Genomic DNA, 115,343 nt, shown 5'->3' on the forward strand with positions numbered 1-115,343 from the left:
TTGGAAGGTGGTGATATCCCATTGCCTATTGCTGTTACTTTAGATCTTGGGGTGGTTAAGATGGGGGTGTCTAATATTCATTTTGGTTCTACTCAAATCACCAAAGACGGGAAATTACGCAAATACAATTACTGGGGATTTGATGGTGCCATCAGTATAAACCCGCTAGGATTAGATGCTCGAGGAGAAGGGGTTAAATATTATTATACTGTCGATGATAATAATGAAGTTGATACTCCTGAAGCTGATCGTCGTCCTCATGATTCTTTTTTACATATTCAAACTATCGAAATAGATTTGATTATTCCAGCCCCGCCAAAACCCAAAATCACAACAGGAGGAACGACTGGAGACACGACAAAAAAAGCAACCGAGCAAACATTGGCTATTATTCACGGTATGCTATCGTTACCAAAACCAGGTACATCAAAAGAATTTATTGGTGAGGTTTCATTAAAGCTGCCAAAAGCCAAAATATCCGGTAGTGTTGGAATGAAATTCATGCCAAAATACCCTGCGTTCATCGTAGATGCTAATATAGAATTGCCTACGCCTATCCCGCTTGGCTTTATATCGATTTCAGCTTTTAGAGGATTGTTAGGATTTAGATATGTGGCGACCAAAAAAGCTGCAGGATTGACTGCTGACAACTCTTGGTACGAGTTTTATAAACATCCAAAAAAAGGGATCAATATTGGGAAGTTTAGCGGCCCGCCGGATTCTATGGAATACAACTCTCCATTTTCTATTGGAGCGGGAGCAACATTCGGCACTACCGCAGATGGCGGGCATGTATTGTCACTGCGTGCCATGATGTTATTGTCATTACCAACCTTATTTTATATTGAAGCAGGATTAAATGTTATTGCCGGACGATTAGGACTTATCGAAGACGATCCTAGTAATCCTCCATTCTTTGCGATGGTCGCTTTTGGAGACGATTCATTAGAGTTAGCTGCCGGAGCAGATTTTAGCATTCCTAAAGACAGCGGGCAAATATTCCAACTGCATGCTTTATTAGAATCAGGGTTTTTCTTTAAAAATCAAAAACCATGGTATGTAAATTTAGGATCAAGAAAGGATCCGATTACGGCGAGAGTATTAACGTTATTTACAGCTAAATCATTTATTATGCTTTCTGCGCAAGGAATCGAAGCCGGTGCCAGATTAGATTTTAAACTGGAAAAAAGTTTCGGTCCAGCAAAAGTGCGTTTATGGGCTTATATTGAATTAGGAGGTAAAATCTCGTTCAAGCGTCCTCAAATGGGCGGTTATATGAGTGCTGGCGGGGGCATTCAAATTAAGATTTGGATTGTAAATGTCGAAATTGTTTTAGATACCATATTCTCGGTTGAGTCCTTTAAGCCCTTTTTGATTTATGCTAAATTAGATTTAAGTGTACGCGTAAAAATTGGTTTTGTCAGAGTACGAAAAAATTTCACAATAGAGCTGCAATGGGATATCAACAGAGTCATAGATTATACTCCATACAGCCCGCTGCCTCAAGGAACATTTGGAGACGGAGAAGATGACAGAACATCTGAATCGGTAAAAGGAGTGCACATGCTTACAAATCAAGCTTTCGCTCTTGATTATTTCAAACAGGAGGGAGAAAAAGATTATGATGCAAGTTTATTTTTAGCTGATGGTATGCCTAAAGCCACTGCTATTAAAAACATAATTCCATTGGATACCTATATTGATATTAAAATGGCTAAGGGGTTATTACCAAATCCAGATTTATTTGAAAAAATTGGAGGCTATACTGGCGAAGCAAAAAATTATACCGATATGATGCCTCCCGTGAGTACTGCAGGCGGCAGAAAACTTCGTCAGGTAAAACACCAGTACTCTATTAAATCAATTGACATAAAATCATGGAATGGCAGTTCTTGGGAAGTTTACCATCCTTTTGAAGCAGTTGTAAAAGATATAGAAAGAACCGATGAACTGAAAAAATTGCCGTGGGCGCAATGGCAAAAAACAATTGATCAATATGACAGCATTCGTGTATTAGCAACCAATCCATTTTCATTTTTAAGCGGTGGAGAACCTGGCTGGCATATTCCGGAACAGTATGGAATTACTCCATCTAAATTATTTTGTGTATCATTAAAGACAGAACCGGAACATATCGATTTTCTTAATAAAGATATTGGAAAACGTTTCTATGTTCCAACTCAGTATGAGGCGGATAAAATTAATGGGCTGTTTTTTAAACTTATAGGCGATGCTCCAGTAATTGATAATAATAAGCTTGTAGGTGGAGACTTTATGAGCATTACAGGAGAGAGCAATCCTTTTGGACACAATAGATCTTTATCATTCAAAAACTATAATGAGTTAGAAATTATATTCCCTGAATCGGCTGTTGAACCTGTTTTAAAACTTACAACTCATGCAAAAGAAGTAAAAATAAGTGCGTACAGTGCAGTTACAGAAAAAGATAAAAAGTTTGTAACTTATGAAAAAGTCTTGTTGAAAAAAGCAGTTGATTCCACAGCTTTAGAGGAGTTAACGTATACTAAAACGGAACTGCTAAATGCTATAACCTTACTTGATGCAGAAAGTGATCCAGCTTTAAAAACTAAAATAGATAAAATTGTAATTACTCCCGTAGCGGCAAATGCAGATCGCATCAGTCAAATCAGGAACGAAATAGCGGCACTATTTGATAATACATATACTGCAGAAAATGGAGAATTCTCAATGTCAAGCCCTAGTAATGCATCACAATACAATCTGTTGCTGACGGAATTAGCATTATTAAAAACTGACGCTGGTAATGATAACCCAGCTGGTACGCCAAATGCTCTTAGCTTCACCCGTTTTTATGGTTACAGCGGAAAAACTGTTTATGAATTTGATAAAGTCTTTAAATATGATGATACGTATCTTATTTCATTCCGTCCAAAACCAAATACCACGGTTCTTGTGCAAATTGACGCTAAAGGAAACCTGTTAAGAGAGCGTTTGTTAAACGGTGCAGTGACTTCGATCCAGATAGTAAATGGCAATTTACTGCTTACTCAGGCAATGGATGCCAAACAGTGTAAAGGAATTGGAGAAGCAATTATTGATTATGATTTTATAGTGGGCTGTCAGAGTCCTGTTGCCACAACGGCAATTATTGAACTCGATTCAGAGTTAAACCAAATTTTTGGATTGCAATACCCAAATACGTATTCTTTAGGCTTTAACAAATTGCTGTCATTGGATAATAATGAACTGCTTTGGGTCAATGCATTAACTGACGAAACTCAAATCAATTGGGTTGATGGAAGTGATCGTTCAATCATTAACAGCATCAAAATTGACGAAGCGGCTATCAAAGTGCTTCAGCATAATGAGACTGTATTCAGCCTGATTACAAAAGATAAAAAAATCATCAGTTTTAGTATCAGCACAGAAACTAAAACAATAACTTTTGGAGATACTAAAGTTGTTTCTGATCTATCAATTGTCGAAATTACGGATGCAGTAATTGCGAATAATAAAATTTTGGTTTCGGCTAAAATGGCAGATGGAAAGTTCGGATTAGCTCAAATTAATGTTACCAGCGTGGACATTGTCAAAAGCGTTGACATTGTCAAACATGAGACCATTTTTGATTCGGCTGTTTATTTATCAAATAACACTTTAAATGACAATTCTGTTGTTGCTTATAATGACCATTATTTGTTTGTATTCAATGCTTCATTAGCGCTTACACGATTAATCGAAAGAGGAAGTACGGAAGATAAAACTTCTATTATTCATGTTCAAAATGAGCCATCGGTAAATGAAATTCTAATGCTTTCATCCAAGAAAGATGAAAAGGGTGTTTACTTCTCTTTATTCAATGACCAATTTGATAACTGTTCATTACATCCTGTTGCAACCGTCACAGTAATTCCATCTAGTTCAACTTTAATTAGTTCGGTGGTTAATGTTTCAGAGCCTAGTATTCTTAGTTCTTTAGAGTATAAAAAAACAATTAAGTATTCAAACTTAATCACTGTCAGCGATGTTATTTGCTCTAATGGCGGAAACTCTGACGATGATGAAGAATTAGACTATACAACCTATGTACAAAGGATCGATTGGCTAAGCAAAGAGAATTATATCCACAATTTTAACATACCTGGTATAGATGCTGTAGAAGGAGACAAAGCTGCAATGATCGCAGCTGTTCAAAATACGGTGCAGCCAATTTGGAGGCCAAATACAACTTATTGTTTAGATTTTACTTTAACGGATACTGTAAATGACCAAAAAGAAAGAGAAACAGAGTTCAAATATTATTATGGCTTCAAAACTTTTGGACCTGTAGGCCACTACCCTATTCCTGAACCACCAAAAGAACTTAAAGAGCTGCTCAATCTTCCACAAAATGAACTAGGAGATTTATCGAAATCTCCATTGGCTTCGCTGAGACAATACATCGATTACAGCCGTTCTTACCCTAATGCAGATGGAAGTTTATTACAATCGAAACCTTCATTTTATGGAAATGAACAATGTGAAGTATCATTGTTTTTCACAAATCCATATGTATATCACATGCTTAAGAGCTGGAATGAATATGGAACCAGACCAGAGATTAAAGGGGCTCTGAACCTTATTATTAAAGATCCTTTAAATGATGAACTTATTCCATATCCGCTGCCTGCAACTACAACTAGGTATCCTAAGGCAGAAGAAAGCGCTATGCCATGGTTGGCTGATAATGATCCTCGTGTTCCTCTTGGAGTTCAATTGGTTAACAATTTTATCAAAGCAATACAAGCTGATAGCTCTGTGATAAAATGTGATTATGAAGAACCGAAACTTATAAAACCAAAATCATATGGTTATACTGTAACCTTATCGGATTTGAAACCTTCAAAATTATATACCCTTTTAGTAAATAATTATTTTGATGATAACCAAAATAAAATTGAAGAGAAAAGTGAAAATGTATTAGTGCATCAATTCGGGTTTCAAACCTCTCGTTACAGAAATTTTGCGGAGCAAGTACAGAGTTATGTAATTGAAGAGAAAGATGAATTGGGCGCTGTAATTAATTCAAGAAAAGCATTATTCGATGTTAAACTTAATTTAGTTCCAGATCAAATTCAGGCTTTATCTGATGTCGTTGCCGGATTATCAAACGAATTAAGCGATGCAATTGCTTTGAAATATCAACACTTATTTGATCGTGCTATAGAAGGAATTTTAAAACTATCTCCTCTTGATCCAGCTCAATCTACTGAAGTCAATCGTATTATTAATACTAATACCGGTGATGTTGTAGCGCTTTTAGTTCGTAACCCTGAACCGTTCAATATTCCTAAAATTCCATTAGAAGAAATACAGAATACTGTTTCAGTTGTTGGCGATGCACTAAACTATAAAGTATTGCACTCTAAAGATTATTCTCAAATACTGATTATGAATAAAAGTAAAAAAATTAGTGATAAAAATTTAAATATCAAGTTTGAATACAGAATGTGGAATAATAACGGAACAGTTGATGCTAATTCAACTTCATTAACAGTTCGTGTTGGTCAACCAGTAATATTACCTATAGAAAATATAAATCTTTAAAAAACAATAAATAATGAGTTCTATAAATCTACAAGAAAGCCAATTCTCCGGTTGCGAAACATACATCGCTATGGTCGTCGATGAATCAGGTTCGATTAGCGAAAACGAAGCGCAGCAGATACGAAACGGGCTGACTTCATTTATCAATTCTCAAGTTCAGAGTAATATAACGCTTTCTTTAATAGGAATGTCCAATGGTGATACTGATACAAGAACCGATCATATTATTCAAAAAAGAATTTCAAACAATCAGCAGGAATTTTTAGATTGGATCAATGGATACGGTTCCAGAACGGTCAGCCCGCAATCGGATTTTTGGGCATCAGGCTTAGAAGCGGTAAACAATCTGTCTGTAGTCCCAGATATTGTTGTAATTGTTACCGATGGTTTACAAGTAAACAATACCGCTGTACTTAAGAATTTATACAGTAATCTAAATCAAAAATCACATGTCTTTGTATATGGTGTAACGAGTACTGAAAGTAATGCTGCTGAATTGGTAACACCACTTACTTTTTACTTAGAAAAAGCACCAGTTTTAAAAAGCAGTAGTCTTTCTATTCTAAATACAGATTATATCAGAGTCCCTGATTTTAGCGCATTAGGATCTGAGTTAAACCAACTGAACAGTGATTTATCTGCAGCTCAAATAGGCTGTGTTGCCAATGTCAGTATTATTGAAAATAAATTGGTTTATCCAATTTTCAATAAGGGAAAAGCTGTACAGGAGGATGCTGGAACTTTAGTTCTTAGAAATAAAAGCCGTATAGTGCTGACTTTAACCGCTGGGACAAGAATTCATGATGCCAGTAATTTGGATGGCTTGGTTTTTAAACTTAGAGATACTGTTACTGTACCTGCATCATCTCAGTTAGAAGTTGTGATTAGAATTGATGGAAAACCATTGCATCTTGGAAATTTTGCAGCTCCTGTTGTTTTAAGAAATGTTAGTAATCCTAGTGGAATATCTATCAATTTTAATGTTACCAAAGAATTGCATGTTGTTGAGATTACATCTGATAAAACTGCATTGCAATCGTCTAGTTTGCAAATAACAGCAGCAGGTTCAAAAGGGCTTGACAGTACAAAAGGTATACATCTTCGTTGGTTATTGGCTGGCGAATTAGGAGAGAAGCATCTCCCAAAAGGAGACTCGTTTACGGGGACAAAATTAAATTTCAATAAACCTGATGATTTTATAAAAGTCTACAGGGCACCTTACACACCTTATACGAAAGTTGGTTTTAATTTAGATTTAAATCAGCCTCCTCAATTAGTGGATAATAGTAATGCATTATGGATCTATAAAACAAGTAGCCCGGAAAGATCAATATATGTTTATTTTAAAAACAAAGAAAAGTATTTATCAGTAAGAAACGATATTAATCCTTTGACAAATCCTTCTGATTCTATTCAGGCTTACGGGAACAATCTTATCGAAATTGAAAATAAAAACGAACTATTTTTTGCCGCAGAATTAAACTTTAGTTCAGTAAATAATTCAAGTGTTGTTCGATTAGAAACTTTATCTGTAGCAGAAAACACCATTTTAGCGGCAAAAAGAGTTACCAACCGCAAGACATATTCTTCAACTCAATTAAATAGCATTCGTGTAGTAGCAGAAAATGGCAGAAGTGTTCGATTTAAAGCGAGTAACTGTCTATTAAACGGAATCCATTTTGAATTTTATTCAGATTTTATTCAGTATGCAAATGATAATGGAAATTGGGATCTGAAAGGAAAATACGCTCTTACTGTTGATGATAACAAAGTATTTGAACAATTAGAGCCAAAACTAAATGCTGTTCACGGAAAATGGTTAAAATTTAATGATGGTGAATACGTAAACGTAAACAACTATAAAGATAAATGGAAACGTGCAACCAATGATGATGATAGAAATATTAAACAAGTAGTTGAAAAATATCTTCAATTAAGTAATGATGATCCATTAAATCCTAAAGCTAATGAAACAATTAGTTTTGGAGATAGTGTACCAGGAGAAGACGGGCAAATGTTTGAAAACACAACCGAAGTATCGAATCTGGATCTATTAAACATTGCTGCAAATGACTATCATATAGCTCGTATGCTGGGATTAGGCTGTATTGATATTGATGATGCAGTTTTATCGGGAGAATTTGTTTATCTGACAGAATATATAAATCAAGGGGATTTAAATGATGGTGAAGGAATAAAAGAAATTCAGCATCTTTCTATGAGTATTCCAACCTCTGTAGCAACAGAACGTCTGCCTCTGCCTGTGCAATTAAGTAAAATTGTACCAGGATTAAATATTGATGCTGAAGAAAATGAACCTGCAAAAATTACAGATGCAAACGGATACAGCTTTGACGGGAAGAAAAGATACGTGAGTTTGTTTATGGACGAAATCATGGATTACAGTGCAAATACTACTTTCTTTGATTCATCAATAGAATATGATGGAAGTACTTTGACTTTCCCAATTTATGTGGGGGTAGATTATAAAATAGGGGCAGAATCAAATTGGAGAAAACCAGAATTAGCTTATGATTTTGACTATTTTAATGTTAATAAAAATTTAGAAAAGTCTTCTAATGAACCCACTCCGATTATCATTCCTGAATCAGGAAAATCAATTTTAAATGTCCGTCAGGAAGAAATAGGAATAAATATTTATAAATATCAAGGATATGGTATTAATATATTTTCAAGAGCTGCATCTGGCAGACAAATAAGTATCGAATCGGATATTAAGCCTTTTAATACTCTAATGCCGCCTAGTAGTATTAATGCACATTTGATTACCAAAGAAAATCCTTTGATGTTTACATCGCAAACAGAACAAGACCGCTATAATGCCTTTGCTAATGCTGATAAAACATTTATAAGAATTCTTTTTGACTATTATTCTATTCAGGAAATATTAAAATATGACATTCCAGAAGAAATGACTGTTACAAAAGCTGAAGAAACAAATACTATTTTTCCTGATGATAAAGAAGTATTTGCAGATACTTTTAAACTTTATTTCAGGGACAGCCTCCCTCAAATAGAATATGCAGCAATTAGAGGAGAAATTAATAATAATACTTTAAACGACCTTACCTCGATTATTACAATTGAGAAAAGCTATACAATTGCCAGCACTGGTGAAAAAATTGATTTAAACAGCGATAATTTAAATCGATTTATTGGAGGAATTTTAACTCTCGGAGATCAGAATTATCTTATTCAGGCTATAAATCTGCTTTTTAAGAAGGATGAAAATAATCTGGATGTATATGATTGTGCTGAAATTCATGTTCTTAAAAAAGAAGTAAGTGACAGCGTTCTTTCAGATGGTGATGCAACAATTGATTCTGAACAGATAAAAGCCGTAAAAATGCCTGAAAACCGTTTATGTGTTTTGGTAGAAAACATGTTAACCACAACCAATTGGAATCCGTCAGGGGCTCTCAATTTTCAAGTAGAATATCCTGCCTCTTTAAAAACGGTCCATAGAGAAACTGTTAAACAAATAGACAATCAAGGAATTGAAAAATTACAAGTAGAAAAATCAAGAGGAATCTGGAAAGATGCAATAATCGAAAGAGTTTTGGAAGATACTTTCGAAATGGATGCAGACGGAAATTTTGTTTTAGATGCTAAAGGAAATGTGATTCCATTATCAGTAAAAAAACATTTGGGGCTTTACAAAATAATCTTTTCAAATTATATTTTACAACAGCATCCTCAATTCAAGTCAGGAAATGAAAATTCAGTAGAATGGTCTAATGGTACAATTCGTTTATTTACAAAAAATTCTTTTAAAGCAGGAAGCACAATTCCTGTAAAATCGAGAAAAGAATTTAAAGTTGTTCTAACAGAAAACATTGGAGGAACCGGAAACTTAGTTCTTTATGTCAATGACACAAATTTTAAATTAGGTGATTATATCAATCAAACAATGCATCCTGATTATGATGAAATTAACGGGGCACAAAATGAAGGATCTTATGCACCCGGTGATGTATTACAAAAAGTAAACTATTATCCAAGTTATAAAGTATACCTGTATGCTAATCCAGCATACGGAATTACTTCAGAAAATATTCTGCCAAGAGAAGGAGAAAGTACCCACTATTCCATTTTTGGAATTAGCACTCACTCCAATATGATGGGTTATTTGAATATGCCATTGGGTTATGATTCGAAAATTAGCGTACCAAGTCCGATGTATTCTGTGAAAATTGAAGAGCCAGTAAAACCTAAAGAAGTAAAGGGAAGTTTATATGCGACACGCCCAGATTTCTTTAAACGTTCTACCTATACTTTTACTACTAAATATGACAACAAAGATAATCGTAAGCCCTATGGCGTACTGCATTATAGAGCCAATGATGAAGCTTTGCTAAGTGTTTTGTACAAGAGGGAGACAATAAATATCATCCGTGAAGAGCTAAAAAAACTCGGAGGAAACGATGAAACTTATTTCACTAATAGGTGGAAAGACTTTTTGGATTTTGAAGATAAAATTGTCGATGGAATAATAGTTCCAAAAGAGGTTTACTACGAAAACCCAGTAATAGATAACGATCCTAATTCTAAATATAAGTTTCCTATTCCAGACAATGAGCTGTTGATAGCCTCTATAAATGAATTTATCAATTGGCATAATGCAACGCATCCAGAATTTGAAGATCTATTAGAGATTAGTTCATTAACGGCACTTAATAATGTTATAATTCCTGTTTCTCAGGGAATAGAAAAGGATCTGTTAGCGATTCACTTCATAGAACAAGCTATTCATACAGCATTTGTTCCTCTTACTGAAGTGCCGGTAATTTATGACTATATTAATGATAATGATTACGTTCCAATTAATAAAAAACAGACGATCAAAGATAAAAGCGGCCATATTTTAAAACCAACCGATCCTGATTTTGATATTGCGCCAATGATGAAAATCACCAATGAAGCTGCAAACAAAACCCAGTTTACCGATTTTAATCTTGACGGAGCCTCACAGAACTTTTATTTTTATGGTGTCCGTGAGATGGATATCAAGATGAATTTTAGTGAATTCAGTCCCTTTTTAGGACCTGTAAAATTAGTCCCTTCAAATCCGCCTCAGACTCCTGAAATTAAGCGAATCATGCCGGTTTTAGAAAATAAGGTTTTAGGAATCAAACCTGCTATTCAAATCGAATTAAACGCGTATCAGCCTGAATATAAAATCAGGAAAATAAACATCTATCGCGCTGCTACAATGCTTGATGCACAGTCGATAAGAACCATGAAAGCTGTTAAAGAAGTTTTGATAAGTGAAGATACTTTATCTGCTGATTTTGATAAGGTCTGGACAGTTTATGATGAGTTTGAAGATCTGGAAAATGTTCCGTATGGTGAAGGTCTTTTTTACAGAATTACTGTTTCAAGAGAAATTGAATATGCTGAACCCGGCTCTGATGACTCGATAATCAATATTGATTACACACCGTCTCAGCCATCCAAAATTACTGCTACAGTGATTGTAGATTCCGCTTCGCCAGAATCTCCAGTTTTAGAAGCTTCTGGAGTTCCGACAGGACCAAATGAATCTATTTTAAAACCAATTGTTTTCAATTGGGAAAAAACAGTTCATAATGGTACATATATTCTTTATAAAATGAATAATCAAGGAAACTGGGAGAAAATTCATGAGATAGTTTCTAACGAAAGTACCATAGTGCTGCCTCTTGATGATGTTCCTGCATATACTGACGAATTAATGATTAAAACAGTTGATAATGAAAGAATCTATCATCATTTCAAAGTGGTTTCTGTAAACTCTTCGGGCATGTACAGTAGTGAAGAAAAAATTCTAACCCTCTAAACCTAAATGAATACCAATGAAATTATTCATTGGTATTCAAAACAGGCTGATTAAATAAAATAGTAGAAATAAAATTAAAATAACATGACAACAAACAGAACTGACATTAGCAACAAATTTAATAATGGCATGATTCCCTCAGAAGGAGATTTTGATGAAATTTTTGACAGCTTCGTTCATAAAGATGACAAGGCCGACTTTCAGATGATCGAAGCTGGCACTGATGATCAGCATTATGTAACGCCAGCGCTTTTGCGCACTGGTCTGCAAAATTTGGGAATTATCACAGGAAATTGCTACATGCCTTATAAAGAACATATTGATGGTTTTTCAGGTGCAGTATTACCCTTAATAAAATTTCCAATTGAATATAGTATTAAGATATTTAAAAATGGTCAATTATTGCTTGAAGGAAAAGATTATACTGTAAATTATGATACAGCTATAATTACATTTTCTTCGGAAGTAATCAATAGAAATATAGAAATTGACTATTGGTATAAAAATTTGGGGCCGGTTCCTGGCAGTACTGATATTACTGTACCTAAATTGCAAGGTCTGCAGGATGTAGTTGATACAGATCCTTTTATAGATACGGTTCAGTTAGCAATGAAAGCTGGGGGGTCTTTTTCTGTTATACCTGGAAATGGAGCATGGACTTCAGGACAGCTTGTAATAGGTACAAATCTTGAACCTGTCCCAAATGATGAGTTTGCTGTTATTGGTTTAGTTACGTCAGCTGCAAATAAAGATTTAAAATTAGGTTTTCAATCAGATAGAGCAGAATTTATGGATACTTTAAATAATAGAGGTTTAGAGTATGCTGGCGATTATGAATCTAATTTTATCGCAAGAAGTTTAGTTACCAAACAATATGTTGATTCCATAACAAATTCTCCGTATTTAAACAAAGGGACTATACTTATCGGAGACGTTAATGTTCATCCTGTAAATTATTCTTATTCTACGACAGGTGATATAAATACAGCGATATTAACTACAGATACTGGTGATGGCGAAATCATTACCGTAACATTAGATAATCCGCATACTGATTTGAATTATGAAGTTATAATCAATGTAGAAAGTTTAGGAAATATGGAATATGATAATGATATACGCCCTATTATATGGAAAAAAATATCAGCTGGTTCTTTCTTTCTTTATCTTGAAGAAACTGGAAATGTAACTCAAAACATAAAACTTCATGTAAAAACCAGAGCATTATAATTCAGATTACAAACGGTTATCAGCAAAAAAATAATTTAAAAACATTAAAAAAAACACAAAATGGAAACTGTCGAAATTAAAAAGAAGAAACAAAAAAAATAAGCGCAGAACAATTAAAAAAATTACAGGATTTTAATGCTTTTATGGATAAAGCCAGAATGTCATTAGGAGAGCTGTCTATTCAATACGAATTTAAAAAATCAGATATTCTTACCCAAATTGCAGTTCAACAGCAAAATGTTACTGAATTGGAAAAAGAAATAAAAGAAGAGTTTGGAGATGTGCGAGTTCATATTGAAACAGGAGAAATTGTAAAGCAATAAACGCTTTGAAAATAGTATAGAGCTGTCAGGAACTTCGGATTTAGCAACCGATAAGGTGAGTTAGCCATGGTTCCTTTAAGCTTTTTAAATCAGATACTAAAAGTTAACAAAGTGAATAATTTATGATGTTAACGAGGACAGCCTGCAATAAGTTCGTATTGCTTTTCGTGAATTTAGCTTTACTTCTTGAAAACAATTTGACGCATCCTGTCGAAGATCACATAAAAAAAGCACGGCATTTTAACTCAATGTCTCTGACCCTATTATTTTAAAAAAGATATTAGGGTCAGGCAGGACAAATCATAATCACTTATTACAATAAAAGTATGGACGGAAATACAGAATATAGACCTTTTGCTTTACTAGAGCAATATACCCCAGATGAAGGAGCTACAGAATACTATAATACACTACGAACGCTTACAGCAGTAAAGAATGATTGTTCAGATGGAACTGTTGGAAGTTCGGTTACGCTCACTGCTAATGCAAACCATTTTGTCTCAACCGAAAGTGTTGCTGATGCCAATACACAAGCTGATTCATGGTTGGCGGCCAATGGACAGGCTTATGCCAATAATTTAGGAACATGCAATATTAGAACTACGGCATGGAGAGGAATTAATCCTTCTTGTGTTATTGAACCCACAACAGCATTATCTCCTTTTGACTATATGGTAATTCGATATAAATGGACCCTTGGTGCTGGTGAAGATTTAGATACCTATACCGGGATTGTAAATACAGGAACACCCTTAGATAATAAATGGATGGGTTGGCAACATGGATTTGGAAATGAACTCCCGGAATTAGCTGAAGCAGCAAACTCTTATATCATGTGGGCTGGTGATAATCAAGGGTTAAATGGAATAGAAAGCTGTCTGGTCAATTTTAGCAAAATAACCTCAGATTACCCTGCACTAAATACAGTACAGGTGAGAATGGCTGGAAGCTGGTTTAAACCAGTAGCTACAGGAAATATCGATGTGGAAATAACTACATATCTGGGCGGAACAATGGATAAGTCTGGATTTGATATTTTAAATACAGGAGGAATTCAAGTCCAACAGCTAAGTTTTACTAAAAATGTTCCAATAGAAGGTGAAAATTTAAACAATAATATAGAATTAGTAACAAGCATTGGATATATAACCTATACCAAAAGCGATGCTACAGGACAAATTGTTATAACTTATTAAAATATAAAGTATGGGAAATACAGGATATAAATCTTTTGCCTCACTAGAGCTATACTACACAGACGACAATAGTTATGCTGGGACAACAAAAGAAAATCTAATCACAGATCCAGATTACATTGCACCAATTTTAGATACTGCAGCTTGTGTTCCAAGTGCAAGATTTTATAATACAGTAAGAACAATGGATGCACCAAAGAATGATTGCTCTGGCGGCTATTCTGGAAGTGTTGTTACTCTTACTGCCAATGCAGGCCAGTTTGTATCTTCTTTAAGTGCTGCAAACGCAAATTCACAAGCTGATTCGTGGCTGGCAGCCAATGTACAGGCATACGCAAATGCTTTAGGAACCTGCACACTGGATTCATCAATAACTATTACCAGTTTTATCGACGGAGATCTTTATTTTACAATAGACGGCACTGAATATTCTCCTTCAGCGTTTACTGTAAACACCAGTACCGTGTCTTCTACAGGTCCCTGGTCATCAAGTACGGCTGGAGTAACTTCACCAAGAAATGTAGGAGTTCCTACAGTGACTACTTGGTATAGAATACAGGATGCAATTACTCCATCTATAGTTTCTAATGTATATCAATATGTAGTTTCTGGCGGTGGATCAGGAGGTTGTTTCGTTGAAGGCACATTAATTACATTGCCTGATGGTTCGCAAAAAGCAATCGAAGAATTGCATCTGGATCAATTGCTGCTTTCTGCCGAAATTGAAACCCTGATGGACACCAATAATGTAACTGAATTATGCAAATGGTCTTCTGACTATCTGTCGGAAAGCAGAATAGCCTCTCCGATAACCAAGATATCGCAGAAAACTGCAGATAAGACAATGATTATTAATGATGGCTTATTAGAAGCTACTCCAACCCACCTGCAGCTGATTCAGCGTGATGGTTTTTGGAGATTCATTCCTTTGGGAGATATTATGGCTGGAGACAATTTATATACGATAGACAATACGATTATACCAGTTACATCTGTTACGGTTAATCAAGAAGAAAGAAAGATTTATCCGCTGACATTGAATCCATTCCATACCTATTTTGCAAATGGAATTTTAACTCACAATCTTAAAGAAGAAATGGAATCAAATCCATAAAATAAAATGTGAGTTATTGATTAAAAGTAATTCATCTTTTTTAAATTTTCAAGAGTCTGCCCAAATTTGGCATTAGAACTATTTTATAACGAACATAAAAGCATCTCATTCATCATAATTGAGTCTTCTTTTTTCTCTTATAGTTTGATCTAATGCTGAATTTGGGTTTACTAAATTGGTTTCTAAACTAGAAATAAAAATTAATATTTATTAAAAAAAACAAAATGAGTACAGATCATAATAGAATAAAAGTAGCCGATTTAGAAATAAATGAGCCAAACAAAACCTTGATCACAAATGACAATGGGGAATTGGAGTTTAGTGATATTACTGGAGGCAGTCAGAATTTACAACAAACTCTAGACAATGGTCCAAGTGCTAATTTTGACGGTGATGGAAGCAGTAGTGTAGTTTTAGGAGGAGGAACACCTTTTAATAGATATGCTTTTATGTCTATGCAAAGTGCCGGAGGAGCATCAGATACCAACAGTTCTTCTATTTTTCTGGATAAGCTAAACCTTCGTATGGAGCAAGGAACCAATTCAGCAAAATCAACTTTATATATAGAAAGTGGAATACTAAAACTTACTCAATCTAGTAGCTACAGTAATAGAACAAATTTTATATTTGACACCCCTATAGCTCAAACTACCCTTAAATTACCAGCAAAGTCTACAGGAAATTACACTTTAGCTACTACATCCGATATTAATGCTATTGACTTAGACAAGGTAGTGCAGAATGGATACCTTAGTAGGTACCCTTTCGGAGTAGGAGTACACGGCATCTCACCTTTTAATAATCTTGTAATGAATGATGGACTTCAAGTGACAAGATTTCCGGAGTTTGGAGGAGGTACTGTGATATTGCATCTTTTAGATACTAGGACTACGAGACCAGACAACGGGTTCAGTCATTTTTACCTGCCTGCTAAAGCAGAAGGATTTTACACATTAGCAACTTTAGATGATATTGCTGGAGGCGTAGGAAGTCAGAATTTACAAAGTGTTTTAGATACTGAAAACTCTGCAGAGGGTAGCATAGTGTTGACACATGGAAACAAAACTGTAGAGATGAGTCCAGGTGATTTGTCTATAAACATGTCTAATGGTACTGGTCAGCCTTCTTTCTCGTTAACAACTAGTAGTTCTATGTACTATACTACAGCAGATAAAGCAATTCTCTTAGATTTTAACAGGGCTTCTACAGGTACAGCTAGTTTTGGTTACCCTGATAAACCGACAGGAAGTTACACTTTAGCCACCTTAGATGATATTATAAGTACTACACCAACTTTAGATCAAGTTTTAGAAGCTGGAGATACTGCTACAGATAAAAACTTTGAAATTAAGAGTACAGCAGGTAGCGGCAATGAAGAGGTGTTTATTGACGGGCAACATATTGTAGTAAGCAACTTTGATCTTCAAAAACAACTTGGTATGGGTTATAATTACATATCATCAAATGATAATTCCACAAAGAGTAATACTTTAAATTTTGATAGGTCGACTATAGGTTATTCTTCTTATTATTTTCCAGAAAAACCAACAGGAACTTATACCTTGGCTACTTTAGATGATATACCAACAATTGTACCATCATCTGCTACCGTTTCTGGAATTGTAAACAATACATTGTTACAAGAACTAGGAGGTGTCGATAAAACAATAAATGGTGTTAGGATAGGTAAAGGAAATAGTACAGGAGCAGACAATACTGTATTAGGGTTTAATTCGCAAACAGTCTCAACAACAGCGGCAGAAAATACATCCGCTGGATTTGAGTCATTACGAGATGTTACTACAGGTGGGTGGAATAGTGCATTTGGTGTTGCCTCTTTAAGAGCAAATACAACTGCTACTCAAAATACTGCATTTGGTTATGCAACTTTAAGAGCTAATACGACAGGTTCTATTAATTCAGCTTTTGGAAGTCTAGCTCTAATGTCTAATACAATTGGCACACAGAATTTAGGTATGGGTGCTGCAAGTTTAGGCGCTAACATTGATGGTAATTACAACTTAGCTATGGGAGCATTAGCTGGAAGGTATATTACTAATAGCTCTATGAATACATTGGTAGGAGCTGCAGCGGGTGGTGGTACAGGCTCAAATTTTAATAAAAATACAGCAATAGGTTATCTTTCACAAGGAGGTCCTAATAACACTGGTACAAATAATATTACCATTGGCTATGAAAGCGGTTATAATATAACTACAGGCTCTTATAATATAATACTTGGTACATTTCCTAGCAACCCCTTCAACGTATCAACCGGGAATTATAATACTGTAATTAACCCAGTCTTTGGAACAACCCAAGCAGTTACAACGGGCTCTAACAATGTAGTTATAGGTTCTGCTGCTGTATCTAATAACCTAACAAATTCTGTGGTTATTTCAGATAATAATGGTGCAATAGCGTTATTTAAAGCATCGAATAATACTTTAACTGCCAATACACAAACTAATGCTTTAATTACTAGTGATACAACAGGAAAAGCAATTTTAACCAAGGAATATTTAGCAGCTCGTATAGGAACAGCAGCCCCAACATCATCAGCTGACAGTGGAACTGCTGGCGAGATAAGACTAGCTTCTGGATATGTTTACTGGTATGTAGCAGGTACCGGGTGGTTGAGGTCAGCAGGAGCAACTTTTTAAAAAAAATAAGATATTAGGGAATCATCATGGAAGGTCTGAGTGTTCAACTGTCTTAAATTGTATCATTTCGTTAGTAATGACAAGTAGCATTACTATTGCTGGAGCTTTAGGATTCATTGCCTTTAAAGATGATAATCACTTAGGCATCTAAATAGACGAGTTCCCAAAAAGACAGAGAGCAGTAAATGCTTGTCCAATAATTAAACTTCTTGAGTTATTTAACCCAAATTCCCACATTATAAAAACATAGACTTTCGGAACAATAAAAAATCAGTTATGTTCTAATTATACACTTTTTAGAACTTTAAAAAAGTCTTGATTTTGTCCAGTTTAAGCATGTTCTTGTAATGTGAGAATTTGGGTTTACTATTTTGAGAGTCAAATCGACAGTTGTAAGGCATCAATTTTGAAAATAAAAAAGTTGGGCATGCAAATAAAAAATAATCAATAAAAATGAGTACAGATCACAACAGAATAAAAGTAGCCGATTTAGAAATAAATCAGTCAAACAGAATTTTAACCACCAATACCTTTGGGAAATTGGAGTTTAGTGATATTAACAATATAAAAACCGACAGTTATAATGCACTTGATTACAGTATTGCAGGAAAAGCATTGGATGCCAGACAGGGTAAAATTTTAAAAGATTTAATAGATAATATCAATGCACTACTCGCTTCGGATAATGTGAATTTAGACACAGTTCAGGAACTTGTTGATGCTATTGAAACAGTGCAGACATCACTGAATACTATCTTGGTAAATGACGTTACCACTGGAGGTGTTACCAAGGCATTAACGGCTGAAATGGGAAAAAATTTGAAAGACCAGATTGATGCTTTGACTACTACGGTTGGAGGCAAACAAAACAGCTTAACCGATGTGAATTTCGGTGCATTTGAGAGTGCCTTACCAACTGTAACAGCTATTGCGGATACAGATAAAATATCACTATTGATTGGTGCTGTTGCTAAAATGATGAGTTGGGCGAATTTTAAAACGCTCTTTAAAACAATTAACGGGAATTCGATTTTTGGATCAGGGAATTTGATTACTCCTGATATGGATACGACCACAGCGCAAAATGTATCAGGCATAAAAACATTTTTAGCAGGGATGTTTGGTTTGAGAAATACTGCAAACACATTTACATCTTTTTTTGCATCAGCTGTTACAGCTTCAAGGACTTGGACATGGCCAGATAAGTCTGGTACAGTTGCAATGACTTCTGATATTACAAATGTTATTAACGCCGGCACAACCAACTATATGCCTAAATATGTAGGCTCAACAGTAGTTGGAAATTCAAGGACACAAGATACCGGTACTTGCTTTGGTATAGGAACGGTGAATATGCCAATAAAAGATATAACTCTTGGAAGACAAGCTGATAGAGTTATTGGTATAGAACAATCCGATTCATTGAACAATGGTAGAACACTTATAATTGAAGCGGGTAAAACCATAAATTATTCCGAGACCACCTTGTTCAGCTCTATGGGGCAGTTCCAATTAAATTGGTTATCAAAATTATGTGCATCACATCCAAATGGTTCAATTTATTTGGCGATTGGTGCTAGTTCAATTTATAAAAGCGATGGTACACCAACTGGTGCTTTTTTATCAACTGGTTCACCAGCTAAAAGTAACTGGGTGGGTTTAACTGTTGCATTTAATGGTGATGTTTACGCTTGTCATGACGGTGGTGATATTTATAAACAAACTGGTGGCACCAGCTTTTTTGTTGCATTGAGCCAAACCACAAGAATATGGCAGGGTATGGCGAGTACATCTAATGGTAATATATATGCTGCTACAATGAATGGTGATATTTACATGCAAACTGCGGGTATGGGTAATTTTATGCCATTGGGTCAATCTCCAAGAACTTGGACGGGAATGTGTGTGAACAGATCCAATAATGATGTTTACGCAGTTGTAAATGGTGGTGATATTTATAAACAAACTGGTGGTGTTGGAAATTTCATGCCATTGGGTCAAGCGACTAGAGGATGGCAAGGTATAGATGTTTCACCAAACGGTGATATATGGGCATCTGTATTGAATGGTGATATTTACAAACAAACTGCTGGTGTTGGATCTTTTAATCCTACTGGTCAAATAAGTAGAGCTTGGGGAGGTATTGCTGTAAATCAGACTAATGGTAATGTATTTGTTGGATTAACCGGTACTGGTGCTGGTGATGTCTACTATTTAAATATACAATCATTGGGTACTCCTGATTTAGATGGTGGGACTCTTAAACTAAAAGCAGGGACAGGAAAGAATTTAGGTAAATCTCGTATTCAAATTATTACTGGTCAAAAATCTGCTGTTTCTGGAACTGACATGCAAATTGAAACTGTTCGGGCAGAGTATTATGAAGACGGTAATTATAAAAGAATTGGAACACCAGTTTATGCTGATAATACTGCTGCAATAGCAGGAGGCTTGACCGCTGGAATGGAATATAGGACTAATACTGGAGTGAAAATGGAAGTTTATTAAAAATTATAATCATAATCCAGATAAGATTTCTTGCCTTTTATAGAGATCATGATGATAAATAAGGATTTAATAATGTCAGAGATTCACCTTATAGAAATTACAAAAAAAGAAAGAAATAAACATCTCGTAATAGATTGGAATATTTGCAAAGCAACTCCCTAAATATTAAAATAAACCACTATGGACTTAAAGTTCATAGTGGTTTATTCAAATTCAAAATTTTGAATCAATAAATGAAACCTAAAGGAAAGAGGAAGGATAAAAATTAAAATATAGAACCCTTAAAAAACATAAAATGAATACAGATCACAACAGAATAAAAGTCGCTGATTTAGAAAAAAATCACCCAGACAAAATCTTGACCACCAATACCGATGGTGAATTGGAGTTTAGTGACATTAACAATATCAAAACTGACAGTTATAATGCACTAGATTACAGTATTTCAGGAAAGGCATTGGATGCGAGGCAGGGCAAAATTTTAAAGGATTTAATAGATAATATCAATGCATTGCTTGCTTCGGATAATGTGAATTTAGACACAGTTCAGGAACTTGTTGATGCTATTGAAACAGTGCAGACTTCGCTGAATACTATCTTGGTGAATGACTTGAATGCTGGAGGTATTACCAAAGCTTTGACAGCAGAACAAGGGAAAGTTTTGAAAGTACTGTATGATGCTTTGGTCATTATTGTTAATGGAAAAGAAGATTTGTCTAACAAAAAAACGTTAATAGTTGGAAACGAAACTAGTGATTCTTTTTATGGTTCAATTAAAGCCTGGATTACTTATTTGAAATTTGGATTTATATCATTGCTTCCTGCAAAAGTAACCACTTTAGTTGATGCTGATTTAATTATGCTGGGAGATTGCGAAGATAGTTTTAAGACTAAAACAAGAACATTTTCACAATTAAAGGCTACTTTAAAAACTTATTTGGATGGTTTTTTCCAGCAAAAAGATGAACAGATTGAAGTTTCAACAAACAGTAATGTGCTTAATGCTTGGAATGGCCAAACAATTCTATTTACTGCAAATTGCATAATAACAGTTCCATCAACTTTGAATAGTTCATTAATGTTTCCTTTTAGAACATTACCCGGAGTCACGGTTACTTGGTCAATCACAAGTCCATTTACGTGGGAAACTGCGCCTATTTCTACGCCCGAAAAAAGGGTGGGACATTTTATGAGACGAGGTAGCACTAATACAATATTTTTAGACGTATAATTTATGGGAAGCTTAAAAAAATATGTTTTTGGTAAAATGCAAAAGCCTTTAATAGAACAATTAGTTGCATATTATAAATTCAATTCTAACGCAATTGACAGTACAGGATTATCACCAAATGGGACTGTTACTAATGCTACTTTTGTGACAGGAAAAATGGGTAATGCTATCAATTTTAATAACAACACGGCTAGAGTTGATTTTTCTGATCACGACAATTTTTCATTTACAACGGGTAACGGAAATGATGTCCCATTTTCAATATCGATGTGGGTTTATTTCACAGTTTTTAATAGTGGTAACCCTACGTTTAATGGTAATTGGTTAATAAATAAGAGAGCGGATACGCCTGGAACTGATGAATGGCAACTAGCTTTATATGAAGGTAATTTATATTTTTCAAAATTTGATAGAGTAACTAAAAATAATTATCAATATATAATCGTAGCTAATCCATTTACTTTAAATACATGGTATCATATTGTTGTCACTGATAATGGTACTAAAACAGTTGCTGGACTTCGAATGTATATTAATAGTGCTTTAATTTCAACAACACCTATAGAGGTTGGTACTTATACCGGTATGCCAAATAGTTCTGCACTTATGAGAATAGGTCTTAATGCTTGGAATCTCATTACTCCTTCAATAAGACATCAAGGTAATATTGATGAAGTAGGGATTTGGAAAAACAGATGTTTAACACCCAGAGAAATTTCAGAATTATATAATGGTGGATTGGGTAATACATATCCTTTTATATAAAAAGCAAGTTTTTTCTTAAAAAAATTCAACCAAAATTCCAGATTAGAAAAAAACTCGTCAAAAACCATAAAGACTAATCTTTTTGATCTATTATTTTCTAATGCTCCCCTTAGATATTTATTAAAACAAAATCGTTAAAAAGTAATTTTTTAATTGAATTCAATTAGTTTTTACTTTTTAATTTATTCAAATTCAAAATTTTAAATCCCAAATTAAAAACTAAGCCAAAACTGAAAGATGAAAATTTCAAATAATACAATTTAAAAAAATGAGTACAAATCACAACAGAATAAAAGTTGCTGATTTAGAAATAAATCAGCCAAACAGAATTTTAACCACCAATACCTTTGGGGAATTGGAGTTTAGTGACATTAACAATATCAAAACTGACTGTTATAATGCACTTGATTACAGTATTGCAGGAAAGGCATTGGATGCTAGGCAGGGCAAAATTTTAAAGGATTTAATAGATAATATCAATGCATTACTCGCATCTTATAACGTGAATTTAGACACGGTGCAGGAGCTTGTTGATGCTATCGAAACGGTGCAGATTTCGCTGAATACTATCTTAGTGAATGACTTGATCACTGGTGGAACTGTTAAGGCGCTTACGGCTGAGATGGGGAAAACATTGAAAGCGCTATACGACAGTCTTTCGATAAATAAAGTTGATAAAATCGTTGGTGAGCGTCTGATTAATACTGCTGAAATTACGAAGCTTGCAGGACTAGGAAATTTAACAACAACTGTCAAACCAATTTCATCAACGGTTTTAGCAACACAAAATGTAGCAGGGCTTGTTACTTACATTAATGCCTTGACACCAGTATTAGTGATTAACACAAATGAGACCGTAACATATAAAATAACCAACTCAGGCCGTGTTTTTGAACTGCTTTTGCGTGGCCGAAGCTTTGGAGTTGGACAACCTGCAATTGTCGCTGCAGATGTTATTGAAGTTACCGAATTTTTAAATAAGGATATTACCTTGAGTAATTATCCAAGTACTCGTAATGATGGTCAATTGTCTAGTAATAAAGTGTTGTCAACTGATGCAAATGGTAATATAAAACTATATACTATCGCAACGGCTCAAGCTCCTTTCATTTTCGAATTAATACCTGATTCACATTTACCCAATACAACGGGTAATATCGAACTTATAGGTGATTTCTTCGTTCCTGCCATGTGCTTATCTCCTAATTTGAATAACGGAAATGGTATTCAGATAACTGGGCAAACAATTAACTATGCCTCGTTTATAAATAGTCAAAAAATACTCATAAATGTTACAACTGGAGCATCAGAAGGATATTTCTCTATTACTTGTAATAACGGCTTGAGTACTACAAAAACAAATGCTTTGTTAATTATTGGTGGTACTATTTATAAGCCAATAAATTCAGAATGGGTAAATAAAGCCTTAGTAACTACAGATAATGACGAGGTTAACCTGATAAATTATGGCTCATACAGCAGTAATGCTGAATGGACTCGAATTTTTGATTACACAAAAAACTGGGAATTCAGGATAAGATTGAAACGATCTCCATTAGGTACTTATGTGGGAGGAAATGATTACGGCTCTTCTCCTTTTTATTTAAAAAAAGTTACCGCTAATACAAGTTTTGCCTATGGTCAATTATATATGAATGCAGCTCAAAGTAATGGTTCATTTATTGTAACAACACCAAATCATGTGAAAATTGTAAGTTCTGCGAATGTGAGTGTAAGTGTGAGTGGAATTGCGGGGTTGGAGACATTAGAATTAAAACTAAAATATCAAGGAGGAGTTCTGTATGCATATAATGGCGCCACATTATTATTTACATTTTCGGATGTTTTGACCGAAAATTTGAGATTAGTAGTAAAACCAACGTATTACGACTGGACAGGAATAAAATATATAGAATTACCTTAAAAACTAATATTTATGAGTGAAGAAATAGTCCTAAACCATTATCTGAATAGGTTTAGCACATCAGCAATTACTACAAAAAAAATTAATTATCAGATAAACATGGAATTCTGATTAAGAAAATAATTTATCTGAAACATGTCTAAAGCTGACTACAATTTTAGAATTGATAACACAACTTGGTTTTCAGTTTCCAAGTTGTGTTTATTTATTTAAGCTCATACTGTAATTTTCTTTTACAATTATATCAAGTGGCATAAAATGAGCTGTTTTTAAATTTTCATGCAAAATAATTTTTTTATACAGATAATTTATCCCCATATAGCCTTGTTCTTCTGGTTTTTGATTAATTAAAAAATCAATTATTCCCGAATTTAAATACGCTATATTTTCTTTTAAGAGATCGTAACCGATTATTCTTATTCCTTTGATGTTATGTTCTTCTAAAAATTGTGCTACAATATATGCTCTGGAATTGGGAACGAATATACTGCTGCTGTTTTTAAACATATCCAAAGTGAGCTGGCCTGCATCCGGGTTAATAGTAATTTCTGAAAAACTAAAATTAGTCAGTTCTGGATGGTCTTCAAAAAAAGTATAAAATCCTTTAATGCGCTGTAAATAAGCCGATGTACTGTCTATTTCTCTTGCTATTTTAATAATAAGAACATTGCGTTCATTTTTTACTGCAAAACTAATTAGCCGTCCTGCCAAATAACCGCTTTTAAAAGCATCCTGACCAATATAAAAATGAGGAATTTCATTTTTAATATCCGAGTCAATCATCACTACTGGTGTATTTTTCTTTTTATAATCTTCCAAGAATACAAGAGACTCTTCATGAAAAATAGGAGAGAAAAGCAATCCGTCACATTCAAAATCAAGCACCTCAGCAAACATTTCCTGAAATGAAATACTGTCAAAATCATAAAGAAAGTAATGCAGTTCAATACCAAATTTTCCAAATTCTTCACCTGCTTTCTTAACTCCGTTTAGCTGGCTTTCCCAGTATTCCAGCTTCTCAAACTTTGGTAAAAAAACAGCTATTCTAGATTTTTTATTGGAGGCCAGATTACTTGCAAAAATATTTCGTTTAAAACCATACTTTTCAATAATGGCATTTACCTTATCGATATTTTCTTGCGATACCTGTCCCCTGTTATGAATAATTCTATCCACAGTTCCTGGAGAAACATTTGCTAATTCTGCTATTTTTTTTATTGTTATAATATTCTTCAGCTTTAAGTTAATAATATATTGAAAACGGTAAAATTAATTTTTTTTTATTTCAAAAACTGCTTTTTTTATTTATGATTTTATATATATTTGCAATATACGTGTACGCACACGTTAATCATAACACATGTCTAAAGAAAGCATTGAATTTGGAGAAATATTTCTTCGCATAAATTCTCTTAATAGGTTAAGAATATTCAAATCTAAAATTTTGCAAAAAACCCGTGTACGCACACGAAAACATAAGCTAAAAAAGAGATTATCATATTTAGAGAAACACTCCTTTGTCTTTTGATGAAAAAGTCATTCGATAATTTAAAACAAATAAGAAAATTAAAAATGGTGAATAAGATCGAAAATGTTATCAGCACAATTGTACAAAGCATAAAATAATTAACTAATTAATATAATAAAAATGAATTCAATATTTAATTTAGAAGGAAAAATCGCCCTTATTACAGGAGGCGCAGGAGTTTTAGGCAGCAATATGGCCGAAGTATTAGCCAAGCAAGGCGTTACTACAGGAATTGTCGGTCTTACAATTGAGGAAGCGCAAGCTGCTGTAGACAGAATAGAAAGCAAAGGAGGAAAAGCATTTGCCGTAAAAGGAAATGTTTTAAACCAAGAAAAAATGGAAGCCATCCGCGATATCATTATTGAGAAATATGGGCGTTTGGATATCCTGATTAATGCGGCGGGCGGTAACATGCCAGGTGCAACTATTGGGCCTGATCAGGCTATTTATGATTTAAAGAAAGATCATTTACAGAAAGTGCTTGACCTTAACATCATCGGGACTATTTTGCCTACGCAGGTATTTTCGGAGCTTTTTGCAAAACAAAAAAGCGGTGTAATTATCAATATTTCATCAGCATCTGCAGAGCGTCCTTTGACAAGAGTTGTTGGATATTCTGCTTCAAAAGCGGCTATAGATAACTTTACTAAATGGATGTCCGTCGAATTAGCATCTAAATATGGAGAAGGAATCCGTGTGAATGCTATTGCTCCAGGATTTTTTATCGGTGAACAAAATAGAGCTTTATTGCTTACTCCAGAGGGGGAACTGACTCCAAGAGGAATCAAAATTATTGATCATACTCCAATGGGACGTTTTGGTGTTCCTGAGGATTTGGACGGCGTATTGCTTTTCTTATGCAGTGATATGTCCAAATTTGTTACGGGAACAATTATCAAAGTAGATGGAGGTTTTGGAGCTACAAGTATTTAATTATAATTAAAAATATAGAAATTATGGAACAAACATGGAGATGGTACGGACCAAATGACCCAGTACAATTATCTGATGCAAGACAAGCCGGTGCAACCGGAATTGTGACTGCCTTACACCACATTAAAAATGGACAGGTGTGGGAAGTGGATGAAATCATGAAACGTAAAAATGAAGTTGAGGCTGCAGGGTTAACTTTTTCAGTTGTAGAAAGTATTCCGGTACATGAGGACATCAAAAAACAATCGGGTGATTATTTGAAATACATAGAAAACTACAAGCAAAGCATCAAAAATTTAGCGGCTTGTGGCGTTCATATTGTCTGCTATAATTTCATGCCTGTTTTAGATTGGTCAAGAACAGATTTATCCTATGAAATGCCGGATGGTTCTAAAGCTTTGCGTTTTGACATCAATGAATTCGCCGCTTTTGAATTATTCATTCTAAAACGTCCGGGAGCTGAAAACACCTATACAGAAGCACAAAAAGCGAAAGCTAAAACCACTTTTGAAAAATTGACTGATGCTGACAAAGTAAAATTACAGCAAAACATCATTGCCGGTTTACCAGGTGCAGAAGAATCTTATACTGTTGAAGATTTCCTAAAAGTGCTTCAAGGCTATGATGGTATCGATGCCAATAAACTAAAAGAAAATCTATATTATTTCTTGCGTGAGATTGTACCTGTAGCTGAAAGTGTTGGCGTGAAAATGGCAATTCACCCTGACGATCCTCCTTATCCAATTTTAGGATTGCCAAGAGTTGTGAGTACCGAAGCTGATTTAGTGCAATTGTTAAATGCAATTGATTCTCCTTCAAATGGATTCTGCATGTGTACCGGTTCGTATGGAGTAATTGCCCAAAATGATTTATCAGGAATGATTGATCGTAATGGAGAGAAAATGAATTTTATCCATTTGAGAAGCACACAACGCGATGAGGAAGGTAATTTCTACGAAGCCAATCATTTAGAAGGAAACGTGGACATGTACGAAGTGGTAAAATCTATCGTAAAGATGGAAAATAAAACTAACAGAATCATTCCGATGCGCCCAGATCACGGACACCAAATGCTGGATGATTTGAAGAAAAAAACAAATCCTGGCTATTCCGGAATTGGTCGTTTAAGAGGTTTAGCCGAATTACGCGGATTAGAAATGGGAATCAAAAGAAGTTTATAAATAATAGCATTCCGCCTTGCACAATTTTGTCTTGCAAGGTGGATTGTTTCAATTGCATATCATATTGATACCAAATATGAAATATCCTAAGGTCTTATGTTTTTTTCTGATTTTTAGCTGTTTTGTAATTACTACAAGTTTTGCATAGGATAAAAAGATTGAAGATAAAGGTAGTTATCCAGTAAAGTATCTCTTTTATATAGGCAGTATAATATGAAATTCTGCACCAACATTTTCTTTGGCTTTTGAAAAAACAATCCCGTTATGATTTTCTACAATTCTTTTACCAATAGACAGTCCAATACCTGTACCAGTATATACTTCTTTGCTATGAAGCCTTTGAAAAATAGTAAAAATCTTGTTTTCATATTGTTTGTCAAAACCTATACCATTGTCTTTTACAATTATCTCACAATAATCCAGACTTACATCCAAAGACGGGTATTTCTTAATCTGCATTAAAGAAAGTTTTTTTGAACTTATCTGCACTTTAGGCACAGAACCGTCACTTTTATAAAACTTAAGTGCATTACTTATCAAATTATAAAAGAGCTGGCTCATCTGTAGCGGAATAGCATTGATGACTGGTAGTTTTCCAGTTTTTATTTTAAAATTCCGTTCTTCGATTAACAATTCAAAGTCAATGAGAATGTTTGCTATAATTATATTTAGGTCAGTGCTTATAAATTGCCTGTCAGGATTTTTAAGATAGGAATAAGAAAGTAAATCCTTAATAAGTGTATTCATCCTTAAGGAGGATTTACTGATTTTTTCAATTAAAATATGTGCCTCATCAGAAATATTTTCTTCCATTCCCATGAGCCTGCTGATAAACATTAATATCTTTCGCAAAGGTTCCTGCAAATCGTGGCTTGCTACATAAGCATACTCTTGTAATTGGACATTTGCCACATGCAAATTTTTAATAGAACTTTCCAAATTCATATTAGAGGTCAGTAAATCAGAGGTGCGTTCGAGAACTTTGGCTTCAAATCCATCTGAGAGTACCTGAAGTTTTTTTTCAGCAATCCTTCGTTCAGTGATATCTTCAATGGCCAGCAGAATCAGTTGTTTTTTACTGGCTTCATTGGTCACTTGTCTCGCATTTAGCAATAGAATGCTTTCGCTGTAAGGCAGAAGGTTTACAGTTATTTCGTAATCATCGAGCTGTGTATTTTCCTTGAGTACCTTTTCAAGCATCTCACGCATAGGAATGTTGTCAAAAAGATGATCTTGAATTTCGTAAATAAGTTTATCTGTTGCTTCTTCTTTTACAATATTATATTTTTTGGAGAATGCGCGGTTAATGTTTTTAATTCTTAAATTGATATCCAGCACCACTATAGGTTCCCGAAGAGTGGCTACAATAGCTTCGGTATAATTCTTAGAAATATTAATTTCCAGCTGTTTGTTTATAAGTTCCTGATTAATCTGCAAAAGCTCTTCGTTACTCGACTGCAGTTCTTCTTTGGATGTTTCCAGTTCCTCATTCAGGCTTTGAAGTTCTTCGCTGCCGCTCAATAATTCTTCATTGGCACTCTGCAGTTCTTCATTGGTTGCCTCCTGCTCCTCACTGATTGCATTAACATCCTCATGTATTTTGGCCAGCTCTTTTTCAAGCTTTGCAATTCTTCTTAAATTAACATTTTCAAGTATTTCATCACTACTAAATTTATCTGAAACAACATCTTGTCTGCTGATAGTACTTTTGTAAAACAAAACTAAATAATGCAGCTCCGAAGTATTCTCCAGTGGTATCATTTCAATGGTGATTTCACCAACAGTTCCTTTGTTTTTAATCAGTATGCCTTCTTTTTTTATAGGCGATCCAGCTTCTTTGACTTTATGCCAGACATTACGAAGATCAAAAGCAAGTCCCTCCTTAGCCATTTTTAGCAGATTGAAGGTTGGTTTTCCTGTCGAAAGCTCTATAAATTCTGCAATGGTTCCGTTAATATGAACAATATCCATTTGTTCATTCACAATGACGCTTGCCGGAGTATATTTAGCAAGCAAAAGTGATTCAGCACTCTTTCTGAAATCTTCTTTGTGAGTTTCTTTTCTTTGAATACCAGATTTTAAACTTTTTAATTTCTCATTACCGTCTAACCCCGAGTGCACAAATCTTCCTGAAACCTGCTTGCGGATATAGATTTTATCCGTCTTATCAAATGGCTGAAAAAATTCAGCTGCAGGTGCTGTTGTTTCTGATTTTCCTAAAAGTAAAAAGCCATTTTCTTTTAAGGCATAATGAAAGGTGCCAAGCGCCTTTTTCTGCAAAAATGGATCCATATAAATAAATACATTTCTGCAGGTAATTAAATCCATTTTTGCAAAAGGCGGATCACTCAAAAAATTATGAACTGCGAAAACACATAAATTTCTAATTTGCGGTTTAATAGTATAACCGTTCGATTTTGCTGTAAAATACTTAGTTAGAATATTTTCAGAAACATTACGCAATTGAGATTTCCTATAAAATCCAGCCCGGGCTTTTGTAATAGCCACTTCTGAAATGTCTGAGGCAAAAATCTGAATTTCCTTTCCTTGGAGATTATCTCCTAAAAATTCATGAAGAGCAATGGCTATTGTATAAGCTTCTTCCCCTGTAGAACAGCCTGCAATCCAAACACGTATTGCATTTCCTTCTTTTAACCTGTCTGTTAGTAATGGAAATATTTTCTCTCTCATCATCTGAAAAATTTTAGTATCTCTAAAAAACTCAGTAACAGGTATCAGCAGGTCGTTAAATAAATCTTCTAATGCTAATTTATCTCCCCGCAGAAATTCAAGATAATTCTTAAGATTGTCAATCTTGCTAAATGCCATTCTTCTGGCAATACGGCGGCGAATGGTAGTTTGTTTGTAATAAGCAAAATCAACACCTCTGTGACGGCGCAGCATTTTAATAATTCCTTGAAATACAGCTTCATCATCCAGATAATTCTCTTCGTCAGCCATATTCTTTGACTTGAAAAGCCCCATAAGTTTTTCTACCATTTTAGCTGGCGGCATAACATAATCCACCACTCCTGCTTTAATGGCATTTTGTGGCATTTCATTGTAAGAAGCATCAAGATCCTGTGCCAAAGTAATACCACCATATTTTTTAATTGCCCGCAGTCCGATTGTTCCGTCTGAACCATTTCCAGAAAGCAGTACGCCATAGGCTAAATCAAGATGGACTTCTGCCAATGAAGTAAAAAAAATATCTATGGCCTGATTTTTTGTGTCTTTTATGCGAGGGCTTAATTTTAAGACTCCGTCAAAAGAGGTGAGCATTTTATTTTCAGGAATAACATAAATATTATTGGGTGCTAAATGAATATCATCTGTAATTACATTAATCGGAATTTTGGCAACTTTCGAAAGAAGCTCTGTAAGTATGCTGTCATGTTGCGGGTGCAGGTGCTGCACTACAACATAAGCCATCTCAGAATTATCAGGAATTGTATCAATAAAGTCACTAAATGCTTCTAATCCCCCTGCTGAAGCTCCAATGCCAACAATAGGAAAGTCTTGGCGTGTTGCCTTTGGTAAACTTTTTGTGTAGGTGTGCATGATTTTAATTATTAATTTCTAAGATGAGCTGTAATATAAATCAATGCGAAGTAGGAGTCTTTATAGTTGTTCAAACCTAAACCGTAATGAAGAAAAATGCTGTTTCTAATTGCTTCATTTAATATCCTTATGAATTTGTTTTAAGCTTTTAAGACATACGAGCATATTAAGTCTTAAATATTTGTAACGGAAATCAATCTGACATTTAAGCTGGAGATCCGATTTTAGCTGCATTATTATCAACAGCTACAATACTTATATCCATTTTATTAGCCCATTTATCAGTTATCATTTACTTCAAAGGTACGCTTTAATAAATGCCAAAGCGTGTTCTGTTGCATCTGATTAATAAAATACAGTCACATTAAAAGTTTATTTAAGTTATACTGAAGGTTTACAGAATAAAATTTTAATTTTTATTTGTTTAAATCTGACATTTGTTTTTAAAGGCGCATCAGGTCAAACACATGAATATAAAACAGCTCATGTGTTTGACCTGATGACCTTATTGTATTCCTAAAATGAATAATTTTAAATTCGTAAATTTAAACCTTACCCCAATACTTCAATTTAAAATTACTTACTGCGACACACACGAAAACCCTGATCAGCTCCTTTTCCATTAGCTTGATGATTGCCTCGAAAAGACGATTCACAGCAGAAATCACCTCCAATCCAACCGCCGCCTTTCCAAATCCGTCCTTTAGGATCAGTTTCATTACTCAGCCAATCCCAACACCATTCCCTTACATTTCCAGACATATCATAAAGCCCTAACTCATTAGAACCCTTTCTGCCGAAAGGTTTGGTTTTACAATGATTTTTTTCTATCGTTGACCAAAACCAGATTCCTGTCAGGTTTTTATCTCCCGAATTTACCCAGTACCACGCTACCCTGTCTATATCATTGCTCCCGCTGTAAGTATAGCTCTGACTCTTCTGACCGCCTCCTGCTGTATATTCCCATTCTGCTTCTGTTGGTAAACGATAGCCATTTTTTCCCATATTGACAGTTACGGTCCATTTGACGTCATCGTTTTCATTATCATTATTTGGATCTTCTTTTTTCTTATCAATAGTATAACAAGGACTCAAACCTTCTTTTATGCTTCTTTTATTACAGTATTCAACACAATCGTACCAGCTTACCATTTCTACCGGCAAATTGTCTCCTTTGAATTCTGAGGGATTACTTCCCATTACCTCAATCCACTCTTTTTGAGTTACCTCATATATGCCAATATAAAAACTCGGTATTGTAACACTTTTTCCATAATAGTTTGATTTTGTGTTTACAAATGTCCCGCCTTCGACTAATATAAAGTTTTTAACTTCTTTTTTTGAACAAGCACTGACAGTAATCATTATTGCCGTTAAAACTAATAGTTTCTTCATTGAAATATCTTCGTTAAGCTGATGGTAAAAAAATTGCAGATCAGACTGCCAACAATTAAACTTTTTTTAAACCCAGAATCCGCATTAGACTTCGTAACGAAGCTGAATTATCCAATAAAATCAAGTGCTCACGGACTATTTTTAAATAAGGAATACTTTTGCATTTTGATTTTAAAAATAGAAGTAAGTGCATGATTTTGAAGAAGAATTCAGATGCAATAGATTTCTAATGCAGATTCTGGGTTAAATATAAAAAACCGGCTGTCCTAAAACCAGCCGGCTCTAATAATAGATTTAAAGATCTACCACACTGTTGCGTTTATAGATCCGCTTTTACCGCTGAATGCCTCTAATGCCAATATCTGGTAATTGTAAGTACCAAAACCTTGACCACCCTTGCTTTTCCAATTGTCAATGTGGTTAGCCATAGTGACGGTGTTGTTTTTTCCAGTAGATGCTCCTCCCCAATTATCTATATACTGCCAAAACGTTGCCGTACCTTGAATAGAAGGTTTATTTACCCGCTGAAATTTAGTACAGTTATAAGTATGGCCATCACTGCTCACTGTACCGAAAGATGTTGAACCCGATATACTTCCTTTTTCAGAGACATAATATTCAATAAGCGGACTTGTTGTCCAGCCGTAGATCCCTACAAAATTATAGCTGCCACTAAGAACTCCAATATTGTAGCCAATTGTTCTAGCCGATCCTGGATTCCAGCCTTTACCACCAACCACATCGGTGACATTGCTGTAAGTAATCGTGAAATTTCCAGCTGATCCGTTGGTTAAATCTGCTGTTCCCCCTTCCTGATATAAAGACCAAAAGAAACCATTACTAGTGCCTGTTCCATTTTTTGCAGTTTTGTCTGAAACAAAACCACTTGAATATTTACTATTTGTACTTTGTTTATCAATGGTTTTACTGTCCGAGCTTTCTTCGGTACAGCTTGCTAACAATAGCATAAATACAGCTGAAAGGCTAAATACTTTTTTGATGAGCTCTAAAGAATGAACCCCGTTTTTTCCTTTTAAAAATTCATTTTTTTTCATAATTATTGGTTTTTACTAGTTTAAACTAATAATACATCATTATTAGCGGTTAATAATTACTACAAATGTAATTTTAGATTTAAACAAAAAAGACAACAAATGATGCGGATACTGTAACTAATGAAGCAATATTAATACGCTTAAATCAGAAATAACAAACTGATTTTCTGATTATTCCGCTATAATTAAGCGTTTATACAGCATACTGATAATTATGTAACTAAAATTTATAATTCTATAAAGAAAAACCATTCCATTGCTTCTAATTTTGACAGAGAAATGAAATTAGTTATCTGTATCCAGCTCCCTTCTATCCTATTCAAAAACATAATTTGAAGAATTATGGCATAATTATCCGCGCTTTGGATGAACGCTATTAAAACAATAAAACTCTTTTGTGAAAAATAAAAAAATAACTAATCATGAATTTTTATACTTTTTTACAAATCCTAATCGTTTCAATTGCAGCAACATCAGCTATGACATTGTTCAGCTACGTAATTTCATCGAGGTATAGAAAAATTTATAGAGAGCCTGTGCTGCTGTCCAATTTACTTGTACAGATGAAGGTTGATTTATCAGTCATTTCAAAAAAAATCATAGGATGGCTGGTTCATTTTAGTGTTGGATTCATTTTTGTATTTGTGTATCATTTGCTATGGCTTTACAATATTTTGGATTTATCAGCCGTAAATGCTTTTTATCTTGGTATTGCAAGCGGATTAATTGGTGTGTTCTGCTGGGCTGTTATGCTCAAAATCGCCAAATACACCTATTCTGTACATTTTAAAGGCTATTATTTTCAAATGTTTATTTCCCGTATTATTTTCGCTCTGTATGCAGCAACTGTTTATTACATTTTACTGACAGTATTTTTAACAGCAAATTTAAATTTCTCTGTCCAGCACAGACTCTCAAAAGATATAAATAAAAAAGAAGTAAAACACATTTGAAATTTAGCTACCACTATATAAAAAAAGCATCCCTCTTTTTATTATTTATTAAATTCAAAAAAACCTTCAATTTTTATAAAGACTGAAGGTTTTTAGAAAAAACTTTTATTTAATTTAGTTATAACCAGATTCTAAATATTCTTTTAGATTCAGTATATCATCATTTACATTTTTTTGAAAATAAGAGCTCAACTGCTTAGCAGCACTTGCAGCCATTAGCAATATTTAAACAGTTGATACATTGCTCTTTGCTTTTAAAAACTGTATTGGTAATTATGTTGTTGCCTAAATGAATTTTAAATGTTACTGCTAATTATTTAAGATTTTAGAAACTATTATATCTCTTATTTACTGATCATTTTCTTGATTACTATTGTTTTCATCGGCTCTGTCAATAATGATTCCGTTTTTAACAATGAAATCTTCTTCTATATCAGAATCATTTTTGGCATCATTGTCTTTATTTTGGTGATCCACCGTTAATTCTTTTTCTAATAATTTTTCGGTATAGCCTGTGCTCGAATTGTTTTGGTCATCAGTATAATCAGTATTCTCTTGGGCTTCATCCTCAGCCAATTCATCATCGTACCAATTTTGCTTCAGGCTTTCTTGTGTATCATCAGCATTTGCTAAATAATTTTCACTTGGATCAATATTATTTTTAAAATTCTGATTTTCATCTCTTTCTGTATCCATCTTTTATATTATTATAAGTTATTATTAAAAAAACTAATATATGAAAAATTGTAATATTCTATCACTAAACTCATTACATAACTTTTACCAAATGTTACAGGATTTTAATCTTGAACTGTTAAAAAGAAAACTGCAATGCGCAAAAAGAAAAGTATTCCATCATAATTTGAAAGATTTTTAGTAAATTTGAAAGTATTTTAGACCTTTTATCTAAAATTTTTAACTCTAATCTTATGAATTTAAACGGAGAAATCATCATAATAGATGACGATGAGGATGACAGGTTATTCTTAGAAGATATTTTTGAAAGTCTGCAGGTATTCAATAAAGTTGTTTTTTTTGATGACAGCACAAGAGTTCTTGAATATCTGCTGCAGAAAGAAGTAAACCCTTTTTTGATTTTATCTGATATTAGCATGCCCAAATTGAACGGTTTTGAACTAAGAGCCAAGATTTTAAGAAATGAAGTTTTTAATAAAAAGTGTGTTCCTTATATTTTCCTTTCTACAGCACATAATCCCGAAAATATTAATAAAGCTTTCCAGCTTTTAGCACATGGTTATTTCAAAAAAGAAGAAAACTTTGTCGAATATAAAAAAGTCATTGAAAATATTATTAGTTATTGGAGAAAAAGCTATACATTTTCAAATAACTCTATATCAATATCTTAAAATACTTTTTTTTTACAGCTTCTGTCCGCTAAGTGCCATTAAAAATATAAAAAGCTGTTTGGGTTGTAAAACAGCTTTTTTTCTTCACTGACATAATTAAATTTTATAGCTTACCCAATCATCATTATCTAAATCAGAATTTTCGATATTGGTTACATCGTCATCTTCCTCATCAACATCAATATCAGACTCCTCGAAGTCACTTTCTTCGTTTAAATTTTCATCATCTAGATCATTTTCATCATCTGGATCAGATTTACGGTCTCCATCATTATCCGAATTTGAAATTGTGCCATTATTAGTATCCCCGTTTGACTGATTATTATTAAACTCTTCAAACTGTTCAGCATTTTCCTGATAAGCATGATTTAAATCATTGTTCAATTTTGATTTTTCAAAATCGGCAGTTAATGGTGCATCTTTATAATCACGATCATCCTGATCATAATTACGATTTTTATTGTTTTTCATTTTCATTTTTTCTAACAAATTAATAATTAACTATTTAAAAACTAAGCAGATATATTTATACTATTTTACAGAATTAAACAGTGTGATTAACATAATTACGGCATAATATACGATTAAAATATTGGAGCTAAAAAAGAGATAATCTTGCTGTTAAGATTATTTTCTTTATATATAACTGTAATTTTAAAAACTATTTATAAATGACGCCAAACTTTAATGCCTCAGCTTTAGCCTCTGGAATTAATCTTTTTAAATTAGCAATTCTTGTTCCATCGGCAGGATGCGTACTCAAAAATTCAGGCGGTTTATTACCGCTGCCTGTTGCAGACATTCTTTCCCAAAACGTTATAGCCAGTTCAGGATTATAGCCCGCTATTGCCATAAGTGTCAGTCCTATTTTGTCAGCTTCATTCTCAAAACTTCTGCTGAAAGGAAGCATTACGCCAACTTCAGATCCAATTCCATAATACTGTTGCCACATTTGCTGCTGTTCAGCGCTCTTGCTGCCTGTTGCCACAGCTAGACCTACCGCTCCAAGTTCCTGTAGCTGCGAAGCGCTCATTCTTTGAGCACCGTGATTGGCTAATGCGTGAGACACTTCATGCCCCAATACAGTAGCCAGACCCGCATCATCTCTAGTCACTGGCAAAATCCCTGAATAAACTACAATTTTACCGCCAGGAAGACACCAGGCATTTACTTCTTTATTTTCTACCAGCTTATATTCCCACTGATAGCCATTTAAATATTCCGAATATCCATTAGCTTTCAGCCAGCGCTCAGCAGCCGACTTTATTTTTGTCCCAACGTTTGCAACTCGTTGTGCTTCTTCGGTATCTGAAATGACTTTGTTCTCTTTTAGAAAAGTATTATATTGTTGAAATGAGGACGGAAACAATTGGCTGTTAGACACAAAATTCAAGCTCTTTTGTCCTGTAAACGGGTTTTGGGCGCAGGAAAAAATCAATCCGATTATACAAAATCCGACACTTAATATTGATAAGTATTTTTTCATAGCAATGATTTTAACTTTTTATAAAAATACAACTTAGCCGAAAATTATAATTTACAGAATAAATTTAATAAGTATCAAGATTTTCAGTTAATGAAAGACAAAAAAAAATCTGCATCTGCCAAATAAATTCACTAATTTTAAACTCCAATTATTCAATCAATAAGTTTACTGACAGAATATAAATAATGTTAGGCAACAGGATTAACCAACTATTTCATTTTTAAAGCAGCAGCTAATTTCAATATTTCCATGAGCATTCCTACATTTACTAAAAGCCCATTCAAAACTCTGATTTCATTTCATAAACTGATTAAAAATTTAGAGGACATTGCTTCTGCCGATGTGGATTATCGGTCGAATTATGCCAAAGCATTACTGAAAGAAGTAGCGCCTTACCCAGAATTCAGAGATGGAATTGATGATTTAAACTTTATAAAAAAACACGAAACTTTAATACACAATTTACTTGCCGATCTCTTCCCTACTGCATTAACACATAACGAAATTAAAGCAATTAGTATTCCATTTCAGAATATCACTTTCAATTATTCAGAAAGATTTAAAAAGATTCTTCAGGATGCAGGAGTGACATTTGATATGGAAATACGTGATTTTGAAGAGGATCAGTTTTACATTTTCAACTGCATTTTGATTTTAAATGCTTATTATCATCAGCATTTTGATTTTAATAAGCCTTTATTCTATGATATTCCAAATGCGTCTGGCATTATAAACCATTACCGTATTTTGTACAATGCCGATTTTATAGAAGTTATCCCAAACCAACATATATCACCACTTTCTCAAAGTGAAATTGATCTTTTGATGGATAATTATGATAACATTACGTTGTGGAAAGAAAAATTCCCTGCGGAAAGCTGGATTCTAAAAGGTTTCGGAATAATTACTCTGATCGATGTTACAAGAGAAAATGCCATATCCAACCTAAAAAGCAACCTTTTAAAAACAGAATCATCACAAACTAACTCAACATTGAGTTTTGAATCTATTTTTAGGTCTATTTTTAAAATTTCGGATTTAAGAATTGGACTGATAATATACAATGAAGAACAGGAAAAATTCACAAACCCATCAAAAGAAGAGAAAGAAATTAAAAGTTTTATCTTGAATGAATTCGAAGAAATAGATTGTAATAACAGCATTTACGGCTGTTCGCTGGAAACTATTTTGGAGAAAAAAAAATCAATGATAATCTCTGATGTTGAACAATTTTCAAAAATTTCCGGAAATGAAATTCTTGGACAGCATTTGCTGGAGCAAAATATAAGGAGCTGTATTTTTGCGCCTGTAACAAAAGGCGAAACCATACTGGGAATTATAGAATTAGTTTCTGCAAAACCTAAGGAACTCAATACTGTAAATGCAACAAATTTAGATTTGGTTCTACCTTATCTGATTGATACAATGGAACGCTATAAAATCGATATGCAGCATCAGATTGAAGCCATTATACAAAGAGAATATACTGCCATTCATTCAAGCGTGTATTGGAAATTCAAACGGGAAGCGCTCAAATATTACCAAACGAACAGTCCCAATAAAGATTATATTTTTAAAGAAATTATATTTAAGGAAGTTTATCCGCTATATGGACAAATTGACATTAAAGGCTCATCCGAACATCGGAATCAAACGGTAAAAGAGGATTTAAGAAACCAATTGTACACGCTTATACAGCTTTTTGAAAACCAAAAAACCAATGAAAGCCTCGTTTTATTGGAACAACGGATATTCGAATTGCAGTCTTTTTATGAAGAACTTGATGCACCGTTAAAAGCCGATACGGAACAACAAATTCAGAATTATATTGAGACTGAAATTCATCCAATTCTGAGAAACACCAAAATGGATGCTGAAAGCGAAACGGTAAGGCAAAACTATTTTGAAAGCCTGGACGAAAAAACAGGAATGTTCTATCATTACCGCAAGAAATTTGACAACACAATGTCTATCATCAATAAAAAACTGGCTGTAATTTTGGATAAAAAACAAATCGAAGCCCAACAAATCTATCCTCATTATTACGAACGTTTTAAAACCGATGGAGTCGAACACAACCTGTACATTGGCGCATCAATTACACCGACAAAACCTTTTGACAACCTTTATCTGCAAAATTTAAGATTATGGCAGCTGCAGACTTTGTGCGAAATGGAAATAGAACACCATCAGCTCAAAGCTACTTTGCCGTATGAATTGGACGTAACATCGCTGATTTTAGTTTTCAGTTCTCCTATTTCAATACGTTTCAGAATGGATGAAAAACGATTTGATGTAGACGGCACCTACAATGCCCGTTACGAAGTGGTCAAAAAACGCATCGATAAAGCCAATATAAAAGGAAGCAAAGAGCGAATCACCCAAAAAGAAAAAATCACGATTGTCTATTCTCATAATTCCGAACAAAACGAATACTTAAAATACATCAAATACCTGCAGCACAAAAAAATATTAGAACCAGCCATTGAACAATTTGAAGTCGAAGAACTTCAAGGAGTATCCGGATTAAGAGCAATCCGGGTAAAAGTAATCAATACCAATCTCAGCAATTACTCACAGGACAATACCCATAATGATTTAGTAAACGAACTGAATTAAAATAAAGAGAGAGCAGTAATATTGGATTTAGACATAAAAAAAAGCCTTTGATTTCAATTGAAGCCAAAGGCAATAACTGCAAAACTCTATTGATTAAATGCTTATATTGTTTTGAAAGCGATTACAAAAGCAATTACAGAGAGTACGATTCCTATCATGAAGATATTATAGGCAATTCGCAATAATCGGTATTTTTTCTCCAAAACGACTCCTAAGTAATACAAGTCCTTAATCATAGAATTATAAAGGTATTCCCTGTCTTTCATCATTTCGTTCATAGCCCATTTATAATCCTCCAAAGGCATTTTGTAAAAATTTCCAAAGAAAAGAAGATTCACTTTTTTGTCTTCAATATCTTTTTTGGTAAAAACGCCTTTAGTTACTTTTGGCCGTGTCGAAAGAATGGCAAAAACAATAGTTATCACACTAGACATCAGCATGATAAATGTAGGGACAACCAGATGGACGTTTTTGGGGCTGTCTAATTTTGGAATCAATGTGGAAAGCGCTATCGAAATAATAATTGCATTTACCGAAAGCAGAATATTGGCCTTACTATCAGCAATACCGCTCAAACGGGTATGGTTGCCCAAAGTAACCCGAAACAATGTGTCAATGCCCCGCTCTGGTTTTTCTTCCTTCCCTTTTGTTTTATCTCCTTTTGGTAAGTTCTGATTCATCTTTTTTATTTTTTTTTGAAGCCGTTTTATGTTTTTTTCCTTTAAAGGCTGCCAATGTTCAATTGCATGCGGCGTATAAAACCGATGAATTTTTGACAAAAAGAATTCATTCTCCTTCATCCATTCCATCTCTGTGAATGATTTTCCTTCAACATTCTCCCACTCTTTTCTCAAACCTTCACAGTTATAAACATAATCATTATCTAGAATATGATAGTAATCAGCATCCTTTATTATTTGTTCCAAAAGCGTTTTAGGCACAAAATCCTTAGCTGTTGCCTTGATTAAACCCGAAACTTTTGCAATATACTCTTCGGATTTTTCTTTTTTTTGTAAAAATTGAGATGCAATTTCAACACTGGAATCTTCGTGGTCTGCACAGCCTTTTGTATAACCTGTATCGTGAAACCATGCCGCTATCAACAAAACTTCTCTATCCGAAGGGGATACTTTTTCCTCATCACATAAGCTGTTCACGGAGTTAACAACACCCGCTGTATGGTTTAAATTATGGTACGTATATAAACCCGAAAGTTTGCTTTCCATTAAATTTGCGACAAAGTCCTGAACCTGATTTACAAAAGCCATACATTAATTTTTATGAGACTAAATTATGAAAATGTTTTCTGTAATTCTAAAACAATAGAATAAATAACTCTCCGTATCTTTCCAGCATAATTATTTTACAAAATATTTATTTAAATAATTAAGACAGACTTATAATCTGTTTGCTTTAGTTATATTTATTTAATGCCTTTGGAAAATTATTAAAAAATGAAATTTTGCTAAATTTTCAAAGCAACAAAATCGTTAATTCACTACTATTAAACACTTTAAATCAAAAGAATGATAGTTGTATTTATTTCAAATTAACTCATTTAAAAACATAAAAAATTATGGGATTGTTTTCAAAAAATTGTTTCATAAAAAGGAATGCTTTCAATTTTGCCGTCATTGTTGTAATACTGACGATGCAGTCTTGTGCCACACATCGTGCTCAGTATGGCAAAAATACCGAAAATGATATCGCTCAAAACACATCGGATACCTCACAAATTGCCCATACCTTTTTCTTGGTTGGCGATACCGGAAATGCTGACGAACAAAAAGCACAGGAAACATTGGCATTACTCCAAAAAAGGTTAGAAAATTCAAATAAAAAAAGTACCTTATTATTTCTTGGCGACAATATTTATCCCAAAGGATTTCCAAGCAGTGTTAATCCAAACGAAGCTGCATCTGCCGAAAATAAACTCACTAATCAGCTGCAATTATCCAAAAACTTCAAAGGAAAAACTATTTTCATTCCCGGAAATCACGACTGGTACAACGGAATTGCCGGATTGGAACGCCAGGCAAAATTTATAACCAATTATCTAAATGACAAAAAAGCTTTTTTACCCCAAAAAAACTGTGGCATCGAAGACTTAAAAATTGACAAAAACTGTACTTTGATCACTATCGACAGCCAGTGGTTTCTAGAAGATTGGGACAAATACCCGACCATAAATGACGATTGCACAATCAAGACCCGTGAAGATTTTTTTGATGAACTGGCAAGTCTGCTGAATAAAAATCAGGACAAAACAGTAATCATTGCCCTTCACCATCCGTTAATGAGCAATGGTTCTCACGGCGGGCAATATTCATTGGATAAAGAACTTTTTCCATTGGAACAAAAAATCCCATTGCCTGGTATTGGTTCTGCGGTTAATCTGATTCGAAAAACATCGGGCATTAATCCCCAGGACATACAAAACAAGGTCTATCTCAATTTTACAAAACGGGTGAAAACACTTTTGCAAAACCAGAGAAATGTTATTGTGGTTTCGGGTCATGATCATAATTTGCAGTATCTGGACAGAAATAATATCAGACAAATCATTAGCGGTGCAGGTTCAAAATCAGAATCAGCAAAGGCTGTAAATCCAACCGATTTTTCATACGGAGGCAATGGCTATGCAACATTGACAGTCTACAGAAACGGCGAGACCAAAGTAGCCTTTTATGGCAATGAAAACCATCAGGAAAAATTGCTTTTGGAACAAACCATTATCAAAGTCCGGGATACAACTGTTCCAAAAAATTTATCGAAACAATTTACCGAAACGACCCGAACCTCCATTTATTCTAATGAAATGACCCAAAAAAGCATCTTTCATAAATTCCTTTTTGGACAGCATTACCGAGAATATTACAGCTTGCCCATTGACGCAAAAACAGCTACATTGGACACGCTTTTTGGCGGTGTCAAACCCACAAGAGAGGGTGGCGGACACCAATCAAAATCATTGCGTCTGGCAGATGCCAACGGAAAAGAATATGTGATGCGTGCCCTGAAAAAAAGCACTTCGCGTTTTCTTCAGTCTGTGGTGTTCAAAGATCAGTTTGTTTTAAATCAGTTTGATGATACGTATGCCGAAGGTTTTCTATTTGATTTTTATACCACCTCCCACCCTTACACTCCCTTGGCTGTTGGGAATCTAGCGGACAAAATTGGGGTAGCTCATACCAATCCAGCTTTATATTATATCCCAAAAGAACCTATTTTGGGAAGCTTCAATTATAATTTTGGCGATGAATTATATCTGGTTGAAGAACAGCTGACCGGCAATCAAAAAGATGTAAAAAGTTTTGGAAAACCATTAGACATTATCAGTACAGATGATGTCATGAAAAATATGCATAAAGATGAAAAATACACCATCGATGAACCTGCTTACATCAAAGCCCGATTGTTTGATATGCTCATTGGTGATTGGGACAGACACAGCGATCAATGGCGCTGGGGCGAATACAAAGAGAACGGAAAAATAGTGTACAAGCCCATTCCGAGAGATAGAGATCAAGCCTTTACTAAATATGACGGGGCATTGCTTTCCCTTTTAATGAATATGCCTGCTTTACGCCATCAGCAAAGTTTCAAAGAAGACATCAAAAATGTAAAATGGCTCAACCGTGAACCATATCCACAAGACATTGCTTTCCTGAAAACTGCTGATGAAAAAGAATGGATTGCACAGGCAAAATACATTCAGGAACATCTTTCGGATGCCGATATTGACGGTGCTTTTGTTAATTTACCCAAAGAAGTTCAGGACGGAACGATTGAAGACATTAAACGTAAATTAAAAATTCGGAAAACCAAACTTCAGGACTATGCCAAAGAATATTTCCGGGTTCTGCAGAAAACAGTTTTGATTGTCGGAACAGACAAAAAGGACAAATTTACCATTACCCATACTTCACCAAATCATACTGAAATAGCAGTTTACAGGCTTAAAAACAGTGGTGATGAATTGCTTTACACTAAAAATTTTACTGCCGATAAAACCAAAAATATTTGGATTTATGGTCTGGATGACGACGATGTGTTTGAAGTAAAAGGAGATTATAAATCATCGATAATAATACGATTAATAGGCGGTCAAAATAAAGATTCCTATACAGTTGAAAACGGCCAAAAAATAAAAATATATGATTTTAAATCCAAACCGAACGGTTATACTTTAGATCCTAAAACCAAAACCTTTTTGACAGATGATTACGAGCCTAATTTTTACAATTATGAAAAAATAAAATACAATGCTTTTTCAGGGTTTCCATTTGGAGGCTACAATCCGGACGATGGCATAAAACTAGGTTTCGTTGCCACTTACACTGTCAATAAATTCAATCAGTATCCATACACCCAAAGGCACGTGCTGAAAGCGAATTACTTGTTTGCCACGAGTGGTTATGAGTTCACGTATAATGGTTATTTTCCGAAAACTATCGGTAAATGGGATTTTGATTTAGAGTCTAAATTCACAAGCCCGAACTTCACCATCAATTATTTTGGTTACGGAAATGAAACCGTAAACAATGACAAGGTTAATGGAATGGATTACAACAGAGTCCGCCTGAGAACGCTAAATGCAGCACCCTCAATTAAAAAAATAGGGCGCTATGGAAGTGAAGTTAATTTTGCTGCAACTTTCGAAAAAATAAGAGTCGAAGAAACTACCGACCGCTATATCAATATTCCAGGGACAGTAAACCCAAGTGTTTTTGATAATCAACAATATGCTGGAGTTATGGCCAAATACAGTTTTGAAAATTATGATCTTCCCTCGCTTCCTACTATGGGATTTGGATTTTCGGTGGCGGGAAGCTGGAAAATGAATGTTCAGGAAACGAAAGTTAATTTTCCGGCATTGGATGCAAAAATTAATTTCAATCATAAAATTGATGCAAATGGGCTGCTCGTTTTGGCTACAATTCTAAAATCAAAAGTATTGTTTAATAATAATTTCGAGTTTTATCAAGGGGCGACTTTGGGTGGTGATTATAATTTGAGAGGTTTCAGAAACGAAAGATTCTTAGGGAAATCTTCTTTCTACCAAAGCACTGATCTACGCTGGAATATCGGAAAAATTAAAAAAAGTGTCATACCAATGTCCTACGGAATTTTAGGAGGTTATGATTACGGAAGAGTTTGGCTCGATGGCGAGGACTCCCGCAAATGGCATCAGTCCATTGGTGGCGGAATATGGATAAACGGTCTCAATGTAATTACCGGGCGAATTACCTATTTCAAAGGTACCGATGATCGAGCCAGAGTTGCTTTTGGTTTAGGGTATGGATTTTAGTTTTGAAAGAGTCCCTTCATAAACGTTTCCTCCAATTTTATTGGTCTTTTCATCAGCAATAATGAGGATTTCATTGTTCTTAAAACAAACTGCTTCCTTTTGGGAAAAATGATTTAATTTCAATTGTGACTGGTTTCCTTTTAGAAAATCATCACCTTTAAAATTCTCTAACAAAACGATTTTATCATGGGTTAAAAGAACCACTTTGGAAGCATCCGGACTTATCGCAGCACTAGTAATGGCACAATGGTTATAATTATCGCAGGTTTTTAATTTCCCTATTAAAACCGCTTTGTGAAAACCCGCTTTATTTGGAACTTTATACACTAAAACTGTGCCGTCAAAACCTTTGCTTCGGTTTTTGGTAAAGAGATAAAAGTTGTTTTTATATTCAAAAAAACCTTCTACATCAAAGAATAATTTAGTTTTTTTTGGAGGGAATGCTGTCTGTTCTGGATACGAGAACGAAATTTTATAAGCTGGAATGGCATTTTCTTTCTCTAATGAATTTTTATCTATTTTATAGATGCATAAATCTTTTCGAACATTGTCATTGTTGCCAAAATCACCTATATACAGATTTCCTGCTTTATCTTTTGTGATGTCTTCCCAATCTATATTTGAGGTGTTTTCTATAGTTATCGTTTTATCAACAGCACCATCTAAGACTCTTAATCCATAGATTTTATTAGCATTACCGCTGTCTTCCAAAGTCCAAAATAAATTACCCTTTTCGGAATAAACAATCCCTGAAATTTCTTTTAGTTTTTTAGGCAAACTATAAAGTTTTGTCAGCGTCCCAGAACTATTTTGACAAGCTAATAAAATGAAAACGGCTGTAATCGAAATATAATTTTTCATAGATTTCTTGAATAGACACAAAAATAACTTATAATCTCTTACCATTTTTATATCAGTGATAATTTTAAAAAACAAAACCCATTCCTTTCGGTTTGGGCTTCTGCTTAAATTTTAGTCTTACAGCTCGATTGATTTTTTGTAATGAATTTGTTGTTTTTTCTCTTAATTGACACCAACAACTGCTTTCAATTCCATATACTTTTCAAGGGTTTTAAAGTTATGTCCCTTATCTTTCATGGATTTAATAAAAGCAGGAGAAACTCCCATTGATTTTGCGCCGATAACATTATCTATATTCAAATCATTAAAACCTAAAGCTTTGTATTCATTTATTAAATCTGGAGTTATATTCTGTGATTTCAAGGCAAACAAGTCATCAGGCTTAATATTTTTATAACCTATCTTTTCAAATTCACCTATATATTTTGGAGTAATATTTAAAGATTTCAAAGCCATAAGATCATCAGGTTTGAGATTGGTATAACCTACCTTTTCAAATTCATCGATATATGCTGGAGTAATATTTAAAGATTTAAAAGCCATAAGATCATCAGGTTTGAGATTGTTATAACCTACCTTTTCAAACTCACTGATATATGCTGGAGTAATATTTAAAGATTTAAAAGCCATAAGATCATCGTTCGAAAGATCATTATATCCCATTTTTTTAAACGAATCAATAAATGCCGCATCGATATTCAAAGACTTAAATGCAATGATATTGTCCCCTGTTTCATCATCATGATTGCCATTAGTCGAATTATGAAAATCAGTAATAAATTTGCCATTAATACCTTGAGATTTCAATGCAATAATATTATCCGCGGTAATATTATTGTAGCCCGCTTGGCGTATTTCATCTATAAAAGCTTTATCAATGCCCATTGATTTAAAAGGAATCAAATCGTCCAAATCAAAATTAGGAATACCAGCCTGCTTGATCGAATTAATATACTCCTCATTGGCATCCAAAGAAACCAACGGAATCAATTGATCTTTGTCAATATTTTTGTATCCGTTTTTCTTCAGCATTTTTACATACGAAACTTTCACGTTTACCATAAAGAAAACCATAATATCAGTTTCATCTGCAACGGTAACACCTTCTTGAGCCATTGCTGCGCTGAATTTTTTGTCAGCAGTAAATTTATAAGTTCCCATTCCGTTGTTCCCTTCAAATTTTCCTTCAAAATTCATGGTTCCTGCTTCGCGCGTCAATGTAAACTCACCTTTCACGTCCTTTGTAAGTCCTTTTAATTCACTCAACTGAAAAGTAGTTGACGAATTATTTTCCTCACCGCTTCTAAATTGAATATTTACAGTATTCCCTTTGATAACAGCAAACCAGCTACCTTCTGTTTCCATTCCATTCTGAGTGTTTGACTGCTCTTTAGGCTCTTCATTTAAATTTAAAGTTTGTCCTTGCGCTGCCGGCTGATTAAAAAGACAGACGAACAAAATCAATAAAGGCAACAGGAAAAAATATTTCCAAGTTGTGTGAACGCTTGATTTTTTTGAATTCATCATAATGATTCGTTTTTTGATTAATGATTGATTATAATTAGTTGTAAGACTCAACGGAAAATGGGGCGCTGCTACTTTGAGCAGGCTAAACTGATAACTCTCTTTTTCAACAGTGTCCTGCTGCAGCATTTCATTATCAGTCAAAAATTCAAGATTGCTCTCCAATGCTTTTCTCCATTGCCATGCAAAAGGATTAAACCACTGAAAAATAAGAACAACCTCCGAAAGTAAAAGGTCAATAGTATGCTTTTGCTCAATATGAATTTTTTCATGCTGCAAAATCTGGGTATACGTTTCCCACTCGTATTTCTCTGGGTTAATGAAAATATTATTGGCAAATGAACAAGGAGCTTTATCGCCGGTTATTTCGACAATTCGGAATTTCCCGTCCTGAATCGCCGATAACGAATACGCCCTATAGAATAGCACACAAGCCTGCACCAAAAAATTAAGCGCAAATATCAGTACGCCAAACCAATACAAATAAACCAGCCATTGCAGCAACATCTCTACATCAAATGTCTGTTTTGTCTGTTCAACAATGACTTCCTGCACTGGCGGTGATTTTAGTTCGATCGCCTGACTTTTGTCAACAGCCGCTTTCGCCAAAGGAATGTGATTTTCCACAGCAACTTTCCTTAACGACAATTGCTGAGGAACTGGAAGCAATGGCAGAATAAAAGCCAAAATCATGCAGCCAAGCAAGACAAACCTGTTTAAATGAAAGAAAGTTTCTTTCTGCAAAAGCAGTTTATAAAATGCAAGACAAGCAGAAAGAATAAGCGCTGTGTACAAAATATAAGGTATCATACTTTATCTTTTTTAATGATATTTACAATTTCATCTAGTTCATTTTCGGTAAGCTTTTGCTCTTTTGCAAAAAAAGCAAGCATTCTAGGATACGAATTATCAAAATACTGGCTAACGATATCCTTCAGTGCAAACTGCTGATACTCTTCCCTGCTGATAACCGGAAAAAAGCAATGCATATTCCCTGTCGTTTCATGATTCAGAAACCCTTTTTCCTCAAGTATCTTCACAATTGTCGCCACACTGTTATAATGCGGTTTTGGGTCTGGCAGCAATGGAATTATATCCCTAATAAAGGCTTTGTTCAAATCCCAAAAGACCTGCATAATCTGTTCTTCTCGTTTAGCTAGTTTTATCATAGTCAGAAATATTTCAACAAATATAACTACTAATTAATTAGTAGCAAAACTAATTAATTAATATTTTAACTAATTTTTTAGTGGAGATACTAATTTATTAATAATACAGCCAAATAATTAAGTTTAAAAGTAGGCTGCCAAAACAGGCTATTCACTGCAAGTCCGCAGTCATCGCCCAAAAAAACATAAACCCAGAACGAGCTTCCGCTGGTCGCTGTTTTAAGTTTTGTTTTTTAAGGGCGCTGACTTTGCGGGCTTTCCGTTGCTATCCTTGGCAGAATGCGGGAACAACCATCAGCTTCAGTTTTTCTATTTTGACATTCTTCGAAATCGAAAGCCTTTTTAATAATTTGCAAGATTAACTTACTATATTTGAAAAATAATAAAGCGAAACAATCCTTTGCCAATCATTCCAAAAAAAGATGCATATACGAAAGATTAGTTTCGTGTGTATACAAGTTAATAGGCAAGTGTAAAAAGGAAGCAGCATAATTGATCATTATGTAGACTGACTTGTAATTTTTTTTATAAAATATATGAATGACAGTTTTCAATATAGATTGACAAAAGATAAGAAGAGTGAAATAGCTCAAAATCTAATCGATATTTTGCAAAAAGATGCGAATATAACTGAACAAACTAGGAAATTTATTTACGATTGGATTACTACTGGGGCAGAGGGAAAAACTAAAGCTTTTTTTGATGTATGGGATATTGTTTTAAAAAACTACCTACCAACAACAAGACCGATTTTATTTCGTGCGTGCGAAAGAATCAGTAAAAAGGGTAAAATAGCAAGTTTTACCGGACGATTAGAATGTACAAGAAAAATTAGTAAAGGCAGAGGTTCTATAATAATATGCGATACTAAAGAACAACTCGAATTTGATAAAGAATTTTCTAAGGCTGGTGAGTATAAACATACATTTTATCCCCTTGTTAGTATTTTAATAAAAGCCAGAGATTCTGGAGGATGTGGATTCTCTGAATCTTTTTTGAATGATTACATAGGTGAAGACGAATACATTATGAGAATTAACTTAGGGAATATGTACAGCTTTAGATGGATGAAAAATGAATAATTTAAAATAATACCCCCACTGGTGCTCGTCTGCGACGAGTACCTACTTAAATTAGAATGCAAATCGTAGCGTTTGCAACGAGGCTAACTAAAACGAAAACAACTTAAAATCTATCCCCTAAAAGAAAAATGTCTGAGAAATACAAAGTTATCGATAGTACAGTACCTACTTTTATCACTATAACAATTGTAGATTGGGTAGATTTATTGATACGTCCTGTTTATTGTAACATCTTGGATGAATCCTTAAATTATTGCATAAAAGAAAAAGGACTTAGCGTGCATGCTTATGTGTACATGACAAGTCATATTCATTTAATTGTAACTGCATTTGATGGCGAACTGCAAAATGTTATTCGGGATTTTAAAAAATTCACATCAAAAAAGCTAATAGAAGCTATCAAAGAACATCCAGAGAGCCGGAGAGAATGGCTTTTACGGAAATTTAGTTTTGAAGCTCAAAAATCAGGGAGAGCCAAAAATTACAAATTATGGCAAGATGGTTTTCATCCAGTGATATTAGATACTTTAGAAAAAATAGAACAACGTGTAAACTACATACATTATAACCCCATTGAAGCCGAAATTGTTTTTCATGAAAGAGATTTTGTAAACAGCAGTTATAGAAATTACGAAAAAGATAATATTGTTTTTTGCAATGTAAACGTAGAGCCTTTATGGTAGCCAATTATATGAGCCGCGTTGCAAACGCTTTATTTAGTCTATAAAAGTAAGTAGGGTAAACAAAAAACAGAAAGAATTTACAAAAATATATAACTACATATCGTTATATCTCGATATGTAGTCATATATTTGCAATATGGATATTATAGAAATAAATAAGGTATTATCAAACCAAGTACGGATTGATATGCTAAATTGGCTTAAAAAACCGGAAGAGAACTTTCCAAAACAGGTAAATGTTCCAAATTTTGATGATGGTGTCTGTGTCTGTCATATACAGAATAAAACAGGACTATCACAATCTACCGTATCACATTACTTAACGATGCTGCAAAAAGCCAATTTACTAATTGCCACCAGACACGGGAAATGGACTTATTATAGAAGAAACGAAAATGAAATTTTAAAATACATACAGACATTGTCTAATGAGCTTTAATTTTTTCACTCCAAACATCGCAGCCTGATATTCGATATCCTTTTCAATAGACATAATTTTCAGTCGCTAAACTTGATTTAAAAACACTAAAAAAAATTATTTAATAACCATGGAACAAGATTTACTAAGATTAGGAGCCAGCGCTTTAAGAAAAGCAGCTATAAATGAGCAAGCGAAAGAGTATATTCTTTCAAATGAAATTCTATTCAAAACGATAAAAAAAGCTGCTGATCGATATATAGGCGGTGAAACACTAGAAGAAACAATTAGCAAAGTCAAAGAGCAAAACAAGGAAGGATTTAAAAGTTCTATAGAGTTCATGGGCGAAAACACCCTCACTGAAAAAGAAGCTTTAGAAGCTACGAATGAATTCATCAAAATAGCACAAGAAATTAAAACCCAAAAGCTGAATTCTACTTTTTCTCTTGATCTCTCCCATATTGGATTGTCAATATCAAAAGATTTATGCCTCAATAATTTAAATTCAATATGTCAGGAAGCCGAAAAAGATAACATAGAAGTAACCATTAGCGCGGAAAATGTCGAAATAACTGATGCCATTCTTGACATATACAAAACGGCATCAAAGAAATATCAGAATACTTCAATTACGCTTCAAGCCTACTTGCATAGATCTAAAGATGATTTTGAAGAATTAATTAAAGAAAACGGAAGAATAAGAATAGTAAAAGGCGCATTTGAAACTCCTCCTCATCTTTCCATCCCAAGAAGCCCACTCCTCAACGAAAGATATTTATATTATGTAGATCAATTATTATCAAGAAATCACAGCTGCGCTATTGCTACGCATCATGATCTAATACAAAAAGAAGCTGTTGCGCTAATTCAAAATTATAAAACCAGCAAAGATTTATATGAGTTTGAAAGTTTATATGGGATTCAAAATGAACAATTAAGGATTTTAAAAGAGCAAGGCCATCCAGCAAAATTATACTTTGTATATGGCAAAGAATGGTATCTATACTTATGCAATAGAATCGCAGAGTATCCATTGAATATATTTCAGGCATTAAATGATATAGTCAGCTAACATTTTGTTTTCACAAAGAAGCTTATAGTATAAAAGCATCCCCTTTTATAAATTATCTGCAACGTTTATCAATCTAAATTTCATGAGATAAAACCATCTCTAATACACTATAAATAATTCAATATCAATATTATACAACACTATTTTGCAACAAGCACCAGAGAATTATTTAACTGAAAATACACTCTACGAGTCAAAAATTAATAAAAAATTAGAGCAAGTAACTGCCATTTCAATAGTTAATGTTACACTTTTCATATTTTTGCAAGAATAAAGAAACCGTAAAGTCCCAAAAACAAAATATTTAAAATCAAATTCTCTTAGAATATTAAATAAAAAAAGATGACCAAAATTGCTTTAATAACAGGTGCAACTTCAGGAATAGGAAAAGCTACGGCAGTTAAATTTGCTGAAAATGGGTATAATTTAATTTTGTGCGGACGCCGTGCAGAGAAACTGGAAGAATTGAAAAATGCATTGTCCAAAACTGTAAAAACACACAGTTTAGTGTTTGATGTCCGCAATAGAAAAGAAGTTGAACTTCAGATGAATTCTTTACCTAATGAATGGAAAAACATTGACATTTTGGTAAATAGTGCCGGTAATGCCCACGGACTCTCTACAATCCAAAATGGCGATATTGACGATTGGGATGCAATGATTGACGGAAACGTAAAAGGATTATTATATGTTTCAAGAGCTATAATTCCGCAAATGGTAGAGAGGAAAAAAGGGCATATCATCAATTTAAGTTCGGTTGCCGGAAAACAAACCTATGCAAATGGAGCCGTTTATTGTGCATCAAAAAAAGCAGTAGAGGCAATAAGCGAAGGGATGCGGCTTGACTTAACCGAACACGGAATTAAAATAACCAATATTGCACCAGGTGCCGTTGCAACCGAATTTTCAGAAGTTAGATTTAAAGGAGATAAAGAAAAAGCTCAAAAAGTCTATGAAGGCTACGACCCATTATTAGCGGAAGATATCGCAGATTTCATTTCTTATGCCGTCAGCGCTCCCGACAGAGTCACCATTGCTGATGTAACAATATATTCCAAATCTCAATCTGCACCGACTACAATTTATAAAAAATAATAACCTGTTGTTATAATGATTCACAAGCGATAACTGAGTGTAAAAAACATAATAATTTCTAATAATTATATAACAGTTTATCTCCTAATTTTAATCATTTTCACATAAAAGAAATATTTATGAAAAAATTGATTATAGTGTTCGGAATCATTGCGCTTACGCTGGTATCATGTAAAAATGGAGATGAAAATAATGCTGATAAAAAAACAGCCGTTAGAAAAAAAGTCCCCGTTCGGAAAGAACCTAAAAATGTTTCCTATACTTTAGAAAGCGCTAAAGAATGGCTGAAAAAAAATAAAAGCAAACAGAATCTGAAAATTTCCTTGGCAGTAAACAGAACCGATAAGGAAAATTTTGCCAAAATGGATTCTGTTATTATTCCAACAGATCTTAGCGGTGACATTGTATTTTATCTGCCTTTTCCGCTGCAGGTTGATTTTTTGCAGAATGTTGATAAAATCATTTTATTCTCATACCCTACTCAGGCTTTTGCTGTTTACGAAAATGGAATTTTAATACGCACAGGTCCAACCAATATGGGAAAAGCAAAGGATCCAACGCCAACAGGATTATTTTTCACGAATTGGAAAGCCGAAGAAACAACCAGTACATTTAATGATGAGTGGGAATTAAAATGGAATTTCAACATTGAAAACAAAAAAGGTGTCGGATTTCATCAATACGAACTGCCTGGCTATCCAGCATCGCATTCCTGTATGAGATTACAGGAAAAAGATGCTAAATTTTTATATGAATGGGCAGATCAATGGGTTTTGGCCGACGATGAAAATGTAAAATTCAAAGGAACTCCCGTAGTTGTTTTTGGAAGTTATGATTTTGATGCCCCCAAACCTTGGTTACAGCTTATTAAAAACCCAAAAGCTTTAGCTATTCCTGAAAGCGAAATTAAAGAAATCATTATGCCTTATTTAAGCACTATCTTAAAAGAGCAGGAAAAAAGAAAAAAAACTTAATTCATATTGATTTACAATTCAGAACATGCAGTAACAAAAACTCAGTACAATTTTAACCGCAAAGCCCGCAAGGAATTTCGCAATGTCCGCAAAGCTTTGCAAACTCTTTGCGTTTATAAGTAAAGCATATTTTCTTTGCACACCTTGCAGTTAAACTCAAGTTAACGAACAAAAAAAGAAGCTGTTCAATAAAAAAATTCGAACAGCTTCTTTAATATTTTATGACTATCCGTAACTAATACCAAACAGATAGAATTAGCCACAGATTAAAAAGATTTACACAGATTTTTTCAAAAAGTGTAATGAAATCTATGAGAATCAGTGTAATCAGTGGCAAAAAAAATACATAGTACCCTTTGCGGACAGTCATATAATATTTAATTGATTTCTCTACTATCTTAACTGTGTTGTATCCACTCTTGACGGTGTCTCTTTCCCGCTGATAATAGTCGAAGAACTCAAAGCTATAGATTTAATAATTTCGGTCATGTTATCAATATCTAATGTTTCAAATTCATCATCGGCAGTATGATAATTTGGTTCACTATCCATTTTTGAAGTCGAGATCGTATGTGCCGGAACTCCCAATTTTGCCAAAGTAGCATTATCAGAACGATAAAATAATTCCTGTTCCGGATATGGATCGGAATAAAACTTAAAATTAGTTTTCTCTAAATTTTTCTGCAATATCTGCCCCATATTCGATTTTTCAAATCCAGTTATGTATGCTGAATTTTTTCCCCACTTGGATTCTGTACCAATCATTTCTAAATTGAACATGGCAATTACTTTGTCTGCTGAAAGCTGCTTGGAGAAATATTTAGCTCCAAAACCTCCTAATTCTTCAGCAACAAAAGTGGTAAAAATAATAGTGCGTTCGTTATTATTCAGTTTTTTGAAATAATTAGCCAGCATAATTACTGCCGTACTTCCCGCTGCATCATCATTGGCACCGTTATAAATAGAATCGGATGCAGGGTGTGGCATTCCTTCTTCTGGAGAGCCTACGCCCAAATGATCGTAGTGTCCGGAAAAGATAACATATTCATCTGGTTTGCTTTTCCCTGGCAATACTCCCACTACATTATTGAGCGCTTTTTTGGTAATGGTATTGGATAATTCAATAGAAAAAGAGGCTGCTTCCGAAACGCCAAAAACAAACAGAACAGTATTAGTTCCAGGATCAGAAGTGATTCTGTCAATATGCTGAATATTAGGCAGCACATTATTAAATGAAGCATCAACTAATACCAAATAATTTTTTGAACTCTTATAATACTCATTGAATTTCTTTCCGATATTATCTCCTTTACTGATTTTGACAACAGTAATATCACTTTTCTCAGTCAAAGAAACTTGGGGCTGATAAGAGAAAGTAACCGCTTGATTATTATTGATTACCTTTCCGTCAATAATTATCTTGGACGAAATAGCCTTAGATACAGTCATAGAAAACTCCTGTCTAAAATTAGCCGCTCCCATAAACGGCTGCAACCCCGCTTTTTTGAATTCCGATTCTATAAAGGCAGATGCTTTATCAATTCCTGGAGTAAAAGTTCTTCTCCCCTGCATATCATCTGCAGAAAGCACTTTTTCAATTCGAGACACTTCAGCAGTGCCTATGATTTTATCAATTGATTGCCCGTAAGTACTAAAACACAGACTTAAAACAAATAAACTTACAATACTTTTTTTCATATTTTACTTTTATAGATAACAGCTTAGCCTAACCAAAAGTATGTTATTTATTTGTAAAATAATACTGTAAATATGATTTTTTAAATAGAAATACTATAGAAAAAAACAAATCATTAAGAATACTTTAAAAATTATGCTCCAATAAAAGGTGGTAATAAAGCGACTGTATCGTTGCTTTTTAAAATTTGATTTGAGAATTTATCAATTATTTTTTGATTAACTGCTACGCTAAAAGGAAACTGATTGAGTTCATATTTTCTTTCCAGCTCAGTTAATAATTGGCTTAATCTCAAACCTGAAAAATAGATTTTTTCACCGCGGCGTCTTGTGCGTGCTACAAGAGCGCCAAAATATTTTATCTTAATCATATCACTTCATCTAGATTTTGCAAAATAAATTCCTCCTCCCAAAAAGAATCAAAAACCAATTCTTCTTCCATATACGAAGTCAGTTTTGAAGCATTTTTAACTACTTCACCAATTATGATGATAGCGGGAGAAGCAATTTGGTTCTCTTTTACTAATGCTGTAATTGTGCTGATAGTTCCAATAACTTTCTTTTGAGTTGCTTTAGTTCCGTTTTGTATAATCGCGATAGGCAGATCATCGGTTCTATTGTTTTGATACAAAGCGACAATTTCATCGAGCTTATTCATTCCCATCAGAATGACAACCGTAGCCGAAGATTGTGAAGCCAAAGTTACATCTTTGGACAATTTATGCTCCGAAGTAGTTCCTGTTATTACCCAAAAACTCTCGGCAACTTTTCTTTGCGTTAAGCTAATTCCGTTGGAAGCAGGCACTCCCATTGCTGAGGAGATTCCAGGAACTATAGCTGTTTCTATTCCAAATTGATGGGCAAAATCTATTTCTTCGCTTCCTCTTCCAAAAACGAAAGGATCTCCCCCTTTCAAACGAACCACATGACCATACTTTTTGGCCATTACCACAATAAGATCATTAATTTGATCTTGGGTGTAGGCATGACATCCAAAACGTTTTCCTACAAATATAATTTCAGCTTGCGGAGCATACTGCAATAGCTCTTCATTAACCAATGCATCATACAAAACAACATCTGCACTTTCTAATGCTTTAACCGCTTTCAAAGTAATCAATTCTACATCACCTGGCCCTGCTCCTACTATTGTCAATTTTGGTTTATTTGTTGCTATCATGATTCAAAGTATAAAGGTTCAACTTTTGATTAACTAAGTATAAATACTTATACAAATATAAGTATTTTTTCTAATAACAATCTGTAAAACTCAAAATAATGAAAAAATTAACTCATTTGAAAGAAAACAATTATAGTCAATTGAAAATCAATCGTTTTAGTTAACAAGTACTATAGATTACAATACAAAAGAGTCATAAAGCATAAAACTTTAAGACTCTTTTACGTTAAAAGTGTACATTCTCAAACTTATGATTCTTAGGGAATTTAAATCCTAAACAAGCTTATTTAAAATCATTTAAAGCTTTCTCAATAATAATAAGACATTCCTGAATTTGAGCTTCAGTAATTACTAAAGGTGGAGCAAAACGTATTTTATTGCCGTGAGTTGGTTTTGCCAATAATCCGTAATCTCTGAAACGAAGACAAATATCCCAAGCCAAATCCGAGTCCTCGCCACTGTTGATCACAATTGCATTAAGCAATCCTTTTCCTCGAACTAATTCTATTAATGGATTGCGCTGTGCAATTTCATTAAGCCCTTTTCTTAAAATCAAACCTAATTTTTGTGCATTTTCAGATAAATTTTCTTCACGAACCACTTCAAGAGCTGCAACGGCAACTGCTGCAGCAATAGGATTTCCTCCAAAAGTAGATCCATGCTGTCCTGGCTTGATGACATTCATAATTTCATTATTAGCCAAAACTGCCGATACTGGATAAACGCCGCCTGAAATAGCTTTCCCCAAAATCAAAATATCTGGTTGTACATTTTCATGATGCACCGCTAATAATTTACCGGTTCTGGCAATCCCTGTCTGAACCTCATCAGCAATAAACAATACATTATGCGCTTCGCAAAGTGCTTTGGCTTTCGCCAAATATCCTTCGCTGGGAACATAAACTCCGGCTTCACCCTGAATAGGCTCTACCAAAAAACCAGCGATATTAGCTGATGATTTCAAGACATTTTCTAGAGCCTCAATATCATCATAAGGTATTTTTATAAATCCTTCGGTAAAAGGACCGAAGTTTTTTCGAGCGCTTTCGTCATTCGAAAAAGAAATAATAGTAGTTGTTCTTCCATGAAAATTTCCCTCACATACAATAACCTGAGCTTGATTTTCGGGAATTCCTTTTACTTCATACGACCATTTTCTGCATAACTTCAAAGCTGTCTCAACCGCTTCGGCTCCTGTATTCATCGGAAGGACTTTATCAAAACCAAAATATTTGGTTATATACTCTTCATAAACACCTAATTGGTCATTATAAAACGCACGTGAGGTTAAAGTCAATTTTTGAGCTTGTTCTACCATTGCGCCAACAATTTTTGGATGACAATGACCTTGGTTTACCGCTGAATAAGCAGATAAGAAATCAAAATATTTTTTCCCGTCAACATCCCATACAAAAACACCTTCTCCTTTATCCAAAACAACCGGTAACGGATGATAATTATGAGCGCCGTATTTATTCTCTTTTTCAATTAAAACTTCCGATTTTGAAGAAAGTGATTGTGCTGTATGTTCCATTGTCTATGATTTTATTAAAATACCCATACAAAAGTAGCAAATGTTTTTTATTCACCAAATAAAAAGCTAAATTTGACTTTTATAACTACAATTTTTAAAAAATATAATTTATTTATAACAAAAATAAGTCATGTTGTTATTTTAATACTCCCAAAGACTCACAACAAGAAAAACAAATAAAAAACAATTACTTTTATCCCAAAAAAAAGTGATTTTAACTTTAAAAAAACAGAATATGGACATTTTAGATGAATTTGACATCAATATCATAAAAGAATTGGAAAAAGACGGAAGAATGGCTTTTTCTGCGATAGCTAATAATCTCAAAATTTCAAATACAATGGTGCATCAGCGCATCAACCGATTAATAGAACAAGGAATCATATCAGGAATCAAGCCCGTTTTGAACGAAAAAAAGATAGGCTACGACTGGGGAACTTTTACCGGAATTACTTTAAAGAAAGACCAAGACTCAGCCAAAGTTATCGAAGCCTTAAAACAGATTCCCGAAATAACCGAATGCTATTACATCACTGGTTCTTTTACTCTTTATATAAAAATGATAGCTAAAGACCATGAACACATGAGAAGGCTGCTTTACGAAAAAATCGACTCTATTCCTGGAATTTCCAAAACGGAATCACTAATAGAATTGGGCTGTGCTTTCAAACGGAATATCAGTTTATAGACGCTTAAATAAAAACATAATTATTCCATTTTATTCTCACAATAACCTTGAAAGAAGTATTTTTCAAGGTTTTTTTTATATCAATTATTTATTAGATATTTGCAAAAAACGGAGCCATGAAAAACTTAAAATTTATAGTTACAGCAATTATTTTGACTGCTGTCCAAGTATTTGGACAATTAAAAACGGTACAATACAAAGATGGAAATCAGATTTTAAATGGCTTTAAAATCAATCCTTCAAAGAAAAGCACACAAAAACCCGGCATCTTAATTTTACCTGCTTGGAAAGGAATTGATAAACTATCAAAAGACACTGCAGAGAGTCTTTCAAAATTAGGCTATTATGTATTCATAGCCGATATTTACGGAGAAGGAAATTATCCAAAAGACAATGCCGAAGCAGGAAAAATCGCTGGATTTTACAAAAAAGATTTTGCAGCTTATCAAAAACGGATTTCGATAGCCCTGGAGCAGCTTATTGACGCTGGAGCTAATCCGGACAATATTGTCATTATTGGTTATTGTTTTGGAGGAACCGGAGCGCTTGAAGCAGCTCGAGGTCATCTGAATGCAAAAGGAATTGTTTCTTTTCATGGCGGTTTAGGCAAAGATACTGCAAGACCTACAGAACCTATTACTGCAAAGGTCTTAGTTTGTCATGGCGCAGACGATCCATACGAATCAAAAGAAGAAATTACCACTTTTCAGCAAGAAATGCGTGACGCAAAAGCCGACTGGCAAATGATTTATTATGCCAATGCCGTTCATTCGTTCACCAATCCAGAGTCGGGCACTGATAATTCAAAAGGCGCCGCATATAACGAAAAAGCGGCCAAAAGATCCTTCGAACATTTTAAACTGTTCTTAGATGAAGTATTAAAAAAATAATAAATTAAACATTAAAAAACCTTATATATTAAATGAAAAAAGCCTTAACTCTATTTGTATTTATAACAGCACTGCATTGTTTCTCACAAAAAAAAGCGGTTAACAATGATGTCCTAACAAAATTCATGAATACCATAACAGCCGAAAAATTAAAAACAAAGCTTTACATTATTGCTTCCGATGAAATGGAAGGCCGTGATACTGGATCCAAAGGACAAAAAAAAGCTGGAAAATACCTCATCGACCAATACAAAAAAAGTAAAATATCGTATCCCAAAGGAGTCCGCAGTTATTACCAATCTATTCCTGCAGCCTACTTAAATGCTAAAAACGATGAAAACCTGCCCGATTCAGAGAACATTTGGGCTTATATTGAAGGTTCTGAAAAACCAGACGAAGTATTAGTTATTTCGGCACATTACGACCATGTAGGCGTAAAAAATGGAGATATCTATAACGGTGCCGATGATGATGGCTCTGGAACAGTTGCAGTTCTTCAAATAGCTGAAGCTTTCCAAAAAGCAAAAAAAGAAGGACATGGTCCAAAACGCTCTATATTATTCCTGCATGTAACCGGCGAAGAACACGGCTTGCACGGATCACGTTTTTACTCTGAACATCCATTATTCCCAATCGCAAACACAGTAGCCGATATTAATATTGATATGATAGGCCGCCGTGATTTTGACCATCCCGACACTAATAATTATGTATATGTAATTGGAGCCGACAGATTGTCCAGCGATTTACACAACATTACCGTTGCGCAAAATGACAAATACACTCATTTAGACTTGGATTTTAAATTCAATGATCCAAAAGATCCTAATCACTTTTATGAGCGTTCTGACCACTATAACTTTGCCAAATTTGGTATTCCTGCTGTATTTCTTTTTAATGGTGTACATGCCGATTATCACGAAAAAACGGACGAGGTTGATAAAATTGAATTTGATGCCTTGGCAAAAAGAACACAGCTGGCATTTGTAATTGCATGGGATTTAGCCAACAGGCCTGAAAGAATTACAGTTGATAAACTGACAAAATAATATTTAGCAAAAAGAGAGCTTCGAAGAAATTTGAAGCTCTCTTTTTTACGGCATATTTTCCAAAAAAAATCATCGAATCAAAACAATATCAATATATTTGGCAATTATAAAGCATTGCTTAATATCTGTTTAGACAAGGCCAATAATAAAACAAAATATTGAAAATTCTTACTGGCTATTGTCGTCAAAAGAATTAAACACTAACACCTGCAATACAAAATAATGACGGAACATAACAATTCAATTCCAAATTCAGACAGCAAATACTTATTCGAAAATTTTTTCGAACTATCTGCTGATTTGCTCTGTATAGCTGGATTCGATGGTTTTTTCAAGAGAATCAACCCTGCTGTTTCACAATTATTAGGTTATACAAATGAAGAATTGTTTTCAAAACCCATTAACTATTTTATTCATATTGACGATCGGGAATTCACATCAAAAGTAAGAAATGAATTATACAAAAATAAACCACTTTTAAATTTTGAAAACAGATATGTTACAAAAAGCGGCGAAATTGTCTGGCTCTCTTGGACATCAATACCAGCAACTGACGAAAAATTAGTTTATGCAATCGCAAAAAACATTACACACAACAAAAAACTGGAAGAGGAACGAAATTTATTACTTTCAAAATTTACAAAAACTAATAATGATCTTAAAAAAATAAGCTATACCAGCTCCCACGATTTGCGGTCTCCTGTAAACAATCTGCTTACTATTTTCAGTCTATTGGATCTCACCAAAATTGAAGATTCCGAAACCCTGCAGTTTCTTGAGATGCTGCAGTCGGCCACAGAAACTTTAAAAGAAACTTTAAACAATTATGTAGATGTTTTACTCCTAGAGGATAAGTCAATCGCACAAATTGAAAAAATAGATCTTAGTGCAACTCTTAATACTGTTATTCTTTCTATAAATTCCTTAATTCAAAAGTCCAAAGCTATTATCAATATTGACTTTTCGCAACTTGAAAAAGTTAATTTCAACAAATCCTATTTAGAGAGTATTTTTCTAAATTTACTAACCAATTCAATCAAATATGCCATCCCTGGCACTTTGCCTAATATTTCCATCTATTCCAGAAAAACTGACGGGATTGATCAATTAATTTTTTCTGACAGTGGTATTGGTTTTGATATGACGCTTGTAAAAGACAAAATATTTGGTTTGCACCAAAAATTTAACAACCATATTGACAGTAAAGGAATAGGGCTGTATTTAGTAAACAATCACATCACAAGCTTAGGAGGAAAAATTGACGTTAAAAGCAAAATTAATGAAGGAACAACATTTATTATTTCGTTTAAAAAAGAATCAATCATTTTGTAATTGAAACATACAATACATTCAACAAAAAAAGCCTCGAATTGACTCAAGGCTTTATTGTATCAAAATATCTTTTACAAATCTTCTTTTACATCGGCATCTGGGGCATTTTTCTTGACTGATTCAATTCCATTATCTCTAGCTGCAACTGATTCATACATTTCACTAGTTCCAATAATTTGACCATTAGTCGCTTTTAAATTAAAATAAACCTTTCCGTTTTTCGATTCCAATTTATCAAATCTTTCATCCACTTGAGAATTCTTTCTCACAGATTCGATACCGTTATCACAGCCCGCTTTTGTTGTATAACCCTCGCTAACTAAAATAATTTGTCCGTTTCCTGCTTTCAAGACAAATTGAAATTCATCATTTTTTCTTTTACTGATCAAAAATGTTCCCATAGTTTTTTAAGTATTGTTAATTTATAAATAGTTGAAAATTTAGTGTTTTTCATATTGACTTCTAAAATACATAACTTAAACCTGAATTCAAAAAATACAACAGCCAAAATAGCAATTTTCGCCAGAAAGTTTATTCCACAAAAAAAGCCTCGAATTTCTTCGAAGCTTTTGCCTTTTGGGTGGATGACCGGGTTCGAACCGGCGACCCTCGGCACCACAAACCGATGCTCTAACCAGCTGAGCTACAACCACCATTTGCGCTTAGCGGTTGCAAATATAGAACAAATGTTTACTTCTACAAACAAAAAATCAAAAAAAATTCAACTTTTTTACTTCAAATCTCCTAAGCTATTGACTGCCAAATACCTTTCAACAGTAAAACCTTCGGCATGTTCTACACCTGTTAGCCGTCCTAAGTCTCTTGAACGATAATTCAGGCTTTCCAAGAAATTTTTGCTCGAGATAGGCGACTCCGGTTCTTTCGAATTCGGGTCGTAAAACTGAGAACGGTAAGCCAAAATAGATTCGATCTTCTTATCCGTACATCCTGTAATGTCCACAACAAAATCTGGCTCGATATTTTTCCACTGAATATAATGATAAACTAGTTTAGGTCTCCAAGGCTTCTGGATTTCGCCGTCAAGAACCGTTTCTATTTTCAATAATCCTGATAAAAAACAAGCGTCAGAAACCAATTTACTTCCTTTTCCGTGGTCAATATGCCTGTCGTCTACCGCATTACATAATACGATTTCAGGCTGATACTTTCGAATCATTTTTATGACTTCCAATTGGTGTTTTTCGTCATTGACAAAAAAACCATCCCGCATATTCAAATTCTCCCGAACAGAAACTCCTAATATTTTCGCCGCATCGGCAGCCTCCTGATCCCGAATGGCCGCCGAACCGCGAGTTCCAAGTTCACCACGGGTCAAATCAACAATTCCAACGGTTTTACCTAAAGAAATCTCTTTTAAGATTGTTCCGGAACATCCTAATTCTACATCATCAGGATGTGCTCCAAATGCCAGTATATCTAATTTCATCTATGTGATAGTTTTTATTTTTTTATTGCTATTGAAATTGCCATTGATATTGTTTCAGCTTTCTATTCAAAAACCCTTTTCATGGTCATCGACTTATTAACGCTTTCCATCCATTCATCTTCTGGGATACTGTCTCTGGTAATTCCGCACCCCATATACAAATGTGCCTGCGAATCACAAATCTGCATACACCGCAAATTTACGAATAGACTTGAGCTAACCGAATCGACGGCAAAACTCGTATTCAATTCACCCAAAAATCCAGTATAGAAAGTTCGGTCGTAATTTTCATTTTCCAAAATAAAAGCCTTCGAAACTTCTTTTGGCAGTCCGCAAACAGCGGGCGTTGGATGCAATAAACGAACAACTTGCTTTAAACTGAAACCAGAATTTAAAACACCCCAAATATCGGTTTTCAAGTGCCAAACACTCCCCGCTTTAAGACTATAGGGTTCCGTAACCGAAACCTCCAGCGCCACCTCATGAAGTTGATCTACAATATAATCTGTAACATACTGCTGTTCTTCTCTTTCCTTCTTTTCCCAAACAATTTCCTCCGAGCCATAATCTTTTTGTGTTCCTGCCAAAGCCATTGTTTCAAATACATTGACATTAGCTTTTACCAATTGCTCTGGTGTAGCTCCCATCCAAGTTCCAACTTTTGGATGATAAAAACAATACGCAAAAGTGTTGGGATACAATTGCACCAATTTTTTGAAAGCCGTAAGCAAATCAAAATTCTCCAGCTCGATTATTTCTTTACGGGAAAGAACTACCTTTTTGAATTCTTCATTTTTTATGGCTTGAATTCCCTTAGCAACTATCCTTTCAAAATCAATTTTACCCGAGTCATTCGGAAGCTCCTGCTTTTTCTCCAAAACATCAGCTTCACCTTTTTCTCTAATTATACCAATTATCTCTGATTCATTTTCGGGAATTAAATGGATGTTATTTCCATCAAAAGAAGCAAATACAAATCCTTTTTCAGTAAAATCAACTACATTAAACAACGTATCATTCTGCTGAAACATCCCGATTATTGTATCCGAATTAGGTTTACAATACAAAACAAAAGGCAGATTTTGCTCTTGTTGCTGTATTACTTTATTAAAAAAATCATTCATATTATTTTTTCTCTTTCGTCAAAACCATATTCGTTAATTTGCAAAGCGAAATTAAATTCCCTGCTTCATCAGTAATTTTAATTTCCCAAAGATGGATACTTTTTCCTTTATGAATAATTCGGGCTGTCCCAAAAACAACGCCTTCGCGAATACTTTTTAAATGATTAGCCGAAATCTCGATACCTCTCACTTCCTGCGTTTTACTATCAATAAAAAAATGTGACGCTGCACTCCCGACACTTTCTGCCAATGCCACCGAAGCGCCTCCATGCAGCAATCCCATAGGCTGATGCACCGAAGAATTCACAGGCATTTTAGCAGCCAAAAATCCCTCACCTGCATCTACAAACTCAATTTTAAGGGTTTCCATCAAAGTGTTTTTGGAAAAGGCATTGCAAAATTCGAGTATTTTATCTTTATCTACAGTCATATCTTGATTTTAAAGATTGTAAAAATACGCTAATTTGATAATTCAAAAAAGAAATATACTGAAATGCTCCAGAAAACCAAAATCTAATGCCAGCAGCAAAGCTAAATTCTAATTTATTCCTATTTTTACAAAAAAATAAAACCAAATGCCTCGCATCACCTTATTACTTTTAACTGGAATTCTGCTTTCTTTTTGTTCCTGCCGCAGTGATTTCGATACTGTTGCCAGTACAGGTGATTTAGCTTTTTCAAAAGATACGGTATATTTGGATACGGTTTTCACCAATTTGAGTTCCAGTACATACACTCTAAAAGTTTATAACCGTTCCAAAAACGACATTACTATTCCGGTTATAAAATTCAACAAAGGTCTTAACTCAAAATACAGAATGTCGGTTGACGGCGCTCAGGGAAATCAAGGCAAGATGTTCGAAAACGTTACGCTATTAGCCAAAGACAGTCTGTACATTTTTATAGAAACAACTGTCGAAAGTAGCAACACTACTCCAACAGAATTTCTAAACACAGATCAAATAGAATTCGACAGCGGTGCCAATCTTCAAAAAGTGGAATTGGTAACTTTAGTTCAAGACGCAGTTTTATTGTATCCCAACCGCAATGCTGACGGAACAACCGAAACACTCCCAATTGGCGATGAAAAAATAAGTGGTTTTTATTTAGACAAAAATGACCCGATTCATGGTGATGAACTTCATTTTACAAACAAAAAAGCATACGTAATTTACGGATACGCGGCCGTTCCCGAAGGCGAAACCGTCACTTTTGACCCCGGAGCAAGAGTATATTTTCATGCCAATTCAGGTCTTATTGTATCCAAAAATTCATCATTACATATCAACGGAACAAAATCTACAACTGATAAACTGGAAAGCGAAGTAATTTTCAGTAGTGACCGCCAGCAGCCTGATTTTGCTTATATTCCCGGACAATGGGGAACAGTTTGGCTGCAGAATGGAAGCACCAATAATACTATTCAAAATCTTACTCTGAAAAATGCTACCGTCGGGTTATTAATCGACGGCAATAACGGAACAACAGTATCACTAAAAAATACTCAGATTTACAACTGCACTCATTACGGAATTCAAGGCAAAAATGCCTTTATTGAAGGAGAAAATATTGTTGTCAACTATACAGGACAAGCCAGTCTGGCGTGTACGTATGGAGGAAATTACAAATTTACCCACAGTACTTTCAATAACAATTGGTCAAGCCCGGAACAGCTCGCAGTGTATATCAGTAATTACAGCAATAGTACCACTCCAGAAACCAAAGACCTTACAGGGGCTACATTCAACAATTGCATCATTTATGGATCATATTCCAATGAAATGCTTTTAAGCAAAAAATCAGAAGCTGCTTTTATATACCAATTCAACAATTGCCTGATTAAGTCCAATAAAAACAAAGAAGCTGATTATCTATTCGAAACCGATCCTATACATTACAACGCTATTATTCTCAACAAAGACCCAAAATTCTTTAATCCCAACATCAATAATTTTAACATAAACAATTCTTCTCCCGCTTTCGCAAAAGGAAATTCGGCTTATTTAATTCAGCTTGATATTCTGGGAATCAGCAGAACACTTCCGCCAGATTTAGGAGCTTATCAAAACATGCCTTTTCCAAAAACAAAGTAGTTTGTAACTGACTTCCGACTATAAACTCGTAATAATCTTATTTTAATACATCAGAAAAAACATAATTTTATCACCTTTTCTTAACCTCTTATAATAGAAAAAATTATATTTTTGTTTATATTTAAAATTAAAATTCTGATAATCAATATTTTAATTTAAAAAAACTTAAACAACCTAATTTTTTAAATTATGAAAAAAATTTACTCCTTATTATTTCTATTATCCTTTACAATTGGAATAGCTCAAATTCCAAGTGGCTATTACAGCACAGCTACTGGTTCGGGATATACCTTAAAAACCCAACTTTACAATATCATCAAAGGACATACCGATAACGGTTATGCAGGTTTATACACAACCTATCAAACATCTGATATTGATAATTTTTACGAAAACGACGGAACTGTTTTAGACATGTATTCTGAAAAACCATCTGGGACAGACCCTTATAATTATTCTCCTGGTACAACCCAAAGATGTGGAAACTATGCAGCCGAAGGAGATTGCTACAACAGAGAACACATTATACCGCAATCCGTATTCAATGAAGCATCACCAATGGTTGCAGACGCCCATTTTATAACACCGACTGACGGAAAAGTAAACGGACAGCGATCAAACTATCCACATGGAACCGTTTCGACTGCAACATGGACTTCTTTAAATGGCGGAAAACTAGGTTCAAGCGGTGTTTCAGGCTATACAGGAACTGTTTTCGAACCAATAAATGAATTTAAAGGAGACATTGCAAGAATGTATTTCTATTTTGCAACGCGTTATGAAAATACGGTTTCTACTTACTCCTATGCTATGTTTGATGGTTCAAGCAACAAAGTGTTCACAACAGCATTCCTAAATATGCTATTGGCTTGGAATACACAAGATCCAGTAAGCGCAAGAGAAATCGCTAGAAATAACGCTATTTATGCTCGACAAAACAACAGAAATCCTTTTATTGATCACCCAGAATATATACAAGCCATTTGGGGAGGAACAACTTCAGATACACAAGCACCAACTACACCAACAAATTTATCCGCTGCAACTACAACAGCAACATCAGTTACCTTGAATTGGTCAGCTTCAACCGATAATGTTGGGGTAACAGGTTACAATGTTTACATGAATAACTCTTTAAAAACAACTGTCACCACATTAACAGCGACCATATCTGGACTGACAGCCTCAACCGCTTATTCTTTTTATGTAAATGCAAAAGATGCAGCAGGAAATACATCAGCATCGAGCAATACCGTATCGGCCACAACAAACAGTGGTGGGTCTACAGCAACAGAACTTCTTTTCTCAGAATATATTGAAGGTTCATCTAATAATAAGGCTTTGGAAATTGCAAACATGACAGGAGCGGCAATTAATCTATCAACATACACAATCAAAAAACAAACCAATGGCGCAGGTGCTTGGAGTACTGGTTTAAGTTTATCCGGAACATTGAATAGTGGCAGTAAATTTACCATTGTTAATAGTTTAATTGCTTCAACTTGTTATTCAATAAGCGCAGCCAATATTTCAACAACTGCTACCGAATTAACCTTTAATGGAAATGATGCTGTAGGTTTGTTTAAAAATGGAGTACTTATTGACATTATTGGAACTTTTAATGGTGGAACGGCAAACTTTGCTGCCGACGTAACATTGAGAAGAAAATCTACAATCACTGCTCCGAGCACAACATTCAACCTGTCTGCCCAATGGGATTCTTTTACCACAGATACCTGTAGTAACCTTGGAAGTAAAATAAGCAACAAAGCAACAAAAGAAGAAATAATTTCGGAACCCGATGGCATTGCATTATTTCCAAATCCTTCGAATGGTGAATTCACCATTTCTTATAATAATTCCAACAAAACATATACTGTCAAAATATTTTCTATGTTAGGTCAAACAGTTTATAGTAAAGAAAATATAAAACAATCTACTATACAAATAAGCAATCTGCCAAAAGGAATTTATTACGTCAAAATAATCGATGATTCAAAAACCACTAATAAAAAGATAATAATCAACTAATTAAAAGTTTAATGCCATTAAAAAAAGCGACATAATTGTCGCTTTTTTTTTATTCCTTTTTTAATCTTAATTAACTAAATTTGCACCGTTAAATACAACAAACTACACAACAATGATCCATTTCTTTGAAAACCAAAGCAAAACTGTTTTTGCAGTACAAACGCAAAACGAAATTTCGGCTCAAGACATTTCAAAACTCAACTGGCTTTTTGCAGATGCAAATAAAATAGAAAAATCCGTTTTATCGGATTTTTTTGTTGGACCACGCGCCGCTATGATTACCCCTTGGAGTACCAATGCGGTAGAAATTACTCAGAATATGGGAATTTCAGGAATCATTCGCATTGAAGAGTTCCAGAAAGCAACGGCTGATTTCAATGATTTCGACCCTATGCTTTCGCAAAAATATAGCGAGTTGAATCAAGATATTTTCACGATTCACATTCAGCCAGAAGCTATTTTAGAAATTGATGATATTGCTGCGTATAACAAATCTGAAGGATTATCATTGAGTTCAGAAGAAGTAGAATATTTGGATAATTTGGCAACCAAATTAGGAAGAAAATTAACGGATTCAGAGATTTTTGCCTTCTCTCAAGCCAATTCAGAGCACTGTCGCCACAAGATTTTCAACGGAACTTTTGTTATTGACGGAGTAGAAAAAGAAACTTCTCTTTTCAAATTAATCAAAAAAACATCTCAGGAAAATCCTAACGATATTGTTTCGGCTTACAAAGACAATGTGGCTTTTGTAAAAGGACCAAGAGTACAGCAATTTGCTCCAAAAACCGCCGACAAACCGGATTTTTACGAAATAAAAGAATTTGATTCGGTTATCTCTTTAAAAGCAGAAACACATAATTTCCCAACAACCGTGGAGCCTTTCAACGGAGCTGCAACAGGATCTGGAGGAGAAATTCGTGACCGTTTGGCTGGAGGGCAAGGTTCATTGCCAATGGCAGGAACTGCAGTTTACATGACTTCATATTCTCGTTTGGAAGAAAACAGACCATGGGAAGATGCTGTAACCGAAAGAAAATGGCTGTACCAAACTCCAATGGATATCTTGATAAAAGCTTCAAACGGAGCTTCAGATTTTGGAAATAAATTTGGACAACCGCTTATTACTGGTTCGGTTTTGACTTTCGAACATGAAGAAAACAACCGTAAAATTGGTTACGATAAAGTAATTATGCAGGCTGGTGGAATTGGTTACGGAAAATTAGATCAAGCTATCAAACACAAACCACAAGAGGGAGACAAAATCGTTATCCTTGGCGGAGAAAATTATAGAATTGGAATGGGTGGAGCTGCGGTTTCCTCTGCTGACACAGGAGCTTTTGGTTCAGGAATTGAATTAAATGCGATCCAACGCTCCAACCCAGAAATGCAAAAACGTGCTGCCAACGCCATTCGTGGTTTGGTAGAAAGCGACAATAACCCTATTGTTTCTATTCACGATCACGGAGCAGGTGGCCACTTAAACTGTCTTTCGGAATTGGTGGAAGAAACTGGAGGATTAATCGATTTGGACAAATTGCCTGTTGGCGACCCTACCCTTTCAGCAAAAGAAATCATTGGTAACGAATCACAAGAAAGAATGGGATTGGTTATTGGTAAAAAAGACATCGACATTCTACAAAGAATTGCAGACAGAGAACGCTCTCCAATGTACCAAGTTGGTGATGTAACTGCTGATCATCGTTTTACTTTCGAATCAAAAAGTACAGGTTTAAAACCAATGGATTATGCTTTGGAAGATTTCTTTGGAAGTTCGCCAAAAACGATAATGACAGACAAAACCATCGATTACAACTATGGTGGTTTAGAATATAACGTAAAAAACATCGCAACATACCTAGAGCAAGTGTTGCAATTAGAAGCTGTTGCCTGTAAAGACTGGCTGACCAACAAAGTTGACCGTTGCGTTGGTGGTAAAGTAGCCAAACAACAATGTGCGGGACCATTGCAATTGCCTTTGAATAATGTTGGCGTAATGGCTTTGGATTATCAAGGAAAAGAAGGAGTTGCAACCTCAATTGGACACTCTCCCATCGCCTCTTTAATTGACCCTGTTGCAGGAACAAGAACAGCAATTGCAGAGTCATTGTCCAACATCGTTTGGGCTCCGATTAAAGACGGATTGAAAGGAATTTCTCTTTCGGCCAACTGGATGTGGGCTTGTAAAAACGAAGGTGAAGACGCTCGTTTATACGCTGCTGTCGAAGCTTGTTCAGAATTTGCAATCGAATTGGGAATCAATATTCCAACTGGAAAAGATTCACTTTCGATGAAGCAAAAATATCCAAACGACGAAGTAATCGCACCTGGAACGGTAATTATTTCGGCTGGGGGAAATTGTATCGATATTCGAAAAGTGGTAGAACCTGTTTTACAAAAAGACGGCGGATCAATTTATTATATCAATTTGTCTCAAGACGACTTCAAACTTGGAGGTTCTTCATTGGCACAAACATTGAATGCCATTGGAAACGAAGCGCCAACCATTAAAGATGCTTCTTTCTTTAAAAATGCATTCAATACATTACAGGAATTGATTTTAGACAATCAAATCTTAGCTGGACACGATATCGGAAGCGGTGGTTTGATTACTACTTTATTAGAAATGTGTTTTGCTGATGTAAATTTGGGAGCTAAAATTGATTTCTCTGTTTTTGAAGAAAAAGACATCATCAAATATCTTTTTGCAGAAAACATTGCGGTAATTTTCCAAGCCAATTCAGATGAAGCGGTTGAAGCTAAATTAAATGCAAATGGAGTTGCTTTCTATAAATTAGGAACTGCAACTACAGAAGCGACTTTAGACTTTGGCCCATGTAAATTAGATATTGCGAAATACAGAGACATTTGGTTTAAAACCTCTTTCTTGTTAGACCAAAAACAAGCTAAAAACGGAACAGCCCAAGCACGTTTCGACAATTATAAAGACCAAGTATTAAACTATACTTTCCCAACTCATTTTACAGGGAAAAAACCTGTGATCGACGCTTCAAAACCAAGACCGAAAGCAGCAATTATCCGCGAAAAAGGAAGTAATTCCGAGCGTGAAATGGCGAATGCAATGTACTTAGCAGGATTTGATGTAAAAGATGTTCACATGACCGATTTGATTTCGGGACGTGAAACTTTGGAAGATATTCAGTTTATTGGAGCTGTTGGAGGATTCTCGAATTCAGATGTTTTGGGTTCTGCCAAAGGTTGGGCGGGAGCTTTCAAATACAACGAAAAAGCAAACACAGCATTGAAAAACTTCTTCAAAAGAGAAGACACTTTATCTGTTGGAATCTGTAACGGCTGTCAGTTATTTATGGAATTGGAAGTGATTAATCCCGAGCATGAAGTTCACGGAAAATTACATCATAATGAAAGTCACAAACACGAAAGTATTTTTACTTCTGTAAAAATTCAGGAAAACAAATCGGTGATGCTATCTACTTTGGCAGGAAGCACATTAGGCGTTTGGGTATCGCATGGTGAAGGAAAATTCAATCTGCCATACGCCGAAGATCAATACAATATTGTTGGAAAATACGGTTACGAAGGATATCCTGCTAATCCAAATGGATCTGCTTTCAATACTGCAATGATGTGTGATACAACAGGCCGTCACTTGGTAATGATGCCGCATATTGAACGTTCTACTTTTCAATGGAACTGGGCACATTATCCAAAAGACAGAAACGATGAAGTTTCGCCTTGGCACGAAGCTTTTGTGAATGCGAGATTGTGGATCGAAAAAAATAATTAGAAAATTTTAAATATTTTTAAAAGCGTTGTTCGGTGGACAACGCTTTTTTATTTAAATATCAAACATAGGTTAATATCCTAATATTTAAATACTATTTTTAATTCCGATTCCATACAAGAATATTCCTCATTTGCTTCCTAAGAATTCACGAAAAATTTTCACTATTCTTTTATTATTTTTTTAGTAAATACCAGGCCGTTTTGAGTAACGATTTTTAATAAATAAACAGAAGGGATAAGATTTGAAAGGTCAATTTTTGAACTGTAATAACTTTCAATAATACAGCCCTTGATATCGTAAATCTTTACTGTTTTAATCGTATCATTATTGAATTCCTGAATATTGATGATTGACTTCGTTGGATTTGGATATATATGTAAAGATTCTAAGTGTACATCCTTGCTATTAGAATCCTTTGTATTCAAGATATATTTCTCCAATTCATACTTATGAACAAATGCTCTTGACCATCTATAATCTAAATATGTAGCAAAATGCTGACCTTCACCGCCGACGATAACTAAATTATTGTTGGTATCTAAATCAGAATCTTGCCAAGTGTAATTATTAATCCTGTATGTATTCAATACATTTCCGAATTCATCAATTATTTTCAAGACATAATTATCAAGATTCTCCATATAGTTTACAATCAATTTATTGTCTTTTTTTAAAACAGAAGCAAATCTAAGATCGGCCAAATCATTATTTATTTTCGCATAAAGTGATAAATCATAATTGTAAATGGTAATATTGCCTTTTTGATTGAATGCAAAAATTTTTTTGTTATCGGTAAATGTCATTTTAGTCAACTCATCATTCACATTGATAAAACTATATTCATTATCAAGTGTTATTTTATGCAATTGCTTTGAATAACTAGTACTAAAGAACAAGGTCCCTTCATCATTAATAGCAATATTATAGGGTGTCCCATCTGAGGCGCTGATATTAAGATTTACCACAAAATCGATAAGTTTATTTTTGTATACATATAATTTTGGATGGATGGAATAATCATGATAATCTTCAGAATACATATACGTATAGGATACTCCATCTTTAGATATAAATGAACCCCAATACATAACATTTAAAGGAAACTGTTGTTTATCTAATAATTGTCCATTTTTGGAATCAAAGACATAAATTGAGCTTATTTTATCGGTCGTGTCTGAAATAAGAATAGGTCCCGAAGCCAAAACTAAATTGCCGCTATTATCAAAATAGATTTCTTTTTGTGGATAAGAAGGTATTTGAAAAAGTATTTTTCCTTCTTTTGATATTTTAAGCAATTCGTAATCCCAAGCCGAAACGGGTCCAGAAACGAATAAATCATCTTCAGAATTGCATAATATTTTAAATTCATAATTAGCAAAATTAATTTTTGGAATTTCCAATGTCCATAAAAGCTTTAGTTCTGAATTGTATTTATCTACAAAATATTTCTGTGGCGCATGTGCTCCTCCAAGTGCCCCATTTGTATCTCCATAATCTTCAATTCTAGCCACATAATAATTATTTTTAGAATCAATAATTAACCTTCCATTGTATGCCATTGAAGTGTCCACGCCCGAATAAAAATAGGTGTTTATTAGCCTGTCCGGACTAATTTTATTGATATGAATATTTAACTCAGAATCATAGTCCGAATTTGGGAACATTTTATCATAACTTGTTTCCGCAGTAATAAGTGTTGAATTATCCACTTTACAAAAATCATTAATCGTATTTTCAGACCCAATGAATTCATTGATAAGAACTAAGGATTCGTCAAACAATTTAAATCGTCCATTTTCGGTCAATACCAATATTGTGTGGTCACTGAGTTGCTTTACCTGGTACACATAGGTAGAATTTACCGTAATATTATTGACTATAGTTCCTTCCGCATCATATTCAATCATATTTAGAGTAGCTAAATCCGCTCCTCCAGTTGTTTTTTTATTATTTAAAAAGCAATAATTACCTTTTGCGTTAAAAAAGGTCAATACTTTTTCATGGTCAAATCCCGATGGTGAATTTACAGTAAAAGAAATAGCACCAGATGGATTTGTTTTGATTAATTTAAATTTCTTATCTACACCGTATTGGTTAAATAAGTAAACATCATTGTTATCAGCTATTTGAATTTCTTCTCTATTATTGTAAAAATAATCTTTAGAACCTAAAACACTGGTAAACGGATAAGTAGCTACCGATTTGCTGTTTATTATTTTCAAAAAATATTCATGTCCATTGGTCTTTACGTTTTGTCTACTATATTTTAAATAATAATTACCCTCTTTGTAACTAAAATCAAAACTTAAACCAGTAAAGTTTGCAAATTCATCACCTAAATCATCCCTTGTAAATTTTTCTAAGACTTCACCATTTTTTCCAATCGCGTAAAAATCAAATGTTATGATGGTATGGGTTGCATTCTCCGTCCCATGTATAATATGTAAAATGTTTTTCTCGTCTAAAAAAGAATTTTGATATCTATAGTCATAATTCTTGGGTTGCTTTAAGTCATCAAAATCAAATTCCCATAATAAATTCCCCATGGTATCATATTTAACAGCAAACAAAATACCGTTTTGTTCAGATGCATTTGATGCTATGCTTACACCTACCGTGTAAATATTATTTTGAGTGTCTACAAAAGTCTTTAGCGGGAAGTCAATTGACAATTGAGTAGCTATAGATTTTCTTTTTTGCCAGATTACTTTTAAATTTGGGTCAAGTTTTGTGGTTAACAAATCCGTAAAAGTGGAATCACTTTCTGTGCTAGCACTTATGATTATATTTCCCTCGCTATCAATTTTTGAGGAATGGGATTTGTCTTTACTTGTATGCTTATGAGAGCCTAAAGAAGTAGTTTTAAATGGGACTAATAAATCTTGGGAAAATATATTTGTGAAAGATAACAGAAAAAAAATTAATAAGTGTTTTTTCATAATTTTATGGGAGTAATTATAATGGATTTGGTAGAAACTATAAGCAACAAATATAAATATTTTAGATGACTATTCATACATTTAACTTATTTGAAAATTTCGTATTAAATCACTTTTTTAAGTTACAAATTGCTCTCTACAAAATCATCATTAAATAATTATACCACATATTGAGCGTTCTACTTTCCAGTGGAACTGGGCGAATTATCCAAAACACAGAAATGACGAGGTTACTCCATGGCATGAAGCTTTTGTGAATGCCAAAAAATGGATTGACAATACTAATAAATAAGACTTTAAAACTAAAGTTTTTCAAATAAAACCCGTCTCTGGATATTTTAGAGACGGTTTTTTCATGAAGTTTTGTTTGATCTTGCTTTCTTTTTAATCATAACAAAAAAGCTAAATACCTCTTTTTAGCCCCGGTTGAAGTGGAAATCCTTATAAGCCGGGGTTCGGCTTATAAGATTATAACGAAAAACGGGACTTATGCCTCCAAAAATGCCTAATCTTTCTGCTCCAAAATAATATCGGATTCATTATATTTACAAACTGTATAACCCCAAAATTCCCCAATGAATACCATTAAAAAAAAACTTTTTATTATAAGCCTGCTACTTATGATAAATCCTGTATTTGCTCAGATTTCAGATGAATCCTTAAAAACAAATCCTATGTTGGAGCTGTTTGGTTCTAATGCAAAAACTTTAAGACTAAAAGGAAATGTAAAAGAAATGCAGGAACATAAATTTGCAACAGATGTCCAAGGACATACAACAAACGATTCTGCATCAGTGAGCAATCAGTATAAATTTGACTCGAATGGCATTACCGTAGAAATTGAGGAAACACTAAGGGATTTACAAACGAAAAAGAGTTTTTTTAGTTATACTAACAAAGGGTTTGTCTCTCATATCGATATTGAAACAACTCTTTTATCAAACGAAAAAGATACAGCCGTTGTTGAAACTGAAAATACAGCTGAGAAAGATCCTCTTTTTTCTTCAGTAGATTACAAATACGTTCAAAAGAAAAATATTTTATTCAAAGGAGAAGACTTTATAGAGGGTACGCCCAAAAAAACAACTGCCCGAAAGGAATATTTTTATCATTTTAATGATTATAATCAAATTTTTCAAATAGATTATCAAACATCAGACTTAGTAGTCAAATACAATTACGATGCTAACGGATTAATAAAAGAATCTTTGACTTTGAAGTCGGGATTGCCATTTTCTAAAAACATTTATAAATATGACCGCAACAACAGGCTTATTAACTTTACAACAATTAATTCAGATAATAACACAAAATACCCCAATCAGGAAACGGTTATCTCCTACAAACTTGATTCTAGCGGAAATGCAATTGAGAAAAAAGTAAAAAACTATCTTTATTCGCCAGAAGGAAACAAGAAATTCAATGAAGGCTATTTATATCTTTATAATTACACCTATTTATAGTTTTTCATATAAAACCCAGTTTGTATCTTAGCCTAAAATTCAAGAATAAACACTTAACCAACGGTTAAAAAGTAACGCCCTTTGCTCTTTAATCTTTTTTACAATTAACCTGCATCCATGAAAAATTTCACATTACTGCTTACTGCGCTTGTACTAAGTGCGACTCATTCTTTTGCTCAAATTAAAATCACAAAAATCAAGAGCAATGACAAAAACCATTATATAGCTACGGTTATTGGTTATCCGATCACAGGCATATATACGTATGTAAATCAAATCGCACCTACAACAATTCTTAATGAAGACGGAACTGGAATTATTCAGAACGAAGACTTAACCAAAGAAAATATCATTTGGGGAATTGAATGTTCCGAATCGGGAATTCCTATTTTCAAAGAAGGATTCAACAGCGCAACTTATTCCTTTTGGTATAAAAAAAATACTTCGGCAACTTCTAAATCTGCTGATGAAGAGGAGTGGATATTACTGCAATTTTCCATTCATTATGACAAAAAGAAAATGTTCATTTCCGGAGAGCGTGTAAAAGAATATATCGAATAATATTCCTAATTCTTTAATCGTCTATTATTCTGAAAAACGAAAAATCATCATTTTGAGATAAAGTTTGGATTAATAAAAGCTAATAAATACTAAAAAAAGCGTTCATCTAAAAATGAACGCTTTTTTTAGTATTAACATAATTAATTAACATGCAATGGCCACAAATGAAAGTCGTTTTCTTATGAAGTATTATTACTACATTTACAATACTCTTTATTTTAAATCACTCTTAAAACTTAAAAAGTATGAAAAATAAAACTTTTAGAATCGGAATATGTATGGCGGGTGCAGTCTCAGCGGGTGCTTATACTGCAGGTGTAATGGATTATTTAATGGAAGCTTTGAGCGAATGGGAAGAAAAAAAAGGACAGCTAGATATACCCACTCACAAGGTAGTGATACCAATAATGGGAGGAGCTTCGGCTGGCGGAATGACGTCTTTATTAACTGCCAGTACGATAAACAACGAAATCAAACCAGTTCCTTTGCCTAATAAAACAAATCTTCTTGACGAACATCCCGAAAACAAACTCTATCATAGTTGGGTTGACTTGGTAGACAAAGATATGTTTCTAAAAATACTGGATACATCAGACATTTCATCTGGTAATGTAGTATCGCTGCTCAACTCCAATTTTATAGATGATATTGCAACAAAGATGATACAATCTGATATAAAACAATGGAAAACAACACCTTCCTTTTTTGAAATGCCCGTAAAAATATTTACTACGCTTTCTAATCTAAACGGATTCAATTACAACACTAATTTTAACGGAGGAATTCGAAAAGAAAAATACAATATGGCGGTTCATAATGACTATGCCTGTTTTGAGCTTTATGACGAAAACACACAAACTCCTCAAACACCAGGCTGGATGCCTTTGAATTTCAAAACCGGAGCTTTTATACAAACGGCACAAGATGCTGCAATGGCTACTGGCGCATTTCCCGTAGGTCTAAAATCCAGAATTCTGGAAAGAGAATCTTCTTATGTAAATACTATTCCATGGCTCAAAGATATTTTCCAAAATACTCCTATTAATCAAAATAAGGTAAAAACACTCAATGTTGATGGAGGAATGATTAATAACGAGCCTTTCGAGAAAGTAAGATATTTGCTTGACGAAATTACAATAGAGCAAAGAAGCGCCAAATATAATGCTCTGAATAAAGATGAAAGACAAGAGTTTCTTAATGAGGTTAACTCTCTTCACAAAAACTTTGAAAATACAATCTTAATGATTGATCCATTCCCAAGTCAAGATAAAATAGAAGAATTTAATTACAGCCAAAATATAACAAATATTATTTCTGAAACCTTTTCGGCAATGACAGCTCAGATGCGAGCAAAACCAATAAATTACCGCAGTGTAATGCAACTGGATGATGCCAGTCAATATATAATTTCTCCTTCCCGAAAAAGAGAAGATACAGATGGCGCATACAAAGATTTTTTTGGAGAAAAAGCAATTGCTTGTGGGGCAATGGGCGGATTTGGTGGTTTTTTGAATAAAGAATTTAGAATTCATGACTACTTTTTAGGAAAATACAATTGCGAAATATTTTTGAGAAAGTATTTTACAATTCCGGAAGATGCATTACTGGCAAACCAAATATTTGCAGAAGGTTACAGCGGTATTGATAAAAGTAAATATGCTGTTATAGATGCCGATGGAAAAAAAAGCTACCCAATTATACCCGTTTTTAAGCCCGAAGCAGCACCAGATACTTTTCCCATACCTACTTTTTCCTGTGGTGGTAATTGGCCAAAAATATCCGAAGATTTCATCAACGGATATAAAAATCCAATAAAAAACAGAGCCGAAAAAATCATATTAAATATTGTAAAGCTAAGTTCGACAACTCTTTTCTTTTTAAAAGTTGGTTCTTTTGTAATACTCAATAAAATAATATGGAAAAAAGTGGCTAACTCAATTAAGGATTCTCTTTATAAATCGAATTTAATAAACAATTATTCTCCAAATCGAGAAGAAACATATTAAAGACAGGAAAAAACAGCTTCTTTTGTTAATTTAAAGAAATCGATTTCGTTGATTACCAATATTGTAATTATATTAATCATAATTAATTCTTGGAAAATAAAAAATATTATTAATTTTTATTTAATTTGCGATACAATTTAATAATCACCTAATGATAACGATTACCCGTCTCTTTGATTTTCCATACTACCAGCTTGAAAATTACAACAAACCAGATGCTTTAGTAACAAAGCAAGATGGTCTTTGGGTGAAAACATCAACCCAAGAATATATCGACAAGGCCAATGCTGTTTCTAGGGCATTGCTAAGAATGGGCATTCAAAAAAATGATAAGGTCGCAATCATTTCCAGCAATAATAGAACGGAGTGGCATATCATTGATACTGGTGTTTTACAGACTGGTGCACAAAACGTTCCCATATACCCAACTATCACCGAGGAAGATTATGAGTATATTCTAAATCATTCGGAAGCGATGTACGTATTCGTTTCGGATATCGAAGTATCCAATAAAGTAAACAATATAAGAGCCAATGTACCTTCACTGAAAGAGATTTATTCTTTTAATAAAATAGAAGGATGCAAAAACTGGAATGAAATATTACAGCTAGGCGAAGACACCAGCAACCAAGCTGATGTTGAAAATCGAAAAAACAATGTAAATCCAGAAGATTTAGCGACAATCATTTATACCTCGGGAACAACAGGAAGACCAAAAGGAGTTATGTTATCTCATAAAAATATTGTCTCAAATGTTTTGGACAGTGCCGACAGAATCCCTTTTGATCCAGGTGTAAGCCGTGCTTTGAGCTTCTTGCCTATTTGTCATATTTATGAACGAATGGTAACTTATATTTATCAGTTTTATGGATGTTCCATTTATTTTGGCGAATCCATCGAAAAAATATCCGATAATATTAAAGAAGTAAGACCATCGGTAATGACTGGTGTTCCAAGACTTATTGAGAAAGTTTACGAAAAAATTATTGCCAAAGGCACTGAGCTTACTGGAATCAAAAAGAAGCTTTTCTTTTGGGCTGTTCAAGTAGGTTTAAAATACGAACCTTACGGCGTTAATGGATTTTGGTATGAACTGCAGTTAAAACTAGCCAGAAAACTAATTTTCAGTAAATGGAAAACAGGTTTAGGCGGAAAATTAGATTTAATTGTAAACGGAAGTGCAGCACTGCAGCCAAGATTAGCCAGAATTTTTGCAGCAGCAGAAATATACATTATGGAAGGATACGGATTATCTGAAACTTCACCAGTAATATCTGTAAATGATTTTAGAAACAAAGGCTTTAAAATAGGAACTGCCGGAAAAATCATTAATAATGTTGAAGTAAAAATTGCCGAAGACGGCGAAATTCTCTGCAAAGGTCCCAATGTAATGATGGGATATTACAAAGATCCAGAAAAAACTGCCGAAGCCATAATTGATGGTTACTTTCATACGGGAGATATTGGAAACGTTGATAAAGATGGATTTTTATCGATTACCGACAGAAAGAAAGAAATGTTCAAAACTTCGGGAGGAAAATATATTGCTCCGCAGCTTATCGAAAATACCATGAAGCAATCTCGTTTCATTGAACAGATTATGGTTATTGGCGATGGCGAAAAAATGCCTGGCGCATTCATACAGCCTAGCTTTGAATTTGTAAAAGAATGGGCTAAACTACACGGAATTGATGCTGGAAAAACCAATGAGGAAATCATTTCCAATCCAAAAGTAATTGCCCGTATTCAAGAAGAAATTGATCATTTAAACACTAAATTTGGTAATTGGGAACAAATCAAACGTTTCGAATTAACACCAGACGTTTGGTCAATAAATGGCGGACACCTTACTCCTACTTTAAAATTAAAACGAAAAATCATCAAAGAAATCTATAAAGATCTTTATGCCAAAATATACAGTCATTCTTGATAGCTCTCTTTATAATTAAAACCTTAAAGTCCTGATATTCATTATCGGGACTTTTTGTATTTAAAAACTTCTTATCTTCACTATTAATTAGAAAAGAGCTTCATGCAAAGATTTTAATGAATCAGTCCCTCGCAAAGACGCAAAGTTTAAAACCGTTTTCTTTGCGTCTTTGCGCCTTTGCGAGAAAAAAAACACTGTATGAAAACTAGCCGTTAAAAAAAATCCACTTATGAAACTCAAAATCAACCTTATCCTATTCATCAGCCTGTTTTTAATTGTGGGCTGTAAAGAAAAAACCGAGGATGCCATCAAAGCAAATTATCTGGATTTCTCCAAAAGAGACGATCAGTTTACCGGCGGTATCAAAATGATTCCGATAACCACTCCCAAAGGAACTTTCAAAGTTTGGACAAAAACCATGGGAAACAATCCAACCATTAAAGTGTTATTGCTTCACGGAGGTCCCGGTCTCACGCACGAGCTTTATGAGTCATTTGACGGCTATTTCCCGAACGAAAGCATTGAATACATCTACTATGACCAGTTAGGTTCTTATTACAGCGATCAGCCGAATGACAACAGCCTGTGGACAAACGAACGATTTGTTGAAGAAGTAGAACAGGTTCGAAAAGCATTAGGCTGCGACAATACCAATTTTTACGTTCTAGGACAATCCTGGGGCGGAATTCTCGCTATGGAATACGCCTTGAAATACCAAAAGAATCTCAAAGGACTGATTATTTCCAACATGATGGCCAGTGCGAAAGCTTACAACAAATATGCCGATGAAGTTCTTGGTCCAAAACTTCCAAAAGCTGTTTTTGACCAAATAAAAACATTTGAAAAAAACAAAGATTACACCAATCCAAAATACACCGAACTGCTTTTTAAATACTACTACACCGAACACATTTTGAGAATGCCTCTTGAAAAATGGCCGGAGTCAATAAACAGAGCTTTCAAGCACATCAACGCGAATGTATATGTGTATATGCAGGGGCCGAGTGAATTTGGAATTACAGGAGATGCCACTTTAAAAGATTGGGACGTCACTGCCCGACTCAAAACTATTACTGTTCCAACTTTAGTCATTGGAGCCAAACATGACACCATGGATCCAAAACACATGGAATGGATGTCCCGTGAAGTGCAAAATGGACGATTTTTATTTTGCCCGAACGGAAGCCACCTTTCGCAATATGATGACCAAAAAAACTATTTTAAAGGCGTGATTCAGTTTTTGAGAGATGTGGATAATGGGGAATTTAAGAAGGGTTGAATAATCTGAATGTTGATAGAAATATAAAAATGTCCTGAATTGGGACGCTTTTGATTTGTCAATTCACAAATTAACTCCCAATATTTATATACGATTTTAAATGTTTGCTAATTTATTTTTAATGTTTAGTCCTATGGCATATATGGGTATTATTTTAATTTTATCCAAGCTTCCAAAATTCTCCAAAGAAGTCCTGATACCATAATTTGATTGCTTTTCCTCCAAGAACTTATACATACTTTGCATAGCTCCTTTTGTACCCGATTTTACTTCGATTGGGATAATTTCCGTTTCTTTTTGAATAACATAATCTACTTCGGCTTGGCTATTTTTTGATTCACGCTGCCAATAATACAAATCTGTTTTTATATAACAAGATTCACTTTTAAACAATTCTAATCCTACATGTAGTTCAGCAATATTCCCTCTGTTTATTGCTTTGAATTCGTCTTCTAATAATAAATTTGAAATATTCAAACCTAACATTCTCTGAAAAATTCCAGTGTCAAAAATTAAAATTTTTCTCATTTTTGAGTTTATTTCTGCGCCTAATGGAATTCCGTTACTAGCAGAATGTGTCACAAAATATATCAATCCCGCCAATCTTAAAAGTTCTAAAATTTCTTTTATTTGAACATTGTTAAGTGTTGCATTAGGATAACTATATCTAAACTTGTTTCCTACTTGTTGCACAATTGTACTAAAAACTTCTCTAATTCTATTACTTGAAATTCTGTTTTTGTATTTAGCAAAATCGGCTTCAATAGATAGAATTAAATCATCTAAAACTCTTTGCACCTCCAATAGATCTCCATTTTGTATATACGATTTAACTACCTCCGGCATTCCTCCTATAATTAGAAATTTTTTAAAATACATCTGGAGTTTTCTATGATACAGCTCTGGGAACTCCTTTTCACAACCTGCTTTTTTTAGCACTTCCAATAATTGCATTTCATTATTTGCTATTAAAAATTCAGTAAATGAAAAAGGATAAACAAAAATAGACCGAACACGGCCAACGCCAAATGACGGAATCTCAGACAAAGCAAATTCTATCAATGAGCCAGTTGCTATAACGTGAAGATTTGGCATTTTTTCATAAAAATACCGCAATGATGAAATTGCTGGAATACAACTTTGAATTTCATCAAAAAAAAGCAGCGTTTTATTCTCAATTATTGGTGTTTGTGCAAATACAGATAATTGTTCACAAATAGAAACAGGATTCAAACCGTTTTTGAACACTTCAACTAATTCTGGATTTTCATCAAAATTTATCTCTACAAAATATTCGAACTTTAAACCTAAGTTTCGAACCAAAGATGATTTCCCCACTTGTCTTGCTCCTCTTAAAATCAAAGGTTTTTTTTTAGAATCTTTCATCCAAAGTTCTAATTCAGCATCAATCTCTCTTTTTAAATACATCTTAACTCTTTTTTATTTAGCAAATATATACCATTTAATAAAAATCCAAACCAATAAATAGTATAAAATAACAAAAATCCAAATCAATAATTACTCTAAAACGATAAAAATCCAAATCGAAAATGGATTTTATAATTATTTACTCCCTGAAACAACAGTCAAGAGAATTCAGTTCTTGAGAGATGTGGATAGCGGAGGTTTTATGAAAGGATGAATATAACTAGAGTATGTTTTGGAATCATATTTTATTGATAATAAATGATATAAAAGCAATTTGCAACATTGCTTCGGCTGAAAGTATAGTTTTTTCGACTTCTCGGAACAATCTTCGTCTAAAATTGAGCCATCCAAAGCTTCTCTCTACCTGCCAGCGATTCTTTTCAGGAATAAATCCTGCACTTGATTCTGGTCTTTGTGCTATTTCAACTTCCCATTTATAAGTATCTTCTACATATTGGCAAAAGGTGTTTTTATACCCATTGTCTGCTGCTATTTTTTCAACCTAGAGACTTTACCTTTTAATAAATCAATAGCTAAAATTCCGCTTTGATTATCCGAAATATTTGCCCCTGTAACCTTGATTGCCAAAGGTAATCCTAGCTTGTCTACCAAAATAGTCCGCTTTCTGCCATTAATCTTTTTACCACCATCAATTCCTATTTCTTCGCTCACGAATTGAACAGTTTTAACAGATTGACTATCAATTACTAGCAAACTAGGCGTTGCTTCTCTATCTTGGCGTTTTCTCTCAAAAACTACTAGTGCATCTAGTAATTCTTCCCAAATTCCACGTAGTTTAAATTGCGTAAAATGATAAAATACAGTTTGCCAAGGTGGATATTTACTATCTAAATTACGCCACTGACAACCTGTGGCATTTATCCAAAAAATGGCATTTACAATAACTTGTAAATTATGTTTTCGTTTCCTTTGGTCGTTAATTATTTTAGCTATAAATTGCCATTGAGAATCGGTTAATTCACTAAAGTGGGTTTTCATTTATCTGTGTTTTTTCGCAATTACAAGATAAACCGATTCTTCTTTTTTACAAATTATTTAATATTCCAAAACATACTCTAGACAATTATTAAACAAGAAACCACGAATAGAAAACTACTCGTGGCTTTTCTTAGCATACAAAAAACAGTTTCTATCTAATTCTGTAAACACCAATACAAAATTTTGGCAATATTGTTTGCATCATCAACACCTCTGTGGTGTGTACCTTCTAATGGAATATTCAATAAATGTAAAGCACCATTCATGCCAGTTGGTTTTTGCAGTCCAAATTTTTCTGCAAACAATACTTTCACATTAATATGCTCATTACCCATAGGATAAGGCATTCCAAACGATTTACATTGTTTTTTAAGCATATTCAAATCATACTGACCATAACTTGCCCAAGTATACAAATCTGGCTGGTACTCATCTGCTAGTTGTTGAATTGCTTCCTCAAAACTTATTCCATTTTTATCCAATAAATCCTGAGTAATAGTGGTTAATTCCGTACAAAATGGACTCACACCTGAGCGTTGTGGTTTAATCAATATCCCCTTGTTTTTAGTGATTACTCCTGTTTTCAAATCCAAAACTGCTAACCCAATTTCAATAATCTCATTTTCCTGACCTTCAGGAACTGTACCTTGCCAGCATGTGGCTTCTAAATCGATAATAATAATTTTATCCGTAGTTTTCATTTTTTTTAAATTTAATATTTTTTAGCTACAAGAATAGCTCTATTTAACGAAAATCTCTTTCAACTGACCGATGATGTTTCCGCCTCCAGAAATAGTAATCTCACCAATTTTATCAGCGATTTTCTCAACATATTCCATCTCTTTCAATTTCCATAACATTTCGTTTTCCTCCATCAATTTGGCGGTGTTCAACAAACTTCTTGTCGAAGCCGTTTCTTCACGTCTCATAATGCTGTTGGCTTGGGCTTTTTTCTCGGCAACCAAAACCTGATTCATGATTTCTTTCATATCGCCTGGCAAAATCACATCTCGAATTCCGGCATCAGAAACTGCCAAACCTAAATCACTGATTTTAGCAGTAACCTCATCCAAAATTGCCGAAGCAATCGTATCTTTCTTACTCAACAATTCATCCAAAGTCAAGCTTCCCGCAAAAGCCCTCAAAGCCAATTGCATCAAAACATACAATTGTTTTTCGAAATCTTTGTTGTCAACCAATGCTTTCGAAATATCAATAACTTGGTATCTCACATAAAAATTGATTCTCAATCCTGCTTTGTCTTTGGTTAACAATTCCTGACCTGAGATTTCCAATTGCTGTTGTCTCATATCAGCCGTTTTTACCTCAACTGTGGTGCTGTTGTTCCAAAAATAGTGGGTACCTGCTGTCAATTCTTTTACATAGACACCATTTACAAACAACAACGCTTTATCATTGCTGGACACCATAAACTTTCTTACATAAACTCTTAACTTAGCTGATTCAAACAAAAACATTGGAATTTTTTCTGTGATTTCAACCTTAGAAAAATCAATTTTAGAAAAATAAGTATTCGTCACACCTTTCCAAAAAGCATAAGTTCCAGCGGTTAAAACTTCCTTGAAATTGCCGTTTACAAATTGCAAAACAATTTCATTATCGGCTACTTCAATTACTTCCAACATAGACGCCAATACTTCATTCTGCAACAATACATTAATTTCGTATGGTGGCTGAAATGAAACTGTTTTTTCGTAAACCATAACCTGTTTATTACCAAAAACCCATTTTGTTCCTTCTTTTACTACATCCACCAATTTTCTATTTTCGAATACCAAACCTACTTGGTAGGCATCGATTGTAACTCTTCTTAACATAATCTATATTTTTATTAATTAACTTTTGTTTCTTTTTTAAATAAGAAAACCGTCTGTCTTTCTCCTTTTGAAAAAACGGAAGAATCGGTAGTTTTTTGTTTCACTCCAATTGTTTTGCAGTTGTCTTTTGAGAAAGCGATTCTATAAAGTGCTAAAACAATCAAACCGAAAAGAAAAAGAGTATTTCAAAATACATTCCTATTCGCACTGGTTTTATCGTAAGTGTGAAATTTCGAATTCTAAAATCCTAGTTTCACTGACAAAGACCAAACAGTTTTCTTTGTGGTGCATCTTTTTAAGAGTGATGCGCTCTGGAATACAGATTTACAGTCTGTTGACATACCATTCGTCCAACCGAACCAAAATCGGTGCAGGATTCGAACCTGCAATTTTCTATTGTTCTAACCAACTGAACTATCACATTACTGTGAGTGGGAATCGAACCCACGACCCATAGAGTGTGATGATTTTTTGGAAAACCTTCAAAACCTCCAAATCAAGCTGCATAGAAAAACATAATACGCTTTCGCGAAAAGTTCCCTACAATGGTGCTATACAGAAACACGCAACTGGACTTGTTTGATATTATAAATCAAAGCATCACTTTGATATTTTTCAGTTTATAAAAGAACTTGTTTTATTTCTTGAACAAATATTCAAAATAGAGTACGCAGTTATTCTGCGTAGAAATAAAACAATCAATATTTTGTACAGGAAGAGAGACTCGAACTCTCAAAATACTGATCCTAAGTCAGCCGCGTCTGCCATTTCGCCATTCCTGCATTCCTGCATTTAATTAATCCTCAGGATTTAAACCTGAAATTTGTGGAAATAGTAGGATTCGAACCTACTCAGTCAAAAGACAGCGGTTTTACAGACCGACCTAACTCTCCAGCTTTAGCGTATTTCCAATTTGTCTAAGAAGCAGTCCCGATAGCTATCGGGAGAACCCTGTTCTTCGGATTCACAGTCCGAGGTTTTACCTAATAAACTAAAAACACCATGTGCGGCTCATACGGGAGTCGAACCCGTTTCTCCCGAGAGACAGTCGGGAAGGTTAGCCAGTAACCCCAATGAGCCAGTTCCTTCTAGAGAACACTTGCAATCCTAGAAGGGCTCGAACCTTCAACCTCCAGTTTAGAAAACTGACGCTCTATCCAATTGAGCTATAGAATTTTATTTTTAAGGCATAAAAAAAGCACCTCTTTTGAAGGTGCTTTGTCATATTGCATGAGATAGTACTACCCCATCTGCTTATGCTGATGCACCTGTATTGTATTTCCGAAATCATATCTCGGGCTAACTAGTCTGTTATGTTGATTATATTTGGTAACCATATCGTTTTCTATTTTTAGTGAATGTCTGTATTGTAAATCTACTATTTTCATCTTCTTATTTTTTTGAGTCTAATTATATCGTCTCTGTAATTCTAAATTCTGACTTCCTAATTTCTTCGGCAAAGATAAAGTCGAAAAAATCAATTATCCAAATCATTTTTAATTTTATTTTATTGATAATCAAATAGTTAAGCTTAAAAATAAATCATAAAAATCCCTGTCCGCATACTCCAGCAGATCCTTAATTGTATCAAATGACTGTCTCTCATTGGATTACTTTTCAAGATTATATTTCGCTATTTGGTTTAATCATTCAACATTTGATTCTTTATTTTTTTAATTATTTTCATTTAAAAATTATTTCTAGTCCTGATTGAGCTTCTTATTTGCAAAATGGAACAAAATATAGCTTCATTTTCTATCTGTAAAAAGTACCAAAAACAAAAAAAGCGCCCTGATATCAGGACGCTTTTTGCATTTATGTTGAGTTTGAAACTACAAATTACATTTCAATTCTATAAAAACACATACCACATCCATACCCTTTAGCCGGAAGATATCCCGCTAAACGATCATTATTTTGTCTTAGTAACAGATTGATATGTATGTTTTTCATTTTCATTTCGGTGGCAAATGTAAGTTATTTAATATTCATGATTTGTAAAACTGTTCAGTAATATAAAAAACAGTGTCTATGAGATACAAATTACTTTCAAAAGTCAGTACGTTTTCGTCGTGTAAATCCTCAAGAATGATTCCTAAATCAGGATTAAAATAATCGTTGTTTCTTGTGTTTACAAAGCCATTTTCATCTAGAAATTTTTTGACAATTTCTAATTCTGTATCTTCATCAGATTTTATAAATGTTTGTTCAACTACAGCATACAAAACTTCCTCAGATTCATAAAATCCAACTAATTGATAAGCTGTATCTGGAAAGAAATAGTTATTTAACAGCAAATTATTAAAATAATCCTCCCACGATAAATAATATATGGAATCATTAAGTTTAAAAACGGTAAACTCATTGTGAAGATAAACCTTTTGCTCAGCACCACTGGAAACAAAAGCATTGATATCAATTTCATTGTACCAAAAATTATTTTGGTCGCAAAATTGCCTTATGTTCTTTGCTTCTTCAATTTTGATTTGCTTACTTGGCTCAAGCGTAATGCTTGCGCTCTTGCCTCTTCTAAGGTAACGGGTGATTGCTTGGATAGCATCTCCATGCCTAACTTGGCTCTTTCCTGAAATGATATTTTGTAGTTCATGTTTCATGAAATTTTATGATACAAAGATAAAGATTTTAATGTTAATATAATCTAGTGATTTATTTCGTCTTTACACTATTATTTATCTGCAAAACTACTTATCGATTTACGAGAAATTTACTTCATACTTGAGAAATTGGATTTTGTGAATTTTAAATAGTTACTTGATTATACTCTTATAAAGAATAATATTTTCTCTAATTAAATATGCTTTAGAAGAACCTAGATTAATCATCAAATCTAAAAGCCATAAAAAATCATCTAACAAAATCCTATCCTCTTTAATTTCTTTAATTTTTTGCTTAAAACAATTCATTATTAACTTTTCACCATAATAATATTCAATACGAGTTGAATCAACTTTTAAATGTTTTACTAAAACTTTTAATCCATTCGGCATTAAATAATCAAATCCTACATTAGATAATAATTGCATTAATGCTTTTATATTTATGTAACTTAAATTTTCAATATTAATCAAATATTTTTCAGATTTATCTTTTAATACTTTCCAATTTTTCACATCACTGTTCCAGTAACTTGAATAAAACAAAAATTCTTGAGAAAAATTATTATTCTTTTTGATTTTAAGATATAATTCCTCCCAATAAAACCAAAAATTTGTTTTAATTAATTCATTTTCTGAGTTACTATCTACTTTATAATAGAAAGATTCTATTAAACTTTCTACATACTTTTTAATGTCATAAACTTTTCTGTTTTCATAAACAAGATTTAAATTAACATCTATTATTTGATTGAATAATTGTCTAGAATTTTCAGTGAATTCATTTTCTAATAGGAATTCGTTTACCACATCTTTAATTGTATTTCCAATTTTGTAATAATTAGTAGAGCTGTACTCATCCAAATCTAGTGTGTATGAATCAATTTGAGCTTTAAAAATTATTTGAACAAAATCATTTGAAAAATAAAACAATTCATTAGTTGGGAAAATAAATAACGCTTTTTCTAAATCCCATTGAGAATGACTAGAATATGAAACATTTGAAAAGACAAACTCTTCTTTATTGTTTTGTACAAAATCTAAAATATCTTTTTCTTCTAATTGAATTTCTTCAATTTGTTTTTCTGAATATTGATTTTGTCTCGGATATTTTTGATTAAACTCTGCATAAAGAATTAGACTTATAAAACAATTATGAGCAAATTGATAATCTATTTTCCAAAGAACTTCTTTGAATGATTTATAAAAAAGTTTAAGATGATGTTCTTTTTGAACATTCATATCCCTTAAAAAAGTGTAAATTAATCCTCGTATTGTGTTTTTTTGATTTGTAGTAATTTTTGCTTTAAAGTTTAATAATTTTGGTAAAATAGTAAAGATTGAATTATAATCATAAATGCTAATCGAAAAATCAGGATTTTCAAAGTCATATTCGTTTAACTGTTTTTGGAATATTTTGTTTGATATATCTATAATTGTTTCAATACAAAACTCAAATTCTATTTCATTTAATTCCGAATCAAACGACTCTAATCCTAAAACTGCAAAAGTACCAACTGGAAATACCATAATTGGATCACTATAAGAATTGTTACCATCTGTTAAATAATTGTAACACTCTTTCCAAAATTTATAAGTTTTATTCTCTTCGGATTTTTTTTGATAAATATTGGTAACCCATAAACTATAAGAAGAATCTTTATTACTAATAATACTTTCCTCTTGATTTTTTATTATTACATTTTCCAATTTTTTATCAATAGAATAGTTTGGAGAAATTTGTAACATAACTTTTCCTTCTTCATTTTCTATTTTTTCTATCTTTTGATTTCTTAAATCAATTTCTACTAAAATCTTTTTCCCATATATGTCATCTTCCTTTATTTTACTTTTTAGAATATCAAACATTTGAAATATCTCATCTCTGAAATCGACATACCTAACTTGATACTCAAAAATAAAGCTTTGAAATCCTAAACTATATTTCGTTCTGTGTTGCCAGCCTAGTGCATCTTTTCTTTCTTTATCACATAAATCACCTTCCGCAGAACTATTTGGTAAATTTAATAATGCTCCCGAATTGTATTCATTCATTTGTCGGTGTCGATCCCAAATAAAAAAATATTTGTCTGATAAAAACGGCAAAAGTTTATTTCCAACTTTCTGTGGATAAGCCATTGTAATACTTGATAAAACAGACAATAAGATAACGGAATTACTTTTTTTGTAAATTTTATCATAAAAAGTTTGTAAGATAGTATCAATTTTTTCAGATTCAATACCTCCTATTTCATATAAATATCTTTCTAAAGCTACAACAACGGATTGTAATAAATAGGGTACCGTTGTTTGTCCTCCTCTATTAATTGACCATAAATAATCCGAACCTTTAATTTTGAATATTTGAGAGTCATACAATAACTCTAATTCAATAATTTCATCGCTTTTTCTTCCAAAACCATCATCTTTAAGAAAAGTTGATTCAATATATTGTTCAGAAACATAATTTGTAAAATCAATTATGAATTCTAAAGCTTTCCAAGGATGAAATTTAATTAGTTTGTAAAAAAATGTTTGATACGCACTATGGGGAAAATAACTAAAATCGTGTTTTTTAGTTAATCCAAAATGTTGCTCTATTCCATAAGAACTATCATAAAAATCATTTTCTTTATTTTTAACAACTTTTTTTCTCCAATTTTTATTAGCCAATAAAATCAATTCGTCAGGAAAATTTTTAGGTAAAGAGCCTGAATAAAAGTGAGATAGGGCAAATTTAATCTTTTTCCTTTTTAGCTTTACGCCATCTAAACTATCGTCTAGAATATCGTCTAGAATTATTTTAACTTCTTCTGGAATGTATTCAGATAATTGGTATAATAGTTTTATTCCTTTTTCAGTTAATGAGCTACTTTCTCCAGAATTCATCCAAGAACTATCTTCATCAAAATCATTTAATATTTTGAAAACTATTTTCCCAACATATTTAGGAGTATCTTGGTTTTCAATTATACCGAAATATAGAATATTTTCCCATTCGAAAATTAATTTTAGTATTAAAGAGTAAACATCTTTAAGCAAGTCTATTTTCTCAAATAAAAATTTCATTATTACATTCCAACCATCAGTATTTGCTACTTGTTGAGAATCTTTCCCACTTATTTTTAAAATATGAATGAATTTTTTAAGTAGCGTGAAATTATCATTGAGTATTTTTGTTTCATTTTCTAAAAAGTATTTTTCGCAAAATGGAGATTTAATAATAGCAGTTAGAACTTCATCTTTCCAATAATTTTCAATATTATTGTCTGATATAGTTTCTGTTATAAAATTATATATTGAATTAGACGCCTCTTCTATTTCTTTCCCAATCCATAACCTAAATCCACGTCTAATTGCAGGTTCATTTCCTAGATTTTTATAAAATTCTAATGTATTAGAATTTTCAATCTTGTATTTGTCAAAATATTTAACCAAACCCCAATCCTCAAAAATATCGTGAGAAGGAACATAAAATCCATTTTCACCGAATAACACACCTTCATTACTTAATTGTTGAATTGCTAATTGGTCTATATCATTCGCATTAGTTAAAATAGATAATTCTTTAGCTCTTTTAACTGTCAAAGCTATAAACGCAATTTCTCTTCTTGTATTAATAGAATCAGTAGTTACAGTTTTGTTTTGAATTATATGTTCCCAAAGTTCTTTCTTGAATGTTATCTCACTTATTTTAGACAAATCATTTGTCGATTTTTGAATAAGCCTTTCAGCCAAACTCAAATATTTTGGGACTCTTAAGATTTCTGTCAAATTTTGATTTGACACGATTTGTTGCAATGTTGGTATATTTTCAACAAAATATTTTATTTCATTATCAATAAGTACAGGTACGTTAATGTTTATACATTTATCAACAGAAAATTTAAATTTTAGTGTTTCAATTGCATAATCTCGACACGATACAATAATTTTTATATTTGGATTTTCCTTTAGTTCAGATATTAATTCTTGAAATGCTTCTGCTTGACCTTCTAATAATTTTTCAAAGCTATCAATGTAGATAAGTTTTTTAGGAAATTCAGTAAATTCATTAAAAACATCTCCAATGCTATCATCAATATTTACTTTATTTAATGTAGTTATCAAACTGCTTTCTAAAAACTGGTCAGCAACAAACGAAATTATACAAGTATCATTTAAAGACTCTAAAAGTTGTTTTGCATAAACTGATTTGCCAGAACCTGCAACGCCATTGATAAAAACAAACTGATTGTCATTTAATAAATCCTCAATAGGAATATTTGACAAATCTCGGTTTAAAGTAATTCCAGCAATATTACTTGTAATTTTATCTAATACCTTTTTAGTTCGCTGAATCGCTTTTAGACTTTTTGTAGATTGATAGTCTGAATTTAATAAAACTTTAAAAACAAATTTATTATCACCAATATGTACATTGCCGCTTCCTGTATCAATATTACCAGTGTTTACATTTTTAATTTCCATAATCATCCCCAATTCTGAAATTACCTCCTCCAGTATTTACATTTCCAGTATTTACATTTTTACTATTAGAAATCGTATTTTCAATCTTTGGAAGTTTCTCCATAAGTTCTTTTAAATAATTATTGAATTCAGGATTATCTTCAATAGAATTTTCAATAATTGCTTTAGCAATATTTTGTTTCTCTTTGTTTTCCGGCTCTTTTTGAAGTTCTAATAATGCTTTCTTTGGTTTATCATCTTTAAAAAATAAAGATTTAAACCAATTTATTGCGCTTTCAGAAACACTCTCGAATCCTTTTTCAGTAAATTTTTCTATTCCCTTTTTTCCTAATTCAATTAAAAAAGGTGTTATAATTGCCATCGTAACTGGTTCCATATTTTTTTATAATTTAATAGTTTTCCTCAAATATAATTATAATAATTTTCTTAATATTGCGGAAATCCGTAAAAAGTAAATGAATTCGTTAATGTGTTGTAAATTAAAACCTAACAGGTTTTGGAACCTGTTAGGTTTGTTTAATCTTCTCTACTTCCGTCATCAGCCATTCGTACCATTTTTGGAGTAAACTTCGCCACTACATCAACCAATTCCTGTTGGGCTTCCATAACCTGATTGATATCTTTGTAAGCCATTGGCGCTTCGTCTAAACCTGCACCGATAAGCGTTACGCCGTGATCTTTCAAAATGGTCTGCATTTCATTTTTGGTAATGGTTTTGATCGCCTGAGTTCTGCTCATTTGTCTTCCTGCTCCATGTGAAGCGGAGTTAATAGCATTCTTCTCGCCTTTTCCTCTTACCAAAAATCCTGGTGCCGTCATACTTCCCGGAATAATTCCCATCACGCCTTTTCCTGCCGGAGTTGCTCCTTTTCTATGCACAATAACTTCTTCGCCATTCCAGATTTCTTTCCAGGCAAAGTTGTGGTGGTTTTCGACTTTCGCCAAAACTACAGCACCTAAAGCTTTCTGCATTTTGACATGAATAATTTCATGACAGGCCGACGCATAATCTCCCGCCAAGTTCATCGCCATCCAATATTCCTGACCCAATTGAGAATTCATATCCAAATAGGCTAAATTTTTGGCAACATCTGGAAGTTTACAAACGTCTTTTGCAATTTTGGTATAATGTCCCGCAATAGTTGCTCCCATTCCTCTAGAACCCGAATGCGTCAACAAAGCCACATATTTTCCTTTTGGAATATTCAAAACGGCATCGTCTTTTGCAAATTCCATGATTCCGAATTCCACAAAGTGATTTCCTCCGCCAGATGAACCCAATTGGGACCAGGCTTTGTCTTTTAAGTGCTGAACAAACGGAATCCTATTGAAAACATCATTTTCTAAAACCGCATGCTCTGATTTGTATTGTCCGTGAAAACCGTGTCCCGCACCAAACTTGGTATGAGCAACCAATTCTCTTTTGAATTTAGCTTCGTTTTCATAATAGAATCCTTCGGGAATATCATAAACAGACAATGCCATTCTGCAACCAATATCGACTCCCACTCCATAAGGAATAATGGCATTTTTGGTTGCCAAAACTCCGCCAATCGGCAATCCGTAACCTTGATGTGCATCGGGCATTAAAGCTCCAGCGACAGTTACAGGCAACTGCATGGCGACTTCCATTTGTTTCCTGGCACCTTCTTCGATGTGTTCTGCTCCGTAAGAAGCATATGCATTTGGGTTTGGATTTAAAGCGATGAAATCTTCTGGTTTTTCACTTGCTTTTTCGATCAAAGCTATAGCTAATGGACTGAAAATTTTATCGTCTATATATTGTTCTGGAGTTTCTAGTACATTTTTGAAATGTGTTATCATTTCATCTCTTTTGAAACCATTTCTTTTTCTGTTAATTTTCAATGCAATTCCTATGATTTCGCCCTGAGGAAAACCTAGTTCCATTAATTCAAATCCGTTGATTTGTGTTTCCATTTTTATTTTCTTTTAAAGTGGCAAAGATTCATATTGACAAAGGTCTTATACTGCTGTGCAGTTATTTTAATATAAATCGACCACCGTTTTCTTGTTGCAGTAATAAAATTTCATTAATTCTCTTAATTTCGGCTATTATTGGTTTTATTTCATATTCCACATTGAACATCTTAAAAATATGTTTATCATAAAAATATGCTCTAAAAAATATTCTTGCATCATCTACGTAAGTTATTGGTCCTACGTATTTCTGCATGACTATTCCGTTAATAAATTCTTTTAAAAAATCATCTAGATTTTCATCAAAGTGCTCAATAAGATTTCTCATTTTTCTATCTCTCAAAAGATTAGAATAGTTAATATTATAAACTTCGCGTAACTTTTCCGCTCTATTTTTATAATTCCCAGTATTCTTTGAAGGCCAAAAAAACCGAGAAATTGCTCCTACATTAAGAATGATATTTTGAAGCAAATCTAAAATCACATCATCATTTTGACAATCGTAATATTCTTTTTTCCAAAAATCGTTTAATGATTCAACATCATTCAAAATTGAACGTGTTTTGGTTAATAAAGCTTTACTATAAAAAGCTTCATTAAAAGGATGGATTTCAAATTCTGAATTTTTCATATCTATCAATTTATTTTTTAAAGATTCAAAATACTACTGCGTAGTTATTTTGCGTAGATAAATTTATTCAAAGCTCAATGATAATTTTTTAATCAAATTTTGAATTTAGAAGTTCTTCTATCTTTTTTTGAGTTTGAATAGATGCTTCTTCTTCATCTAAACTGCCACGAGTTTCGAAAAGAATATCATAATTATCAATACCAAGTTTTATAAATGGTTTTCCAACTTGCAATCTAAATTTGGCATGTTTAGAAATCTTATCTAACATATCGTTAGTAATAATTTCAGATGGTTTATAAAATTCTCCATCTTTGTAAGAAGTATAGAGACTATAATTTTTATAATCATTAGAAACAGCAACATCAACTCTATCAAATATAAATTCTTCAATCAATTTTTTCGAATAGGAACTTTTCTCAATTTGCAAAGCAAACATAAAATCGATACCTTGAGAAGTTTCAGTTTTAACGGTATGACTTCTAAAATCTTTAAAAAACTTTTTTGTCTCTTCAATATCTTCTATATTACCATTTAAGACAAATTGAAATATTAAAAATGCTTTTCCTATTTCTTCAATAGAAAATTGAAAAAGTGTATAAGCTCTAGCATTCTTATTATGTTTTGCTAGAATCTCAGCTTCTTCAATTAATTCTTCAGCATTATTAAAAGCTTTTTCAATAGCTTGAAAATATTGTTCTTTAACAAGTTTCATAAATATTCAGGTTTTAATTTAAAAAAATCAGCTCTTCTTCATTAGTGAACACAAAAACCACGGATTCAATCAAGAATCCATGGTTTAAATTTAATCAATTAATAATTGCGTAACTGCCGCAGCGTTCATTGCCCATTGCGCGTTGTACACCTCATCAGCATTTTCATCCTCTGTGATTGTCAAACCTTGAGCTTCCGCTTTAAGTTGTAACAAACTACCAATATTCAATTTGCTGTTTAATTTTGACAACAATGCCTGAACTCCTTTAAAATCCAAACCTTGAACAACCTGACCTCCAAAAGTCATCTCTAACCAAACGATTTCTCTTTTGGCTACATCCAACACTCCGAAAACCAAACCTTTGGCAACATTTTGCGTAATGCGAACCTGATGATCTACACAAGATGGGTCATATGCCACACCAGTAGTTTCTGAAATTCGCATCGGGAACTTACTATTCATCCAACCCACAACAAGATTTGGTGTAATGCTTCCATTGCTGTAAGCATTACAAGTAAAAGTTACAAATTTTGCTTTGGCTTTCGCTAATTCATCGATGTTGATGTTGATATATTCTGCCGTTCCAATTTTATTAGGAATGCTTCGGATATCACCACTGTGCTGACAACCTGTTGTAGTCAATCGGCTGAAAGAACACATATCCAATTTATCTTCATAAGCAATATGGCAACTCAAATCCATATCCAAATGTTGGGCTGGCAAATCTTTACCCCATTGCATAAACAACCGCACTTCATTACCCTCAATTGGGAAACGTGTTCCCATTAAAGCCACTGGTAAATCCTGAACAGTCTCACTTCTGTCTCCAATAGAAACCGGCATATTAAACAATTGCGAATCAATATACATCGTTTTGTTCGTGTTTGTGATTGCTGCAAATCTTTTTTTCATCGCCAAAAGACACAAGGCTTCGATTTGATTTTTCATCGCTTCTAATTGTGCTTCGTCGTATAAGTTCAATAAACCATTTGGCGCAATTCTTTTGTTGGTTCCACCCAAAGGCTTCACACTTCTTTGTATGTTTTTATCAAAATAATTTTGTGCATACATGTTTAATGTAAAAACCAATCTTGCCGGAACTTTATCGATAATCTCCGTAAAATGCGCAATTGTTTCATCTGCACCAAACCAAAGCATATTCGAAAACAACGAACGTGCAAACAAACCTGGACGTTGTTTCAATAAAGCAAATGTTTTATCAGCATCAAATTTGATTCTGTTCGTATTCACTTTACTTTGCCAAACATCATAAACCTGATTGTAAAATACATCCATTAAAAAGGCTAATTTTTCAAAACCTTTTCTTTTACTGTATTCTGCCAAACGCAATGCTCTGATAAAACGAACCCACATGCCTCTTTTTGGATGCATGATTTCGCAGATCGCTTCTACTTCCATATCCAAATTATTCAGCCAATTGGCAACCATCAAACATTCTTTTCTTGAATATTTAAGTTTCAAATCTTTTTTAGAAGCTAGTATAGCCTGTGCACTTGTATCCAAAGCATTGTGAAAATGTTGTGCGTTTTTTGATGTTCTCTGAATAATAGTTTTTGGCTCGATAATCTGTAGCATTCCCGTATTCTTGAACCACAAATATCTTAAGATATCTGTAGGCGTTTTGAAATATTGAGATGTACTTTCTGCTTTACCTTCTGCAATTAAAACATCAATAACTAACATCAACGTTTCCTTCATCGTAATATCTATTTTTGGCAATGGTAAATATTTCATTGCCATTTTCAAACTCTCTATCTGCGTAGCGTCTAAAGCAGTTTTAGATTGTAATAACGATTTGTAAAAGTCTTCCAACTCCTTTTCGTTCCATAAACCCAATACTTTTAATTTGCTTCCCTGACCAAAATTTTCGATTTTACCGAATTCAAGTGGAGTTCCGCAGAATGGACAACCATTGTATCTTTCTAATGGAAATGTATTGTAAGGAATTGTGTGGCCACATTGCAAAGCCATACCGTTATTCGTTTTAAAAACGTTTCCGAAAAAAGTCACGATATGATCTAAAACAGTTTCTCCTGTTGGAATATCCCATTCCTTAACCAAAGGTGTCCAGTTTTTATCTGTTCCTAAAACTTCTTTTAGAGCTTCTAAAACTTCCACTTTATAATTTGGGTTCACATTATTTAAAGCATGTAATAATGATTCGGAAAATGTAAATCCAAGTTTGGAAACATTGGCTACTAAAACCGAGGTTGTTCCTGATAATTTTTTGATATCATTCGCAATCATTTCTGTTGGAATGAAAATTGCGTTTTGACGCAAACTGATTTTTAATAATGCTGCTGTTTTCATTTTTTTTAATTTTTAAAATTTAGATAATTGTGTTCCTGATTTCTACCTAAAAGATTTTGAAGTAAGAAACACTTGACCTTAAAATTTGAGTGTAATGGACTAACTGATTCAAAGTGACAGTTTGGTGGGTTTCCCCCGAAGTAAGTTAATCTTGACCCTCATTTTATTAATGATGATTTTAAAACTGTGTTCGGATTCGAACCGAAAGTAGCCGTTGTCTGAAGTAAGTTTTAATTGACCATTAATTGTGGAGCAGGTGGGATTCGAACCCACGACCGATGGCGTGACAAGCGGAAGTAAGTTTTAATTGACCTTTTAGGATAATTTTAAAACTAACATTGCTCTACCGCTGAGCTACTGCCCCAAATACAAATTTGAGTAAAAAGGTAATGGCGTAAGTGTGTACGTGGAAAGTGTTTCGAAGTAACTTATACTTGACCTGATTGACTCAAATTTTTATTTCAATGAACTTGTTTTTATTTCTGAAGCAAAGATGTCAGTACTACTACGCAGTTATTTTGCGCAGTTAAAAATATTTTTTATATTTGTTTAAATCTATGATATGAATTTACAAGAAAGGCATTCCGAATTATTGATTACAATTGACATCAATCCGAATGAAATCAATAATTTATGGCATGATTTAGAAAAAGCATATACTGCTAAATCTCGACACTATCATAATTTGAATCATTTACAGGAAATGATTGAATTATTTGATATTTATCAAAGCAATCTCAAAAATCCGAACGAAGTCTTATACAGTATTTTCTACCACGACTATGTTTATAAAGCCACCCGAAAAGACAATGAATTGAGAAGCGCAGAACTGGCTTTAGCTATTTTTCCTGATGATGTTTTACTCGATAAACAATTCGTTTTTGACGCTATTTGTGCCACACAACTGCATCAGCATAATAAAACTGAAGACATCAACTGGCTGATTGATTTTGATTTAAAAATACTTTCGAAAGACTGGGAAGCTTATCAAACGTATTGCAATCAGATTAGGAAAGAATATAAAATTTACCCTAATATTTTGTACAAACCCGGAAGAAAAAAAGCTTTGGAACATTTTCTGGAGCAGGAGTTCATTTATAAAACAGAAGTCTTCCAAAAGCTGTTTGATGAAAAGGCGAGGAATAATATTAAAAAAGAAATTACTTTATTAACGTGAATTGCGTGAGGGATTACTTCACTTAATTCTTTTTATCATCGGAGTTCAGTGAACTTCGTTTGAAGTGGAGCTCTTTTTTCTATATCAATTGCCTCGGGTTTAAACCCGAGGCAATTGATATAGAAAAAAAGCGGGAACGTAAAGCCCGACCCGTAGTCTCGTCCCAAAAGACGAGACTACGGGTCACGCCCCAATAAAAACCAAAATATGTCACAAAACAAGAATGCCTTAATTCGTTATAAAACCATTGACAAATGCCTGCAGAACCAATACCGTCAATGGACTCTTGAAGACTTAATTGAAGCCTGTTCCGAGGCACTTTTTGAATATGAAGGCCGGGAAAATTCGGTAAGCAAACGCACGATTCAGATGGATATTCAGCTGATGCGGTCGGAGAAATTGGGGTATAATGCACCCATTGTGGTGTATGACAAGAAGTTTTACAAATACGAAGATGAAGATTTTTCGATTACTGATATTCCGCTGACGGAAACCGACATGAACGTTTTGACTGAAACGGTTTCGATGCTGAAACAGTTTAAGGATTTCTCTTTGTTTAATGATGTTTCGGATATCTTACAGCGGTTGGAAGATAAAATCTATGCCGAAAAGTCCCATACGCATCCGGTGATTCATTTGGATAAAAATGAGAATTTGAAAGGACTGCATTTCTTGGAAGAAATCTATCAGGCGATTATCAAAAAAATCGTTTTGGTGATTACCTACAAATCATTCACATCACGAGAAGAAAAGGTCTTCAACTTTCATCCTTTTATTCTGAAAGAATTTAATAATCGGTGGTTCTTGGTGGGACGAAGAAAAGAAAGCCAGCCGATTACGAATCTCGCGCTCGACCGAATCATTTCGATTGACTACAACCTGAATTTACCTTATCTGGAACAAAACTTCAATCCCGAAACTTATTACAAAAATGTGGTGGGTGTTACTGTAAACACTGGTCTGCAACCGAGGCGTATTGAACTTTGGATTGATGCTAAGAATGCACCTTATGTGATAACCAAACCTTTGCATAATTCACAAAGGGTGATTACTCAAAATGAAGACGGCAGTATTATTGTGCATCTTTTTATCATTCCTAATTATGAGTTGGAACGCATTTTATTGGGTTTTGGAGACAGCCTGGAAGTACTTCGCCCCGAAAATTTACGCGGACGCATGAAATCAATTCTGCAGAAAGGATTGCTGCGTTATGAAAGTGAAGCAAATAAATAATAGTATTTTAAGTACTCTAAATCACAATTTCATCCCTTTTTATTTAAAACTCAAAAAGTACCATTTTGAGTAAAATTAAGAATATACAACGCATGCATAATATTTCCTAAACTCCTTATTTCAAAGGAGTTTTTTATCTATATTTATAAAAAATTAAAAAAAAACGAATTTTATTATGCATGCATAGTATTTTTTTTATTACTTTTGAAATCGATATAGTAGCTTATGAAAAACAAAACACTTGATTATATCCTAAGAGCAACCTGGCAAGCAGTCTCCAGAATGTACAACGAAGAAGCCAATAAATATGACGCGACAATGGCAACCGGATTTGCTCTATTAAGCATTGACAGAGAGGAAGGCACACCTTCGACAGCATTAGGTCCAAGAATGGGAATGGAAGCCACAAGCCTTACCAGAACCTTAAAATCGATGGAGGAAAAAGGCTTAATCATCCGAAAGAAAAATCCAGAAGACGGCAGAGGCGTTTTGATTTACCTGACCGATTTTGGAAAAGAAAAAAGAGAGCTTTCTAAGAATACTGTTTTGAAATTTAATGAATCTGTAAGGCAGCATGTCTCAGAAGAAAAGATAAACAATTTTATAGAGGTAGCTGAAATTATCAACGAACTAATTCAGAATAAAAATATATTTAATCAACAGGAAAATAATGAAACGAACCATTAAAAAAGTTGCAGTAATTGGATCCGGAATTATGGGTTCGGGAATTGCTTGTCATTTTGCCAACATTGGAGTCGAAGTCTTGCTTTTGGATATTGTTCCAAAAGAATTGACTGATGCCGAAGCCAAAAAAGGACTTACGCTTGAAAGTAAAATTGTTCGCAACCGTGTGGTAAACGAACATTTGGCCAACTCATTAAAATCAAAGCCCTCTCCTATTTACAGCCAAAAATTCGCCAGCCGAATCACCACTGGAAACACTACAGATGATATGGCCAAGATTGCCAATGTAGATTGGATTATCGAAGTGGTTGTGGAGCGTTTGGACATCAAAAAAATGGTTTTTGAACAAATTGAAAAATTCAGAAAACCGGGAACTTTGGTAACATCAAACACTTCCGGTATTCCAATTCACTTTATGAGCGAAGGACGCAGCGAGGATTTCCAAAAACATTTCTGTGGTACTCACTTTTTTAATCCGGCGCGTTACTTAAAATTATTCGAAATCATTCCTGGTCCGCAAACTTCAGCTGAGGTTTTGGATTTTCTAACCATATACGGAGAAAAATTCTTGGGTAAAACTTCGGTTGTTGCCAAAGATACTCCAGCATTTATTGGAAACCGTATTGGTATTTACGGAATCCAAAGTTTATTCCACTTGGTAAAAGAATTGGGATTGACTGTTGAAGAAGTAGATAAATTGACAGGACCGGTTATTGGACGTCCAAAATCGGCTACTTTCAGAACTGTGGATGTTGTTGGATTAGACACTTTGGTGCATGTTGCCAACGGAATCTACGAAAACTGCCCAACAGACGAACAGCACGAATTGTTCAAACTTCCAGATTTTGTCAACAAAATGATCGAAAACAAATGGTACGGAAGCAAAACTGGCCAAGGTTTCTACAAAAAAGTAGACAAAGACATTCTTTCTTTAGATTTGGACACTCTTGAATACCGTCCTGCCAAAAGAGCTTCTTTCGCTACTTTGGAATTGACAAAAACAATCGACAAACCAATCAACAGATTTAAGGTTTTAGTTAAAGGAAAAGACAAAGCAGGCGAATTCTACAGAAAAAGTTTCTCTGGAATGTTTGCTTATGTTTCCAACCGTATCCCTGAAATCTCTGATGAGTTATACAAAATAGACGATGCCATGAAAGCTGGTTTTGGATGGGAAAATGGTCCATTCGAAATTTGGGATGCCATTGGCGTTCAAAACGGAATCGAAATCATAAAAGCCGAAGATCTTGAACCTGCAGCTTGGGTTACCGAAATGATTGCTTCTGGAAGCACTAGTTTTTATACTGTAAAAGAAGGAGCTACTTATTTCTACAATATTCCAACAAAATCGCAGACTAAAGTTCCGGGACAAGATGCCTTTATCATCCTGAACAACATTCGCGAAAGCAAAAAAGTTTGGAGCAACAGCGGAGCTATCATCCAAGACTTGGGTGACGGAATTTTGAATCTAGAATTCCAATCTAAAATGAATACGATTGGCGGCGATGTTTTAACTGCGATCAATAAAGCGATAGATTTATCCGAAAAAGAATATCAAGGTTTGGTTATTGGAAACCAAGCGACGAATTTCTCTGTTGGTGCCAACATCGGAATGATATTCATGATGGCAGTTGAGCAAGAATATGATGAACTGAATATGGCCATCAAAATGTTCCAAGATACAATGATGCGTGTGCGTTATTCAGGAATCCCAGTTGTTGTTGCTCCTCACGGAATGACTTTTGGCGGTGGATGCGAAATGAGCTTACACGCTGACAAAGTAGTTGCTGCTGCAGAAACCTATATGGGATTAGTTGAATTTGGTGTTGGGGTGATTCCCGGCGGTGGCGGTTCGAAAGAAATGGCCATGCGTGCATCTGATTTATTCCGTAAAAATGATGTGGAATTGAATGTGCTTCAAGAGTATTTCTTAACAATTGCTATGGCAAAAGTATCGACTTCAGGTTACGAAGCTTTTGATACTGGTCTTCTACAGCACGGTAAAGATGTAATCGTAGTAAACAAAGACCGTCAAATTGCCGAAGCTAAAAAACATGCGTTATTAATGGCCGAAGCTGGTTATACACAGCCTATCCACAGAACTGATGTAAAAGTTTTGGGTAAACAGGCTTTAGGAATGTTCTTGGTAGGAACCAACCAAATGGTTGCCGGTAAATACATCTCAGAGCACGATTTGAAAATTGCAAACAAACTGGCTTATGTTATGGCTGGCGGTGATTTATCTGAACACACTTTGGTATCTGAACAATATTTATTGGATTTGGAACGTGAAGCTTTCTTGTCGCTTTGTACTGAGAGAAAAACATTGGAAAGAATTCAATTTATGTTAACCAAAGGGAAACCTTTGAGAAATTAGTATTGAGTATTTAGAATTAAGTATTAAGACCTATGCATCAATTTGAAAAATTAAAGATTTGGCAGAAAGCAATGGATATTGCTGTAGATGTTTATAAAGTTACTTCAGAATTACCATCTGATGAAAAATTTAACTTAACACATCAAATTAAAAAATGTGCCGTCTCTATACCTTCAAATATTGCAGAAGGATCAGGAAGAAATTCAAATAATGAATTTGTTCATTTTCTTGGTATTGCAAATGGTTCAACTTATGAATTAATAACTCAGTTAATGATTTCAAAACGTTTAGAGTTAGTTGAAGAAGAAAAAGTTATTCCAATCATCAATAATTTGGTAGAAGTAAGTAACATGAATTTTGCTCTTCAAAAATCTCTAAAAACTAATAACAAATAACGATTGGAAAATCTTAATACTTAATTCTCCAATCTTAATACTTTTTAACAATGAAAACAGCCTATATAGTTAAAGCATACCGAACTGCAGTTGGAAAAGCCCCAAAAGGAGTTTTTAGATTTAAAAGACCTGACGAGCTGGCTGCAGAAACCATTCAATACATGATGAATGAGTTGCCTGATTTTGACAAAACGCGCATTGACGATGTTATGGTGGGTAACGCCATGCCAGAAGCTGAACAAGGTCTGAACGTGGGACGTTTAATCTCTTTGATGGGATTAAAAGTAGATGACGTGCCTGGAGTTACAGTAAACAGATATTGCGCTTCAGGACTGGAAACCATCGGAATGGCAACTGCCAAAATCCAATCAGGAATGGCACATTGCATCATTGCCGGAGGAGCCGAAAGTATGAGTTATATTCCAATGGGAGGTTACAAACCTACTCCGGATTATGCTGTCGCAAAAGCGGGACATGAGGATTACTACTGGGGAATGGGATTGACATCGGAAGCGGTGGCGAAACAATTCAACATTTCGAGAGCAGATCAAGATGAATTTGCTTTTCAATCACACAACAAAGCTTTGAAAGCTCAAGCTGAAGGTAAATTTGACAAACAAATTGCGCCTATTACAGTTGAGCAGACTTTCATCAATGAAAATGGCAAGAAAGAAACCAAATCATACGTGGTAAACAAAGACGAAGGTCCAAGAGCCGGAACATCTTTGGAAGCATTGGCTAACCTAAGACCTGTGTTTGCTGCAGATGGAAGCGTAACAGCAGGTAACTCTTCCCAAATGAGCGATGGTGCCGCTTTTGTACTGGTTATGAGCGAAGAAATGGTGAAAGAATTAAATCTTCAGCCAATCGCTCGTTTGGTAAACTTCGCCTCTGCAGGTGTTGAACCAAGAATCATGGGAATCGGCCCTGTAAAAGCAATTCCGAAAGCATTGAAACAAGCAGGATTGACTTTAAATGACATCGATCTAATTGAATTGAACGAGGCTTTTGCTTCTCAAGCATTAGCAGTTACCCGCGAGCTAAACCTGAATCCAGATATTATCAATGTGAATGGCGGGGCAATTGCTTTGGGCCACCCTCTAGGCTGTACCGGAGCTAAACTTTCCGTTCAATTATTTGACGAGATGAAACGCAGAGGAAGCAAATACGGAATTGTTTCTATGTGTGTGGGAACTGGACAAGGAAGTGCGGGGATTTATGAAGTACTTTAATTTTATTATAAATTTTGAATTATAAATTTTAAATGAACATACATGAAGGAAAATATTATTGCAACAAAGACATTTGATTTTGCACTATCGATAGTAAACCTTTTTGTTCAGCTTAAAAAAGAGAATGAATTCATAATTTCTAAACAAATCTTAAGATCAGCAACAAGTATTGGAGCAAATGTTGAAGAAGCAATCGCTGCACAATCAAGAAAAGATTTTATTCATAAAATGTCCATTGCATCAAAAGAAGCGAGAGAAACTAAATATTGGTTGCGATTATTAGATAAATCTGATTTAACAACAATTGAAATTAATCATTATTTAATTGAAGTTGAACACATTATTAACATAATAACCAAAATCATCAAAACATCACAAGAGTCAAAATAATTTAAAATTTACAATTCAAAATTTAAAATAATAAAAAAATGAGCGACAAAACAAGAGGTGGTCAATTCATCGTAAAAGAAACAAAATGTGAAGATATATTCACACCGGAAGATTTCAACGAAGAGCAGTTAATGATGCGCGACTCTGTAAGAGAGTTTGTGGACAAAGAAATTTGGCCTAACAAAAACCGTTTCGAAAATAAAGATTATGCTTTTACCGAAGAATCCATGCGAAAAGCCGGAGATCTTGGTTTCTTAAGCGTAGCCGTTCCTGAAGCTTATGGCGGAATGGGAATGGGATTTGTAAATACTGTTTTGGTATGTGATTATATTTCGGGAGCAACGGGTTCATTCTCTACTGCTTTTGGAGCTCACACCGGAATTGGAACAATGCCAATCACACTTTACGGAACTGAGGAACAAAAACAAAAATATGTACCAAAATTAGCTACAGGCGAATGGTTTGGAGCCTATTGTTTGACTGAGCCGGGGGCTGGATCTGATGCCAATTCTGGAAAAACTAAAGCCGTTTTATCAGAAGATGGAAAAACATATTCGATCACTGGACAAAAAATGTGGATTTCAAATGCAGGATTCTGTTCAGTATTTATTGTATTTGCAAGGATTGGTGAGGACAAAAATATCACTGGATTCATTTTGGAAAACACAAAAGATAACGGAATTTCTTTTGGAGAAGAAGAGCATAAATTAGGTATTCGCGCCTCTTCTACTCGTCAGGTTTTCTTCAATGAAACTAAAGTTCCTGTTGAAAACATGCTGTCTGAAAGAGGAAATGGTTTCAAAATTGCCATGAATGCCTTAAACATTGGCCGTATCAAATTGGCAGCTGCCTGTTTGGACGCACAACGCAGAGTAATCACTGGGGCGGTTCATTATTCTAATGAAAGAATCCAGTTCAATACTGCTATTTCTCAATTTGGAGCTATCCGTTCTAAATTGGCCCAAATGGCAACTTCATGTTACGCTGGAGAAAGTGCTACGTACCGCGCTGCAAAAGATATTGAAGACAGAATCACCGCTCGTGAATCAGAAGGTGTTTCACATCAAGAATCAGAATTGAAAGGTGTGGAAGAATATGCTATTGAGTGTTCTATCTTAAAAGTAGCTGTTTCGGAAGACGTTCAAAACTGTGCCGATGAAGGAATTCAAATCTTTGGAGGAATGGGATTCTCAGAAGACACGCCTATGGAAAGTGCCTGGAGAGATGCCCGTATTGCCCGTATCTATGAAGGAACTAACGAAATCAACAGAATGCTTTCGGTTGGAATGCTGATCAAAAAAGCGATGAAAGGTCATGTTGATTTACTAGGACCTGCTTCTAAAGTACAGGAGGAATTAATGGGAATTCCGTCTTTTGACACTCCTGATTATTCTGAATTGTTTGCTGAAGAAAAAGAAATGATCGGTAAATTGAAAAAAGCATTCCTAATGGTTGCCGGTGGAGCTGTTCAAAAATACGGTCCTGACTTAGACGCACACCAACAATTACTGATGGCTGCTTCGGATATTTTAATCGAAATCTACATGGCCGAAAGTACTATCTTGAGAACCGAAAAATTAGCCAAAACAAACGGTGCGGACACAATAAAAGAACAAATCGCAATGGCTCAATTATACCTGTACCAAGCAGTTGACATCGTAACACAAAAAGGAAAAGAAAGCATTATTTCTTTTGCCGAAGGCGATGAACAGCGCATGATGTTAATGGGATTACGCCGTTACACTAAATACGTCAACATGCCAAATGTTGTTGGTTTGAGGGAAACAATCACCTCAAAATTAGTTGCTGAGAATGCTTACTGTTTCTAAATATTTACACCTTTTTAGTTTTTATTTGTAAAAAACCGCTGTTGTCCCTGAATGACAAAGCGGTTTTTTTATGTGCTAATAGTTTGGCTTGTTGAACAATGCTTACTGAAATTATTACTACCCTTAACTCATTATTAATTTTTGAAACAGAAAAATTTACTTCAATCGGGGCTCAAAGAAAACATTTTGCTTTTTTGCCATCATTCAAAAAAATAATCTAAGGTTTAACTATAGTCAACGGTTTCAACCGTTGGAGAGAATAATAATCGAGCTCAGGTTATAATTATAATGATTCGTCAATTTTCCGTTTTCGACATCAAGGTTCTTACCATTAATTTTTGAATACCAATCAATTTTAACTCCTCCGCCTATATAAAAATTCTATTGTTCTTTAACAGAATATTATTTTTGGCATTGACCAATAATAACAGATATTTATTTTTCAGCCAATCCCACAAATCAGTTTTACTTGAAACAAAAGACAATAGAAAATCTGAAAAAATTATTTTTTTTTCAATTTCTCAATGTCTCCACTATAGTTAATCGGAGCCCGATTGTTAGAATTAATATTTAAAGAAGCTCCGCCATCAAAAAAGACTGTTAAAAAAACAGAATAAGAATCAGATGAATCTCGAACATCGGCTTTTATTATATACTTTTTTTTGCCTTTTTCAACTGAATAGTTTTTTATGGGACCTTTAAAATATAAACCGCCTCCACCGCCATAAGCCACTCCACTGTATGCTCTCCCAAAAAAAGGCATTTCACTGTGAATGGAATCATTTTTCAATCTAAAATAGTTTGAATTTGTAGTCAGATCAATACTTCTCCCGCTTTGCGGATAAGCTCTATCTCCCACAAATTCAAATTCCTTGGAATCAATAAGAGCTTCTACTTCTTTTTGTTTTGCTAGTTTTTGCTCTTCTTTTATCTGCTGTTTTGTTTTTTCCTGTCCAAAGCCTATCAGCATTGAAAGAGAAAGAAAAAAAGATAATACCAATGTTTTCATAATCCTTTGATTTTTATAATTCTATAAACGAATAATTTAAAAAAATCACTTCAGGCGAGCAAACCGCATCATCACAATATTACCTAACAAAAAGTTTAAGGTTTTACCATTGTCAGTTATCGTGTACGATTCAATTTTATTTAAGGTTTCCATATAAAACGAATCCCCATTTCCTTCACAAGCCATCATAGTCATGCTTATTTTGGCGTCTTTAAAATTAATTTTAGCGCCATCTATAAGTAAAGCACCAAAATACTCATTACAGCTATTGTTGCCTGTAATTTTGTTTTCTGCCAAATTAAAAGCAATTGTTGGCTTTTTGTTAGGAAACAAACCATCAAAAGCAATTTTGGGTCCAGTCATATATTTCAATTCCCAAGTGCCTTCGATTGAAGCTTTTTTCCCTGCTGTTTTTGATGTACCGCATGAAACAAAACTCATGCAAACAAAAACCACAAATACCATTATTACCCTCATGATCAATAATTTAAAAATCATATAACGTAAAAATAAGAAAAATTAATAAGAAAAAGACATTCCGATTTCAAATTTGCTTTTTAAAAAAGGTATGATTATTTTCGTAAAAAAGAAAAAACAAATATGACATTATTAGAAATAGGTTCTCGAATTGAACACCCGCAATATGGAAAAGGAGTGATAACCAATGTCTCGTCGAGAGAGTATTGGGTAACGTTTATAGAAAATGGACTGGAAACAATCCCTTTGAATGATGACTTTAAAGTTATAGAAGCAACTGTTGACGAAGTAGATACAGTAAGTTTTTCGGAAGTGGAACAAAGCCTCAGAGATCTTTTGAAAAAATGGTCGGATGTTTCCGAAATCGTGCCCATTGGAGATAAATGGAAAGGCGGCAAACTGATTTTGGAACCGGGCCAAGCGGGATTAGCTTCCAAAGAAATTCCTATCGACGCCTTTTTTCATAAAATAATAATGGTTCGTGACCGCTTGCGCGTTATGGAACAAAAAATAAACAGCAGTAAAATAGAAGAAATAGAAAAGATTGAATTACAGCAATACATTACCCGTATTTATGGAAGTTTAACTTCATTCAATATATTATTTAAATCACCAACGAACCATTTTGTAGGCGAAAAATCAAAATAGATTTAACCCTGCATTAATTTTAATACGCTTTTTTATACGTAATTTTATCATTCACTTCAATTTTTAAAATCATGAAAAAAATAATCTTATTAATCGCAGTCATTATTATTGCAATAATTGGCTGTAAAACCAAAAGCAGCTCAGCTGACTCAAAAAGCCTAAATCTGGTATTTGAATCCAAAAGCAACAGCAAAGTAAGCGGAACAGCTACATTTACAGAAAAAAACGGCAAAGTAACTTTTATCGCAAAAATTACTGGACTGCAGCCAGGAATTCACGCTATTCATATCCACGAAAAATCAGATTGCTCCGCAGCAGATGGGAGTTCAGCAGGAGGGCATTGGAATCCTACTTTTAAAAAACATGGAAAATGGGGAGACGCAGAACATCATAAAGGTGATATAGGTAATTTTACTGCAGATGTAAAAGGAAATGGCACCATCACTTTTACAACAGACGAGTGGTCTATTGGCGGCGATGACCCAACAAAAGATATTTTAGGAAAAGGGCTTATTGTTCACCAAGGAGCCGATGACTATGTAAGCCAGCCTGCAGGAAATGCTGGAGCAAGAGTTGCTTGTTCGGCAATAATCAAATAAAAAACTAATCTCGTTTGAAAGAGAAAGAACAGCATTATTTTAAAAACGCATCAGCATGGCGGAAATGGTTACACGATAATCATGATTTGTCAGCTGGTGTGTATTTAATTTTCTATAAAGTAAACAGCCCTTTCGAAAGCATGCGTTGGGAAGAAGCAGTTCAAGTAGCAATTTGCTATGGCTGGATTGATTCTACCGTCAAAAAAATTGATGAACACAGCAGAAGACAACTCTTTACTCCCAGAAAAAATAAAAGCATTTGGAGCAAACTCAATAAAACTTATATCGAAAAACTCATTGTTGACAATTTGATGCATCAAAGCGGATTGTCTAAAATTGAGATTGCCAAGCAGAATGGCTCTTGGACATCCTCAGATGCAGTCGAAGATTTAATAATTCCAGAGGATTTAAAATTAGCTTTTGAACAAAACCAAATGGCATACGAAAACTATCAAAAGTTCAGTCCTTCTTATCGAAAAAACTATCTCCATTGGCTCAATCAGGCTAAAAGAGAAGAAACCAGAAACAATAGAATTACAACAATAATTGAGCTTTGTACTCAAAATAAGAAATCGAGAAATTAATTTATTCTAGCGTTCACCAAAAAAGCAATATCTCTACCTTTGGAACCCTGATCGTCGAATTGCTCTCGCAATTGCCTTTTACTCTTTCCTTTAAAAAATAAAAGATAAAACGCAGAGCAGGAACCATATAACCAAAAACGCCTGATTTTTATGCTTCTGAAAAAATAATTGAATTAAAATTTTAAATCAAAAAAGGCTTTGAAAAATTGAATTCACATTGTATACTAGCTCAAATGTACAATTTCACAAAAAATGCCCGATAAACAATTTTATAACTATTGAAATTAGGCATTGATTCATAAAAAAACATAGTTTTGCATAATCAAAACAAAGCAATGATTAACCCTTCGGCATCAGGTTGGATAGATAAATTCTTTACAAAACAAAAGTTATCAGAACACCATGTCTCTGAAACCGAAGCCAGCTTTTATCAAAAATTAAGAAGTACCGGTTTTATCTACGGCCATATCATTTCGATTGACGCACCTTTTGAAATACAGACTAAAGACTGGTTCAAGGAAGAAATTTCAAAACTAGCTTTACTGAATGCTTTATATGGTATTTTTTTATTAACAAATAAGGAAAAAGAGCCGTCGGATTTTATTGAGCAGGCCAATCTTTTTTACAAGGAAATGCATCCGGAAGGATTTAGCTTATTCAAAAAAATTGTCCCAAAAAATTCGCCATCATTTACTTTAGAAAAAATAATTGATGAGCGAGTACAGACGAATGACAATATAATAAACAAAAATTTTTCGCATTTAGTTACCAATGCACTGTTGTTTATAGATGTTTTGGCTTTTCGCCAATATTTGATACAGGGACAAATTCCAGAGAAATACCTTAAAAAAATTGAAGAAACGATTGTAAACATCGTTATTCTGGCTTTGAAAATAAAAAATAACAAATCACAATACGATGATTTATTGATTAAATTATTTGAAGCCTCAATTCGATACAGCAAATTTTCTAAAAAAGAGAATATCACCTTAGAAACGCTGGAATTAGCTTATTTTACTGCCGAGCTGGAAAAAAAATACTTAATTGATATCGCAGGAATGGCTTTATGGAGCGATGGTGTTATAGAAAATAATGAATCTTACTTTTTACACACATTGGCAAATTCATTATTTATTGAAGACGATGGTTTTGTAGCACAGAGCATCAGCAATACAGACAGTTTCATAAGCAAGCATAGAAAAGAAATTCCTTATTTTAATTATTCGAATCCAGTAAAGCATTTTTATGATCAAACGACAAAGAGTGTCATTACACTGATCTCACGCAATAAATTGAGATTAATTAAGGAAATAGTTCAAAGTAAAGAATTGATGTTGCTTTTGGCTCATTCGACCCACAGGGATTTAGATGAAAAAGAAAAGAAAAAAGTAAAAAAACAATTATTGGATGTTTGCAAAACGATACCTTCACTAACCATCTTTTTACTCCCAGGAGGAAGCTTATTATTACCTCTCCTGATTAAGTTTATCCCAAAACTTTTACCTTCGGCATTTAATGAAAATTTAGATAATGATGAATAATAACACAAAAGGCTGTCTAAAATAATTGACAGCCTTTTGCATTTTATAAAACTTATTCAGTTCTTGCTGAACAGCTAATCCTTTTTGAAATTAAGCTGATACACTTCGTCCAAATCTTGATCTGAACTGAAGTTTACTCCCAAATCGGTTACAAAACCTGAATTTAATCCATAAACCCATCCGTGAATAGTAACTTCTTGTCCGTTTTTCCAAGCAGACTGCAAAATGGATGTCTTGGCTAAATCAAATACTTGCTCTTTAACATTGATTTCTACAAAAGCATTAAAACGCTCATTATCATCTTGTATAGCATTTAAATATTTATCATGCAGACGATAAACATCTTTGATATGGCGGATCCAGTTATCAATAATTCCTATTGAAGCATTACCCATGGCGGCTTTAACGCCTCCGCATCCATAATGACCACAAACAATAACATGTTTCACTTTTAAAACATTTACTGCATAATCCAGTACGCTTAACATGTTCATATCCGAGTGAATAACCATATTAGCAATGTTTCTGTGAACAAAAACTTCCCCTGGCTTAGCTCCGATTATTTCAT

The 115,343-nt window shown here is 33.9% G+C and carries 83 protein-coding genes, 6 tRNA genes and 1 pseudogene (2 of these 90 cut by a window edge); 48 read left to right on the forward strand and 42 right to left on the reverse strand.

Annotated elements, in window-relative coordinates:
• From CLU83_RS09185 to CLU83_RS09235, 11 genes are all read left to right on the forward strand, one after another.
• Nucleotides 1-5,568: the 3' portion of a hypothetical protein gene (locus tag CLU83_RS09185; RefSeq protein ID WP_100431324.1), read on the forward strand. It extends 1,992 nt beyond the left edge of the window; 5,568 of the gene's 7,560 nt are visible here — the last part of the coding sequence; its start codon lies off the left edge, out of view; it ends in the stop codon at nucleotides 5,566-5,568.
• 13 nt (nucleotides 5,569-5,581) lie between these two features.
• Nucleotides 5,582-11,407 carry a hypothetical protein gene (locus CLU83_RS09190; protein WP_100431325.1) on the forward strand — a complete coding sequence of 1,942 codons (5,826 nt, stop codon included), beginning with the start codon at nucleotides 5,582-5,584 and terminating at the stop codon, nucleotides 11,405-11,407.
• Between the two features lie 84 nt (nucleotides 11,408-11,491).
• A complete protein-coding gene (locus CLU83_RS09195; protein WP_100431326.1) occupies nucleotides 11,492-12,637 on the forward strand; it encodes a hypothetical protein in 1,146 nt (381 codons plus the stop codon).
• A gap of 143 nt (nucleotides 12,638-12,780) precedes the next feature.
• Nucleotides 12,781-12,960 (forward strand): hypothetical protein, encoded by a 180-nt coding sequence (locus CLU83_RS09200; RefSeq protein ID WP_100431327.1) that lies wholly within the window; start codon nucleotides 12,781-12,783, stop codon nucleotides 12,958-12,960.
• Between the two features lie 326 nt (nucleotides 12,961-13,286).
• Complete coding sequence (locus CLU83_RS09205) at nucleotides 13,287-14,156, forward strand: DUF5977 domain-containing protein (RefSeq protein ID WP_100431328.1); 870 nt, start codon at nucleotides 13,287-13,289, stop codon at nucleotides 14,154-14,156.
• Nucleotides 14,157-14,166: 10 nt separating this feature from the next.
• Nucleotides 14,167-15,270, forward strand: a complete 1,104-nt coding sequence (locus CLU83_RS09210; RefSeq protein ID WP_100431329.1) for a DUF5977 domain-containing protein — start codon at nucleotides 14,167-14,169, stop codon at nucleotides 15,268-15,270.
• 224 nt (nucleotides 15,271-15,494) lie between these two features.
• Complete coding sequence (locus CLU83_RS09215; protein WP_100431330.1) at nucleotides 15,495-17,933, forward strand: hypothetical protein; 2,439 nt, start codon at nucleotides 15,495-15,497, stop codon at nucleotides 17,931-17,933.
• Between the two features lie 453 nt (nucleotides 17,934-18,386).
• Nucleotides 18,387-20,441, forward strand: coding sequence for a hypothetical protein (locus CLU83_RS09220; protein WP_100431331.1), 2,055 nt, complete (start codon nucleotides 18,387-18,389; stop codon nucleotides 20,439-20,441).
• A gap of 295 nt (nucleotides 20,442-20,736) precedes the next feature.
• Nucleotides 20,737-21,672 (forward strand): hypothetical protein, encoded by a 936-nt coding sequence (locus CLU83_RS09225; protein ID WP_100431332.1) that lies wholly within the window; start codon nucleotides 20,737-20,739, stop codon nucleotides 21,670-21,672.
• Nucleotides 21,673-21,675: 3 nt separating this feature from the next.
• Nucleotides 21,676-22,437 (forward strand): LamG domain-containing protein, encoded by a 762-nt coding sequence (locus CLU83_RS09230; RefSeq protein WP_100431333.1) that lies wholly within the window; start codon nucleotides 21,676-21,678, stop codon nucleotides 22,435-22,437.
• Between the two features lie 268 nt (nucleotides 22,438-22,705).
• Complete coding sequence (locus tag CLU83_RS09235; protein ID WP_100431334.1) at nucleotides 22,706-24,361, forward strand: hypothetical protein; 1,656 nt, start codon at nucleotides 22,706-22,708, stop codon at nucleotides 24,359-24,361.
• A 201-nt stretch (nucleotides 24,362-24,562) separates the two neighbouring features.
• Here the strand turns inward: CLU83_RS09235 and CLU83_RS09240 are convergent, their stop codons facing one another.
• A complete protein-coding gene (locus tag CLU83_RS09240) occupies nucleotides 24,563-25,612 on the reverse strand; it encodes a substrate-binding domain-containing protein (RefSeq protein ID WP_369828801.1) in 1,050 nt (349 codons plus the stop codon).
• Between the two features lie 397 nt (nucleotides 25,613-26,009).
• Here CLU83_RS09240 and CLU83_RS09245 point away from each other — a divergent pair, with 397 nt between their 5' ends.
• The gene (locus tag CLU83_RS09245) at nucleotides 26,010-26,822 is read left to right on the forward strand and encodes an SDR family oxidoreductase (RefSeq protein WP_100431336.1); all 813 of its coding nucleotides are present in this window, start codon (nucleotides 26,010-26,012) and stop codon (nucleotides 26,820-26,822) included.
• A gap of 23 nt (nucleotides 26,823-26,845) precedes the next feature.
• A complete protein-coding gene (gene uxuA / locus CLU83_RS09250) occupies nucleotides 26,846-28,003 on the forward strand; it encodes a mannonate dehydratase (protein WP_100431337.1) in 1,158 nt (385 codons plus the stop codon).
• Between the two features lie 195 nt (nucleotides 28,004-28,198).
• Here uxuA and CLU83_RS09255 read toward each other — a convergent pair whose 3' ends face one another.
• From CLU83_RS09255 to CLU83_RS09265, 3 genes are all read right to left on the reverse strand, one after another.
• Nucleotides 28,199-31,564, reverse strand: a complete 3,366-nt coding sequence (locus tag CLU83_RS09255) for a CheR family methyltransferase (protein ID WP_100431338.1) — start codon at nucleotides 31,562-31,564, stop codon at nucleotides 28,199-28,201.
• 576 nt (nucleotides 31,565-32,140) lie between these two features.
• A complete protein-coding gene (locus tag CLU83_RS09260) occupies nucleotides 32,141-32,959 on the reverse strand; it encodes an SUMF1/EgtB/PvdO family nonheme iron enzyme (RefSeq protein ID WP_100431339.1) in 819 nt (272 codons plus the stop codon).
• Between the two features lie 302 nt (nucleotides 32,960-33,261).
• On the reverse strand, nucleotides 33,262-34,014 hold the full coding sequence (locus CLU83_RS09265) for a glycoside hydrolase family 11 protein (RefSeq protein WP_232727039.1): 753 nt from the start codon (nucleotides 34,012-34,014) through the stop codon (nucleotides 33,262-33,264).
• A gap of 422 nt (nucleotides 34,015-34,436) precedes the next feature.
• On the opposite strand from CLU83_RS09265, the gene CLU83_RS09270 reads away from it, so the two are divergent.
• Nucleotides 34,437-34,967 (forward strand): hypothetical protein, encoded by a 531-nt coding sequence (locus CLU83_RS09270; protein ID WP_100431340.1) that lies wholly within the window; start codon nucleotides 34,437-34,439, stop codon nucleotides 34,965-34,967.
• Nucleotides 34,968-35,315: 348 nt separating this feature from the next.
• Here CLU83_RS09270 and CLU83_RS09275 read toward each other — a convergent pair whose 3' ends face one another.
• On the reverse strand, nucleotides 35,316-35,663 hold the full coding sequence (locus CLU83_RS09275; RefSeq protein ID WP_100431341.1) for a hypothetical protein: 348 nt from the start codon (nucleotides 35,661-35,663) through the stop codon (nucleotides 35,316-35,318).
• 233 nt (nucleotides 35,664-35,896) lie between these two features.
• On the opposite strand from CLU83_RS09275, the gene CLU83_RS09280 reads away from it, so the two are divergent.
• Nucleotides 35,897-36,334, forward strand: a complete 438-nt coding sequence (locus tag CLU83_RS09280; RefSeq protein WP_100431342.1) for a response regulator — start codon at nucleotides 35,897-35,899, stop codon at nucleotides 36,332-36,334.
• Between the two features lie 96 nt (nucleotides 36,335-36,430).
• Here CLU83_RS09280 and CLU83_RS09285 read toward each other — a convergent pair whose 3' ends face one another.
• Together CLU83_RS09285 and CLU83_RS09290 are read right to left on the reverse strand one after the other, a co-directional pair.
• Nucleotides 36,431-36,805, reverse strand: coding sequence for a hypothetical protein (locus tag CLU83_RS09285; protein ID WP_157802049.1), 375 nt, complete (start codon nucleotides 36,803-36,805; stop codon nucleotides 36,431-36,433).
• Between the two features lie 190 nt (nucleotides 36,806-36,995).
• Nucleotides 36,996-37,820, reverse strand: a complete 825-nt coding sequence (locus CLU83_RS09290) for a M48 family metallopeptidase (RefSeq protein ID WP_100431344.1) — start codon at nucleotides 37,818-37,820, stop codon at nucleotides 36,996-36,998.
• 249 nt (nucleotides 37,821-38,069) lie between these two features.
• On the opposite strand from CLU83_RS09290, the gene CLU83_RS09295 reads away from it, so the two are divergent.
• Complete coding sequence (locus CLU83_RS09295; protein ID WP_100431345.1) at nucleotides 38,070-40,439, forward strand: GAF domain-containing protein; 2,370 nt, start codon at nucleotides 38,070-38,072, stop codon at nucleotides 40,437-40,439.
• A 101-nt stretch (nucleotides 40,440-40,540) separates the two neighbouring features.
• Here CLU83_RS09295 and CLU83_RS09300 read toward each other — a convergent pair whose 3' ends face one another.
• Nucleotides 40,541-41,707 carry a Pycsar system effector family protein gene (locus tag CLU83_RS09300; RefSeq protein ID WP_100431346.1) on the reverse strand — a complete coding sequence of 389 codons (1,167 nt, stop codon included), beginning with the start codon at nucleotides 41,705-41,707 and terminating at the stop codon, nucleotides 40,541-40,543.
• Between the two features lie 308 nt (nucleotides 41,708-42,015).
• On the opposite strand from CLU83_RS09300, the gene CLU83_RS09305 reads away from it, so the two are divergent.
• Complete coding sequence (locus tag CLU83_RS09305; protein ID WP_100431347.1) at nucleotides 42,016-45,750, forward strand: metallophosphoesterase; 3,735 nt, start codon at nucleotides 42,016-42,018, stop codon at nucleotides 45,748-45,750.
• On the opposite strand, the gene CLU83_RS09310 is transcribed toward CLU83_RS09305, so the two are convergent.
• The 3 genes from CLU83_RS09310 to CLU83_RS09320 form a co-directional block, all read right to left on the reverse strand.
• Nucleotides 45,733-46,611, reverse strand: coding sequence for a hypothetical protein (locus CLU83_RS09310; RefSeq protein WP_100431348.1), 879 nt, complete (start codon nucleotides 46,609-46,611; stop codon nucleotides 45,733-45,735). The genes CLU83_RS09305 and CLU83_RS09310 overlap by 18 nt on opposite strands.
• Nucleotides 46,612-46,773: 162 nt before the next feature.
• Nucleotides 46,774-48,945 carry a M56 family metallopeptidase gene (locus CLU83_RS09315; protein WP_100431349.1) on the reverse strand — a complete coding sequence of 724 codons (2,172 nt, stop codon included), beginning with the start codon at nucleotides 48,943-48,945 and terminating at the stop codon, nucleotides 46,774-46,776.
• Complete coding sequence (locus CLU83_RS09320; RefSeq protein ID WP_100431350.1) at nucleotides 48,942-49,304, reverse strand: BlaI/MecI/CopY family transcriptional regulator; 363 nt, start codon at nucleotides 49,302-49,304, stop codon at nucleotides 48,942-48,944. The genes CLU83_RS09315 and CLU83_RS09320 overlap by 4 nt, the downstream gene beginning before the upstream one ends.
• A 536-nt stretch (nucleotides 49,305-49,840) precedes the next feature.
• On the opposite strand from CLU83_RS09320, the gene CLU83_RS09325 reads away from it, so the two are divergent.
• The 6 genes from CLU83_RS09325 to CLU83_RS09350 all read left to right on the forward strand — a co-directional run bounded on the left by CLU83_RS09325 (nucleotide 49,841) and on the right by CLU83_RS09350 (nucleotide 54,628).
• Nucleotides 49,841-50,386 (forward strand): hypothetical protein, encoded by a 546-nt coding sequence (locus tag CLU83_RS09325; protein WP_198512275.1) that lies wholly within the window; start codon nucleotides 49,841-49,843, stop codon nucleotides 50,384-50,386.
• A 128-nt stretch (nucleotides 50,387-50,514) separates the two neighbouring features.
• A complete protein-coding gene (locus tag CLU83_RS09330) occupies nucleotides 50,515-51,069 on the forward strand; it encodes a transposase (protein WP_100431351.1) in 555 nt (184 codons plus the stop codon).
• Nucleotides 51,070-51,205: 136 nt separating this feature from the next.
• Nucleotides 51,206-51,508, forward strand: coding sequence for a helix-turn-helix transcriptional regulator (locus CLU83_RS09335; protein WP_100431352.1), 303 nt, complete (start codon nucleotides 51,206-51,208; stop codon nucleotides 51,506-51,508).
• A 109-nt stretch (nucleotides 51,509-51,617) separates the two neighbouring features.
• Nucleotides 51,618-52,559: a proline dehydrogenase family protein gene (locus tag CLU83_RS09340; protein WP_100431353.1), complete on the forward strand. Its 942-nt coding sequence runs from the start codon at nucleotides 51,618-51,620 to the stop codon at nucleotides 52,557-52,559.
• A 342-nt stretch (nucleotides 52,560-52,901) separates the two neighbouring features.
• On the forward strand, nucleotides 52,902-53,654 hold the full coding sequence (locus CLU83_RS09345) for an SDR family NAD(P)-dependent oxidoreductase (protein ID WP_100431354.1): 753 nt from the start codon (nucleotides 52,902-52,904) through the stop codon (nucleotides 53,652-53,654).
• A 119-nt stretch (nucleotides 53,655-53,773) separates the two neighbouring features.
• Nucleotides 53,774-54,628, forward strand: a complete 855-nt coding sequence (locus CLU83_RS09350) for a L,D-transpeptidase (protein WP_100431355.1) — start codon at nucleotides 53,774-53,776, stop codon at nucleotides 54,626-54,628.
• A gap of 393 nt (nucleotides 54,629-55,021) precedes the next feature.
• Here the strand turns inward: CLU83_RS09350 and CLU83_RS09355 are convergent, their stop codons facing one another.
• The 4 genes from CLU83_RS09355 to rocD form a co-directional block, all read right to left on the reverse strand.
• Nucleotides 55,022-56,326 (reverse strand): M28 family peptidase, encoded by a 1,305-nt coding sequence (locus CLU83_RS09355; protein ID WP_100431356.1) that lies wholly within the window; start codon nucleotides 56,324-56,326, stop codon nucleotides 55,022-55,024.
• Between the two features lie 131 nt (nucleotides 56,327-56,457).
• A complete protein-coding gene (locus tag CLU83_RS09360; RefSeq protein WP_100431357.1) occupies nucleotides 56,458-56,694 on the reverse strand; it encodes a MoaD/ThiS family protein in 237 nt (78 codons plus the stop codon).
• Nucleotides 56,691-57,503, reverse strand: coding sequence for a uroporphyrinogen-III C-methyltransferase (gene cobA / locus CLU83_RS09365; protein ID WP_100431358.1), 813 nt, complete (start codon nucleotides 57,501-57,503; stop codon nucleotides 56,691-56,693). Before cobA ends, CLU83_RS09360 begins: the two co-directional genes overlap by 4 nt.
• Nucleotides 57,504-57,786: 283 nt before the next feature.
• Complete coding sequence (gene rocD / locus CLU83_RS09370) at nucleotides 57,787-59,037, reverse strand: ornithine--oxo-acid transaminase (RefSeq protein ID WP_100431359.1); 1,251 nt, start codon at nucleotides 59,035-59,037, stop codon at nucleotides 57,787-57,789.
• Between the two features lie 235 nt (nucleotides 59,038-59,272).
• Between rocD and CLU83_RS09375 the strand changes: the two genes are divergently transcribed.
• The 4 genes from CLU83_RS09375 to CLU83_RS09390 all read left to right on the forward strand — a co-directional run bounded on the left by CLU83_RS09375 (nucleotide 59,273) and on the right by CLU83_RS09390 (nucleotide 62,996).
• On the forward strand, nucleotides 59,273-59,725 hold the full coding sequence (locus CLU83_RS09375; protein WP_100431360.1) for an Lrp/AsnC family transcriptional regulator: 453 nt from the start codon (nucleotides 59,273-59,275) through the stop codon (nucleotides 59,723-59,725).
• Between the two features lie 116 nt (nucleotides 59,726-59,841).
• Nucleotides 59,842-60,615 (forward strand): dienelactone hydrolase family protein, encoded by a 774-nt coding sequence (locus CLU83_RS09380; RefSeq protein ID WP_100431361.1) that lies wholly within the window; start codon nucleotides 59,842-59,844, stop codon nucleotides 60,613-60,615.
• Between the two features lie 32 nt (nucleotides 60,616-60,647).
• Nucleotides 60,648-61,664 (forward strand): M28 family peptidase, encoded by a 1,017-nt coding sequence (locus tag CLU83_RS09385; RefSeq protein WP_100431362.1) that lies wholly within the window; start codon nucleotides 60,648-60,650, stop codon nucleotides 61,662-61,664.
• 222 nt (nucleotides 61,665-61,886) lie between these two features.
• Entirely contained in the window at nucleotides 61,887-62,996 is a 1,110-nt protein-coding gene (locus CLU83_RS09390; RefSeq protein ID WP_100431363.1) for a PAS domain-containing sensor histidine kinase, read from the forward strand.
• 71 nt (nucleotides 62,997-63,067) lie between these two features.
• On the opposite strand, the gene CLU83_RS09395 is transcribed toward CLU83_RS09390, so the two are convergent.
• From CLU83_RS09395 to CLU83_RS09415, 5 genes are all read right to left on the reverse strand, one after another.
• Complete coding sequence (locus CLU83_RS09395) at nucleotides 63,068-63,397, reverse strand: YegP family protein (protein WP_100431364.1); 330 nt, start codon at nucleotides 63,395-63,397, stop codon at nucleotides 63,068-63,070.
• Between the two features lie 178 nt (nucleotides 63,398-63,575).
• Nucleotides 63,576-63,649, reverse strand: a tRNA-His gene (locus CLU83_RS09400).
• A 77-nt stretch (nucleotides 63,650-63,726) separates the two neighbouring features.
• Nucleotides 63,727-64,443 carry a bacillithiol biosynthesis deacetylase BshB1 gene (gene bshB1 / locus CLU83_RS09405; RefSeq protein ID WP_100431365.1) on the reverse strand — a complete coding sequence of 239 codons (717 nt, stop codon included), beginning with the start codon at nucleotides 64,441-64,443 and terminating at the stop codon, nucleotides 63,727-63,729.
• Between the two features lie 62 nt (nucleotides 64,444-64,505).
• Entirely contained in the window at nucleotides 64,506-65,567 is a 1,062-nt protein-coding gene (locus CLU83_RS09410; protein ID WP_100431366.1) for a chorismate-binding protein, read from the reverse strand.
• A 1-nt stretch (nucleotide 65,568) separates the two neighbouring features.
• The gene (locus tag CLU83_RS09415) at nucleotides 65,569-65,997 is read right to left on the reverse strand and encodes a PaaI family thioesterase (RefSeq protein WP_100431367.1); all 429 of its coding nucleotides are present in this window, start codon (nucleotides 65,995-65,997) and stop codon (nucleotides 65,569-65,571) included.
• Between the two features lie 145 nt (nucleotides 65,998-66,142).
• Here CLU83_RS09415 and CLU83_RS09420 point away from each other — a divergent pair, with 145 nt between their 5' ends.
• From CLU83_RS09420 to purL, 3 genes are all read left to right on the forward strand, one after another.
• Nucleotides 66,143-67,660 (forward strand): hypothetical protein, encoded by a 1,518-nt coding sequence (locus CLU83_RS09420; RefSeq protein ID WP_100431368.1) that lies wholly within the window; start codon nucleotides 66,143-66,145, stop codon nucleotides 67,658-67,660.
• A 189-nt stretch (nucleotides 67,661-67,849) separates the two neighbouring features.
• Complete coding sequence (locus tag CLU83_RS09425; protein ID WP_100431369.1) at nucleotides 67,850-69,691, forward strand: endonuclease; 1,842 nt, start codon at nucleotides 67,850-67,852, stop codon at nucleotides 69,689-69,691.
• A 112-nt stretch (nucleotides 69,692-69,803) separates the two neighbouring features.
• Nucleotides 69,804-73,460: a phosphoribosylformylglycinamidine synthase gene (purL, locus tag CLU83_RS09430; RefSeq protein WP_100431370.1), complete on the forward strand. Its 3,657-nt coding sequence runs from the start codon at nucleotides 69,804-69,806 to the stop codon at nucleotides 73,458-73,460.
• A gap of 161 nt (nucleotides 73,461-73,621) precedes the next feature.
• On the opposite strand, the gene CLU83_RS09435 is transcribed toward purL, so the two are convergent.
• A complete protein-coding gene (locus CLU83_RS09435) occupies nucleotides 73,622-76,399 on the reverse strand; it encodes a T9SS type A sorting domain-containing protein (RefSeq protein WP_100431371.1) in 2,778 nt (925 codons plus the stop codon).
• A gap of 154 nt (nucleotides 76,400-76,553) precedes the next feature.
• On the opposite strand from CLU83_RS09435, the pseudogene CLU83_RS22830 reads away from it, so the two are divergent.
• The 6 genes and pseudogenes from CLU83_RS22830 to CLU83_RS09460 form a co-directional block, all read left to right on the forward strand.
• Nucleotides 76,554-76,691: pseudogene (locus CLU83_RS22830) on the forward strand (phosphoribosylformylglycinamidine synthase subunit PurQ); the annotation flags it as partial.
• A 328-nt stretch (nucleotides 76,692-77,019) separates the two neighbouring features.
• Nucleotides 77,020-77,862, forward strand: coding sequence for a hypothetical protein (locus CLU83_RS09440; protein WP_157802051.1), 843 nt, complete (start codon nucleotides 77,020-77,022; stop codon nucleotides 77,860-77,862).
• Nucleotides 77,863-77,979: 117 nt separating this feature from the next.
• Nucleotides 77,980-78,423 (forward strand): hypothetical protein, encoded by a 444-nt coding sequence (locus CLU83_RS09445; protein WP_100431373.1) that lies wholly within the window; start codon nucleotides 77,980-77,982, stop codon nucleotides 78,421-78,423.
• Between the two features lie 245 nt (nucleotides 78,424-78,668).
• Nucleotides 78,669-80,429: a patatin-like phospholipase family protein gene (locus tag CLU83_RS09450; protein WP_100431374.1), complete on the forward strand. Its 1,761-nt coding sequence runs from the start codon at nucleotides 78,669-78,671 to the stop codon at nucleotides 80,427-80,429.
• Between the two features lie 151 nt (nucleotides 80,430-80,580).
• Nucleotides 80,581-82,359: a long-chain fatty acid--CoA ligase gene (locus tag CLU83_RS09455; RefSeq protein ID WP_100431375.1), complete on the forward strand. Its 1,779-nt coding sequence runs from the start codon at nucleotides 80,581-80,583 to the stop codon at nucleotides 82,357-82,359.
• 229 nt (nucleotides 82,360-82,588) lie between these two features.
• Complete coding sequence (locus CLU83_RS09460; protein WP_100431376.1) at nucleotides 82,589-83,638, forward strand: proline iminopeptidase-family hydrolase; 1,050 nt, start codon at nucleotides 82,589-82,591, stop codon at nucleotides 83,636-83,638.
• Between the two features lie 96 nt (nucleotides 83,639-83,734).
• On the opposite strand, the gene CLU83_RS09465 is transcribed toward CLU83_RS09460, so the two are convergent.
• From CLU83_RS09465 to CLU83_RS22080, 18 genes are all read right to left on the reverse strand, one after another.
• Nucleotides 83,735-85,066 carry an ATP-binding protein gene (locus CLU83_RS09465; RefSeq protein ID WP_100431377.1) on the reverse strand — a complete coding sequence of 444 codons (1,332 nt, stop codon included), beginning with the start codon at nucleotides 85,064-85,066 and terminating at the stop codon, nucleotides 83,735-83,737.
• Between the two features lie 238 nt (nucleotides 85,067-85,304).
• Entirely contained in the window at nucleotides 85,305-85,559 is a 255-nt protein-coding gene (locus CLU83_RS22835) for a transposase (protein ID WP_100431378.1), read from the reverse strand.
• Nucleotides 85,556-86,065 carry an IS5 family transposase gene (locus CLU83_RS09475; RefSeq protein WP_100431379.1) on the reverse strand — a complete coding sequence of 170 codons (510 nt, stop codon included), beginning with the start codon at nucleotides 86,063-86,065 and terminating at the stop codon, nucleotides 85,556-85,558. Before CLU83_RS09475 ends, CLU83_RS22835 begins: the two co-directional genes overlap by 4 nt.
• 155 nt (nucleotides 86,066-86,220) lie before the next feature.
• Nucleotides 86,221-86,766 (reverse strand): 3'-5' exonuclease, encoded by a 546-nt coding sequence (locus CLU83_RS09480; RefSeq protein ID WP_100431380.1) that lies wholly within the window; start codon nucleotides 86,764-86,766, stop codon nucleotides 86,221-86,223.
• A gap of 39 nt (nucleotides 86,767-86,805) precedes the next feature.
• The gene (locus CLU83_RS09485; RefSeq protein WP_100431381.1) at nucleotides 86,806-87,903 is read right to left on the reverse strand and encodes a slipin family protein; all 1,098 of its coding nucleotides are present in this window, start codon (nucleotides 87,901-87,903) and stop codon (nucleotides 86,806-86,808) included.
• Nucleotides 87,904-88,612: 709 nt separating this feature from the next.
• Nucleotides 88,613-88,685 (reverse strand) — tRNA-Leu (locus CLU83_RS09490).
• A gap of 44 nt (nucleotides 88,686-88,729) precedes the next feature.
• Nucleotides 88,730-88,813: transfer RNA gene (locus CLU83_RS22065), tRNA-Tyr, on the reverse strand.
• A gap of 97 nt (nucleotides 88,814-88,910) precedes the next feature.
• Nucleotides 88,911-88,983 (reverse strand) — tRNA-Asp (locus CLU83_RS22070).
• A gap of 22 nt (nucleotides 88,984-89,005) precedes the next feature.
• Nucleotides 89,006-89,079, reverse strand: a tRNA-Arg gene (locus CLU83_RS09495).
• Between the two features lie 65 nt (nucleotides 89,080-89,144).
• Complete coding sequence (locus tag CLU83_RS22075) at nucleotides 89,145-89,291, reverse strand: hypothetical protein (protein ID WP_157802053.1); 147 nt, start codon at nucleotides 89,289-89,291, stop codon at nucleotides 89,145-89,147.
• 600 nt (nucleotides 89,292-89,891) lie between these two features.
• On the reverse strand, nucleotides 89,892-90,518 hold the full coding sequence (locus CLU83_RS09500) for a hypothetical protein (protein WP_100431382.1): 627 nt from the start codon (nucleotides 90,516-90,518) through the stop codon (nucleotides 89,892-89,894).
• Between the two features lie 153 nt (nucleotides 90,519-90,671).
• The gene (locus CLU83_RS09505; RefSeq protein WP_157802055.1) at nucleotides 90,672-94,988 is read right to left on the reverse strand and encodes a hypothetical protein; all 4,317 of its coding nucleotides are present in this window, start codon (nucleotides 94,986-94,988) and stop codon (nucleotides 90,672-90,674) included.
• Complete coding sequence (locus CLU83_RS09510; protein WP_100431384.1) at nucleotides 94,978-95,364, reverse strand: hypothetical protein; 387 nt, start codon at nucleotides 95,362-95,364, stop codon at nucleotides 94,978-94,980. Before CLU83_RS09510 ends, CLU83_RS09505 begins: the two co-directional genes overlap by 11 nt.
• Before the next feature lie 140 nt (nucleotides 95,365-95,504).
• Complete coding sequence (locus CLU83_RS09515; RefSeq protein ID WP_100431385.1) at nucleotides 95,505-96,926, reverse strand: RtcB family protein; 1,422 nt, start codon at nucleotides 96,924-96,926, stop codon at nucleotides 95,505-95,507.
• A 61-nt stretch (nucleotides 96,927-96,987) separates the two neighbouring features.
• Entirely contained in the window at nucleotides 96,988-97,557 is a 570-nt protein-coding gene (locus CLU83_RS09520) for a hypothetical protein (RefSeq protein ID WP_100431386.1), read from the reverse strand.
• 88 nt (nucleotides 97,558-97,645) lie between these two features.
• Nucleotides 97,646-98,269 carry an AbiV family abortive infection protein gene (locus tag CLU83_RS09525; RefSeq protein WP_100431387.1) on the reverse strand — a complete coding sequence of 208 codons (624 nt, stop codon included), beginning with the start codon at nucleotides 98,267-98,269 and terminating at the stop codon, nucleotides 97,646-97,648.
• 90 nt (nucleotides 98,270-98,359) lie between these two features.
• Complete coding sequence (locus tag CLU83_RS09530) at nucleotides 98,360-100,600, reverse strand: hypothetical protein (protein WP_100431388.1); 2,241 nt, start codon at nucleotides 100,598-100,600, stop codon at nucleotides 98,360-98,362.
• Between the two features lie 248 nt (nucleotides 100,601-100,848).
• Nucleotides 100,849-100,964 (reverse strand) — tRNA-OTHER (locus CLU83_RS22080).
• A gap of 198 nt (nucleotides 100,965-101,162) precedes the next feature.
• Here CLU83_RS22080 and CLU83_RS09535 point away from each other — a divergent pair.
• The 8 genes from CLU83_RS09535 (at nucleotide 101,163) to CLU83_RS09570 (ending at nucleotide 109,917) form a co-directional block, all read left to right on the forward strand.
• Nucleotides 101,163-101,777: a hypothetical protein gene (locus tag CLU83_RS09535; RefSeq protein WP_100431389.1), complete on the forward strand. Its 615-nt coding sequence runs from the start codon at nucleotides 101,163-101,165 to the stop codon at nucleotides 101,775-101,777.
• A gap of 207 nt (nucleotides 101,778-101,984) precedes the next feature.
• Nucleotides 101,985-103,010, forward strand: a complete 1,026-nt coding sequence (locus tag CLU83_RS09540) for a YafY family protein (protein WP_100431390.1) — start codon at nucleotides 101,985-101,987, stop codon at nucleotides 103,008-103,010.
• A 225-nt stretch (nucleotides 103,011-103,235) separates the two neighbouring features.
• Nucleotides 103,236-103,697, forward strand: coding sequence for a MarR family winged helix-turn-helix transcriptional regulator (locus CLU83_RS09545; protein ID WP_100431391.1), 462 nt, complete (start codon nucleotides 103,236-103,238; stop codon nucleotides 103,695-103,697).
• On the forward strand, nucleotides 103,681-106,071 hold the full coding sequence (locus CLU83_RS09550; RefSeq protein ID WP_100431392.1) for a 3-hydroxyacyl-CoA dehydrogenase/enoyl-CoA hydratase family protein: 2,391 nt from the start codon (nucleotides 103,681-103,683) through the stop codon (nucleotides 106,069-106,071). Before CLU83_RS09545 ends, CLU83_RS09550 begins: the two co-directional genes overlap by 17 nt.
• 32 nt (nucleotides 106,072-106,103) lie before the next feature.
• Nucleotides 106,104-106,466: a four helix bundle protein gene (locus CLU83_RS09555; protein ID WP_198512276.1), complete on the forward strand. Its 363-nt coding sequence runs from the start codon at nucleotides 106,104-106,106 to the stop codon at nucleotides 106,464-106,466.
• Nucleotides 106,467-106,516: 50 nt separating this feature from the next.
• Nucleotides 106,517-107,698 (forward strand): acetyl-CoA C-acyltransferase, encoded by a 1,182-nt coding sequence (locus tag CLU83_RS09560; RefSeq protein WP_100431393.1) that lies wholly within the window; start codon nucleotides 106,517-106,519, stop codon nucleotides 107,696-107,698.
• Between the two features lie 42 nt (nucleotides 107,699-107,740).
• Nucleotides 107,741-108,088 (forward strand): four helix bundle protein, encoded by a 348-nt coding sequence (locus CLU83_RS09565; RefSeq protein WP_100431394.1) that lies wholly within the window; start codon nucleotides 107,741-107,743, stop codon nucleotides 108,086-108,088.
• Between the two features lie 38 nt (nucleotides 108,089-108,126).
• Nucleotides 108,127-109,917: an acyl-CoA dehydrogenase family protein gene (locus tag CLU83_RS09570; protein ID WP_100431395.1), complete on the forward strand. Its 1,791-nt coding sequence runs from the start codon at nucleotides 108,127-108,129 to the stop codon at nucleotides 109,915-109,917.
• A gap of 502 nt (nucleotides 109,918-110,419) precedes the next feature.
• Here CLU83_RS09570 and CLU83_RS09575 read toward each other — a convergent pair.
• Together CLU83_RS09575 and CLU83_RS09580 are read right to left on the reverse strand one after the other, a co-directional pair.
• Entirely contained in the window at nucleotides 110,420-110,926 is a 507-nt protein-coding gene (locus tag CLU83_RS09575) for a DUF4251 domain-containing protein (RefSeq protein WP_100431396.1), read from the reverse strand.
• 45 nt (nucleotides 110,927-110,971) lie between these two features.
• The gene (locus CLU83_RS09580) at nucleotides 110,972-111,403 is read right to left on the reverse strand and encodes an META domain-containing protein (protein ID WP_100433689.1); all 432 of its coding nucleotides are present in this window, start codon (nucleotides 111,401-111,403) and stop codon (nucleotides 110,972-110,974) included.
• A gap of 123 nt (nucleotides 111,404-111,526) precedes the next feature.
• Between CLU83_RS09580 and CLU83_RS09585 the strand changes: the two genes are divergently transcribed.
• The 4 genes from CLU83_RS09585 to CLU83_RS09600 all read left to right on the forward strand — a co-directional run bounded on the left by CLU83_RS09585 (nucleotide 111,527) and on the right by CLU83_RS09600 (nucleotide 114,775).
• Nucleotides 111,527-112,051, forward strand: a complete 525-nt coding sequence (locus tag CLU83_RS09585) for a hypothetical protein (RefSeq protein ID WP_100431397.1) — start codon at nucleotides 111,527-111,529, stop codon at nucleotides 112,049-112,051.
• 71 nt (nucleotides 112,052-112,122) lie between these two features.
• Nucleotides 112,123-112,650 (forward strand): superoxide dismutase family protein, encoded by a 528-nt coding sequence (locus CLU83_RS09590; RefSeq protein WP_100431398.1) that lies wholly within the window; start codon nucleotides 112,123-112,125, stop codon nucleotides 112,648-112,650.
• 14 nt (nucleotides 112,651-112,664) lie between these two features.
• Complete coding sequence (locus CLU83_RS09595) at nucleotides 112,665-113,234, forward strand: YdeI family protein (protein ID WP_100431399.1); 570 nt, start codon at nucleotides 112,665-112,667, stop codon at nucleotides 113,232-113,234.
• Nucleotides 113,235-113,569: 335 nt separating this feature from the next.
• Complete coding sequence (locus CLU83_RS09600; protein ID WP_100431400.1) at nucleotides 113,570-114,775, forward strand: LETM1-related biofilm-associated protein; 1,206 nt, start codon at nucleotides 113,570-113,572, stop codon at nucleotides 114,773-114,775.
• Between the two features lie 74 nt (nucleotides 114,776-114,849).
• Here the strand turns inward: CLU83_RS09600 and can are convergent, their stop codons facing one another.
• Nucleotides 114,850-115,343 carry the 3' portion of a carbonate dehydratase gene (can, locus tag CLU83_RS09605; RefSeq protein ID WP_100431401.1) on the reverse strand. Its footprint extends 151 nt past the window's final position, so only the last 494 of its 645 coding nucleotides appear in the window; its start codon lies off the right edge, out of view; it ends in the stop codon at nucleotides 114,850-114,852.

Source organism: Flavobacterium sp. 1 (assembly GCF_002797935.1).
In the GTDB taxonomy this organism is placed as follows: Bacteria; Bacteroidota; Bacteroidia; order Flavobacteriales; family Flavobacteriaceae; genus Flavobacterium.

Bases quoted from the DNA above. Each gene is read 5' to 3' on its own strand.
- CLU83_RS09460 (WP_100431376.1), top strand. From the start codon at position 82,589: ATGAAACTCAAAATCAACCTTATCCTATTCATCAGCCTGTTTTTAATT.
- CLU83_RS09330 (WP_100431351.1), top strand. From the start codon at position 50,515: ATGTCTGAGAAATACAAAGTTATCGATAGTACAGTACCTACTTTTATC.
- CLU83_RS09310 (WP_100431348.1), bottom strand. From the start codon at position 46,611: ATGAAAAATTATATTTCGATTACAGCCGTTTTCATTTTATTAGCTTGT.
- CLU83_RS09510 (WP_100431384.1), bottom strand. From the start codon at position 95,364: ATGGAACCAGTTACGATGGCAATTATAACACCTTTTTTAATTGAATTA.
- CLU83_RS09440 (WP_157802051.1), top strand. From the start codon at position 77,020: ATGATAAATCCTGTATTTGCTCAGATTTCAGATGAATCCTTAAAAACA.
- CLU83_RS09520 (WP_100431386.1), bottom strand. From the start codon at position 97,557: ATGAAAAATTCAGAATTTGAAATCCATCCTTTTAATGAAGCTTTTTAT.
- CLU83_RS09500 (WP_100431382.1), bottom strand. From the start codon at position 90,518: ATGAAACATGAACTACAAAATATCATTTCAGGAAAGAGCCAAGTTAGG.
- CLU83_RS09195 (WP_100431326.1), top strand. From the start codon at position 11,492: ATGACAACAAACAGAACTGACATTAGCAACAAATTTAATAATGGCATG.
- CLU83_RS09275 (WP_100431341.1), bottom strand. From the start codon at position 35,663: ATGGATACAGAAAGAGATGAAAATCAGAATTTTAAAAATAATATTGAT.
- CLU83_RS09580 (WP_100433689.1), bottom strand. From the start codon at position 111,403: ATGAGGGTAATAATGGTATTTGTGGTTTTTGTTTGCATGAGTTTTGTT.
- CLU83_RS09465 (WP_100431377.1), bottom strand. From the start codon at position 85,066: ATGTATTTAAAAAGAGAGATTGATGCTGAATTAGAACTTTGGATGAAA.
- CLU83_RS09410 (WP_100431366.1), bottom strand. From the start codon at position 65,567: ATGAATGATTTTTTTAATAAAGTAATACAGCAACAAGAGCAAAATCTG.
- CLU83_RS09435 (WP_100431371.1), bottom strand. From the start codon at position 76,399: ATGAAAAAACACTTATTAATTTTTTTTCTGTTATCTTTCACAAATATA.
- CLU83_RS09505 (WP_157802055.1), bottom strand. From the start codon at position 94,988: ATGGAAATTAAAAATGTAAACACTGGTAATATTGATACAGGAAGCGGC.
- CLU83_RS09205 (WP_100431328.1), top strand. From the start codon at position 13,287: ATGGACGGAAATACAGAATATAGACCTTTTGCTTTACTAGAGCAATAT.
- uxuA (WP_100431337.1), top strand. From the start codon at position 26,846: ATGGAACAAACATGGAGATGGTACGGACCAAATGACCCAGTACAATTA.
- CLU83_RS09285 (WP_157802049.1), bottom strand. From the start codon at position 36,805: ATGAAAAACAATAAAAATCGTAATTATGATCAGGATGATCGTGATTAT.
- purL (WP_100431370.1), top strand. From the start codon at position 69,804: ATGATCCATTTCTTTGAAAACCAAAGCAAAACTGTTTTTGCAGTACAA.
- CLU83_RS09190 (WP_100431325.1), top strand. From the start codon at position 5,582: ATGAGTTCTATAAATCTACAAGAAAGCCAATTCTCCGGTTGCGAAACA.
- CLU83_RS09315 (WP_100431349.1), bottom strand. From the start codon at position 48,945: ATGATACCTTATATTTTGTACACAGCGCTTATTCTTTCTGCTTGTCTT.
- CLU83_RS09540 (WP_100431390.1), top strand. From the start codon at position 101,985: ATGTCACAAAACAAGAATGCCTTAATTCGTTATAAAACCATTGACAAA.
- CLU83_RS09255 (WP_100431338.1), bottom strand. From the start codon at position 31,564: ATGCACACCTACACAAAAAGTTTACCAAAGGCAACACGCCAAGACTTT.
- CLU83_RS09535 (WP_100431389.1), top strand. From the start codon at position 101,163: ATGAATTTACAAGAAAGGCATTCCGAATTATTGATTACAATTGACATC.
- CLU83_RS09545 (WP_100431391.1), top strand. From the start codon at position 103,236: ATGAAAAACAAAACACTTGATTATATCCTAAGAGCAACCTGGCAAGCA.
- CLU83_RS22075 (WP_157802053.1), bottom strand. From the start codon at position 89,291: ATGAAAATAGTAGATTTACAATACAGACATTCACTAAAAATAGAAAAC.
- CLU83_RS09355 (WP_100431356.1), bottom strand. From the start codon at position 56,326: ATGAAAAAAAGTATTGTAAGTTTATTTGTTTTAAGTCTGTGTTTTAGT.
- CLU83_RS09550 (WP_100431392.1), top strand. From the start codon at position 103,681: ATGAAACGAACCATTAAAAAAGTTGCAGTAATTGGATCCGGAATTATG.
- CLU83_RS09485 (WP_100431381.1), bottom strand. From the start codon at position 87,903: ATGTTAAGAAGAGTTACAATCGATGCCTACCAAGTAGGTTTGGTATTC.
- CLU83_RS09345 (WP_100431354.1), top strand. From the start codon at position 52,902: ATGACCAAAATTGCTTTAATAACAGGTGCAACTTCAGGAATAGGAAAA.
- CLU83_RS09280 (WP_100431342.1), top strand. From the start codon at position 35,897: ATGAATTTAAACGGAGAAATCATCATAATAGATGACGATGAGGATGAC.
- CLU83_RS09530 (WP_100431388.1), bottom strand. From the start codon at position 100,600: ATGAAAACAGCAGCATTATTAAAAATCAGTTTGCGTCAAAACGCAATT.
- CLU83_RS09565 (WP_100431394.1), top strand. From the start codon at position 107,741: ATGAAGGAAAATATTATTGCAACAAAGACATTTGATTTTGCACTATCG.
- CLU83_RS09235 (WP_100431334.1), top strand. From the start codon at position 22,706: ATGAGTACAAATCACAACAGAATAAAAGTTGCTGATTTAGAAATAAAT.
- CLU83_RS09475 (WP_100431379.1), bottom strand. From the start codon at position 86,065: ATGAAAACCCACTTTAGTGAATTAACCGATTCTCAATGGCAATTTATA.
- CLU83_RS09350 (WP_100431355.1), top strand. From the start codon at position 53,774: ATGAAAAAATTGATTATAGTGTTCGGAATCATTGCGCTTACGCTGGTA.
- CLU83_RS09390 (WP_100431363.1), top strand. From the start codon at position 61,887: ATGACGGAACATAACAATTCAATTCCAAATTCAGACAGCAAATACTTA.
- rocD (WP_100431359.1), bottom strand. From the start codon at position 59,037: ATGGAACATACAGCACAATCACTTTCTTCAAAATCGGAAGTTTTAATT.
- CLU83_RS09480 (WP_100431380.1), bottom strand. From the start codon at position 86,766: ATGAAAACTACGGATAAAATTATTATTATCGATTTAGAAGCCACATGC.
- CLU83_RS09290 (WP_100431344.1), bottom strand. From the start codon at position 37,820: ATGAAAAAATACTTATCAATATTAAGTGTCGGATTTTGTATAATCGGA.
- CLU83_RS09305 (WP_100431347.1), top strand. From the start codon at position 42,016: ATGGGATTGTTTTCAAAAAATTGTTTCATAAAAAGGAATGCTTTCAAT.
- CLU83_RS09575 (WP_100431396.1), bottom strand. From the start codon at position 110,926: ATGAAAACATTGGTATTATCTTTTTTTCTTTCTCTTTCAATGCTGATA.
- CLU83_RS09260 (WP_100431339.1), bottom strand. From the start codon at position 32,959: ATGAAGAAACTATTAGTTTTAACGGCAATAATGATTACTGTCAGTGCT.
- CLU83_RS09200 (WP_100431327.1), top strand. From the start codon at position 12,781: ATGGATAAAGCCAGAATGTCATTAGGAGAGCTGTCTATTCAATACGAA.
- CLU83_RS09455 (WP_100431375.1), top strand. From the start codon at position 80,581: ATGATAACGATTACCCGTCTCTTTGATTTTCCATACTACCAGCTTGAA.
- CLU83_RS09300 (WP_100431346.1), bottom strand. From the start codon at position 41,707: ATGGCTTTTGTAAATCAGGTTCAGGACTTTGTCGCAAATTTAATGGAA.
- CLU83_RS09230 (WP_100431333.1), top strand. From the start codon at position 21,676: ATGGGAAGCTTAAAAAAATATGTTTTTGGTAAAATGCAAAAGCCTTTA.
- cobA (WP_100431358.1), bottom strand. From the start codon at position 57,503: ATGATAGCAACAAATAAACCAAAATTGACAATAGTAGGAGCAGGGCCA.
- CLU83_RS09225 (WP_100431332.1), top strand. From the start codon at position 20,737: ATGAATACAGATCACAACAGAATAAAAGTCGCTGATTTAGAAAAAAAT.
- CLU83_RS09425 (WP_100431369.1), top strand. From the start codon at position 67,850: ATGAAAAAAATTTACTCCTTATTATTTCTATTATCCTTTACAATTGGA.
- CLU83_RS09385 (WP_100431362.1), top strand. From the start codon at position 60,648: ATGAAAAAAGCCTTAACTCTATTTGTATTTATAACAGCACTGCATTGT.
- CLU83_RS09570 (WP_100431395.1), top strand. From the start codon at position 108,127: ATGAGCGACAAAACAAGAGGTGGTCAATTCATCGTAAAAGAAACAAAA.
- CLU83_RS09210 (WP_100431329.1), top strand. From the start codon at position 14,167: ATGGGAAATACAGGATATAAATCTTTTGCCTCACTAGAGCTATACTAC.
- bshB1 (WP_100431365.1), bottom strand. From the start codon at position 64,443: ATGAAATTAGATATACTGGCATTTGGAGCACATCCTGATGATGTAGAA.
- CLU83_RS09515 (WP_100431385.1), bottom strand. From the start codon at position 96,926: ATGGAAACACAAATCAACGGATTTGAATTAATGGAACTAGGTTTTCCT.
- CLU83_RS09215 (WP_100431330.1), top strand. From the start codon at position 15,495: ATGAGTACAGATCATAATAGAATAAAAGTAGCCGATTTAGAAATAAAT.
- CLU83_RS09445 (WP_100431373.1), top strand. From the start codon at position 77,980: ATGAAAAATTTCACATTACTGCTTACTGCGCTTGTACTAAGTGCGACT.
- CLU83_RS09590 (WP_100431398.1), top strand. From the start codon at position 112,123: ATGAAAAAAATAATCTTATTAATCGCAGTCATTATTATTGCAATAATT.
- CLU83_RS09340 (WP_100431353.1), top strand. From the start codon at position 51,618: ATGGAACAAGATTTACTAAGATTAGGAGCCAGCGCTTTAAGAAAAGCA.
- CLU83_RS09525 (WP_100431387.1), bottom strand. From the start codon at position 98,269: ATGAAACTTGTTAAAGAACAATATTTTCAAGCTATTGAAAAAGCTTTT.
- CLU83_RS09335 (WP_100431352.1), top strand. From the start codon at position 51,206: ATGGATATTATAGAAATAAATAAGGTATTATCAAACCAAGTACGGATT.
- CLU83_RS09375 (WP_100431360.1), top strand. From the start codon at position 59,273: ATGGACATTTTAGATGAATTTGACATCAATATCATAAAAGAATTGGAA.
- CLU83_RS09320 (WP_100431350.1), bottom strand. From the start codon at position 49,304: ATGATAAAACTAGCTAAACGAGAAGAACAGATTATGCAGGTCTTTTGG.
- CLU83_RS09555 (WP_198512276.1), top strand. From the start codon at position 106,104: ATGCATCAATTTGAAAAATTAAAGATTTGGCAGAAAGCAATGGATATT.
- CLU83_RS09265 (WP_232727039.1), bottom strand. From the start codon at position 34,014: ATGAAAAAAAATGAATTTTTAAAAGGAAAAAACGGGGTTCATTCTTTA.
- CLU83_RS09270 (WP_100431340.1), top strand. From the start codon at position 34,437: ATGAATTTTTATACTTTTTTACAAATCCTAATCGTTTCAATTGCAGCA.
- CLU83_RS09220 (WP_100431331.1), top strand. From the start codon at position 18,387: ATGAGTACAGATCACAACAGAATAAAAGTAGCCGATTTAGAAATAAAT.
- CLU83_RS09560 (WP_100431393.1), top strand. From the start codon at position 106,517: ATGAAAACAGCCTATATAGTTAAAGCATACCGAACTGCAGTTGGAAAA.
- CLU83_RS09600 (WP_100431400.1), top strand. From the start codon at position 113,570: ATGATTAACCCTTCGGCATCAGGTTGGATAGATAAATTCTTTACAAAA.
- CLU83_RS09415 (WP_100431367.1), bottom strand. From the start codon at position 65,997: ATGACTGTAGATAAAGATAAAATACTCGAATTTTGCAATGCCTTTTCC.
- CLU83_RS09325 (WP_198512275.1), top strand. From the start codon at position 49,841: ATGAATGACAGTTTTCAATATAGATTGACAAAAGATAAGAAGAGTGAA.
- CLU83_RS09585 (WP_100431397.1), top strand. From the start codon at position 111,527: ATGACATTATTAGAAATAGGTTCTCGAATTGAACACCCGCAATATGGA.
- CLU83_RS09360 (WP_100431357.1), bottom strand. From the start codon at position 56,694: ATGATTAAGATAAAATATTTTGGCGCTCTTGTAGCACGCACAAGACGC.
- CLU83_RS09245 (WP_100431336.1), top strand. From the start codon at position 26,010: ATGAATTCAATATTTAATTTAGAAGGAAAAATCGCCCTTATTACAGGA.
- CLU83_RS09450 (WP_100431374.1), top strand. From the start codon at position 78,669: ATGAAAAATAAAACTTTTAGAATCGGAATATGTATGGCGGGTGCAGTC.
- CLU83_RS09295 (WP_100431345.1), top strand. From the start codon at position 38,070: ATGAGCATTCCTACATTTACTAAAAGCCCATTCAAAACTCTGATTTCA.
- CLU83_RS09395 (WP_100431364.1), bottom strand. From the start codon at position 63,397: ATGGGAACATTTTTGATCAGTAAAAGAAAAAATGATGAATTTCAATTT.
- CLU83_RS09420 (WP_100431368.1), top strand. From the start codon at position 66,143: ATGCCTCGCATCACCTTATTACTTTTAACTGGAATTCTGCTTTCTTTT.
- CLU83_RS09380 (WP_100431361.1), top strand. From the start codon at position 59,842: ATGAAAAACTTAAAATTTATAGTTACAGCAATTATTTTGACTGCTGTC.